At 53.6% G+C, this 88,062-nt stretch carries 62 protein-coding genes and 2 pseudogenes; 44 read left to right on the top strand and 20 right to left on the bottom strand.

What is annotated here, in order from left to right; genetic code table 11:
• Positions 1 to 789 precede the first annotated feature (789 nt).
• The 30 genes from M3089_RS11365 (at position 790) to M3089_RS11220 (ending at position 35,176) form a co-directional block, all read left to right on the top strand.
• Positions 790 to 1,296: a UpxY family transcription antiterminator gene (locus tag M3089_RS11365; protein ID WP_249084206.1), complete on the top strand. Its 507-nt coding sequence runs from the start codon at positions 790 to 792 to the stop codon at positions 1,294 to 1,296.
• A gap of 330 nt (positions 1,297 to 1,626) precedes the next feature.
• Positions 1,627 to 2,766: a Coenzyme F420 hydrogenase/dehydrogenase, beta subunit C-terminal domain gene (locus M3089_RS11360; RefSeq protein WP_262922174.1), complete on the top strand. Its 1,140-nt coding sequence runs from the start codon at positions 1,627 to 1,629 to the stop codon at positions 2,764 to 2,766.
• Positions 2,750 to 4,279 (top strand): MATE family efflux transporter, encoded by a 1,530-nt coding sequence (locus M3089_RS11355; RefSeq protein WP_249084203.1) that lies wholly within the window; start codon positions 2,750 to 2,752, stop codon positions 4,277 to 4,279. Before M3089_RS11360 ends, M3089_RS11355 begins: the two co-directional genes overlap by 17 nt.
• On the top strand, positions 4,276 to 5,433 hold the full coding sequence (locus M3089_RS11350; protein WP_249084202.1) for a polysaccharide pyruvyl transferase family protein: 1,158 nt from the start codon (positions 4,276 to 4,278) through the stop codon (positions 5,431 to 5,433). The genes M3089_RS11355 and M3089_RS11350 overlap by 4 nt, the downstream gene beginning before the upstream one ends.
• 1 nt (position 5,434) lies before the next feature.
• Positions 5,435 to 6,340 carry a glycosyltransferase family 2 protein gene (locus M3089_RS11345; protein WP_249084201.1) on the top strand — a complete coding sequence of 302 codons (906 nt, stop codon included), beginning with the start codon at positions 5,435 to 5,437 and terminating at the stop codon, positions 6,338 to 6,340.
• 68 nt (positions 6,341 to 6,408) lie between these two features.
• Complete coding sequence (locus M3089_RS11340) at positions 6,409 to 7,173, top strand: glycosyltransferase family 25 protein (RefSeq protein ID WP_249084200.1); 765 nt, start codon at positions 6,409 to 6,411, stop codon at positions 7,171 to 7,173.
• Positions 7,170 to 7,379, top strand: coding sequence for a glycosyltransferase family protein (locus M3089_RS11335; protein WP_249084198.1), 210 nt, complete (start codon positions 7,170 to 7,172; stop codon positions 7,377 to 7,379). Before M3089_RS11340 ends, M3089_RS11335 begins: the two co-directional genes overlap by 4 nt.
• A gap of 4 nt (positions 7,380 to 7,383) precedes the next feature.
• Positions 7,384 to 8,160: a glycosyltransferase family 8 protein gene (locus tag M3089_RS11330; RefSeq protein ID WP_317236439.1), complete on the top strand. Its 777-nt coding sequence runs from the start codon at positions 7,384 to 7,386 to the stop codon at positions 8,158 to 8,160.
• Between the two features lie 412 nt (positions 8,161 to 8,572).
• Positions 8,573 to 9,610: a hypothetical protein gene (locus tag M3089_RS11325; RefSeq protein WP_249084193.1), complete on the top strand. Its 1,038-nt coding sequence runs from the start codon at positions 8,573 to 8,575 to the stop codon at positions 9,608 to 9,610.
• Between the two features lie 14 nt (positions 9,611 to 9,624).
• On the top strand, positions 9,625 to 10,704 hold the full coding sequence (locus M3089_RS11320) for a glycosyltransferase family 2 protein (RefSeq protein ID WP_249084191.1): 1,080 nt from the start codon (positions 9,625 to 9,627) through the stop codon (positions 10,702 to 10,704).
• Between the two features lie 12 nt (positions 10,705 to 10,716).
• A complete protein-coding gene (locus M3089_RS11315) occupies positions 10,717 to 11,697 on the top strand; it encodes a glycosyltransferase family 2 protein (RefSeq protein WP_249084189.1) in 981 nt (326 codons plus the stop codon).
• 1 nt (position 11,698) lies between these two features.
• Positions 11,699 to 12,505, top strand: a complete 807-nt coding sequence (locus M3089_RS11310; RefSeq protein ID WP_249084188.1) for a glycosyltransferase — start codon at positions 11,699 to 11,701, stop codon at positions 12,503 to 12,505.
• Positions 12,506 to 12,613: 108 nt separating this feature from the next.
• Positions 12,614 to 13,828 carry a hypothetical protein gene (locus M3089_RS11305; RefSeq protein ID WP_249084185.1) on the top strand — a complete coding sequence of 405 codons (1,215 nt, stop codon included), beginning with the start codon at positions 12,614 to 12,616 and terminating at the stop codon, positions 13,826 to 13,828.
• 1 nt (position 13,829) lies between these two features.
• Positions 13,830 to 14,600 (top strand): glycosyltransferase family 32 protein, encoded by a 771-nt coding sequence (locus M3089_RS11300; protein ID WP_249084184.1) that lies wholly within the window; start codon positions 13,830 to 13,832, stop codon positions 14,598 to 14,600.
• A gap of 13 nt (positions 14,601 to 14,613) precedes the next feature.
• Entirely contained in the window at positions 14,614 to 15,714 is a 1,101-nt protein-coding gene (locus tag M3089_RS11295) for a glycosyltransferase family 4 protein (RefSeq protein ID WP_249084183.1), read from the top strand.
• A 329-nt stretch (positions 15,715 to 16,043) separates the two neighbouring features.
• The gene (locus M3089_RS11290) at positions 16,044 to 17,186 is read left to right on the top strand and encodes a hypothetical protein (protein ID WP_249084182.1); all 1,143 of its coding nucleotides are present in this window, start codon (positions 16,044 to 16,046) and stop codon (positions 17,184 to 17,186) included.
• A gap of 20 nt (positions 17,187 to 17,206) precedes the next feature.
• Positions 17,207 to 18,328, top strand: a complete 1,122-nt coding sequence (locus M3089_RS11285) for a glycosyltransferase (RefSeq protein WP_205107295.1) — start codon at positions 17,207 to 17,209, stop codon at positions 18,326 to 18,328.
• A 34-nt stretch (positions 18,329 to 18,362) separates the two neighbouring features.
• The gene (locus tag M3089_RS11280; RefSeq protein WP_249084181.1) at positions 18,363 to 18,995 is read left to right on the top strand and encodes a sugar transferase; all 633 of its coding nucleotides are present in this window, start codon (positions 18,363 to 18,365) and stop codon (positions 18,993 to 18,995) included.
• 149 nt (positions 18,996 to 19,144) lie between these two features.
• On the top strand, positions 19,145 to 19,426 hold the full coding sequence (locus M3089_RS11275; RefSeq protein ID WP_205107294.1) for a PqqD family protein: 282 nt from the start codon (positions 19,145 to 19,147) through the stop codon (positions 19,424 to 19,426).
• Positions 19,427 to 19,531: 105 nt separating this feature from the next.
• A complete protein-coding gene (locus tag M3089_RS11270) occupies positions 19,532 to 20,704 on the top strand; it encodes a nucleotidyltransferase family protein (protein ID WP_249084180.1) in 1,173 nt (390 codons plus the stop codon).
• A complete protein-coding gene (locus tag M3089_RS11265) occupies positions 20,701 to 21,597 on the top strand; it encodes a phosphoenolpyruvate carboxykinase (RefSeq protein WP_249084179.1) in 897 nt (298 codons plus the stop codon). Before M3089_RS11270 ends, M3089_RS11265 begins: the two co-directional genes overlap by 4 nt.
• Positions 21,598 to 21,881: 284 nt before the next feature.
• Positions 21,882 to 22,670 (top strand): polysaccharide biosynthesis/export family protein, encoded by a 789-nt coding sequence (locus tag M3089_RS11260; protein ID WP_249084177.1) that lies wholly within the window; start codon positions 21,882 to 21,884, stop codon positions 22,668 to 22,670.
• Positions 22,671 to 22,789: 119 nt separating this feature from the next.
• Entirely contained in the window at positions 22,790 to 25,138 is a 2,349-nt protein-coding gene (locus M3089_RS11255; RefSeq protein ID WP_249084176.1) for a GumC family protein, read from the top strand.
• Between the two features lie 139 nt (positions 25,139 to 25,277).
• The gene (locus tag M3089_RS11250) at positions 25,278 to 25,481 is read left to right on the top strand and encodes a hypothetical protein (protein WP_249084174.1); all 204 of its coding nucleotides are present in this window, start codon (positions 25,278 to 25,280) and stop codon (positions 25,479 to 25,481) included.
• Positions 25,482 to 25,506: 25 nt separating this feature from the next.
• Positions 25,507 to 27,669 (top strand): PI-PLC domain-containing protein, encoded by a 2,163-nt coding sequence (locus M3089_RS11245; protein WP_249084173.1) that lies wholly within the window; start codon positions 25,507 to 25,509, stop codon positions 27,667 to 27,669.
• Positions 27,670 to 27,744: 75 nt separating this feature from the next.
• Entirely contained in the window at positions 27,745 to 27,981 is a 237-nt protein-coding gene (locus tag M3089_RS11240) for a hypothetical protein (protein WP_249084172.1), read from the top strand.
• A gap of 21 nt (positions 27,982 to 28,002) precedes the next feature.
• On the top strand, positions 28,003 to 30,555 hold the full coding sequence (locus M3089_RS11235; RefSeq protein ID WP_249084171.1) for a hypothetical protein: 2,553 nt from the start codon (positions 28,003 to 28,005) through the stop codon (positions 30,553 to 30,555).
• 162 nt (positions 30,556 to 30,717) lie between these two features.
• A complete protein-coding gene (locus M3089_RS11230; RefSeq protein ID WP_249084170.1) occupies positions 30,718 to 32,769 on the top strand; it encodes a fimbrillin family protein in 2,052 nt (683 codons plus the stop codon).
• A gap of 236 nt (positions 32,770 to 33,005) precedes the next feature.
• Entirely contained in the window at positions 33,006 to 34,208 is a 1,203-nt protein-coding gene (locus M3089_RS11225) for an OmpA family protein (RefSeq protein WP_249084169.1), read from the top strand.
• A 464-nt stretch (positions 34,209 to 34,672) separates the two neighbouring features.
• Positions 34,673 to 35,176, top strand: a complete 504-nt coding sequence (locus tag M3089_RS11220; protein ID WP_249084168.1) for a S24/S26 family peptidase — start codon at positions 34,673 to 34,675, stop codon at positions 35,174 to 35,176.
• A gap of 136 nt (positions 35,177 to 35,312) precedes the next feature.
• Here the strand turns inward: M3089_RS11220 and M3089_RS11215 are convergent, their stop codons facing one another.
• Positions 35,313 to 36,212, bottom strand: coding sequence for a diaminopimelate dehydrogenase (locus tag M3089_RS11215; RefSeq protein ID WP_249084166.1), 900 nt, complete (start codon positions 36,210 to 36,212; stop codon positions 35,313 to 35,315).
• A gap of 209 nt (positions 36,213 to 36,421) precedes the next feature.
• Between M3089_RS11215 and ruvA the strand changes: the two genes are divergently transcribed.
• On the top strand, positions 36,422 to 37,024 hold the full coding sequence (ruvA, locus tag M3089_RS11210; RefSeq protein ID WP_249084164.1) for a Holliday junction branch migration protein RuvA: 603 nt from the start codon (positions 36,422 to 36,424) through the stop codon (positions 37,022 to 37,024).
• Positions 37,025 to 37,294: 270 nt separating this feature from the next.
• Positions 37,295 to 44,857 (top strand): T9SS outer membrane translocon Sov/SprA, encoded by a 7,563-nt coding sequence (sov, locus tag M3089_RS11205; protein WP_249084163.1) that lies wholly within the window; start codon positions 37,295 to 37,297, stop codon positions 44,855 to 44,857.
• Positions 44,858 to 44,906: 49 nt separating this feature from the next.
• Here the strand turns inward: sov and M3089_RS11200 are convergent, their stop codons facing one another.
• Complete coding sequence (locus tag M3089_RS11200) at positions 44,907 to 45,119, bottom strand: hypothetical protein (protein ID WP_249084162.1); 213 nt, start codon at positions 45,117 to 45,119, stop codon at positions 44,907 to 44,909.
• Between the two features lie 397 nt (positions 45,120 to 45,516).
• Between M3089_RS11200 and M3089_RS11195 the strand changes: the two genes are divergently transcribed.
• Positions 45,517 to 49,389, top strand: a complete 3,873-nt coding sequence (locus M3089_RS11195) for a pectinesterase family protein (protein ID WP_249084161.1) — start codon at positions 45,517 to 45,519, stop codon at positions 49,387 to 49,389.
• A 139-nt stretch (positions 49,390 to 49,528) separates the two neighbouring features.
• On the opposite strand, the gene M3089_RS11190 is transcribed toward M3089_RS11195, so the two are convergent.
• Entirely contained in the window at positions 49,529 to 49,939 is a 411-nt protein-coding gene (locus M3089_RS11190) for a fluoride efflux transporter FluC (protein WP_249084205.1), read from the bottom strand.
• Between the two features lie 22 nt (positions 49,940 to 49,961).
• Complete coding sequence (gene nadB / locus M3089_RS11185; protein WP_249084160.1) at positions 49,962 to 51,551, bottom strand: L-aspartate oxidase; 1,590 nt, start codon at positions 51,549 to 51,551, stop codon at positions 49,962 to 49,964.
• 712 nt (positions 51,552 to 52,263) lie between these two features.
• Between nadB and dacB the strand changes: the two genes are divergently transcribed.
• The 5 genes from dacB to M3089_RS11160 all read left to right on the top strand — a co-directional run bounded on the left by dacB (position 52,264) and on the right by M3089_RS11160 (position 56,518).
• Entirely contained in the window at positions 52,264 to 53,538 is a 1,275-nt protein-coding gene (gene dacB, locus M3089_RS11180) for a D-alanyl-D-alanine carboxypeptidase/D-alanyl-D-alanine endopeptidase (RefSeq protein ID WP_249084159.1), read from the top strand.
• Between the two features lie 73 nt (positions 53,539 to 53,611).
• Positions 53,612 to 54,787, top strand: a complete 1,176-nt coding sequence (locus tag M3089_RS11175) for a mechanosensitive ion channel family protein (protein ID WP_205107268.1) — start codon at positions 53,612 to 53,614, stop codon at positions 54,785 to 54,787.
• 241 nt (positions 54,788 to 55,028) lie between these two features.
• A complete protein-coding gene (locus tag M3089_RS11170; protein ID WP_205107266.1) occupies positions 55,029 to 55,241 on the top strand; it encodes a helix-turn-helix transcriptional regulator in 213 nt (70 codons plus the stop codon).
• 6 nt (positions 55,242 to 55,247) lie between these two features.
• Complete coding sequence (locus M3089_RS11165) at positions 55,248 to 55,577, top strand: HipA N-terminal domain-containing protein (protein WP_249084157.1); 330 nt, start codon at positions 55,248 to 55,250, stop codon at positions 55,575 to 55,577.
• Positions 55,577 to 56,518 carry a HipA domain-containing protein gene (locus tag M3089_RS11160; RefSeq protein ID WP_205107477.1) on the top strand — a complete coding sequence of 314 codons (942 nt, stop codon included), beginning with the start codon at positions 55,577 to 55,579 and terminating at the stop codon, positions 56,516 to 56,518. Before M3089_RS11165 ends, M3089_RS11160 begins: the two co-directional genes overlap by 1 nt.
• A 147-nt stretch (positions 56,519 to 56,665) precedes the next feature.
• On the opposite strand, the gene M3089_RS11155 is transcribed toward M3089_RS11160, so the two are convergent.
• From M3089_RS11155 to M3089_RS11125, 7 genes are all read right to left on the bottom strand, one after another.
• Entirely contained in the window at positions 56,666 to 58,411 is a 1,746-nt protein-coding gene (locus M3089_RS11155; RefSeq protein ID WP_249084156.1) for an acyl-CoA dehydrogenase family protein, read from the bottom strand.
• 82 nt (positions 58,412 to 58,493) lie between these two features.
• A complete protein-coding gene (locus M3089_RS11150; protein WP_249084153.1) occupies positions 58,494 to 59,516 on the bottom strand; it encodes an electron transfer flavoprotein subunit alpha/FixB family protein in 1,023 nt (340 codons plus the stop codon).
• Between the two features lie 145 nt (positions 59,517 to 59,661).
• Positions 59,662 to 60,531 carry an electron transfer flavoprotein subunit beta/FixA family protein gene (locus tag M3089_RS11145; RefSeq protein WP_249084150.1) on the bottom strand — a complete coding sequence of 290 codons (870 nt, stop codon included), beginning with the start codon at positions 60,529 to 60,531 and terminating at the stop codon, positions 59,662 to 59,664.
• Between the two features lie 181 nt (positions 60,532 to 60,712).
• Positions 60,713 to 61,804, bottom strand: a complete 1,092-nt coding sequence (gene dinB, locus M3089_RS11140; RefSeq protein ID WP_249084148.1) for a DNA polymerase IV — start codon at positions 61,802 to 61,804, stop codon at positions 60,713 to 60,715.
• A complete protein-coding gene (locus tag M3089_RS11135; RefSeq protein ID WP_249084146.1) occupies positions 61,801 to 62,364 on the bottom strand; it encodes a 4'-phosphopantetheinyl transferase family protein in 564 nt (187 codons plus the stop codon). The genes dinB and M3089_RS11135 overlap by 4 nt, the downstream gene beginning before the upstream one ends.
• Before the next feature lie 120 nt (positions 62,365 to 62,484).
• Entirely contained in the window at positions 62,485 to 63,885 is a 1,401-nt protein-coding gene (gene rmuC / locus M3089_RS11130) for a DNA recombination protein RmuC (RefSeq protein WP_249084144.1), read from the bottom strand.
• A gap of 440 nt (positions 63,886 to 64,325) precedes the next feature.
• Complete coding sequence (locus tag M3089_RS11125; RefSeq protein ID WP_205107252.1) at positions 64,326 to 65,831, bottom strand: ATP-dependent DNA helicase; 1,506 nt, start codon at positions 65,829 to 65,831, stop codon at positions 64,326 to 64,328.
• A gap of 155 nt (positions 65,832 to 65,986) precedes the next feature.
• Between M3089_RS11125 and M3089_RS11120 the strand changes: the two genes are divergently transcribed.
• The 6 genes from M3089_RS11120 to M3089_RS11095 all read left to right on the top strand — a co-directional run bounded on the left by M3089_RS11120 (position 65,987) and on the right by M3089_RS11095 (position 70,035).
• Complete coding sequence (locus tag M3089_RS11120; protein ID WP_249084142.1) at positions 65,987 to 66,469, top strand: hypothetical protein; 483 nt, start codon at positions 65,987 to 65,989, stop codon at positions 66,467 to 66,469.
• Position 66,470: 1 nt separating this feature from the next.
• Positions 66,471 to 66,956, top strand: a complete 486-nt coding sequence (locus M3089_RS11115) for a hypothetical protein (RefSeq protein ID WP_249084141.1) — start codon at positions 66,471 to 66,473, stop codon at positions 66,954 to 66,956.
• 41 nt (positions 66,957 to 66,997) lie between these two features.
• Entirely contained in the window at positions 66,998 to 67,591 is a 594-nt protein-coding gene (locus tag M3089_RS11110; protein WP_205107248.1) for a LemA family protein, read from the top strand.
• 9 nt (positions 67,592 to 67,600) lie between these two features.
• Positions 67,601 to 68,539, top strand: coding sequence for a TPM domain-containing protein (locus M3089_RS11105; RefSeq protein ID WP_249084140.1), 939 nt, complete (start codon positions 67,601 to 67,603; stop codon positions 68,537 to 68,539).
• 133 nt (positions 68,540 to 68,672) lie between these two features.
• Positions 68,673 to 69,497 (top strand): DUF3822 family protein, encoded by an 825-nt coding sequence (locus tag M3089_RS11100; RefSeq protein ID WP_205107244.1) that lies wholly within the window; start codon positions 68,673 to 68,675, stop codon positions 69,495 to 69,497.
• A 4-nt stretch (positions 69,498 to 69,501) separates the two neighbouring features.
• Positions 69,502 to 70,035 (top strand): RsmD family RNA methyltransferase, encoded by a 534-nt coding sequence (locus tag M3089_RS11095; protein WP_249084139.1) that lies wholly within the window; start codon positions 69,502 to 69,504, stop codon positions 70,033 to 70,035.
• A 109-nt stretch (positions 70,036 to 70,144) separates the two neighbouring features.
• On the opposite strand, the gene cls is transcribed toward M3089_RS11095, so the two are convergent.
• From cls to M3089_RS11050, 9 genes and pseudogenes are all read right to left on the bottom strand, one after another.
• Positions 70,145 to 71,569 carry a cardiolipin synthase gene (gene cls / locus M3089_RS11090; protein ID WP_249084138.1) on the bottom strand — a complete coding sequence of 475 codons (1,425 nt, stop codon included), beginning with the start codon at positions 71,567 to 71,569 and terminating at the stop codon, positions 70,145 to 70,147.
• 276 nt (positions 71,570 to 71,845) lie between these two features.
• A pseudogene (locus M3089_RS11085) lies at positions 71,846 to 73,600 on the bottom strand (RagB/SusD family nutrient uptake outer membrane protein).
• Between the two features lie 329 nt (positions 73,601 to 73,929).
• Entirely contained in the window at positions 73,930 to 76,749 is a 2,820-nt protein-coding gene (locus M3089_RS11080; protein WP_249084137.1) for a SusC/RagA family TonB-linked outer membrane protein, read from the bottom strand.
• 47 nt (positions 76,750 to 76,796) lie between these two features.
• A complete protein-coding gene (locus M3089_RS11075) occupies positions 76,797 to 78,821 on the bottom strand; it encodes a RagB/SusD family nutrient uptake outer membrane protein (RefSeq protein WP_249084136.1) in 2,025 nt (674 codons plus the stop codon).
• A gap of 315 nt (positions 78,822 to 79,136) precedes the next feature.
• Positions 79,137 to 82,247, bottom strand: a pseudogene (locus M3089_RS11070) (SusC/RagA family TonB-linked outer membrane protein).
• Positions 82,248 to 83,086: 839 nt separating this feature from the next.
• Positions 83,087 to 83,677, bottom strand: coding sequence for a 7-carboxy-7-deazaguanine synthase QueE (locus M3089_RS11065; RefSeq protein ID WP_249084135.1), 591 nt, complete (start codon positions 83,675 to 83,677; stop codon positions 83,087 to 83,089).
• A complete protein-coding gene (gene queD, locus M3089_RS11060) occupies positions 83,664 to 84,005 on the bottom strand; it encodes a 6-carboxytetrahydropterin synthase QueD (RefSeq protein ID WP_205107232.1) in 342 nt (113 codons plus the stop codon). Before queD ends, M3089_RS11065 begins: the two co-directional genes overlap by 14 nt.
• 65 nt (positions 84,006 to 84,070) lie before the next feature.
• Positions 84,071 to 86,023, bottom strand: coding sequence for a DNA primase (dnaG, locus tag M3089_RS11055; RefSeq protein WP_249084133.1), 1,953 nt, complete (start codon positions 86,021 to 86,023; stop codon positions 84,071 to 84,073).
• Positions 86,024 to 86,274: 251 nt separating this feature from the next.
• Entirely contained in the window at positions 86,275 to 87,894 is a 1,620-nt protein-coding gene (locus M3089_RS11050; RefSeq protein ID WP_249084132.1) for a rhamnogalacturonan acetylesterase, read from the bottom strand.
• Between the last annotated feature and the right edge of the window lie 168 nt (positions 87,895 to 88,062).

Raw genomic sequence — 88,062 nt, 5'->3', positions numbered from 1 at the left:
TATAGAGGACACCTGCAAGGTCTATTGTATCGGTTAATTTTGAACAGCTATTTATATGTGGTGCACCATTGGCAAGTGGTGTGGCACTTGGATGGCTGTTGCCTTTTGGGGCGGTTGCCACCGATATGAGGCATTGGGCATTGGAGCGGCCGTGGTAGGCCGCTCCCGATGCCGCCTTGCGCTGCCCCATGCACACGGCACACAGCGTTTGCCCTGGCGGGCAACTTTGCTCAGCCGTGCTTACGGCGATGGTACACAATGATATGTCGGTTTTGAGTAATAAATACTAATATGATAATCTCCTGTTATGAGATAATCTCCTGTTATGAGATGGTCAATTTAAATAAACTTGCTTTATTATAAGTATTTGTCGTTTAATTCTTAATTATTATCGGTCAACATCTGCGAGTTTCTCAATGTTTCATGTTGTCAAAAAATCTTGTAATCATCGCAAATAAATCGTATTTTATGGCCATTAGAAGAACAAAATTTGTATCTTTGCAGCAGAAATAGACCATCTCATAACAGGAGAGTGTCGCCCGATACGATTAGATGAGCTATTTTTGCTCGGAAAATACGGCGGGCATTGTGGAAAATGACTATTGAAAGATGAAAAGTTTCGCGAATGAAATCTATAACTGCTTGTTTTTCAGTGTATTAAGAAAGCATGCAGGATTGGAAACTTTGTATCATAGCGAGTAATACTAACAGAACTATATGTCTGGCATTGCAAACCAAGAGTACGACCTCTCGTGTGTTCCGTATAATGATGGGCCGAGGTGGTATGTGATGCGCGACCTTACACGAACCAACGCAAAGATGCCTGCCTATAAAATGCTGGAGGGCATGGTGTCGAAGGTGTTTACGCCTATGACGTGGAAAGTGGTTAAGGTTAAGGGCAAAGGTGAGCGTGTGCAGGTGCCTTTTATGCAAGACCTGCTTTTTGTCTACGACCGAAGGAAAAACATCGACCCAATAGTAGAACGCATCGGCACTCTCCAATATAGATATTTGAGGGGAACATACCGGGTGCCAATGACAGTGCGTGAGGCAGACATGAACAGGTTCATGCAAGCCGTGGAAATGTCAGACGACCCAAAATATTATTCGCCCAACGAAATAACGCCGGCAATGGTTGGCCGTAGCGTCCGCATCATCGGCGGACCTCTCGACGGATACGAGGGCCGGCTGCAGAAACTGCAAGGCTCACGCACAAAGCGCCTCCTGGTAGAATTGCCAGGCCTTATCACGGCCGCCGTGGAAGTGCAGCCAGAGTTTATAATGCTCTTGAAATGAATATGTTAAAGTTAGATTCTTTTTGTATTAGTTAGTTGATAATTCTTTGGGTAAATTAGGTTAATATAGTGTGTTGGCATTAGTCATTAGTTTGTATTGACCAATGTATTAGCACAAACAGTCAAGTTAAAGTATGATAATTTTCTATGTGGCTTCTAGAATTGATATGTTTAAGAAGACAAATGATGGGAATGCAAATTGGATTGTGTATGTATAAATCTAAATTTTAGATGTTATGAACTATATTATGATTTTGTCATTTCGTGTGGTCAACTGAAGATTCAGTATTGAAATGCATGTTCGAAATGTATATAATAAGATTTATTCTAAATGTCTGTTGCTAATAAAAAGAAAGAGGAATGTTGCGGCTGTAATGCTTGTGCGGAAATTTGTCCACAGCATTGCATTCGTATGAAAGAAGATTCCAAAGGTTTCTTTTATCCGAGAGTAGACGTCGCTGTATGTATAGAGTGTGGTGCTTGTGAAAATGTTTGTCCATTTGATACCACTAATCTGTTATTACGTGCACCTCTGAAAGCATATGCCGCTTGGAACAAAATCGAAGCAGAACACACATTAAGTTCTTCAGGAGGAGTTGCTTATGTGTTTTCTTCCTATATATTGGGAAAGAATGGTGTCGTATATGGTTGTGCTGCAAATGGAATAGAAGTACGGCATATTCGTGTGGATTCTATTTCTGAATTAAGAAAGTTGCAGGGTAGCAAATATGTACAGAGTGATGTCCGGGGAATGTTCAGACAAGTAAAAAAAGACTTGCAGCAACAGCGTCCAGTATTGTTTATCGGAACACCTTGTCAGGTCGCAGGATTGAAGAATTATATTCGTACTGTGCCCCCGCATTTGTATCTTGTTGACTTGATTTGTCATGGCGTACCTTCTTTGAAAATGTTGTCTGAACATGTTTCGCAAATTAGCAATGGTAGAGAAGTCCTCAATATTTCTTTTCGTAGAGGAACTGCATACTTAATGGAGTTTTCTTGCGAAGATTTTTCTTACGAATGTCATTACTGGAAAGATGCTTATATGCGTATGTTTGTAAATGGTTTTATTTCTAGACCAAGTTGCTATAATTGCCCATATGCCAATTTAAAACGTACTGGTGATGTTTCAATTGGCGACTTTTGGGGATTGGGTAAAATGGATGAGCGTCCTAAAGGAGCTAATGACGCGGTCTCGGTTTTACTACCTTGTAATGAGAAAGGTTTGAGACTGATAAAAACAGTAGCAGGCGCCCTCGTTTTATATGAGCGTCAGGTTCAGGAGGCTGTAAGTGGGAATCCTCAGTTACAGCATCCTACACTTCGTACTCGAAGATGTCGTATCTTTAATATATTTTGGCCATTACTTCCATTTAATTTGGCTGTATGGCTATGCCTGTCAGATCAGCTTATTGCAGCTGTAAAAAGAAAGATATTTACAAAGTGGCTTTGCAATGGTTTCAGGAAATAGTCAGAGGATAGCTCGAAACACAATATTTCTTTATATAAGGACTCTTTTTTCACAACTGATTGCATTGTATACGTCTCGCAAAATACTAGAAATACTAGGGGTTGAAGACTATGGTATCTATAATGTTGTAGGCGGGGTAGTTAGTATGCTTACTTTTTTCAATGGTTCCATGGCAGTGGCAACGCAACGTTTCTTGACTGTAGAGCTTGGCCGTGGAGATTTGGAGGCTTACAATCGTGTTTTTAGTATGGCATATGTCATACATATTGTATTAGCGCTGTTAATCGTTATAGGGGCCGAAAGTGTTGGCCTTTGGTTCCTAAATACCTATTTGAATATTCCATATGACCGTATTGTGGCTGCTAATTGGGTTTATCAGTTTTCTATTTTTTCTGTAGCAGTCGGTATAATGCAGACACCGTATATGGCTTCTATTACTGCTCATGAACACATGGATGTATATGCTTATGTCGGGGTAGGAACATCGATATTGAATCTGATTGTTGTATTCCTTTTGCTTGTTATTGACTATGATTGTCTGGTTGTATATGCTTTACTTTGCTTCTGTATACAATTAATTGTTGTATATGTTTACCGCTTCTATGTTATTCGAAAGTTTGATGAGTGCCATTTCCGTTATTATTGGAATGTAAAGCTTTTCCGATCTATGTTAGGGTTTACTGGATGGAATATTTTTGGTACAATGGCTTGGATTCTCAAAGACCAAGGTATTAATATATTGATGAATATTTTTGGTGGGGCAGCAGTAAATGCCGCTAGAGGCATATCATTTCAAATATTAAGTGCAGTGCAGAATCTTGTTAGTGGTTTTAATACAGCTGTCAATCCTCAACTTACAAAAAACTATGCATCCGGTAATAAAGAAAATCTTCTTCGTCTAATGATGACGAGTTCTAAAATCTCATTCTTTCTGTTGGCTTTGATAGCCATACCTGTTTTGATAGAAATTGAGTACATACTGAATCTTTGGTTAGTAAATGTTCCAGAACACACAGTAATTTTTGCTCGTATTATTCTAATAGAAGCCTTATGTGGTGTTTATAGTGGCCCGATGGTTACTAGCCTAATGGCAACAGGAAATATAAAATGGTACCAAATTGTGGTCGGAAGTTCAATGTTGTTTAATGTTCCATTTTCTTACATATTATTACAATTGGGATACCCAATTGTGGCACCATTGATTGTGTCGATTGGAATTGTAATATTTTCATCGGTATTGCGACTTTTGTTTTGTAAATATCAATTGGGGTTGTCGGTGTGGAGTTATGTAAAAAAGGTAATCTTTCCATCTATTGTTGTCTTCATACTTTCTTCAATCACACCAATGGTAGTGAGCTTATTCATGTCTGTTGGTTTCATGAAACTGGTAACTGTAACAATTATAAGCTTTATTTCTGTTTCTCTGTTTACTTATGCTTTGGGCTTAAATCAAAATGAACGCCAATTAGTGCGTGTATCTATTAATAAATTCTTAAATAAAATCTCACGATGAAACGCAAGGAAAAGGTCGGTATCATTACTTTCCATGCTTCTCATAACTATGGATCTATGTTGCAGGCTTACGCATTGCAGCAAACTATTTTAAACATGGGATATGATTGCGAAATAATTAATTTTCGCACCTTCAGGCAAAAGAATTATTATCGCCCAGAATTTTTAAGAGGTGCTTTGATTGGTCAGTTTAATAGAATTTTGCTCTATCTTCCATTTATATTTCCATTATGGAAAAAGCATTGTAAATTTGAACAATTCCTAAATGAAAAGTTCCGTTTATCGTCCAAGGAATATACTACTGAAGATGAATTGAAACTTACTAAATTTAAATATGACATTTATATTTCTGGCAGTGATCAGATATGGAATCCACTTACTTTTGATTTTGATTTTACCTATTTGTTACCATTTGCTGGAGATTCGAAGCGTATTTCTTATGCTCCAAGTATGGGGCCTAACCCCGATATTGATGTATTTTTAAACAGTGAAACAAAAACTAAAATTAAGGAGTTGCTAGATAAATATGATTGTGTAAGTGTGCGTGAGCGACAAACGCAAGAACAATTATATCGACTGTATCATGTTAGGAGTGTTGTGACAATAGATCCTACACTATTATTGGATTCTGCATATTGGAGCAGAATGGCAGGGGACGAACCATTAGTGAAAGGGAAATATATTTTTCTTTATGCACCTAGGTATTATGATTCTGTTCATGCAGTGGCGGAGCAATTATCACGCAAATTGAATTTGCCTATTGTTGTTTCTCTTTTATATAGTACACGCAAAGGTAATCTTAGTATGATGTTTAAATCCGTTCATTTTAAATTAGCTACTGGGCCAATTGAATTTCTAAATCTTTGCAAATTTGCGACATGTACAATTGGCTTGTCTTTTCACCTGATTGTCTTTTCAATTTTATTACGCATTCCTTTTTATGCTATTGACGGTATGAATGATAGCAGAATTAGAGATTTGCTAATTTTGACAGGGCTAACATCTCGGAGTGTTTGTAATGGTGAGCTAAACGATGCCATTCTTTGTCCTATAGATTTTGATACAGCTCTTAAAAATATAGCTAAGGCACGTAGTCAAAGTGTTGAGTGGTTGAAAAAAAGTATGTCTAATAATTCCAGTAGTTATCAAGATTAGTATGTCAAGCAACAGTTTGATTTCTATAATAGTACCTGTATACAATACCGGGCTTTATCTAAAATATTGTATTCAGAGTATTTTGGAACAGTCGTTTACTAATTGGGAACTTCTTTTGGTTGATGATGGGAGTTTAGATAACTCACTTGAGATGTGTAGAAGTTATGCTGATAATGATATGCGCATCTGCGTTTTACATCAAAATAATAAGGGAGTGACTGCTGCTAGAAGGCTCGGTGTGGAACATTCGCGCGGAAATATATTGTGTTTTGTGGATTCTGATGATACGATGGATAAAGATGCGTTAAGTGTTATGATGGCCAAAATGACGGATGGAGTTGATATTGTTACTACATGGGAGAATGTGGAGAAAACTATTTCTGGTGCTGAATATGTAAATAGGCTTTTGCAAAAGAATACAACACTTTCTCTGTGGGGAAAGTTATATAGGAAAGATATTGTTGTTGCTTCTGGCGCATTAGATATTCGTAGGGAAATCAATATAGGAGAGGATCATTTAGGCAATTTGAAAATAGCATTGTTGGCAAGGAAGGTATATTGTTTACCTGATGCGGTATATATATATCGTGATAATATGCAGTCTGTTTGGCGAACAAGAATATGGTCATTAGAATACGAGGAAATGTTTCGTGAGGAGGTTAAAATGGCTTTAGGGGAACAATTACGCAATTATAAGGAGGCATGGTACAAATTTCAGCTTTATATTTTATATGATTTGATAAGGCATAATGTTTATTTTTCTTATAAAATAGATTGGATTGCCAATTTGCTTAAAGAAAATGATGTGTATAAACTCTCAATACGTGAGAAAATTGTAAAATATGTTAGAAATAGGCACATATGTCGTTGTATTTTGTTATTGGGACATAAGTTAAGAACTCTATGATATTTTATTATGGCTAAAGAGCTCATTATAAATGAGCTACATAGTGGTTGACTAAAGTACGAATAGGTATGAAATCATACGTTATTAACTTAAAAACATCAATTGATAGAAGACAGTATATGGAAAAGCTTTTAATGCCATATAATGATTTTCTCGATGTGAACTTTATTGAAGCCGTAGATGGAAGAATTCTTTCAGATAAAGAATTAAATGATATATGGAATCAGGATGGTACATATAATGAATATGGTCGGTACATGAAAGGTGGAGAGATAGGAGTTGCATTGTCTCAAAGGAAATGTTATGAGGAGATTATAAAGAACAGAGATGATATGGCATTGATTTTTGAGGATGATGTTGTGTTCAAAGATGGGGTTGATTTAAGAAAGGTACTTGATACCCTAAAAATCATTTTACAAACAAATGAGCCGACTATTATTTTATTGTCAGGAAGTTATTGGTTTACTAAAACATGGAAAATAACGGATACAAATTATAAATTGGCCTATGTTTTTGAAGCTATGGGTGCAATGTCTTATCTCGTGAATCAGTCCGCTGCAAGAATAATGCTTAATATGCAAAAAGTGTATCTTGCAGATGATTGGTATAGTTGGAAAAGGAAAGGTGTAAATGTGTATGCTCTTCATCCTCATATAGCTGGCGATATGGATTTATTTAGTTCTGTTATCGCAAGCGGTTATGAGGGGTTGAGACGTAAGAATTTGCCATTACTAAATAAGTTACGTGCATACTACCGTGGGGTAATTCGATATTTCTTGGGTATGATTGGTAAATGGGAACCCCGGAGTGTGGAATATATTAGGATTATATGAAAAAAGATTTTGCATTATGTTTTAATGATGATTATGTTCCGTATGCGTGTGTTACAATAAGGTCAATTGCTGAGCATATGAATATGGAAGATGATGTTTATGTCCATGTCCTAACAGATCGTATATCAATAAAGAATAAAGCGATACTAAAAAAAGCGGCTTTGAATAAATCTAAAAATATTTTTTTATTCGGTAGATTCGGATAGCGAGATGTTTTCTGGAATGCCACCTCAGGCTATGATATGGACAGTTTATGCTTGGTATAGGATGTTGTTGCCGTTAATTTTAAATAATACTAACAAGGTTCTATATTTAGATTGCGATGTATATGTAAATGATTGTTTGGATGAATTATTTTCAATGGATTTGAATACAAGCATTGCTGCCTGTTTAGATACAGAAACGTATAATCCTTCAACATATAATAGATTGAAATATGATAGTAAATATAAGTATGTTTGCTCAGGGGTTTTAATGATGAATTTAGATAGATGGAGGACATTAAATTTATCTAGAAAAATAGTAGATTTTGCTAAAAAAAATTCAAAGGCAATTAAATATCCTGATCAAGATGCGATTAATGTTATTTGCAGAGATGATAAAATTGTACTCCCACCAAATTATGGTGTCACTGTAAGTTATTTCCGTTTTAAAGAATTTATGAAAGAGCATTTATTTGATATGCATGAGCTTATGGAAAATCCAAAAATAATTCATTTTGCAGGCTATCAACCGTGGTTTTATTTTAAAGATAAATCTATGCATTCATTATTATGGTGGAAAACGTTTAGAAGTCTTCATTCATTTCCCAAAGTATATCTAACATATGCATCTTATTTTGTGTTTTACTGGATAAAACGGTTTCTTATATTTTGGGGGTTGATTAAGCCAACAAGCAAGTACTACATGTTGGGATGGTATTATAATCATCCTCGTATAAAATATGCTGATGTTATGAAAACATTGTCATCATTATATACAACTTGAGTCAATGCAACAATGTTATTATTTAATATTCTGACGGATAATCAGTGATTAGTCTAATATAGGAAAGGATGAAACTTTGCCATTTTTGAAAATATGTTAAGAAAATTTTGAGATGAAAAGTACACAAGCAAATAAAGAAATGTAACATTTTAAGTTTGATATTAATTTGTCATGTCTATGAACTTAAATGCAAGGTGTTGCGACTAATCCAAATTGTAGTTGCGTTCATTAAATGAGTTTTGTGCGTGATGTACAGTTTGGTCTTGTAAATCGAACTTTTGGAATTATCCTAAAAGATGGATGTTTGTACATTGGCAAGGCGTAAGATGAGATTTTATATTGCAAAATATTGCTTTTGTAAAACCAAAGGCTATATTATTGTATGCAATTGCCTAACTTAAGTGGAACGAATATGTATAAAAAATATAAAGTTGTTGTAAATACTGCTGCCGGTCGTCGGCGTTACATGCAATATCTGATACCTTATATCGTGTCTTCAGAAATTGTTGACAGATATGACATTTGGATAAACACGCATAATGTGGCGGATATTGAGTTTTTCAATCAGGTGGCGGCTAAGTTCCCTGTAGTCAATCTCGTTTGGCAGCCTGACGGGGTTGTTAATGGCAATGCGAGTATTAATGCTTTTTACAAGAGTTGCGTAGAACCGGAAACAATCTATTTCAAACTTGACGATGATATTGTTTGGATGGAGCCAGGCTTGATAGAGAAGATGGTAAGTTTCAGGGTTGACAATCCACAGTATTTCGTAGTGTCGCCATTGGTGATAAATAATTCGCTGTCAACTTATTTGCTGCAGGTTGAGAATAAGATACGGCTTGACAAATATTACCAAGTTTCATCTTCACACCCGGTTCTGTGGAAAAGTGGTTATTTCGCAAAAGAACTTCACCAGTGGTTTATCGAAAGATATCTTAATACAGGCAAGTGGAACACGCTGCACATTGGGAAGAAAGAGATGGGTATGACCCGTTTCTCGATAAACGCAATATTGTGGTTTGGTGATGAGATGAGAAAATTCGACGGCGTGGTGCCCGGTGACGATGAAGAGTTTATGTCGTGCATATATCCAACGAAGCATGGTATGTCTAATGCTTGGAATGGAGATGCCATCGTGGCACACTTCGCGTTTTTCACACAGCGTAAGCAACTTGATAAGTGGCATATACTTGAACGTTATTGCGAGGTGTGTTGTAAGGATTTCGTAAACTCTGACAAAATGCGAGGATATTATGATGCAGTGCAGGATGCCATGACTTATGTAAAAAGCAACGAGGCAGAGTTGACGCAGCGTAAGTCGCCTTATCGTTCTGTACCGGCAAAAATTACTTGGCGCGGCCTGATAAAGGAATATCTGCCTGAGGCTGTGCGCGAGTTGCTGCTTATAAGATACGACTTGAAACGTCAAGGTGGTTTTATTGTAGAATAAGTTGGTAATATTATATGGACAAGATTCTAACGGTTGTCATACCTACCTACAATATGGAGCGGTACTTGAGGTATTGTCTTGACTCTCTGTGTGTCGGCCGTGGTAGTGATGTTTTGGAAGTGCTTGTCATAAATGATGGAAGTACAGATTCCTCTTCAGCCATTGCCCATGAATATGAGCAGAAGTCTCCAGGCATATTCCGAGTAATTGACAAGGAGAACGGCAACTACGGATCGTGCGTCAACCGCGGATTGACCGAAGCCAAGGGTAAGTATGTAAAGATTCTTGATGCAGATGACAGCTTTGATACGGAAAACTTTCAGCACTTTATCGATTTCCTTTGCACTACAGATGCTGATTTGGTTCTCTCTGACTTTGCTGTGGTCGGCGTTGACCGTAATGTTAGGAAAGTTATAAAATATGGCCTTGGGGCTGGAACTATATTCGATATGTGCAAGGTGTGTGGTTCTCATTCTTTTGTGAATATGCAGATGCACGCTGTTACATATAAACTTGATAATCTGTTGCAACTGGGGTATAGGCAGACAGAAGGTATTTCATATACGGATCAGCAATGGATATTCATTCCGATGGTAGCAGTCAAAACCGTTGCGCATTTTGATGGGGTTATATATAATTATCTTGTTGGTCGGGCCGGACAGACGATGAATCCAGAAGTTAAGATGCGTAATGTTACTCACACTCTAAAATGTGCTTTGGATATGTCTGCAGAATACCAGCGCCAATATGAGAATGTACGTGGAACGGCTTTACAGAAGTATCTTGATGCCAGGATTATACCATTCATTAAAGAGGGGTATGTTTCCTCGTTGGCAAATTACAATCATGACATCAAGAAGATGCTTGCTGACATTGATTGTTTACTGAAGGAACGAAGTCCTTATGTATATAACTTGATAGGTAGTAAAGATGTTAGTTCGTTTCATGGATTTGAATATATTAATTATTGGAGGCGACACAAGAACATCAATAGTATGCTGATGCGGATTATCTGTCGAATTTATTTGAAAATGCTTGCGTCTAAACTTAAGGCAAGGGAGCAAGACCCCATGTATGTTCCGGTGTCATTTTAAATTATCTGAATTGTGGTAAAGGTTTCTGTAATAGTTCCAATATATAAGGTGGAGAGGTTTATCACTAAATGTGTCGATTCATTGATGTCTCAAACTCTTAAGGATGTAGAGTTCATCTTTGTTGACGATGCTTCTCCAGACCGTAGTATTGAGTTGCTGAATAAATGTATTCGTAAATATCCTAATCGAGTTGACAGCATAAAGATTGTTTCTCATGAGAAGAACAAAGGCTTGCCCGCTGCCCGTAACACAGGGTTGGCATTAGCAACCGGTGAGTATATCTTTCATTGCGACAGCGATGACTTCGTTGATTCGGATATGTTGGAAACTCTCTACGATACGGCGCAGAAAGAAAAAGCAGATATTGTTTGGTGTGACTGGTATCTAACATTTGGTCATAATGAACGTTATATGAAGCAACCATGCTATAAAACTTCTTTAGATGCTTTAAAAGGAATGTTAGGAGGGACTATGAAGTTTACTGTGTGGAACAAATTTGTAAAGCGTGACTTGTATATACATAATAATATATTTTTCCCTGCCGGTTATGATATGGGAGAAGATATGACTATGATGATGCTTTTTAGTTGTGCAAAAAAGGTAAAGTATATTCCAAAAGCTTTTTACCATTATGTTAAATTGAATACTGGTTCATTTACACAAACTTATTCGGAACGCCATGTTGTAGAGTTGGATTATAACGTACACAGAATATCAGACTACTTGCATGAGAGATTTGGGAATACTTTGAATAAAGAAATAGCTTTTCTGAAATTGGCTGTAAAATATCCATTACTGATAAGTGCTAATTCAAAAAAATATCTTTTATGGAAAACTTGGTTTCCAGAAGCAAATCGATATATTAAAATAAATCATTATGTTTCATCTAGATGTCGATTTCTCCAAAGGTGTGCGGCGAAAGGTTTCTTTGTAGTTATTAGGATTCATTACATCTTGTTTCATAAAGTCGTTTATGGGTTAATATATAGATAAAATGCGAGCATACGTAACATTATTATCAAATCGGTCTTATTTTGAAGGCGTATTGATTTTGAATCGTTCATTGCAAAAAGTGGAGGCTAAATATCCTCTTTGTTGTGCGCTTTCCATGTCTGTTGAAGAAAAAGTAGAATGTGATTTGAAAAATGAGGGAATTCTTTGTATACGTTTGTCTCAAACGGCTGTTGATGGAATTGTCAATATAGAGGAAGGGGGGTTTTCACATTGGAATTTCACATTTGATAAGTTACTAATATGGGGATTAAGTCAGTTCGAAAAAATTGTTTTTCTCGATTGCGACATGTTTGTTGTCAAGAATATAGATCATTTGTTTGAATGCGAACCTTTTTCTGCTGTTGTAGCTGGGGCGCAATATCCAGGAAATGAACATTGGAAAGAGCTTAATTCTGGTATTATGGTCTTAATACCAAGTGAAAAAGTAAAGAATGAACTACTTGAAAAAATTAATGAGGAGATTGTTGCAGGGAGAACAGAAAAACGTATGATAGGTGACCAAGATGTTATAAAACGTTATTTGAAAACATGGAAAGACCAAGAGAATTTGCATCTGGAACAAGGGTACAATATTTTTGCAGATTATTTATCTTATTACATAAGGAAATTAGGCTATTCATTTAATAGGAATGCTGATAAACCAATTTATGTTATTCATTTCATAGGTAAGGCAAAACCTTGGATGAAGAAAACATTTAGACAATATGTTTGGATGTTGAGAATGTTTTTAAAAAATCCTTACTATCCGATAGTGTACCATAGGTATTTGAAGTTTCTAAGAAGTTAGTCAGAAGTTATGGTGATACATTTAACATATTGCATATTGTTGATAATTATTTGTAGCTTGTACTATTTTCCCTTTTCGTTCCAGGCCCTTCCAACAGTCAATTCTAAAATGGTTGTTGCTGCATTGGGGCTGATATTTTTTGGCTGGGAACGCATTAAACGCAAGTCACTATCAATTCGGAAAGATTTACTGTTGGTTTTGTGTATAGGTCTTGTCTTTTCTTTGTGGTCATTTTTTTCTGTCGTTTATAACAGTACGGATGATATGGTTTTTGCCACTTATTACGTATCTATGTGTGTATGGCTTGGTGGTGCATATTGTGTGATATATTTGTTAAGACAGATGTATGGAAAGGTGACTTTGCAAACACTAATTATTTATATGGGGATAATGTGTGCAGTACAATGTGTGATAGCTGTGATGATTGACAATATTCCGGTATTACAGAATGCTGTAGACAATGCAATTACAGGAATTGATCCTGAATATTTTGAGAAGAACCCTCGTTTGTATGGCATTGGAGTTGGTTTTGACACAGCTGGAATTCGTTTTTCTTGTGTGTTACTTAGCCTTGCATATATGATAAAGGTTAGTGCCTCTTTGATTAAAAAGAATTTATATATATTGTTATTCTTACTAATAGGAGTTGTTGGGAATATGATATCTCGAACAACAATTGTTGGTATAGTCATTGCAGGTTCATATTTACTTTTGTCATCAATCTCTTTGCGTAAGGTAGTCATTACTATTACTTCTAAAAGAATTTCATGGGTTGTGGGATTATGTGTTATATTATTTATTTTATATAATGCAGGAATATATTTGTACAACTCAATGCCAGGAGTACGTGCTGCTTTTGATTATGGATTTGAAGGATTTATCAATTTTTATAAGACGGGATCATTTACAACACATTCATCAGACTTATTGATAGATAGTATTGGTGATATTGTTCCAGATAACGTCAAAACGTGGGTGATTGGTGATGGCTATTTTGCGGATCCATATGATCCTTATAAATTCTATATGGGTACGGATATGGGATATCTCCGTTTAATATTTTATTGTGGCTTGGTAGGATTATTCATTTTTGCGACATACTTTGCATGTTGTACTTATGTCCTTTGTAAACGTGATATGAATCTTACATTGTTTTTCATTTGTTTATTTATGATTCAACTTATTGTATGGATAAAAATACCAACAGATACATTTTGTTTCTATGCTCTAGTTTTGTTGTCTGATGGGCAAGAACATCAAAATGCCACTTGTATGAAGAGACAGGCTATTTCTCAGGAAACATACGACAATAACTTATTATAGTATGATACCAAAAGTTATACATTACTGCTGGCTAAGCAATGATCCGTATCCCGAAATAATACGGAATTGTATGGATTCGTGGAAAGAAGTCATGCCCGACTATGAGTTTAAACTGTGGAACACTCACAATTTTAACATTGACGCTAGCTTGCCATACGTAAGGGAGGCATTCGCCTATCGTAAATGGGCATTTGTGGCAGATTATATCCGGCTTTATGCGCTTTATACGGAAGGTGGTATTTACCTTGACTCCGACGTACGAGTATTGAAACGCTTCGACTGTTTCTTGAACCATCCATTTTTCACCAGTATGGAATATCATCCGTTTATGATAGAACGGGACAATTCAATGGCCGACATTGACGATGAAGGAATCAGAATCGCAGATAAGTATATTTCAGGTATAGAGTTGCAGGCCGCAGTTATGGGGGCTGAAAAAGGGAATCTGTTTGTTAAAGAGATATTGGATTGGTATAAGGACAAGCATTTTATAAAGCCAGATGGAACAATGGGGTTGGATGTAATCGCCCCACAGATATATGCTAGAATAGCTGAGAAATACGGTTTAAGATATAAAGATATAGATCAGAAACTACAAGGTGATTTGATGGTGTATCGTTCTGAAATATTTGCTGGTAACAGGAGAGAAGCCACTCCTGCCTCATACGCAATCCATTACTGCGAGAATAGTTGGAATGACCGTGCTTGGGGAGAAAAGTTCAGACATTACTGGAAGTTCTTTTGCTACCTGCTTAGGTCGAGAATTAAATAATCTGTCTATAAATATGATTTATGTAAACGGAAGATTCCTTTTGCAAAACCAAACGGGAGTGAATCGCTTTGCCTACCAGCTTTGTCGGGCATGGGCAAATATGGGAAAACAATTCACAATGTGTTGCCCTTATGGGCAGATAAAGGATTGTTACGATATTTCAGGTCTTGATATTATAAGGTGTGGAAACTGGAAATCTCATATATGGGAACAATTTTCATTGCCATTTTGGTTTGCACGCATTAAAGGCGAAAAGATTCTCGTAAATTTTACGGGGCTTAGTCCTATATTCGTAAAGAACAAGATAATGACCATCCACGATTTGGCCTTCATGGTTAATCCAGGTTGGTACTCTAAATCATACGTGTTCCTTTATAAAATGTTAACACCTTTGTGTGCAACAACGTCTTTGAAGGTATTAACCGTAAGTGAATCATCCAAAGCTGAAATAATAAGCAGGTTATCCTTGAGTGATAGAAAAGTTAGAGTTATAAATAATGCTGTTGCTCCTATATTTGCCAATAAGGGACAGACAGATACGAACTCTATGTCTGTAAGCCATTTTACCGATAGATATATATTGGCAGTATCATCCATAGATCCTAGAAAGAATTTTTTTAGGCTTTTGGAATCTTTGGAATACATACAGGATAAGGGAATTAAATTATATGTGATCGGAGGCCAAGACAAAATTTATTCTACATCCATAAATAAATTAAGTAAGACTGTCAAGCAGAATCGTGTCAAGTGGCTTGGACGAATAAATGATGCAGAATTGCGGCAATATTATATGCATGCTTTATGCTTTGTATATCCCTCTCTATACGAAGGTTTTGGCATTCCTCCATTAGAGGCGATGGCATGTGGTACACCTACGGTTGTTTCTGATATTCCTTCTGTAAGAGAAGTTTGCCAGAATGCTTCCTTATATGTAAATCCTTTGAGTTCAAAAGATATAGCTGAAAAAATCAATAAACTCATTAATAGTAGAGATTTACGTATGCGACTTATTTCTGCAGGACATCAGCGATGTTGTGATTTTAGCTGGGAGAAAAGCGCCCGAGTATTATCATGTGTTGTTGATGAGTGTTTAAAAAATGTATATACGAAGTAGTTTTTCGGTCGAAAAGACATTGCTTGGTGCTGTGCGCCTGGCCATTATGCGAGGCAAGTCGTATTACAGCCATTTGTGCCGGGCTTATGCTCTTGCCCATTTTAAGAAAGAAGAACGCTATGCCGACTATCTTTCGCTTTATGATGAGCTTTTGAGTCGTTAGGGCATATTTCGATTGCGTTCTATCCATCTTGCATGTCATTATTCCGTGTTATCCTATGTCAACGGAGTCAACATTTGTTTCGGGGCGTCAACGTGCATCGTTGCTCCGGCGCCATGCATTGCATTGCAAGTATGAGAAGGCGGTTAAATTGTATGCCGACACAGACATGTCTGTGAAGGACATCGCAATCGAGTGTGGGCATACCGCAGGTGCTTTGGGAAATTACCTTCGTCGTTATTGGCGTGAGTTAGTGCTGCACCGTCACGGTATAACCGTTGAAGATAAAGATTTGTTGTCATTTAAAATAATAGAGGCGGGAGGTATGTCGGCGTCAGCCAGGATAAAGTATGGCTCAGCCGTCGAAGCATGTCGCTCACTTGATTACATAGAGTTGAACATGTCACAGGTGGCGCGCAAGTTCTCGCTTGATGCCACTGCTTTGGCCAATTTCATGCGGGTGCACTTTCCCGACGTGTTGTTGTGGCGAGAGCAGTTGCGTCGCAGTTTCGGCTTCTGCAATGGTGTTCATCGGGGCGTCAGGCCCGAAAGCCTTGATCAATATGCAGAGGCCGTAAGGCTTTACCGAACAACCGACATGACGCAGGCTGAGATTGCCCGCAAGTGTCGTGTGTCTTTGGGTGGACTTAATCAGCATTTGCGCTTTTACTGCAATGACGTGCTTTGCCGTAAGCGGCAGAGCCGTAAGATTGCCAAGGAAAATGATAAAAAACGTTTTGGTGAGAATGCCGGCAATGGCCGTAAGCATGCTCCGGCACCGTCCACGGTGCATAAGTATGCCGGGGCTTTGGCACTCTACCTTGATACAGATATGACAATTAACGAAGTTGTTGCCCGTACGGGCGTTTCTGCCGGCGGCTTTCGCTTTTATCTGCGCAGGTGGCACGGTGGTGGCCGTAGCACTGTCGCGACGTCCTGTTCGTTGCGTGCGGCGGCCAAGTATGCAGCTGCTATTGACAGTTTGCGTTGCAGGCCTAGGCCTGTTGCTCAGGTTGCAGCCGATTTTGGACTGAATCCAGATGTGTTCCGCTGCTATTTGCGGGCCCATGAGCCGGAGCTGGCTTCTCGCCATGGGCGTATGCGCACGGCCAAGGGCCGGTTGGTCTCTTCGGCCAGTCGTGAAAAGTATGCCGAGGCTTTGCGCCTTTATTCCACCACGGCCGAGAGCCTGCGTTCCATTGCCTCGCGTCTCGGCTTGGTTTACAACAGTGTTGGCGGGTATATCCGCCGCAATCATCCCGAGGCAGTTGCCCTTCATGCATCACGGGTGGCTGCCAATGCAAATGCTTGATGATAAATCTCACCTTATTCATGGATACACAAAAACTAAAAGTACTACAGTTGGGCAAGTTCTACCCTGTCTTGGGCGGGGTAGAGAAAGTAGCCTATGATCTTATGGTCGGGCTGTCTGAGCGTCATGTGCAGTGCGATATGCTTTGTGCTGCCGTCGATGGCAAAGGGCGTGAGATAGTTGTCAATGACTATGCTCACCTAATATGCTGTCACACCTGGGCTAAGGCTTGTGCCACCATGATTTCGCCTTCTATGGTTTCAACGCTCCGTAACATTTGTCGGCGCTATGACATCATTCACGTTCATCACCCCGACCCCATGGCCAGCATGGCTTTGTTTTTGTCCGGTTATCGTGGGCGTGTCATTCTGCATTGGCATAGTGACATCCAGAAGCAGCGGTTGCTCCTCAATTTCTACCGTCCGCTGCAACAGTGGCTTTTGCGCCGGGCCGACAAGGTTGTGGGCACCACCCCTGTATATCTGGCCGAGTCTCCTTGCCTGGGCCACGTGCAAGACAAGGCTGTGTGCATGCCTATTGGTGTTGAGCCGATGCATCCGAGGCCCGAGGCCGTCGATGCCATCCGCCGCCGTTATGCCGGCAAGAAAATTGTTTTCTCTCTTGGCCGTCTTGTTGCTTATAAAGGTTACAGCCACCTCATTTCTGCTGCCAAGTATCTTGGCGACGATTTTGTTGTGCTTATAGGTGGTTCCGGGGCTTTGCGCGAGACGTTGCAGCGTGAGATTGTCGAGCAGGGCTTGCAGGGGCGAGTCGAGTTGCTGGGTCGTGTCTCCGATGCCGATTTGCCGGGATATTATGGGGCTTGCGATGTTTTCTGCCTCAGCAGTGTGCAGAAGACAGAGGCGTTTGGCATTGTGCAGATAGAAGCCATGTCGTGCGGCAAGCCTGTCGTGGCTACACAGATACCTCAGTCGGGGGTTGCTTGGGTCAATGCCAACGGCGTGTCGGGGCTCAACGTGCCACCGGCCGACGCAGCAAAGTTGGCCGAGGCTATAAAGTCCATCACTGCCGATGCCGATGCTTACAGGCGTTATTCTGCGGGGGCGTTGGAGCGTTATCGCAATCTTTTCACGAAGGAACGGATGATCGAAAAATGTTTAAGCATATATGAAAATGGATAATGAAAAGGACATTGTCTTTTCAAAGACATTGCAAATGGGAATGATAAATGAAGGTTCTGAAAACAATGGTGTCATGTCGCCCTCGGCAAAGGCTCTGAAGCGCGGGTTCGACATACTGTGCAGTGCGTTGGGGCTTGTTGTCACCTCACCATTGTTTCTTGTTGTTTGTTGGCTCATACGGCGCGAGGACGGAGGCCCGGCCATATTCCGTCAGGAGCGCATCGGTTACGGAGGGCGTCCGTTCATGCTTTACAAGTTCCGCTCAATGACCGTCATGTCTGAGGCTGATGGCCGTCCGGCCCTTTGCCAGAAAAACGACAATCGACTCACGCGTATAGGCCGTTTCTTGCGTGAACACCATCTTGACGAGCTCCCACAGCTGTGGAATGTGCTCAGGGGCGACATGAGCTTTGTTGGCCCCAGGCCCGAGCGCAAGTATTTCGTAGACAAGATCATGGCCGAAAATTCCGACTATGCCTTGCTCTACCAGTTGCGGCCCGGACTGTTCTCTCATGCAACATTATATAATGGTTACACTGACACCATGGAGAAGATGCTCGAGCGTCTGCGTATGGATCTGGAGTATCTGCGCGACCGCTCGTTGTGGCTCGATTTGAAGATTATCTACCTTACGGTGATGTCAATACTTACTGGAAAGAAGTTCTGATGGCTTACCGTATCAAGAGTCCGGTGGAGAGGCGGATGAGTGTTATGTGTCAACGGCAGGGCGGCCTGCCACAGATGCGTGGCGTTGCTTACGGCCATGATGTGGTGGGGCCCGTACTTGTGAGGCTCCTGTCTCCTTACTCCTGGAATATGATTTCAAACAAGATAAAACCCAAAGCCAACCTGCGTTTGCGCAAGGTAGGCAAGCAATACATGATAGTGGAATCCTGTGCTGACAATGTCAACATGAGCAATGTCTTCAGTCTCAACAAGACTGCGGCCAGGCTCTGGGAACGCATTGAGCAGGCTGATGTCACTACAGCAGAGCTGGTCGATTGGCTCTGTTCCGTCTACGACGTCGACGCCGTCACTGCTTATCGTGACGTTGAGCGTCAGTTGTCCGAGTGGCGGTCGTTCGGGCTGTTGGAATGACAGCTTTGTGCCGCCGTCTGCTTAGTGCATCGTGGTTTCCGTCGTGTTTACTCTTTTGGCTGCACCCATGCAGTGCAGTCTGTATGCAATACACAGTTATTTCAGATGATTATAAATCGATCGGCAGGCGCCGTTTCGGCGTCATCCTGTTGCATGGCAGTGCAAGGTGCTGCCTCTGTCGAGGCCCAATGCGCAGAACGCATGGCTTTGCTTGTGCTGTTGCGTTCAGGCTTGTGGGAGCGCGAGCCCGACGATTTGGGCTGTTTCCCGCTTTCTGACGAGTCGTGGGGACGGCTTTATCGTTTGGCGCGCCAGCAAACTGTGACAGGTGTCGTGTTTCGTGGCTTGCAGCATTTGCCCGACGAGCTGCTGCCTCCCGGGCCTTTGCTTCTGCGATGGGCTGCCGAGGTTGATGCCATTGAGCGCCGCAACAGGGCCGTCGATGCAGCTGTGGCAGAGCTTTGCTCCAAGTTCCGGGCCAATGGCCTCGAGCCGGTTTTGCAGAAGGGGCAGGGGGTTGCCCTTTGCTATGCCGACCCGGCTTTGCGCGAGTCTGGCGACATTGATTTTTGTTTCGCGGGCAGCCGGTCGTTTGCCGCCGCGGCCGCTTGTGTCAGGCAGATGGGCATCGAGGCCTCAAGCCATGCCGACGGCAGCCTGCACTACCGCTGGCGTGGGGTTGACGTCGAGCACCACAACCGGCTTCTCGACTTGCACAATCCGTTGCTCAGGGGCTACGCCGAGTCGCTCGTCGACCGTTGGGGCTACAGTAGCGTCGGGTTGCATTCCGTGCCCGGCTCTGATGTCAGCATACCGTCTCGCCGTCTTTGCTTGCTGTTGCTCAACCTGCATATCCTCAAGCATGTCGTTGGCCGCGGCATAGGCCTACGCCAGTTGTGCGATATGGCCCGTGCGTGCCATGTGTTCCACGATAGCGACAGCTCGGCCGAGATGGAGCAGGTTGCCGGGCGGTTGGGTATTGGTCGGTGGAGCGCCCTCTTGCACTCGTTTCTTGTCGATTGCCTGGGGCTTTCGCCGTCGTGCCTGCCGTATTCAGCCAGGGCCGGCAGTGCGGCTTCCTTGTCGGCCATAGTGTGGGCAGGTGGCAATTTCGGCCATTATTCCCCTACGGGGCGTATGTCGTCAGGTTCGCCTGTCGTTGCCCGCAAGTTTCTTACAGCCCGTTCTTTTTTGTGCAATATGCGTTTTTCACTCTGTTATGCTCCAAAGGAAGCGTTATGGATTATGGCAGAACTAATGAAAGGTCAGTTCCGATGATGTCCGAACATTGTTATTCTGTTGGTGGCTTTGTCCTTTCGGTCAGTCTGCCTTCTGCTGTCAGTCCCGACATCCTTCTGCCATCCTTTCGTCCTTTCAAGGCCGGTGTCAGCCATGATGGCGTTGAGTTGTTGCGTTTTGCAGCCCGTCCGCTATCGTCCATGCCCGAGGTCGACGTCGTGCGCCTGCTCGACGACAGTGACAACGACATGGGCCATATCCGCCTTTACAGTGTCGGCGGCGGCTATCTTGTCGAGCTGCGCTCAGCTTTCGGGGGTGCCTGCCACCGCATGTTGGCCTCACCTGATTTCAGCCGCGTGTGTGCCTATGTCCGTTGGGAGGATGCCGGTGTGGGCCTTGTCGTGTCATCGTTTGTCCGCATAGCCTATTCACAGGCCGTCTTGGGCCACGGTGCCGTGTCGCTTCATGCAGCGGCAGTGTGCCATGCCGGCCGTGCCTATCTTTTCATGGGGCGTAGCGGCACGGGCAAGAGCACCCATGCGTCGCTCTGGCTGAAACACATAGCCGGTGCCGAACTGCTCAACGACGACAACCCCACGGTGCGCATCGTTGGGGGCGAGGCCGTGGCTTACGGCACGCCGTGGAGTGGCAAGACGCCGTGCTACAGGCAGCTGGCTTTCCCTATCGATGGCATAGTGCGCCTTGTCCAGGCTCCGTCAAACCGTTTCAAGCTGCTCGAAGACATCGATGCTTTCATAGCCATTTACCCCGGCTGCTCGGTCATTGCCGAAGACATGGCCTTGTGCAACGGGCTCTACGACACTCTTGTTAGTCTTGCCGGGCTTGTCCGTGTGGGCACGCTTGAGTGCCTGCCCGACCGCGAAGCGGCGTTGCTCTGCCACAACAGCCTGGCGGCGCGCCCTTCTGTTTGATGGCTCTGCGCCGCGCATAAGTAGGTGTTCAAAATTAATTGCCATCAAATTGTGCGCTATTTCGGAGATGCATGCAAAAGTCCGAAGAGGGAGCGTAGCGGGCTACGCGACCGATGAGACTTTGGCATGCGGCCCGAAAGAGCACACAAGATGGTGGCAAAGATATAGAGGACACCTGCAAGGTCTATTGTATCGGTTAATTTTGAACAGCTACTTACATATAATTATTAATGCATCATAAACAATCTTTTTTAGAACCATTATCATCCGATTAACAAAAACAAATGAACAAGAAACTTTTGTTGGCAAGCCTGCTTGCCGTGTTGCTCTTTTCATCGTGCTCGCGTAAGAGTTACGTCTACCTGCAGGACATGAAAGGGGGTACGGGCTATCCGTATGAATCAAACTATGAGGCTGTGGTGCATCGCGACGACCGCCTTAGCATCACTGTCAGCAGCAAGAATCCTGAACTGGCCATACCGTTCAACATCTATGGGGGAACGTTCCGTGTTGGCGAGGATGGCAATGTGTCTGCCAGTTCAACAACACATGTCAATGAAAAGGGCTACCGTGTCGATGTAGAGGGCAACATTGATTTTCCGATACTCGGCAAGTTGCACGTTGAGGGCCTGAAGGTGAGCGAGGTCGTCAATCTCATAAAGAGGAAAATCATCGAGGGCAGTTACATGAACGACCCTATAGTGGCTGTCGAGTTCCTCAACTTCAAGTATACAGTGCTTGGCGCAGTGGGGCGCAACGGCACTTTCTCTGTCGATGGCGACCGCATCACGTTGCTCGAAGCCATAGCCAACGCCGGCGACCTTACTGCCAAGGCCCGTACAGACCGTGTCACCGTCATCCGCGAGTTGAATGGCGAGCGGCGCATGTACATCAATGACATCACGAGCAAGGATGTGTTCGACTCGCCTGCGTTCTATTTGCAGCAGAACGACATAGTCTACGTTGAGCCGAAGTACAAGAAGAAAGACAACGAAGACCGTGGCTGGCAGATTGGCACCACATTGCTCTCGGCTGTCACAGCCGTATGCTCCATTCTTTGGGCCATCAAGTGAGTTTCGTTTACAGTTGCTGCCTGCATCCGGGGCGCGTCTTTTTTGCGGCATTCGATTGCCGTCGTGGGGGCGTTGCTTCCCTTTTGCCTCATGGCAGTGAGACATAGTTAAATATAAAAATGCAAACAAACAATTCAAACAACAAGTCAGAGCAGGGCATCAATATCGTCGACTTGCTCTTGTACTTCGCTTCAAAGTGGAAGTGGTTCTTGCTTTCGGTGATTGTCTGCGGAGGTTTCGCATGGTATAAGTATGCCTGTGCGCCATTTGTTTATTTCCGTTCGGCTACCGTCATCATCAAGGATCCGTCTAACAAGGCTTCAACGGCCGGACTCGACCGTTACGACAACTTCATCAACAAGGTCAATGTGGCCAACGAGGTGCTGCAGTTCCGTTCAAAGCAACTCATGGCCGAGGTGGTGAAGCGTGTGCGTGCCGATGTCAGCTATCAGGTGAAGGACGGCTTGCGCCACAACGAGCTTTACAAGCAGTCGCCGGTGCAGGTGAGCTTCACCGACGCCACCGACGCACAGTATGCTGCCCTCACTGTCACGCCGCGCGACAAGCAGACCGTGGTCGTGACCGACATCACCGGGGCCGACGAGTCGGCCAGCTACACCGTCAAGCTCGGCCAGGCCGTGACGCTGGGCAAGTCGATGCGCGTAACCATAACCCCGACCAATTATTATGGCTCGTCGTGGATGGGTACGCCCGTGCGTGTACAGAAGCTGCCGCTTGAGTCGGTGGTGGCCCGCTATAAGGGGGCTTTGGGCATACGGCAGGAAGAAGACGAATCGTCTATCCTTACGCTTGCCCTGAAAGACAATTCGCCAACGAGGGCCGAAGATGTGCTCAACATGCTCATCACCGTATATAACGAGGAGGCCATCAAGGACAAGAACCAGGTGGCTGTCAATACTGCCAACTTCATCAACGAGCGACTCATCATCATCGGCAATGAACTCGGCAGCGTGGAGTCCGACCTCGAGTCGTTCAAGCAGCGCAACCAGATTCTCGACATCTCTTCGACGGCAAATATGTATATGGGTGAGTCGCAGAAGTACAATGCCGGCGCCCTTGAGCTGGAGACTCAGTTGAGGCTGGCCAATTTCATAAAAGACTATCTTGTCGACCCGAAGAAGGAAACCGAACTGATACCGGCCAATACCGGCATCGGCGACGCAGCCATCGAGAGCCAGATAAGCAACTATAACGCTGCAAAGCTCAAGCGCGACCGCCTTATAGGCGACAGCAGCGACAAGAACCCTGTGGTTGAAGAGCTCAACAACTCGCTGCAGGCAATGAAGCAGAACATCATCCGGGCCGTAGACAACATGATTGTCAGCCTCAACGTCAAGCGCAACGATGCACGCAACCGCGAGATGAGGGCTCGCAGCCGGGTGACGTCAATGCCTACCAAGGAGCGCCAGATGCTGTCCATCGAGCGCCAGCAGAAGATAAAGGAGGCGCTCTACCTCTTCCTGCTCAACCGGCGTGAGGAAAACGCCCTGTCGCAGGCCATGGCCGACAACAATGCCCGAGTTATCGACAGTGCCGACGGCCCCGACTCGCCTGTGTCGCCTCAGCGCAACCGCATCATCTTGCTTGGCTTGGCTGTTGGCGTGGCCGTGCCTGCTGTGGCATTGTTGTGCATCATGTTCATGGACACCCGTGTGCGTAGCCGCCGCGACATCGTCAAGGCTGTCAGCGTGCCGTTCCTCGGCGAGATTCCATTCGACAAGGAGCTTGCCCGCCAAAGGGCCAGCCAGCCCGACCCCGACGGAATGGTGGCCGAAGCCTTCCGCATATTGCGCACCAACATGACGTTCATGGGGCATCACGATGTGCCGATGAAGGTGGTCACCTTCACTTCGTTCAACGAGGGAGCCGGAAAGACCTTCGTTTCATACAACCTGGCCGTGAGCCTTGTCAGGGCGCAAAAGAGGGTGGTGCTTGTCGACCTCGACATACGAAAGGGCACGCTCAGCCGTCACCTTGGGGCTGCAAAGGAGGGTGTTACCAATTATCTGGCATCGCCTTCTGTGGCGCCCGAGGCAATCATCCAGCATAGCGATGCCGGTATCGATGTCATATCGGCCGGCCACATAGCGCCAAACCCTGCCGAACTGCTCATGGACAGCAGGCTCGACGAGCTTTTCGATTACCTGCGCCAGCACTACGACTTCATCATTGCCGACAATGTGCCGGTGGGGGTTATCGCCGATGCTGCCATCGCAAACCGCATAGCCGACCTTACCATCTTCGTGGTGCGTGCCGGCAGGCTTGACCGCAGGCAGTTGCCCGACATCGAGACGCTCTATGAGCAGAAGAAGCTGAAGAACATGGCCCTCATACTCAACGGCGTGGCACCCGGACACCACGGCTACGGCTATGGTTACGGCTATGGCTACGGTTATGGTTATGGCTACGGGCATGGGCATAAGCATGGAAAGAAATGGAAGAAATAAGTATTTTACAATTTGTAGGACAGATTATTAAATAGTTGTATGAACTTGGTGATATGTGTTTTTAATGCGCATATTTCACTTAGATCTTATATTTACTAAACCCTATTTAATATGACAATACAAAAGAAAGCGAGGTAACATGATGAAAGAAGCATATGAAAAACCGCTCACTAAGCGTGAAAGCGTAGAGTTGGAAAACGGATTTATGAAGGCATCCGTGTTTGAACCCGAAGATGGCCACGATGAGGGTGTATCAATTTCGGGGCATGAGATAGGAAACTCCGGAGATTATTTCACTGACGACCCGAACCAGTTCGGCGATGAGAAGTATCAATGGGATTAGTTTATTACCATAAAAACTTACAGTCATGAAAGCTAAATCATTAACCGTAGCAATCGTTTCCATATTATTGCTTGGTAGTTGCAGTGACAATGCGACAGATAATGTACGGCAACCTGTAGAGACTGGCGAAGAAATACTTTTTGGTTCTTCGCTCCCGTCAACAACACAAGTTCAAACGCGTACAATTTATGGCGAAGAGGTGACAACGGGTGGTGAGTATGGTAATGGTTATTTCCCTGTATATTGGGATAATAATGATACCATTGCTATATTCTGCCCACAGGCATCTAATGGAACTCGGGTTGATTATATCATCACGCCGGGGCAAGGCGATATGGCCAATACCTCTACAGCTGTCACAAAGGTGCCAACCTATGATGCTGGTCTTCAGTGGGGTAGTCAGGCTGTGCATGATTTTTATGCATTTTACCCGGCTTCCGCAGCAAAAGATGGGAAAGATGATGGTGTTGTGACGGTCAACATCCCGGTAGAACAAAATCCAGTTCGTTGGGAGAAAGACGCAAACGACCCAAACACTCTTGTTGGTGTAGGCAATACAGACCTTGCTTATATGTGGGCATATGCGCAGGTTGATAAGACCCAACTAGACCAAGGCGACCCTATCTCACTTGCTTTCGAGCCAATGAGCACTATACTCGAGATAACAGTCAATGGCCCTACCAGTGGTCAGATGACGGTTTCTTCAATTAATGTTACATCTGTGGCTCCTGCAGGAACAGACGCTAATACAGTGTTGACGGGCGATGTTGAGTGTGACATACGTGCAGCTGCCTCAGGGGGAAAGGCAGAGTGTACAGCCGTGGGAGATATGCACTCTGTACGTAACCGCATATATATAAGTTGTTACAATTCAGAGACACAATCTTTTCCTACGTTAGGGCCCGGGCAGAAACTGAAGGTTTATGCATACCTTCTGCCGAAGGATGACAATATAGATAAAGGAACGCTTCAAGTTACGGTCTCTCCTCTCAACCAAGGCGTTAAGACAAAGACTCTCAACACTGCCGATGTTGTGGCACACGCTGTCAACAAAGTAAATCTGCCTGCACTTGATGCCGACGGTACCGGTACAGATGTTAACTATTGGATGAGTTCTCTTAATCCAGATATTTACTATTCTGAATTGTCAATACCGGGCAGTAAGCAGTCGGCTGTATCTTCATATTATGATACAGGTTTGACTTATTATTACCAGCGGACGTCTCTTACTCAACAGTTTAATCTGGGAATAAGGGCGTTTGATTTCAAGACCTTTGTCGACAGAGGAATATTGGGTTGGGGTGATCCAACGTTGGTGGTTGGCATCGAGCAGACATTACAAGGAACATGGTCGAGCATAGAGAATTTGGTAACTGCACTTCAAGAGCTAGAGGCCTGCTTGGATGCTGCTGAAGCCGAACTTGGTGAAAAGATGCAAGAGTCTGTTTTTATCAATATAGCTTATTCTGCGTCGCGTTTCATGCAAGACGGCATACCTGTCGATGATGAGCGTGACTGGATTACATTGTTGACTGAGACATTAAACCAGTATAACGGCAATCGTATTTATCTGGATGAGATAAACAGTGAGACTACACTGGGCGATGTTAAGGGAAAGATTGTGCTTCGTGTGCGTGTTAATAATGAGTCTGTGTTTGATGGCATTGAAACGCAGATGCCTGCGCAGCTTGTTTGCTACTCTTTGCCTTTCCAGACCGAGGCTATTCCAATGTCATGGGGAACCTCATCCAATGCCAATGGATTAAAGTTGCTTTATGAAGAGGCAAGCCGAATAAAGCAGAATGATACTTGGTTTGATATTTCCGCCTTTGACGGAACAGTGGATAGCAAAAGAACCCAGGTCGATTCAATACTCGATGCAAGTGTTGCGTTGTATAATGCAAACAACAACCATGACACTTGGTTCTTTATTGATTTGGGTGGACACTACTATAATACAGGTATTGGGGGCATATTCTCAACAAGTGATACTGAAGGGTTTACGGAAGACAACATGCCTTATTTCTTCAATTACCTGCAGACGCGTGGACAAGATGCTTCGTTTGGTGTCGTGTTGCTCAACTTTGCCGACAATGAAGTCGATTACGGACAGAAGTTTGGAACGGTCAACGTTCTTCAGACAGTCATAGACAACAACTTCCGATTCCAGCTTCGTACAAGACCGTAGCCTTTTAGACACACCATGTCGGTTGTAGACGTGAATACTAATTTCGTTAGGATGTAGTGTGCCATGCGCTTTTTAATGGTAAGAGAAAGACAATATATAAATGTTAAATCAGAAAGAGAGGTAAAACAAATGAAAGAAATGTATGAAGCACCACAAACAAAACTGGAGAAAGTGGAACTGGAAAACGGTTTCATGAGTGCTTCAGTTGTGGACAAAGAGCCTAACACGAATAATCCTGTTAAGGCTGGTGACCAGGAGATTGGAGGTAGTTACGACTTTACCGACCAAGACCCAACAGATATTTGGCAATAACTAAGAAAGGAAAACGCAATTATGAGATTTAAACACATTTTTGGCGTTCCGCTTTGCGGAGCGCTGGCACTTCTTGCTATAGCAGGATGTGCTGACGATGAGTTGCTCAATGGTCAGGGAGACGGCCGACCTAAAGGCAATGGCATTGTGTTTGGGGCAAGTGCAAACTATGCAGGCCCTATCACACGTGTTGTCTATGGTGATTATACTTATAAGGATGGCCATGAGGGTGATTATGTCTCACGTTTGAGTCAGGCTATCAACTGGGAAGAGGACGACCAGGTTTCTATTTATTCGCCAACATCGCCCACTATTAAACAGGTAGACTATGACATAACAAAATCTACTAATGATCCAGAAAACCTTGCATATCTCGCGGCAATTGACGGGCAAGACGGATTGCATTGGGGATCAGGGACACAGGATTTTTATGCCGTTTACCCGTCAAAGGCCAGCATGCAGAATCAGGAAATGGCTAATCAGTTTGTCTCGTTTGAGAATGGGGTATTAAACGGTTTTATCCCTGTCAATCAGCAGCAGCAGATTTCATATAACTCAAGTGAGACCGATCCTGCTAAGCGTTGGACGGTGACCCCCAACTACGATTGGCTTTGGATGGCTGCCATCAACAAAGGCTTCACGGTGCCTACAGATGGTACAGATGGTGGAATAAACCTTGATTTCGTTCCGCTTACCACTACGCTCGAGATAACGTTTGTTGGCCCGACGACGGTTCCTTTGGTGCAGTTCAATGTACAATCTGCAAAAAGTATTGTAGGGCAATTCACTTGCGACTTAAAACAAGGCAGCACCACACAGGTTGGCAATTATAGCAACATACCGGAGTGCCAGCATGTGAATAATGGAACGGTAAACACATTTGCTACTGTCAATATGTCTTACATTAACGAAAAAGGAGAACGTGAAGAGGCCATCAATCTGGCCGAGGGCGAAGAAATTACGTTCAACGTCTATTTGTTGCCTGTAGAAGACTTGACAGATGTCACTGTCCGTGTTGCTGGATATAACTCAAGCAGCAAAACAGTTGACCTTGGTAGCTTAAATGTTACGCTTCAGCCACACCAAAAGACATGTGTTAAAATTGCAGCACCACAGATATCCGAAGGTGGCACCAACATCTGGATAGACGGTATACCCGACAATGTGCTTGTGTCACAGTTGTCTATACCCGGCACTGCAAACACATTCTCATATCTATATAATGGTGATGATGTAGAGCAGTTCCAGGCACAAAAGTCGACTATAGAGCAGCAGTGGAATGCCGGTATACGTTGTTTCGAGCTTGTAAGTGATGTAAATAGGTCGGGTGACAACCTGGATGGAGCACAATTGCTGTGCAACCGTCAGGCTTTAGGCATTACGTTCGGTGAGGCAGTAGACCAGATTTGGCAGTTGGTAAACAGCAGCAATGGACGTGAGTTTGCTATGATTATCCCGTCTTATGGATCTGATATCGGTCACCCCAGCGATGGAAACGGAGTGCTGGACTATGCTAATGACTTGAATGAATTTTACCGTACGCACACTGGCTACAAATATGTTACATACGACAGAAATCTTACGGTAGGCCAGGCGCGAGGCGGCCTTATCTTTGTGGCTCGCATCACAAGTGAAGAAGATGCCTACAGGTCAAACTGGCCAAGCGCAATGCCGGAACCTGTAGAAGGTGTGTTCGTAGATGAGTGGGGCTCGCTTTATGACAACTGGGCTCGTCGCGGCTACACACTGCAAGATGGAACAGTGGTTAACAACTGGGCGAGAGGTAACAATGACCAGAACTCTGTAGAGTATTATATGCTGACCCATACGGACGAGAGTTCTAGCAGTTCTTATGACGAACAATACGTGCGGCCGGATTGGTTGCCGTCAAGGGACGATTCAAAAGTTAATTTCAAACATTCCACTACACGCAAGGGTGGCTCTACCGGGTCGGCTTACGTCCAAGACTGGAGGCGTGTCGTTCCCGAGGAAGGCGTGGTGGAAGGGTTGCGCCCCGGTAGCTTCTATGTAGGCCAGACAAACAGGTGGAATTGGGGTCGCCTTTATACCAACTATTACACCTATTGGGAGCCTTCGCTTCAAGAGAAGAAAGACGACATCTGGAATACGTTTATAGCTTCTATTGATGCAAACAGCCAAGACACACAGGCAGAACAGTTCTACATAAACTCACTTGATGGTTATTTTGTAGACCCCACTATTCAGAAAAGCTATTTGCCGTATGTGGCCGGTGGCTCGTGGGGGTCCGTACCATTGGGTGAAGGTGGTGTTGGTGGCAATATCCAGGCTTACGCCAACTATATCAACGACTGGTTCTACAACGAGATACAGGATTTTGGCGAAAACAATATCTACGGTCCTATGAACGTTGTGCTGCTTGATATGGTTTACCAGAGCACCGGCGGAAGCCGCCTGCCATCTACCATCATCAACAACAACTATCGCTTCCAGTTGAAAACGGCCGATGATTTTAATGGTGGCACCGACACCAACAACTCTTCTTTGAGCAACTCCGGCTCAGGCTATGGTAATGGTGGCGCCCTTATAAAATAATGTCACATCTCTCTCGTTTGCTCGGTATGGTTGCGCCATTGCTGTGGTGCGGCTGTACCGGGCAATGCCTTTAGCTTGCGTGCCGTCCTTTGTGGCATGTGGGCTTAGGCTGTTTGTGGCCAATGACTATCTAACCCAAAAACATAAAGCTTATAAGATAAAATGAAACGAAACTTAATACTCTGCTGTGCCGGTGCGCTTTTGCTGTGCGTTACGGCTTGCTCTGATACCGACGGGTTGGGGCAATCGCAGTTGCAACAGCAATCGCGCTTTACGCTGATCGCACATGCCGACAGCTATACGTCTCTGCCCGAGACGCGCACTGTTGTCGGTGGTGCCTACGCCGACGGTTCATTGGAGATGTTGTGGTCGCCTGGTGACAGTATCGGTGTGTTCAGCGCGTCGGGTAGCGACGACGTCCCGTATGTCAATTCGGCTGCCGAGGCTTCGGCCACAGCCGTGTTCACCGGCAGCATGGATGCCGGCAGCATACCGGCCTATGCCTACTACCCGTACTCGGCCCAAGTGACCTCCACCGATGCCATTCCCGTCGAGATATCCACCAACCAGAGCTATTCCGGGCCACAGTCTGTGGCTCAGTATGACGTCAAGGCTGCCACGGTAACCGCTGACGGGGCCGATGGCTACCAGTTGCATTTCCGCAACATGGCGGCGCTCGTGCGTTTCGACATCAGCCTCACCGACGGCTATAGCTCATTGGCATCCGACGAGCGGCTGTGGTGCGTAGAGATAGAGACCGGCGACAATGTCACGGGCAGCTACACCTACGACCTTGGCAACATTGACGGCGGGCTTGTGCCTGCCGAGGGCGGCGGCCAGAGCAACCTCATCAACCTTGCTTTTGCCAATACGCCATCGCTCAGCAATGTGATAACCGCTTATGCCGTGGTGGCTCCCGGCCGGCAAGACGGCACAACATGGAGGGTGCGTTTCATTACCGATAAGCACACTGTTGAGTTCACCACCCAGGCCTTGTGCGACTTTGAGGCCGGCAAGTTTTATACCATGCCCCTCAACGGCACAATACTTGGCAACAACGAGGGTTCGATGGATGTGGCCGAGACCGAGGAGACGGCCAACTGCTACATAGTGACAGAGCCGGGTGAATACAGTTTCCCGGCAACAGTCATAGGCAACGGACAGAAGGGCATCATACCCGGTGTGGGCTTCCATACCGAGACGGCTTACATCAGTCCGAAGTCGGCAGGCCTCGTATGGTCTGAAGCCCAGGATTTCGTTTCAAACGTCAGGCTTGAAGACGGTAGGGTGCACTACACCGTAGGCAGCGCATACAGCAACAATGCCGTGATTGCCGTCTACAGCGAGCCCGACTGCCAGGGCGAGATACTGTGGAGCTGGCATATATGGGGCACCATCGGCCAGCCAGAGGATGAGGAGTATACCAACCAGGCCGGTGCCAAATTCATGGTGCTTGACCGTGAGATAGGGGCGGTTCGCGTTGCCCAGTATGGCTGTTTGTATCAGTGGGGGCGCAAAGACCCGTTTCCAAACAATGTCGTGACCCGTTACTGGAATGGCAGTGAGCTCGTGAAATTCAACACCAATTTCGGTTGGTCGCACGTAAAGATAGACAATGCAACCATTGCCGACGCCATACACCACCCTATGGAGCTGATTGCCGGCAACGCCACTTCTCAGTACAACTGGCTCGGCGAAGACAACTACTACCTGTGGGGCGACGCGGGGCGCGAACTGCCCGACAGCTTGTATGAGGCATCGGCCGGTGCGGGCTGGAACCAGCAAAAGACCATCTACGACCCGTCGCCGGTGGGCTATCGCGTGGCCAACATCTTCACGTTCAGCGGCTTTACCAAGTGTGCCAGCGGCACCAACGCCGACATAGAGAAGGGCAAGCTCTCTTACATCAACTACGTCAAGGCACTGGAGGGCACCGACAAGTGGTATTTCAAGAAAAACGCCGACGACACCGAGGGCGTTCAATACCAGGACATCAGGGCCCGCGACGGCCGTGAGGGCTACAAGAAGAAAAACGCCGGCTACGGCGGCTACTGGTGGGCGGCCGAGGCCTATGCCGGGGCAGACAGGGCCTACGCCTGCTATCTGAAGACTGACCAGTATGTTCAGGGCGCCGACCGTTACAACGAGATACAGACCTACGGCAGGGGCTATCTGTTGCGCGACGCTTACGCTGTGCGCTGCGTGCGCGAATAAGACTGATAAGTAGGTGTTTAAAATTAATTGCCATCAAATTGCGCGCTGTTTCGGAGATGCATGCCAAAGTCTGAAGCGAGAGCGTAGCGGGCTACGCCACCGATGAAATATTGGTATGCGGCACGAAAGAGCACACAAGATGGTGGCAAAGATATGGAGGACACCTGCAAGGGCAATTGTATCTGTTGATTTTGGACAGCTACTTAAATATATTTATAAACCAAATTTAAGCATATATGATTCGGAAAACATTGATTGCGGCTTTAGCTTTGGCTGCCGCAGGGCCGGTTTGCGCGCAAGACGCCCAGACGGCTCAGGGTGCTGACGCCACAGAGTCTGTGGAGTACAGCAGTGACAAATACAAGGTGGAGACCAACCGGTTTTGGAGCAACTGGTTTGTCAGCGTTGGCGGTGGTGCGCAGGTGTACTTCGGCAACCACGACAAGCAGGCCGACTTCGGCGACCGCCTGAGCGGGGCGCTCGACGTGGCTGTGGGCAAATGGTTTACCCCGGGCATCGGTGTGCGCTTCATGTACAGCGGACTGACCGTAAAGGGTGCAACGCAGAAGGGGGCCTTGGCCCACAGCACCGGCGAGGACGTGCCGGGCAAGGGTGGCAACGGCTACTGGCTCGAGAAGCAGAAGTTCAACTACTTCAACTTCCACTTCGACGCCCTGTTCAACCTGTCAAACCTGCTCTGCGGATACAACGAGAAGAGGGTCTACAACCTGAGCGCCTACGGCGGCCTTGGTGTGATGAAGGTGTCGGAGGAGCCTTCGGCAACCGACATATCGGCACACTTCGGCTTGCTCAACTCGTTCCGCCTGAGTTCGGCTCTCGACCTCAACCTCGACCTGCGCGGAACGATGGTCAACGACGAGTTTGACGGTGAGCCCGGCGGCCGCGGCGGCGAGGGCATGTTTACGGCCACCATCGGCCTGACCTACAAGTTCAAGCCGCGTGGCTGGGATCGCAGCAAGACTGTCACCCGCCTTGTTTACAACAACGACGAAATCAACGCAATGCGTGAGAAGCTCAACCTGATGAGCGAGGAGAACGCCCGCCTGAAGGAGGCCTTGGCCCGTGGCGGACAGGAGCGCGAGAAGATTGTGGCTGCTGCCAACCTCGTGATATTCGAGATAGGCAAGTCGAAGCTCAGCAACCTGTCGCGTGCTAACCTTGGCTTGCTCGCCGAAGTGATCAAGCAGGGCGATCCCAACGCTGTCTACACCGTTACCGGCTACGCCGACAAGGGCACCGGCTCGAAGGGTCTCAACGAGCGCTTGAGCAAGAAGCGTGCTGAGGCTGTGTTCGACTGCCTTGTCAATGAGTATGGCGTCAACAAGTCGCAGCTTAAGATTGACTATAAGGGCGGCGTCGACAACATGTTCTACGACGACCCGCGCCTGAGCCGTGCCGTTATCACGAGGAGCAACTAATCGGATTTCTAATTATACTTAATGGTTTTGACCACAGCCCGGTCCGCGACGAATAGGGCTGTGCAGCTAAGCCATTCCTATGTGCAGCCCCCTTTCTGCCTAAGCGTAGGTGGAAAGGGGGCTTTTGTTTTTTTGCAATTATTTATAAGAAGGTGTTCAAAATTAATTGCCATCAAATTGTGTTGGCATGCTACCCCGAAAGAGCGCACAAGATGTTGGCAAAGATATATATGCCTCCTGCAAGGCCAATTGCATCGGTTAATTTAGAGCCGTTACTTTAAGTAGGTGTTCAAAATTAATTGCCATCAAATTGTGTTGGCATGCTACCCCGAAAGAGCGCACAAGATGTTGGCAAAGATATATATGCCCCCTGCAAGGCCAATTGCATCGGTTAATTTAGAACAGCTACTTAATACAGGCATGTGGCCCTGAAACGCCACTGCCGGCTTAACTTGAATGTAGGTATGGATGATGTGAATGAGGGTTTTCCGGCCGGTGGCGACGCTTCCGGTTGCGGCAGCCTGGTGCTCGACAACGACGAGTTTTTCGGCCAGGTGTCGTCTTTGCTGGCTGCCGGCCAGCGTGTCACGCTGCGTGCCCAGGGCAACAGCATGTTTCCGTTTATTGCCGGTGGGCGCGACAGTGTGGTGCTTCAGGGTGCCCGTGGCGCGGCCGTGGGCGACATTGTGCTCGCCCGTGTGCCAGGCTTGGGCTATGTGGTTCACCGTGTTTACCGGGTTGGTGGCGGATGGCTGTTGCTCATGGGCGACGGCAACCTGCATCGTACCGAGCGTTGCCGCGCGTGCGACGTGGTAGGCTGTGTGGTCAGGATAGTGCGTGGCCGCAGGGTGGTCGACTGCAGCTCGCCGGTCGAACGCATGCTGGCGGCTTGCTGGCGGGTGCTTCTGCCCGTGCGCCGTTATTTGCTCTGGGTGGCGCGGCGGTGCGCCGCCATGGCCGGAAACTGACTCGGCCTTCAGCCCTCCGGCCGCAGCCCCCTTGCGGCTTGCGGCCAAGGAAAATGCAATCCCGGGCTCTTCACCACTGTGGTGAGGAGTCCGGGATTGTCTGTATGTGCCCCGGCAGGCAGTTGTTTGCGCCGGGTTACACGAGGTGTGCGATGTGCTCCTCGCGGTCGCCGGGCAGCATGTCGACCACGGGTATCTCGATCATAGTGTAGCATCCGGGCTGCAGGCGCATTGACGCGCGGGCCACGTTGACCAGCACCTGGGCGGTCAGGGCGGGGTTGTTGATGCTCATCGAGAACTCGAAGCGCTGGTTCTGCGTCTTTCCGCTGACGCCCTTGCGCGTCATGTGCACGCCGTGGCCCATGTCGCGCACCTCGTCAACCGACGGCACTGCAAAGACATGGGTCTCGTCGCTGGCGAAGTAGGGGTCGGCCTTGATGGCCTTGGTCACCTCGTCGAGGCTGGCCCCGTCTTCCAGTTCAACGTACACCATGCGGCGGTGTATGCCCTCGCCCAGGGGGATGGTCATCGACAGGGCGTTTTTCACGCCGGCCTTAGAGCGCACGCACACGCTGTGGCCCATCGACATGCCGGGGCCGAAGTTGGTGTACGACAGCCCTTTGGGGGCAAGGCTCTGCAGCAGCGCGCGCACTATCGAGTCGGAGCCCGGATCCCATCCGGCGGCAATCACCGACACGCGGCCGTGCTCGCGGCATATCGGCATCATGTCAGAGCGGTACTGGCTTATCTGCTGGTGTATGTCGAAGCTGTCGACAGTGTTGATGCCCTGCGGCACAATCTGGCGGGCGTACTCCTCGCAACTGCGCGTGGGGGTGGCCAGGATGGCCACGTCGACGTCTTTGAGCTCCCTTATGTCTTTCACCACTTCGTAGGCAGACAGCTCCAACGGCTTGCCTTCGGCGCCGTGGCGGCGCACTATGCCTGCTATCTCGAAGTCGGGTGCGGCCTCGAGGGCCTGCACTGTGTAGTGTCCGATGTTGCCGTAACCCACTACGGCTGCTCTTATCTTCTTCATCTTTTTATGGTGTTAAAAAGTTAAACTTGTTCGTTTCCGATTGCAAAAGTAGTCTTTTTGAATGAGAAGTGTGACAGATGGGCACTTAAAATAAGTAAAAAGTTGCACACTGCAATAATCGCTCATGTTTTGCCGCCGGGATACAATAAATCGTAAGCAAACGGCGTTTATAAAGGTGTATATACACAAACAGCAACAAAGCAAAAAGGATGATAGAATACATTAAGGGTGAGCTTGCGGAGCTGACACCCGCGTTGGCCACCGTCGAGGCGTGCGGCGTGGGCTACGGGCTCAACATCTCGCTCAACACATACACGGCCATACAGGGCAGGAAAGAGGTAAAGCTATATGTATATGAGGCCATACGCGAAGACGCATACGCTCTGTATGGCTTTGCCACCAAGAAGGAGCGCGAGCTCTTCGAGCTGTTGATAAGCGTGTCGGGCGTGGGCACCAACACGGCGCGCATGGTGCTCTCGTCGATGACCCCGGCCGAGCTCTGCGACAGCATATCCACCGGCAACGAGCGGTTGATAAAGAGCGTCAAGGGCATTGGGCTGAAAACGGCGCAGCGCATCATCGTAGACCTGCGCGACAAGATTGTGGCCCTGGGCATCACGGGCGAGATACCAGTGGGCGGCTCCGTCTCGGCGCCTGTCGACAACCGCGTGAAGGACGAGGCCGTGAGCGCGCTCACCATGCTCGGCTTTGCGCCAGCCCCGTCGCAGAAGGTGGTGGTGCAGATACTCCAGGAGCGCCCCGACGCCCCTGTCGAAGAGGTGGTTAAGCTGGCCCTGAAGCAGATAAAGTGACCGTTGGCGCAAAGACGTTTTTACGCCGTGGCCGCGCGGCCTAAGCCATTGTGCCACAGTGGGTTGGCGCAGAGGCCATTTTGGGGTGCCAAACGGGCCGTTCCGGGCGGTGAAACGGGCCGTATGGGGGTGTGAAACGGGCCGTATGGCACGGCGGGCCGCCGCGCGAGTCATTGTGCCGGCCGCTTTGCCAACATGATTTCCCGCCCCGGCCGGGGGCCTGCCGCAGACGGCGGGCCTGCCGCGGACAACAACAACAGTAACAGACCGATGAAGAGAACGCTCTATATACTCATATCGCTGCTCAGCGTGTGTGCGCTGGCCATGCCGCCGCAAGACGACAAGACCGCCGCCAAGCGGCCTGCGCCCAAGGCGCAGCCAAAGCTCGTGGCCGACGACGAGCCCATACCCGACTCGCTGCTCCACCCGCGCTGGAAGATAAAGAAGACGGCACCCGTGGTGGTGGAAGACCTCGACTCGTCGGCCATCGACCTCAAGATGCCCGACAACATCAGGCAGCAGGTGGAGTATGACGACTCGCTCGACATGTATCTCATAGGCTCGAAGATTGGCGACACTTACCTCAACGCGCCGGTGCTCATGACGCCCGAGGAATACAGGAAGTGGAGCGAGAGGCGCTCTATGCAGGAGTTCTTCAGGCGCAAAGACGCCGAGAACGTGGCGGCAAAGGGCAAGGAGAAATTCTCGTTCACCGACATGAAGTTCGACCTCGGGCCCGCCGAGAAGATATTCGGCCCCGGAGGGGTGCGCATAAAGACCCAGGGTACGGCCGAGCTGAAGCTGGGCATGACGATGAAAAACATCGACAACCCATCGCTGCCGATAAGGAACAGGAAGACGAAGTCGTTTGACTTCGACGAGAAGATAAACCTCAACGTCAACGGAAAGGTGGGCGACAAGGTCAACATGAACCTCAACTACAACACCGACGCCACCTTCGACTTTGACACCAAGAACATCAAGTTGCGCTACGAAGGCAAGGAAGACGAGATTATAAAGCTCGTCGAGGCAGGCAACGTGACGTTCCCCTCGAACTCGTCGCTGATAAAAGGGGCCAGCTCGCTGTTCGGAGTGCGCACCGACATGCAGTTCGGCAAGCTGAAACTGCAAACGGTCATATCGCAGAAAAACTCGACCACGAAGAGCGTCTCGTCGCGTGGCGGGACGCAGACCACACCGTTTGAGCTCGACGTGGCCGACTATGAGGAGAACCGCCACTTCTTTCTCTCTCACTACTTCCGCGAGCGCTACGACCAGGCCATGTCGTCGCTGCCAAACGTGATGACCGGCATCAACATAACGCGCGTGGAGGTATGGGTGACCAACAAGACCGGCACGACCAGCAACACGCGAAACATCATAGCATTCACCGACCTCGGCGAGGGCCGCCACACGTCTAACCCGATATGGGGGGGCACGGGCGACGTGCCGCCGCAAAACTCGGCCAACACCGAATACTCGGCCATGACCACTCAGTATTCTGCCGCACGCGACATCGACCAGGCCAACTCCGTGCTCGACGCCATAAGCGGGTTTACGGGCGGTGTCGACTATGAGAAGGTGCAGAGCGCCCGGCTGCTCACCTCGTCGGAATACACGCTCAACGCGGCGCTGGGCTACATATCGCTCCGTACGTCGCTCCAGTCGGACCAGGTGCTGGCCGTTGCCTATGAGTATACGCTGGGGGGAGTGACCTATCAGGTAGGTGAGTTTGCCTCGGACAACACCAACACCAACGAGGCCATATTCGTAAAGTCGCTCAAAAACACCAGCAACACGCCGGAAATGGGCAACTGGCGGCTGATGATGAAAAACGTATACTACCTCGCCTCGACAGTTGAGAAGACTAAATTCCGCCTCGACGTGAAGTACCAGAGCGACACTACGGGCGTCTACCTGTCGTATATCCCCGAGCAGCAGGTAAAAGACAACATCATCATCAGGGTGCTCGGGGCCGACCGGCTCGACAACAACAACAAGCCGCACGCCAACGGCTACTTCGACTACGTGGAGGGATACACCGTCAGCAACGGGCGGGTGTTCTTCCCAAAGGCCGAACCGTTTGGCTCATACCTCTACAACTACCTTGTCAGCGCAGGCGTCCCGGCCGACAGGGCGGAGCACTACGCATTCACAGAGCTGTACGACCAGACCAAGACCTCGGCCAAGCAGATAGCCGAGAAAAACAAATACATACTCACCGGACAGTACAAGGGCACATCGGCCAACGTCATCTCGCTCGGGGCTTACAACGTTCCGCAGGGCTCGGTGGTCGTCACCGCCGGCGGGGTGGTGCTCACCGAGGGCACAGACTATAGCGTAGACTACTCGGCGGGCGAGGTGACGATACTCAACCAGAGCATCATCGACGCCGGCACGGCCGTCAACGTGAGCCTGGAGAGCAACACCGACTATGGCATGCTGCGCAAGACCATGTTCGGACTCAACTGGGAGTACGACTTCACCAAGGACTTCTTCATCGGCGGTACGTTCCAGCGGCTGCACGAACAGCCACTGACGTCGAAGGTGACCATGGGCTCCGAACCGCTCAACAACATCCTCTGGGGGCTCAACATCAACTGGAAGAAAGAGAGCCAGTGGCTCACCAACGTGCTCGACAAGCTGCCATTCCTTCACCTTACGCAGCCTTCGCAGATATCGTTCACGGGTGAGTTCGCCCAGCTCATTGCCGGACAGGCCGGCGGAACGCAAGACGACGCATCGTATATCGACGACTTCGAGAACACCAAAAACGGCATCGACGTGTCCGACCCGAAGTCGTGGTTCATCTCAAGCACGCCGTCGCTCTTCCCCGAACACGACGACCGGACAGGGCTGACCAGCGGCTTCAACAGGGCACGCATGGCGTGGTACAACATCGACCCGCTCTTCACATACGAGAGCAGCACCCTGACGCCCGACCATATCAAGAGCGACCTCAACCAGCTTTCAAACCACTACGTGCGCGAAGTGTTCGTGAGCGAGCTCTATCCAAACCGCGACCAAAGCTCATACAACGGCGCCACGTCGACGCTCGACGTGCTCAACATGGCTTACTATCCCACCGAACGGGGCCCCTACAACTTCAGCACAAGCCTCAACCCCGACGGTTCGCTGCAGAACCCCGAGGGAAAGTGGGGAGGCATGATGCGAAAACTCGACACCAACGACTTCGAGACGGCCAACATAGAGTATATCGAGTTCTGGCTGCTCGACCCGTTCATATATACAAGGACGGCAGGCGACGCTGCCGACTATGGCGGCGACCTGTACATAAACCTGGGCGAAGTGAGCGAGGACATACTGCACGACGGCAAGAAGTTCTACGAGAGCGGCATGCCGGTGGACGGCACCAGCAGCTTCACGACAACGCAATGGGGAAAGGTGCCGGTGCAGGCCACGCAGACTTACGCCTTCGCCACCACCTCGGGGGCGCGAGCCATGCAGGACGTGGGCTTCAACGGGCTCACCGACGACGAGGAGCGCACGTTTGAATCTTACACGGAATTCAACAACTTCGTGCAGACTTTGGCCAACGACAGCATCCGCAACGCATGGACGCAAGACCCAGCCAACGACAACTACCACTACTTCAGGGGCTCGGACTTCGATGCACAGCAGACGTCGATACTCGACAGATACAAGCGCATTAACAACCCCCAGGGCAACTCGCCCGACAACGACGGCAACAACGAAAGCTACGACACGTCGTACAAGACGGGGCCCGACGTGGAAGACATCAACCAGGACTACACCCTCAACGAGTATGAGCGATACTACCAGTACAAGGTGAGCATACGGCCGGAAGACCTCAACGAAAACAACATCGGGCACAACTACCTGGCCGATGTGCGCGAGGTGGTCCCCCCGCTGCGCAACGGCAACAAGGAGACCGTGCACTGGTATAAGTTCCGAATACCCCTCAACTCTGAGGATGCCGAGCGCATCGGCTCCATAAGCGACTTCACCTCGATACGCTTCATGCGGATGTTCCTCACCAACTTCAAGCGTCCCGTGGTGCTTAGGTTTGGCAGCCTCGACCTCGTCAGGGGCGAGTGGCGCACGTATGAGCAGACGCTCGACAACAGCGCGAGCAGCAGCGGAACATTGGAGACGAGCGCCGTCAACATAGAGGAGCACAACGACAAGCAGCCCGTCAACTACGTGTTGCCTCCGGGCATCAGCCGAGTGAGCGACCCGTCGCAGCCGCAGCTCGTCGAGAACAACGAGCAGGCGCTCAACATGACGGTCAACAACCTGTCGAAAAACGAGTCGAAGGCTGTTTACAAGAACACCAACCTCGACCTCCGACAGTACAAGAGACTGCAGCTGTTCGTCCACGCCAACGCCCTGGCACAGAACACCACAAACCTCCAGAACGACCAGTTGGCTGTGTTCATACGCCTTGGCAGCGACTACAAGAACAACTATTACGAGTATGAGATACCGCTCAAGCTCACCGCGCCAGGGCAGTATGACAAGTATTCTACCACCGACTGTGCCCTCGTATGGCCCGCCGACAACATGCTCGACATTGACATGAGCGTGTTCACCGCCCTGAAGAAGGCCCGCAACCAGGCCCGTGCAGTGGGCGGGGCGTCGTACACGAGGGTCTACTCCGAGTACGACAGCGACAAGCCCAACAACAAGGTGAGCGTCATGGGCAACCCCTCGCTGGGCGAAGTGAAGACGATGATGATTGGTGTGCGCAACATTTCCGGTTCGGTTAAGTCGGGAGAGGTGTGGGTCAACGAGCTCCGCCTGCTCGAATTCAACAACAAAGGCGGCTGGGCGGCATCGGGAGCGCTCAACATGCAGCTCTCCGACTTCGGCACGGTAAACCTTACCGGCAAGATGATGACCGACGGGTTTGGCGGCCTCGAGGAAGGCATTGCGGCGCGGTCGACCGACGATTACAAGACATACAGCTTCACGGCAAACCTCGAGTTGGGCAAGTTCTTCCCCGACAAGGCCAATGTGACCATACCGTTCTATTACTCTGTCACCAAGGAAGAGACGCGCCCGAAGTACAACCCGCTCGACACCGACATGGCGCTTGACGACGCCCTCGAGTCGGCGGCCAACGAGCAGGAGCGCGACTCCATCGAGTCGATAGCCGTGACGAAGACAACCAACACCAACCTTTCGTTCTCAAACATGCGTGTTGGCATAAAGACCAAGCGCCACCCCATGCCTTACGACCCGGCCAACTTCTCGTTCAGCTACAGCCATTCGCACCGGTACACGTCGGGCGAGACCACCGTCTACGAGAAGGAAGACGAGTGGAGCGGGTCGATGAACTACAGCTATACGCCCGTGTACAAGTCGTTTGAGCCGTTCAAGAAGCTCAAGGGGAAGAGCAAGTGGCTCAACTTCCCGAAGGCGATAGCGTTCAACTACCTGCCGCAAAACATCGCGTTCAACACTGACATCACCCGCAACTACTACGAGTTGCAGGAGCGCGACATGGAGAGCGTGGGCGGTTCGCAGCTCCCTCTCAACTTCAGTTCGCAGTTCCTGTGGAACCGTGACTTCTCATTGCGGTGGGACCTGACAAAGAACCTGCACATGAACTTCCAGTCGGCCACACACGCCGAGATAGAAGAGCCATACACGCCGGTGAACAAAGACCTCTATCCCGACCAGTACAAGGTGTGGAAAGACTCTGTGAAGCAGAGCCTGAAGAACCTCGGGACGCCGCTCGACTACCAGCAGACGTTCACCGCCTCATACCAGTTGCCGCTCAACAAGTTGCCCATATTCGACTGGCTCAACGCCGACGCCAGCTATACGGCAAACTACTCGTGGGTGAGGGGCACCGAGCTCGACGACGGAACGTCGCTCGGCAACACCATCACCAACAACCGAAACCTCAACGTCAACTCCACGTTTAACATGGAGACGCTATACAACCACGTGCCTTTCCTCAAGAAGGCAAACGACGAGGTGGGCAAGGTCAAGCCTAAGGTGCGCCGCCCGGCAGCCAAGCCGAGGCCCAAGAGCGTTTCGCAGGCGGCCAAGGGCAAGGACAGTCTGCTCGTGCAGACACCTGCCGACAAGAAGCAGGCCATGCAGTTGCCGCGCAACAAGAACACCTACCAGCGCGAGATAACGCTCAAACCCGACACCACCGTCACCGTGGCCCACGGCAAGAAGAGCCGCCGCCTGCGCGTGACCGCCCGCACCAAGGACGGCCATCCGTACAAGCTGAAGTACAAGGTGATAGACGACAACAAGATACTCATACGCAATCTTGACACCGTTCAGATAAAGCTGAGCATCACCCCCAAGGAACCGCTCGACAAGCAGTGGTGGTATAAGCCGGCCCAGTATGCCGCGCGCTTAATGATGATGGTGCGCAGCGTGGGCATATCCTACCGCAACCAGTACTCCATGTCGCTGCCGGGATTCCTGCCCAACGTGGGCGACATGCTCGGGCAGCGCACGGGCGGCGTCATGTCGCCGGGCCTCGACTTCGCTTTCGGCTTTGTCGGCGACAGCTATTTGCAGAAGGCTTACGACAACAACTGGCTGCTGTGCAACGACAGTGTGGCCACCCCGGCCACCACCAACAGCAGCGAGGACTTGCAGATAAGGCTCACGCTCGAGCCCATACCCGACCTGAAGATAGACCTCAACGCCAGCCGCACGGTCAACACTTCGCGCAGCATACAATACATGTACGACGGCATGCCAACCACGCAGAGCGGTTCGTTCAACATGACAACCATAAGCCTGAAGGGCGCCTTCGAGGGGATGGGCGACGCGAGCAACGGATATGCGTCGAAGACCTTTGAGCGGTTCTGCGCCTCAATCGACGGTTTCCGCGACAGGGTGCAGGCGCGCTATGCCAACACGAGGTATCCCAACGGCACTTACGACGCCAATGGCATCAACCTGAGCGGCTCGCCCTACAACCCCGAACTGGGCGAGGTCAACAGGTACAGCGCCGACGTGCTCATACCGGCATTCCTGTCTGCCTACACCTCGGGGGCCGGCTCGTCGCTCGACATATTCCCGACGCTCAAGCGGCTGCTGCCCAACTGGACACTGAAGTACAGCGGACTGAGCAAGCTGCCGTGGCTGCGCGACCACTTCAAGAGCGTAAACATCAACCACTCATACAAGAGTGTGTATGCCGTGGGCAGCTATGCCACTTACAGCACTTACCGTGAGTACATGGACGGACTGGGCTTCATCACCGATGCCACCACGGGCAACCCGGTGCCGAACAGCATGTACAACGTGAGCACGGTGAGCATCAACGAGGCCTTCTCGCCGCTGCTCGGCGTCGACCTTACGCTCAACAACAACCTGACGTGCAAGGTTGAATACCGCACCACGCGCGTGATAAGCCTTAGCATGACCAGCATACAGATCAACGAGGCGCTTAGCAAAGACTGGGTGATAGGCATGGGATACAAGATTAGCAACTTCAATCTGTTTGGAAGCGGGGCGTCGCGCAAAATCAAGAAGACGCAGCGTGGCAACAAGAAAGCCACCGACACGAAGCAGGCTACGTCGACCGCCGGACGCACATCGGGCGTAAACCACGACCTCAACCTGCGGCTCGACATATCGTTCCGCAAGCAGGCCGCCATAACCCGCGACATTGCTACGGTTACGAGCGCCGCCAGCAGCGGCAACTCTGCCTTCAAGCTGTCGTTCTCGGCCGACTATACGCTTTCGCGCCTGCTCACCCTGAGCGCATATTACGACCGCCAGACCAACACGCCGTTGCTGGCCAGCAGCAGCTATCCTACCACTACGCAAGACTTCGGGCTGAGCCTCAAGTTCTCGCTCACGCGCTGACCGTGGGGCCTGACAACGGTCTCGGACTGATGCCGAGGCACATCTGCATTCAAGGCAGATGTGCCCCGGCTTCGTTTGCGGCCGTGGCCCGTTGCACAGCCACTGCTGCCGCTGCTGCTGTGGCCGTGGCTGCGGCAGCGCCAAGGTGGTGCATTGCAGGCTGCTGCAGGTCGAAGCCGGCAGCAGGCACGGCTGTCGGTGTGTCGTGGTTTTTCACCTGCCGCCATGCGTTCTTGGCCGCGCGGCTATGTGTCTGTGCCACAGGCGGTTGGCCGCGGCCACCGTTTTGCCTTGCAAAACGGGCCGTCCGGCGCGCCAATATGGCCTGTTTGGCATTGCTCTATGGGCCGTTTCGGCCGGCCGAAGGGCCTCCGCCATGTTGCCGGCAGGGGTGTGTCGCCGATTTTTACCGCGTCTTTGGCCCAGCGCTTCCGCGGCCATGGCGTTGCCGGTAGCAGGGGGTGAAGTGTTGGCATATATTTGGTTGTGGTGGGTAAATTGTTTGCTCTGGGATGAAAAGTTGCTGCCCGACGGCTCCTTCGCGGTGAAAATAATGTGGCAGCGGATGCTTTTGCGAACCAAAAGTCAATTTTTACACTGTGCCGTTGGCATAATAATGTATCTTTGCCCACGATAAATGGAACCTAAAACTTATCAAAATGAGCAGAAAACTACTGACATTTGTCGTGCTTCTCCTCGCCGGCCTGACAGGCCGCAGTGTCGAGGCAGAGGCCGCAGCTCCTGTAGACGTGCCGATGGCCGACGGGAGCTATGTAGATTGGAATGATGCCATTGAGCTAACCAACTGCACTGTCGAGAACGACGGGGCAAACGTTGGGAGCACCGGCAGTGGCACTGTTGTCAAATTCGATGTGCGCAACACGGTAGAGCAAGACTACATACTGTCGTTTGCCACCGGCGCCAAGGATGAGGCCACGCTGCGCCTCACGCTGGCCGGCGACGGCGGCACGGTGCTCGACACCGACGTTACCGTGACCGACACCGAGTCGTGGGACCTCACCGACGAGCACCGTTACCTGCTTTCCTCGCTGCCCGCGGGCAGCTATACGCTCACTTTCGCCGTTACTGAGACCACCGGCAGCTACGCCGGCAACTGGGGGCGGCTGTCGTTCGCGCCCGCTTCGGGCTACGACCGCGTGCCAGGCGCAATAACGCTTGCCGGCGGCACGTACACCGGGGGCATGCGGGTGGAGTCGGCCGGCAACGTGGGCTACATCAGGAATGACGCCGCCGCCTCTTACGGCTTCATCTGCACGCAGGCCGGGGCCTACAGTCTCACGATGGACATGGCGCGGTATGACGGCGGCACAATGCTGGTTACGGTGGCCGATGCATCGACGGGAGCGACGGAGGCAAGCACGTCGTTCGCCATTGACGAGAGCGTGTCGGCGTCGTATGCCGAACAGTCGATAGTGCTGCCTGGCTACATCTCTGAAGGCCTGAAGACCCTCACGCTGGCTTTCTCGTCAGAGTCCGACGGGTATATATGCAACTACCAGAACGTTGGCTTCAACCACCTGGCGTCGCTCATGGCTTCGGTCACCGGCGTGACCATAGCCGGGCAGACGGTGGTCGGGGGCGATTCCACCGACTGGCTGTGCAACCTACCGACGGATTACGACGGTGAAGAGGTGACGTTCGGGGTTGAGTCGCAGAACTGCACGCTCTCTGTGACAGCCGCCGACGAGGCCGGCAACCCCGTTGCCGTCACAGCCTTGGCCGACGGCAACTATTCTGTGCCTGTGCCCCAGGCCAACACCGCCGTGGTGGTGGCCATGAGGGTGGAGCCCGTTGAGGGCGCCGCCGCCTTGCAGGAGGAATATACGCTGCGCCTGTTCCGCCTCGGCGACATGCTGATGACAGCCATCACGGTTGACGGCGAGGAACTGCCGGCCGAGACGCTCGACGCTCTCAACGCCGACGCACACGAGGCTGTGTTTGGCGGAAATGTCTATACGGCCTTGCCAAGGGTCGAGGCCCGCTTCATCGATGGCACCGTGGCCGAGGGCGTTGGCGTGCTTATGGGCACATCGGCCACGTATACCGTGACCGTGGCCGATGGCGATGCCACACGCGAATATGTGCTGACGGTCGAGGGAGTGCATATATATAATATGTCGGAAAACGACGAGACAGTGCAGCTGAAGTACACTTCGGAGGGCAAGAGCGGCGACGGCACATGGACAAACGGCCTTTACACGCTCACCACCGAGAGCCTGGACGGATGGAACAACAGCAGCTTTAAGTTCAACTCTGAGGTCAACACGTGGAGCGTGCCTGCCGATGTGGTTGTAAAGCAGGTGGTGTTCAAGGACTTCAACGCCAACTACAACGCCGGCGAACTGGCATCGCTCACTGCCGGCGACGCCATGGTGTACATACCGACCAAGCACGGCTACGACGAGCCCGATGCCACGATGTACGACCTCGTGGTAAACATTGAGGGCCACAAGGCCGGAACCCCCATCACGTTTACGCTGCAGGGAGGCGGCCAGCCCGTGGCTTGGTTTGAGCTGACTGTAGAGAAGCAGGCTGTGACAACGCCGCCGGTGCCCACGGCAACAAGCGTGACGCCTACCGACAACAAGAACCACTGCATGGTGACGGTGGCTTTCGACCGCGAGATGCAGGCCACCGAAGCTACCATAGGAGGGCAGACCGTGACGGCCGAGGGTGGCTCGTCGACGCTTTACTTCCCCGTGTGGGACTTGCAGTACGACACCGACTACACCTTTACAATAGCCGCCGGGGCCGCCCGCGACACCTACGGCAATGCCAACGACGAGCCTGTTGTCATACCCGTCAGCGTGGGCAGCAAGGCTGTTGCAGCCAAGGCCGCCTACGACTATGTGGTTTCCACGGCTGCCGAATTCTCTGAGGCGGTGGCTGCCGTCAACGCTGCCAACACTTCGGCCGACGCCCCCCGCAAGACGATATTCATAAAGAACGGCGACTACGACTTCGGTTCGGCCGAGCAACGGCTCACGGCCTACAATGTGTCGCTGGTGGGCGAGAGCCGCGACGGCGTCGTGTTGCACGGCCTGCGCGACGGCATCAGCAACCCGGTGCTCAACCTTCGCGACCGCACGGGCTTCTATCTGCAAGACCTCACCGTGCGCAATGATTACGACTATGGGGCTTCTGAGCTCAAGGGGGTGGCCGTGGCTGTCTACGGTGGCAACAAGACGGCAATGCGCAATGTGCGCATGCTCAGCAACCAAGACACTCAGGTGACCGGCGAGAGGGCTTATTTCGAAGACTGCGAGATACACGGCACCGTCGACTTTATATGCGGCGGAGGGTCTAACTACTACTATAACACCGACTTGGTGCTTGAGAACCGTGGCGGCAACTGCATTGCGGCGCCTTCCACCGGGGCCGGGCTCGACTTCGGCTATGTGTTCGACAGCTGCACCATAAGCTGCGTAGAGGGCAGCGAGGCAGTGGTAGACGGCACTTACTCTCTGGGCCGTCCGTGGCAGAACGAGCCGCGCATTGCCTACATCAACACCACGATGGAGGTGTTGCCGCAGGCGGCCGGATGGGCCTCGATGGCCGAATTGCCCACCCATTTCTTCGAGTATGGCTCCATCGACGGCGATGGTGAGCCCGTAGACCTGTCGGGACGCACCAACTCTCCGTCGAGTACGAATGCCTACAACCCTGTGCTCACTGCCGAGGAAGCCGCCGCCTACACGCTGCGCAACGTGCTCGGAGGCACCGACAGCTGGCTCCCGACCGAAGAGACTGCCGTGAGCCAGGCTCCTGTGGTGGCCATAGAGGGCAGCACCCTGCGTTGGGCCGACCTCGACGACGCACGTTGCTACGTGGTCTTCCGCGACGGACAGTATCTCGACAACACCACCGCAACGTCTTGTGAGTTGCCCGGCGAGGGAACCTACACTGTGCGTTCGGCCAACGCCAACGGCGGCCTGGGCGGTGAGTCGGCACCGGTGCGCTATGCCACGGAGGTGGCCGTGGGCGCTTCCGGCTGGGCTGCGGCATGCCTGAGTTACGATGCCGAAGTGCCCGAGGGGGCCAAGGCGTATGTCATTTCGTCTGTCAGGGCCGACGAGGCCGTGCTCACCGAGGTGGCCGGCATACCGGCCGGCGAGGGCTTCATCATCCATGCGGCCGAGGGGTCTTACACGTTCGGCAGGTCGGCAGCGGCCCCCGAGCCTGCAAGCAACCTGCTCGTGGGCACGTTGAGCCCCGTGGATGTGGCTCCGGCCAGTGTCTATGTGCTGGGCGATGACGAGGCTTCCGGCGCACCGTCGATGCGGCTCAACACTGCCACGGCCATCGAAGCCGGCAGCGCTTACATGCCCATGCCCGACGGCGAGGCCAAGGATGCCTACCGGCTTGTGCTCGATGGGGCTTCTGCCATAACGTCGGTTGAAGGCGGCGATGCCCTTTCCGGCCCGGCATACAATCTCGGCGGCCAGCGTGTGGGCAACATGCAGAAGGGCGGCATCTACATCGTTGGCGGCAAGAAGGTGATGAAGCGTTGAGCCACAGTGGCTGCTTGACACGCCCCAATGCCGCGGGCCGGAGTGCTTGAGACATTGGCTGGCAACAGAAAAAGGGCGCAACCTCGGTTGAGGTTGCGCCCTTTGGTGTGTCTTGACGGACGGTGTGGCGGCTTGCGGCCTATGCCATCCTGGCAGCCCAGTGGCCAGCTGCAAACGCCATGAAGCCCAGCATGAGGCTTGCGGCAATGTAGGCGGCCATGCCGGTGAGGTTGTCTGCACGCATCATCGAGGTGTTCTCGCTGATGAATGTAGAGAATGTGGTGAAGCCGCCGCAGAACCCCGTGGTGAGGAAAGCCCTGCCCTGGGGCGGCAGCATGCCGCCGGCGGAGGGCAGCCCGGCCACGAACCCGATGGCGAAACAGCCCAGGGAGTTGACCGCCAGCGTGCCTAACGGCAGGCCCATGGCGGCCGGAACCGACGCCCGGGCCACCGCCGCTGCTACATGGCTGTCGACATAGCGCGACACCAGCATGCGCAGTCCGCCGCCCACAAAGCTGCCGGCACCGACGATGAGAAAGTCTTTCAGCATTGCTGTATTGGCTCCGTCGGGGTTATTTCTTGTCGTAGGCATGCACCGGATAGTCGATGGTGTAGTGCAGTCCGCGGCACTCTTTGCGCTCAAGGGCCCATCGGGTGATGAGGTAACCCACGTTGATCATGTTGCGGAGCTCGCAGATGTCGCGGCTTGCCTTGACGCGCTTGAACAGCCGTTCGGTCTCCTCGTACAGCATGTCGAGCCTGTCCCACGCGCGGTGCAGGCGCAGGTCGGAGCGCACTATGCCCACATAGTTGCTCATTATCTGCCCCACCTCCTTGACGCTTTGCGTTATGAGCACCTTCTCTTCGTTGGTCATGGTGCCCTCATCGTTCCATTCGGGCACCCTGTCGTTGAAGTCGTACTCGTCGACATGGGCCAGTGAGTGCCTGGCGGCGGCGTCGGCATATACCACCGCCTCTATGAGCGAGTTGCTGGCCAGCCTGTTTCCGCCGTGCAGGCCGGTGCAAGAGCACTCGCCGATGGCGTAGAGCCGCTCGATACTCGACTCTCCGTTGAGGTCGACCTTGATGCCTCCGCACATGTAGTGGGCCGCAGGGCGCACCGGTATGTAGTCGGTGGTGATGTCGATGCCTATCGTTTTGCACTTGGCATATATGTTGGGGAAGTGGCGCTTGGTCTCCTCGGGGTCTTTGTGGGTCACGTCGAGGTAGACATGGTCGATGCCGTGAATCTTCATTTCCTTGTCTATCGCCCTTGCAACGATGTCGCGCGGCGCCAGCGACAGGCGCTTGTCGTATTTCTCCATGAACGAGCTGCCGTCGGGCAGGCGCAGCACTCCGCCGTAGCCCCGCATGGCCTCGGTGATGAGGAAGGCGGGATGGGTTTCGCCCGGGTGGTAGAGCGCTGTGGGATGGAACTGCACAAACTCCATGTCGGCCACCGTTCCCTTGGCCCGGTATACCATTGCCTCGCCGTCGCCGGTGGCAATCACGGGGTTGGTCGTGGCCTGGTAGACGGCTCCGCAGCCCCCGGTGCACATCAGGGTCACCTTGCTCAGGTAGGTGTCAACCTTCTGCGTGTCGGGGTTTAGCACGTAGGCGCCGTAGCATTGTATGTGTGGCGAGCGGCGTGTCACCCTCACGCCGAGGTGGTGCTGGGTTATTATTTCCACCGCAAAGTGGTTTTCCTTTATCTCAATGTCGGGGTTGCTGCGCACGGCAGCCATCAGTCCGCGCTGTATTTCGGCCCCGGTGTCATCGGCATGGTGAAGAATCCTGAACTCCGAGTGGCCCCCTTCGCGGTGCAGGTCGTACTCGCCGTCGGCCTTCTTGTCGAAGTTCACCCCCCAGCTAACCAGCTCCCTGATTTGTGCCGGGGCGTTTCTTACCACTTGCTCCACAGCGCGGCGGTCGCTGATATAGTCGCCGGCGATGATGGTGTCCTCTATGTGCTTATCGAAATTGTCGACTTCCAAGTTGGTCACCGAGGCCACTCCGCCTTGTGCAAACGAGGTGTTGGCCTCTTCGAGCGTGGTCTTGCATATCATGCAGACCTTGCCCTTGTGCGCCCTTGCTATCTTTAGGGCGTAGCTCATACCGGCGACTCCTGCGCCGATAATCAGAAAATCGTACTTAAAAACCATATCGCTTGTATGTTTATATGGCTGCAAATGTACATAAAAAAACTGATTCCGAGAAACATGTCGGCGTACTATTAGGTTGCGCGGCCACAATTTTTTGAGGGCATTGCGGGCTGAGCGGCCGTCTTGCCGGGCTGCGGGGCCACTACGCCATGCGTCAGGCACGCTCACGTGGTGTAAATATTGTTTGCAGAAATAAAGGGTTGCGCCATCTTGCAAAATAGGATTTGCAGGCCGGCGCAAGGCCGGAAATATGCCGGCAGGGGCCATCCAGCCTTGCCATTCGGGCCGTTTGGCATGGCAGAATAGGCCGTTTCGTGAAGCCGGATGGGCCATTCGGCATAATGATTCGGCCTGTTTGGCGGGGCTGGAATTGGTGGTTTTGCATGGCGGTTTGGCCGTGTTGTCGCATTGCGATGCCGTGTCGTGGCCACCATACAGCCTGGTTGCGCCGCCAACGGGCTCTGTGTCAGGGTGTTGGGCGTTGCTGCGCGAGAGTGGCTTATTTACGCCCGTGGGCGCCCTCATGGCCGCACAGGCCGCTCTCATGATGCTTGTTGTAAAATAAAATCATCCCGGCGGCAAAGGCTGCGCCACCGTTGGCGCCGTTGGTCGGGCCATGCTCCGTGGGGCAAAAGTGTCGATTGGCTGCCCACATCCTTTGCCGTTAGGCTGATTTTTATTAATTTTGCAGAGACAGAACAAATAAAAACGCATGATACCATTACTGAGGCGCTTTGCCTCCATTTTGCTTCTTGCCCTTGTGCCTGCCTGTCTGCATGCCCAAGACAGCGTCCACGGTGACGACGGCGGGGAGGATTCGCTCGGCGTGGCCTTGGCCGATACCACCGCCGCCGACAGCATTGAAGCCTTGGGCGAGCCGGCGTGGCCGGACAATGTGGCCGGGCGGATAGACCGTTTGCTCGGCAATGAGCTCTTCAATCGCTCGCAGGTGGGCCTGATGGTCTACGACCTTACGGCCGACAGCGCCATCTACTGCCACAACGAGCGCCAGCTGCTGCGCCCGGCGTCGACGATGAAGGTGGTCACGGCGATTGCCGCCATCGACCGCCTGGGCGGTTCTTTCCAGTTTAAGACCACGCTCAGCTACACCGGCGCAATAGAAGACGGGGTGCTCAACGGCGACGTCTATCTCGTGGGTGGCTTCGACCCGCGGTTCAATTCAGACGACATGGGCTCGTTTGTCGACGGCATTAGGCGCATGGGCATCGACACCATACGCGGCAGGATTGTTGCCGACAAGAGCATGAAAGACGCCGACATGCTGGGCGAGGGGTGGTGCTGGGATGACGACAACCCGGTGCTGTCGCCGCTGCTCATATCGCGGCGCGACGTGTTTGTGAAGCGATTCGTTGACAGGCTGCGCGACGAGGGCGTGGTGGTAGAGGCCGACACCGTGGCCGGGCGCCAGCCGGGAGGGGCCTACGAGGTGGGAACGCGCACCCATACCATCGACCAGGTGCTGATGCCGATGATGAAAGAGAGCGACAACCTGTGCGCCGAGGCTCTGTTCTACCAGCTCGGGGCGTCGACCGGGGCGCACCCCGCAACGGCGCGTGACGCCCGCACGGTGGTGAGGAGGCTTGTCGAGAAGGTGGGCCTGAGGCCCTCGGACTACCGCATTGCCGACGGCAGCGGACTGTCGCTGTATAATTATGTCACCGCCGAGCTCGAGGTCATGCTGCTGCGCTACGCCTATCAGAACACCAATATATATATGCACCTGTTGCCGTCGCTGCCCGTTGCCGGCGAAGACGGAACGCTCAGGAGGCGCATGAGGGGCACGTTTACATCGGGCAACGTCAAGGCGAAGACCGGCTCGGTGACTGCCATCAGCTCGCTTGCCGGCTACTGCACGGCGGCCAACGGCCATGTACTGTGCTTTGCCATCATCAACCAGGGCATTAGGCGGGGCTCCGAGGGGCGTGCGTTTCAAGACAGGGTGTGCGAAGCCCTCTGCCGGCCGTAGCCGCCGTGGCTGAGTGGCCCCGCTGCCTACTGGCACGCCTTTGGGCGCAATTAACAACAAACAACTTAGGTAGATGAAAGATTTTGTCAACACCATAGAGCTGTGGCTCGGCCACATAGGGGTGGGCCCGGGCATGGCCGACGTAATAACCACGGTTGTGATGATACTGCTCACGGCGCTCATGGCGTGGGCGGCATACCTCGTATGCCACAAGGTGGTGGTGCCGCTCGTGGTGAAGTTCGCCTCGCGCACGGTCATAGAGTGGGACGACCTGCTCTTCAACCCCCATTCGCTGCGCGCCGCATGCCGCATAGTGCCGGCGGTGGTGGTGTGGATGCTGCTGCCCGCCGTGTTCTGGCGCACGCCGTTGGTGCAAGACATCATGGCGCGGGCAACGGCCATATACATCACTGTCATGTCGATGTTGCTGGGCATCTCGCTCGTCGACGCATTCAAGCGGTATGAATACAAGCGCCACGCCGCGCTGCAGCAGTACTACCACACGTTCTGCGGAGTGCTTAAGATTCTCATCATTTTCCTTGCCGTGATAGTCATGGTGGCCATCGCCATCAACCGAAACCCGCTCACGCTCATTGCCGGCCTGGGCGCCACGTCGGCCGTGCTGATGCTCGTTTTCAAGGACACCATATCGGGCCTGGTGGCGGGGATACGCCTTACGAGCAACGACATGCTTCATCGCGGCGACTGGATCACCGTGCCCAAGGCCGACATCAACGGCATTGTGGAGGACATTACGCTTACAACGGTCAAGGTGCGCAACTTTGACAACACCATACTTACCATCACTCCACAGACGCTTGTCGACGATTCGTTCCAGAATTGGATAGGCATGAGGCAGGGCGACGGGCGCAGGGTGAAGCGCCTTGTTTACTTCGACTTCAGGTGCATACGCCCTGTAGACGACGGCATGCGCCGGCTGCTGGTCGACAAATACGGCTTCGATGAGCGTGAGATGCAGCCGGGGGTGGTCAACATGACGCTCTTCCGCCGTTACGTTGAGCGCTATCTCGCATCGCGCGACGACGTGAATACCGCGATGCTCTTCATGGTGAGGCAGCTCGAGGCCACCAACACTGGGCTGCCGCTCGAGTTTTACTTCTTCCTCAAGCAGAAAGAATGGAAGCCTTACGAGCACCATCTGGCCGCGATAATGGAATATGTTTATTCCATAATACCCGATTTCGGGCTGCGTGTCTACCAGCGTTATTCAGACGGGGCACGGCCCTGACGCTGCGTCAGGCGCCGTCAGGGCGCTGTCGGGGCGGGGTGGCCGACGGCGGCGAATGATGTGATGACAGTCGTGGCTGAAGCTATGCCGGAGTGGCGTGAGGTAGCTGGCGCGGCCTTATGCGGCCCCGTTTATTATACCCTTACGGGTGTAATAGAAAGCAAAATCAAATAAATTATACCCAAAAAGGTATAATATTAATGATTTATATGTATCTTTGTACCCAAACGGGTATAATAGAATGGTTAATGTTATAGCAGATTTTGTTAAAGAAATGCGCCGCCAGTTCGGGCTTACCCAGGTAGACCTGGCCGACAAGTCGGGCGTGGGCCTGCGCTTTGTGCGCGAGCTGGAGCAAGGCAAACAGACGCTGAGGCTCGACAAGGTGAACCAGGTGCTGGGGCTGTTCGGGCGGCAGGTGGGCCCCGTCGACATTGTCCAACATCAACAGTGATAGCCCATGAAGAGAGCGAAGGTGTATGTACACGACCGCCTTGCGGGGTGGCTGTCCGAAGACGAGAGCGGTTTCACGTTTGAATATGACCGCGACTATCTTGCGGCAGACGGCGCCGAGGCAGTGAGCCTGACGTTGCCGCTTCGCCGCGAGCCCTACAAGGCCACGGTGCTGTTCCCGTTTTTCGACGGGCTGATACCCGAAGGGTGGTTGCTCGGCATTGCCGAGAGAAGCTGGAAGATAAACCGCCTCGACCGCATGTCGCTGCTCTTGGCATGTTGCAAAGACTGCATTGGGGCGGTGAGTGTGGTGCCAGAAATGACGGAGGACTGCTGATGGGCAAGTGTCTGTATTGTTACAAGGAACTGAAAGAGGGCCAGGTTGACTTTCATCCGGCCTGCGCCCGCAAGTTTTTTGGCGTTGCCACGGCACCGAAGCTGCCATACGTGCGTTCGCAGCTGGGCGACCTGGCCAAGCGGGTTGTGCGCAGCCAGACCACGCTCACCGGCGTACAGGCCAAGCTCTCGCTCGACCTCAGCCGTGGCGGGCGCGACGAGCCCGACCGGTTTACCATCGTCGGGCTGTGGGGCCGGTTTATCCTGAAGCCGCAGACAAGTGCCTACAGGGCCTTGCCCGAGCTGGAGGACGTGACCATGCACCTGGCCGAGGCTGCCAAGATAAGCGTGGTGCCACATTCGCTGATACGCTTTGCCGACGGCGAACTGTGCTACATAACGCGGCGGATAGACCGTACGAAGGATGGAGAAAAGGTGGCCATGGAAGACATGTGCCAGTTGTCGGAGCGCCTCACGGAGTATAAGTACAAGGGATCTTACGAGCAAATAGCCAAGATAATACGCCGGTTCTCGGCCACTCCGCAGCTCGATGTGGTCAACTTCTGGGAGGTTGTGGTGTTCTCTTGGATAACAGGCAATGCCGACATGCACCTAAAAAACTTCTCGCTTTACAACAACGCAGGCCTCGGATATACGCTGACGCCAGCCTACGACATGCTGTCGACGGCGTTGGCCATGCCCGAAGACAACGAGGAACTGGCCCTGACGCTCAACGGAAAGAAGAACAGGTTGCGCAAGGCCGACTTCCATAAGGCCATAACGGCATCGGGGGTTGACGAGAAGGTGATAGAGAACTTGTCGCGGAAGTTCGGCCGCGTGCTGCCCAAGTGGTTTGAGCTGATAGACCGCTCGTTCCTGCCCGACGACCTGCGGCGCAGTTACAAGAACCTGATATTGCGCCGCATGGTGTTGTTGCGGTAGGGTTGCTGGGCGCCGGCCGGCCGCTGTGGCCCGGTGAATGACAGGTTTGGCTGCCCGGCACGGCCGTGTTCCGCCCACCGTAGTAAATGAACTACCCTCAAAGGTTGCCTGGGGCATGCCTTTGAGGGTAGCTTTTCGTGCTTGTTGTCATTCCTTGCAGCACCGGCATTGCTCTGCGGTGGGCATGCCGGTCTTGAAGTACACGAGGTCTTCCTCGATGAAGTTTTTCACGTATGCCGTCTTTCCGATAACCTCTTCTTCGGCATGGCGCACATATACGTGGGCACTCTTGAGGAACAGCTCGGGAGCCCTGCTGGCATCGTCGATGATGAGCAGCGCCATGAGAATGTCGCCGGTCATGTCGTAAAGGCGGCGGGCAAGGAAGTCGTGCACCTCTTGGCTGCCTGCCTCCTTGACGTAGTTGACGGCTTGCTCGTACATCTCAATGAGCTTGCCTACGCGAATCTGCAGCGGCCTCATGTCCTCGGAGACCTCGCTTTCTATCATTTCCTTCATTATGCCAAGGTAAGTGCCGTTGGTGATGTAGCGTATTGCGGCTACAACCTGCAGCTGCGTGGTGCCTTCGTATATTGAGAATATGCGGGCGTCGCGGTACAGGCGCTGGCTCTTGTACTCCATTATGAAGCCCGAGCCGCCGTGTATCTGTATTGCATCGTAGGCGTTCTGGTTGGCATATTCGGAGTTCATGCCCTTGGCTATCGGGGTGAAGGCGTCGGCAAGGCGCGCATATTTCTTTTGCTCCTGGCGCTCCTCGGGTGTCAGCTTGCGCTCGCGGGCTATGTCGTCGAGAGCCTTGTACAGGTCGACATAGCGTGCCGTCTGGTACAGTATCGAGCGTCCAGCGTCGAGCTTGGCCTTCATGCGCGACAGCATGTCGTAGACGGCGGGGAAGTCGATGATGGCCGTGTCAAACTGGCGGCGCTCCTTTGCGTAGGCCAGGCCCTCGCTGTAGGCGGCCTGCGACACGCCCACCGACTGTGCGGCTATGCCGAGCCGGGCCCCGTTCATAAGCGCCATGACATACTTTATGAGCCCCATGCGCGTGCTTCCGCACAGTTCGGCCTTGGCGTTCTTGTACGTAAGCTCGCACGTGGGCGACCCGTGGATGCCCAGTTTGTGCTCTATGTGGCGCACGTTGACGCCGCCCTGGCGCTTGTCATAGATGAACATCGACAGTCCGCGGCCGTCTCTTGTGCCTTCTTCAGAGCGTGCCAGCACGAGGTGGATGTCGGAGTCGCCGTTGGTGATGAACCTCTTGACGCCGTTAAGCAGCCAGCAGCCCTCCTTCTCTGAGTAGGTTGCCTTGAGCATAACGCGCTGGAGGTCGCTTCCCGCGTCTGGTTCGGTAAGGTCCATCGACATGGTCTCGCCTGCGCAAACGCGCGGAATGTACTTCTGCCGCTGCTCTTCGCTGCCGAATTCGTACAGAGTCTCGATGCAGTCTTGCAGGCTCCAGATGTTCTGGAAGCCCGCATCGGCCGACGCCACCATCTCCGATGCCATCGAGTAGGGCGTTACGGGCAGGTTGAGGCCGCCATAGCGGCGCGGCATGCTTACGCCCCAAAGCCCTGCCTTGCGCGTGGCGTCGAGGTTCTCGTATGTCTTCGAGGCGTAAATCATGCGCCCGTTCTCGAGGTGCGGGCCCTCTTCGTCAACGCTTTCAGAGTTGGGCTCAATGATGTTTGCGGCCACGTCGCCCGTTATCTCGAGCATTTTCTCGTAGTTCTCCATTGCGTCGTCGAAGTCGACGGGAGCGTCTTCATACTTGTCTTTGTCTGCAAAGTTGCGCTCCTTGAGCTCGACTATGCGTTTCATCAGCGGGTGATGAAGGTGGAACTTCAGTTCCGGCTGGTCTGTATAGTAATTGGCCATTGGTGTTGCTTTATGTTTGTTAGTGCTTTGAGCGGGGCATGCCGGCCTGTTGCGTCGTCCGCCTTGTGCCCTGCCGAGCTTGTTACTTGCTGTTTTGTTTGTAGTATTTGATGAGCTTTGGCACCACTTCTTCGACAGTGCCGGTTATCACATAGTCGGCAATCCTGTTGATGGGAGCGTCCGGGTCGCTGTTTATGGATATGATGATTCCCGAGTCCTGCATGCCGGCTATGTGCTGTATCTGTCCCGAGATGCCGCATGCGATGTACACCTTGGGGTGTACCGTTACGCCTGTCTGTCCTATCTGCCTGTCGTGGTCGGCCCATCCTGCGTCGACGGCGGCACGGCTTGCGCCCACCTCTCCGTGCAGTTCCTTTGCCAGTTTGAACAGCGTGTCGAAGCCTTCCTTGCTTCCCACGCCATAGCCACCGGCCACAACGATGGGCGAACCCTTAAGGTTGTGCTTGGCAGCTTCCACATGTCGGTCGAGCACTTTGACCACGAAAGCCTCCTTCGACACATATTTCGTAACGTCGGGGTAAGCCACTTCGCCCCTGGCCTGGCCGTCGTAGAGCGCTTTCTGCATCACTCCGCTGCGCACGGTAGCCATTTGCGGGCGGTGGTCAGGGTTGACGATGGTGGCCACGATGTTGCCTCCGAATGCCGGGCGGATTTGGTACAGCAGCCCGTCGTAGTGCTTGCCGCTCTTCTTGTCGTCGTATGTTCCTATCTCAAGCTGCGTGCAGTCGGCTGTCAGTCCGCTGGTAAGCGACGACGACACGCGCGGCCCGAGGTCGCGCCCGATGACAGTTGCGCCCATGAGGCATATCTGCGGCTTTTCCTCTTTGAACAGGTTTACGAGGATGTCCGTGTGGGGTGCCGATGTATAAGGGAACAAACCATCGCCGTCAAAGACAAAGAGCTTGTCCACGCCATAGGGGAGTATCTGGCTCTCAACCTTGTCCTTGATGCCTGTTCCGCATACTACCGCATGCAGTTCCACGCCCAGTTCGTTGGCCAGTTTGCGGCCCTTGGTGAGCAGTTCCTGCGAAACCTCCTTCACCTCGGTGCCTTCTATCTCTACATATACGAATACGTTGTCCATAAATTTGGTGTTAAGTATTGAATGCCCTGCACTGTCCGGCCCTGTTGCCGGGTTGCCTTTCCATTTTGCGGGCGTCAAGCCGGCAAGCCCCTGGCTTGGCTTTCATGGCCTTGTTGCGGGCGGTTCAAAATCAATGAAACATTGTTTATCCTATTATTTTCTCGCTAAGCAGTTCCTTGACCATGCCTTCTATGTCGGCGTCGGCAGCTGAGAGCCTCTTGCATTCCTTTGCCTGGAACACGATGTTCTGCACCGCCTTCACCTTCGTCGGCGAGCCGCTGAGCCCGCACTGCTGCGGGTCGCCGTCGACGTCGGCCACCGACCATTGGTTGAGAGTGAGGTAAGGCCTCTCTTCATACAGCTCGGCGTAAGGCATGCCGGGCGTGCGTTCCATCGGCGCCGTGGCGTGTTTGTATTTCATCACCAGCTTTGCGTTGCAGGGGCGGCATGGCGCTGCGCTGCCGTTGACGGTGATGACAATGGGCATTGGCGCCTCCACGGTCTCTACGCCACCGTCGATGTGCCGCCTTATGGTGAGCTTGCCGTCTTCGCATTTCAGTATTTCCTCGGCGTAAGTCACCTGGCTCAGCCCCAGTTTCTCGGCCACTTGCGGGCCCACCTGTGCCGTGTCGCCGTCGATGGCCTGCCGTCCTCCGATGACAATGTCGACCCCTCCTATTTTCTTTATCGCAGTGGCCAGTGCATAAGAAGTGGCCAGTGTGTCAGCCCCGGCAAAGAGACGGTCGGTAAGCAACCATCCGGTGTCGGCACCGCGGTACAGTCCTTGCCTTATTATTTCGGCTGCCCTTGGCGGCCCCATGGTCAGTATGCCCACCGTAGAGCCTGGGTTTTGCTCTTTCAGGCGCAGGGCCTGCTCCAATGCGTTGAGGTCTTCGGGGTTGAATATTGCCGGCAGTGCAGCGCGGTTTACCGTGCCTTCTGCTGTCATGGCGTCCTTCCCCACGTTTCTGGTGTCAGGGACTTGCTTGGCAAGTACAACGATTTTCAAGTTCATATTTATTAGATAGTTATTGTGAATCTTGTGTGATTAGTATAGGCTGTCGGCATGAACAAGACAGTCAACGGCAAAGGTAATTCTTTTTTGGCGTTGAGCCAAAGAAATGGATATTAAAAAGTTTGAACGTTGTTTCAAAAGCATTGTGGCGCCATGGTTTGCTGTTGGCGTGGCGGCAGTGTCAGTCTTTGAAATCGATGTAGCTTTGCACCCACTCTGCCCTGTGCATTTCGGATTCGGGCAAAGGGTTTGACACAGACAGGCCAATGAGCCTGATGGGGTGGTTGGCCGAGTATTCCACCTCGCCGAGCAGCCTTTTTGCAGCCGGCAAGATGTCGTCTTTAGTCTGCAGGAGCTTGTTGGTGGTTATGCTGCGGGTAATCTGCGAGAAGTCGGAGTACTTTATTTTCAGGGTCAGCGTGCGCCCCTCAAACTTGTCGTTCTCTATCCTTCTTGCCAGTTCGAGCACCGTATGGTACAACTCTATAATCACTGTCGACCGGGTGCTGATGTCGCTTTCGAGCGTATGCTCGCATCCTACGGACTTGCGTACGTATTCCGTTTCCACCTGCCGAGTGTCTATTCCGCGGGCGAAGTCATAATACGTGCGTCCCATTTTGCCGAACACTTCGGTGAGGTGTCGCATGGAGCATTTCCTCAGGTCGGCCCCGGTGAAAATGCCAATGTAGTGCATGCGTTCGGCGGTGCGCGGTCCCACGCCCCAGAATTGCTCAACCTTGAGCGATGAAATGAATTCGAGCGCGCCTTCCTTCGGTATTACCGTCATGCCGTCGGGCTTGTTGAGGTCGGATGCTATCTTCGCGAGAAACTTGTTGTAAGACACTCCCGCCGACGCCGTGAGGTGCAGTTCGTCGCGTATGCGCGTCCTTATTTCCTGCGCGATTCCGGCAGCCGAGTCGATGCCGCGTTTGTTTTCGGTGACGTCGAGAAAGGCCTCGTCTATCGACAACGGCTCAATCTTGTCGGTATATTCGCGGAAAATGCCCCTGACCTGGCCGGAGACGGCCCTGTACACCTCGTATCTGCCAGGCACGATGACCAGTTGCGGGCACAGGCGCTTGGCCCGTGCCATTGGCATAGCCGAGCGAACGCCATACCGGCGGGCCTCGTAGCTGGCTGTAGACACCACGCTGCGGGGCCCGTCGTGGCCCACGGCGATGGGTTGTCCGCGCAGCTCGGGATTGTCGCGTTGCTCAACAGATGCAAAGAAGGCATCCATGTCGATATGTATGATTTTTCGTTCTGTAGTCATTGTTCGGTGCAGACGGTGAACACGTAGTCACGTGCGGTGTTTACGGTTGTGGCAAACCTGGCGGAAGTGTTGACGAGCACGCTTTTCAAATCGCGCCTGATGCCTTCGCCGGTGAGCTTGAGCAGGCTCTCTTTCATTGTCCACAGCCGTGCGAAAACGATGTCGGGCGACGGCGAGGATTCCACCTGCTCGACCTCGGCCTCGCTCAAGACGCGTCGCGCCAGTTGCGGGTTGTATGGCCTGATGCTTTCGATGTCGGCCCCTACGGGCACGCCGGCGATGGCGCACAGGGCAGCCTTGGGGCAGTGGCTTAGGTTGAAGTGTATGTCGGGGTGGCCTTTCAGGTATGGCTTGCCCCCCGGGAGGAGGGCGAGCTCGGGTGGGGCTTCGAGGCCATAGCCAGCCTTGAGGCCTTGCCACAAAAGCATGTAGGCTGCTGCGTTGAGCTTGCGGTCTATCTCATGGCGGTAGCGCAAGGCCTGCTCGCGCCGCCATTGCGGAAGCTGCTGCAGGGCAGCTGCCAGGTCGAGAGAGGTGATGTCGTCGTTGAGGTATATCATGATGGGAGGGCTGGGGTGATGGGAGGTCTGGGAGGTCTGGGAGTTTTGGGAGCTCTGGGGTGATGGGAGCTTTGGAAGGCTGGGGGAGCCCCGCACTTTGTCACCCAAGGCGCAGGGGCGTCATGGCTCCTGCGCTTCCTTTGCTTCCTGGCTTTCCTGTGGTGAGGCCGGCAGGGCCTCGCGCGGTTGCGGAATCTTGCGGTTGGGGTTTTCCTTTGCCCCCAGTTCCACCAGCTCGCGCCCCTTTTTCACCACGCTTTGGTTGCCGCTGATGAGCTTGTTGTCGGCAAAATCGTAGGCTTTGCGGGCCCTTTCAATCACGTCGCCGAGGTCGCTGAACCGCTTGGCGAAGTCGCCCAGGCGGTCGAGCAGCTGCTCTGCCAGTCCGAACACCTTCTTTTGGTTCTCTGCCTGCTGGTTTTGCACCCAAGCCACGTGTATTATGTGCAGTATGCCGAGCAGGTTTTGCTCGCCCGTGATGAACACTTTCTTCTCGAAGGCGTCGCGCCACAGCGTTGGGTCGTTGGCCAGGGCCAGTTGCAACGACGACTCGAACGGCACGAACATTATCACGAAGTCCACAGCCTCTCGCGGCGCCTTGATGTATCGGCTGTAGTCTTTTCGTGCGAGTTCGGTGGCGTGCTGCCTCACGCTCTTGATGTGTTCCTGGAGGAATCTATCCTTTTCCTCCGGGCTTTCGGCGTTGACATAGCGCTCGTAGGCCACCAGCGAGACCTTGGAGTCGATGATTGCGTCCTGCCCCTGCGGGTAGTGCAGAATCACGTCGGGCTGCATCTCGCGGCCGGTGTCGTCGTTTTTCAGCGTGCGCCCGTTTTCGTCGCGCAGCCTCGCCTGCACCTCGTAGTGTATGCCCTCGGTAAGCCCCTGCGAGGCGAGCAGGTCGCCCAGTATTATCTCGCCCATGTTGCCGGCGGCCTTGTTGTCGCGCCTGAGCACGTTGGCCAGGCTCTCGGCCTTTTCGCCTATGGCCTTGTTGCTCTCCATCATCAGTCGCATCTGCTCGCGGAACGATGCCGAGTTGCGCTCCGAGTCCTTCATGCTTTCGCCTATGGCGCGCCTCATCTCGCCTATGGCGTCTTTCAGCGGCTGTGTGATGTGGCCTATGCTTTCGGCGTTTTGCGCCTTCAGCTTGTCGGCGTTCATCTCGAGCATTTGCCTGGCCACGTTGGTCATCTGTTCCCTTGCCGTGCTCAGTTGCTCGGCAAACCGGCGCTCTTGCATGTCGGCCGTCTCGGCGGCCTGCTTCCTGAGCAGTTCTATCTCGCGCGACTGCGCCTCGGCTTTCGCCCCGAGCGTGCGGCATTCGGCCTCGGCCTCGGCCAGCCTGGCGGTACACCTGCCATGCTGTTCGTTGGTCATCCTCAGTTCGGTGGCCAGCTTTTCGGCCTCGACGTTGAGCCGCCCGTTGTCTTTCCTTGCCGCAGCCAGGCTCCGGGCCATGGCCCATGCGGCCACTCCGGCGCCAATGACCGCGCCAACCAGAATATAGATTACTATCATTGTGAAATGTTGTTATGTCGTCTTGTGGCAGCCATGCCGCAGGCCTCTTGTGGCCGCGGCGGTGCCGGTGATGGCAGCAAGCCATCTGCAAAGGTACAAATTTTGGCCGACACTGCAAGCGCTGTACGGCTGATAAACGCCTCCAGCCGTCTGTCCGGGGCCGAAGCTCCGGTGGCATGCCGCCGTGTCGGCCCTGCCCGCGGGCGAGGCCCGATGCCATGTCAAATGTTTACAAAGGCCGTGCCCGGCCGGCGTTGTTGCGGTTGTTGGTTGCGAAACAGGCCGTATGGCATTGCGAAACAGGCCGTTCGGGCTGCTGGTTCGGGCCGTTTCGGACTGCAATCGGGGCCATCTTGCAACCCACAGTGGGCCAGGCTGTTGCGTCGCAGGGCCGGGCGTGAATATATCTTTACATAAAATGCTGTGCCGCCGTGCTCCGCTCATTGCGCATCGGCATTCTGGGTGGCGGGCCAGTTTACGAGCATCAGTTTCTCGGTGGCCCGTGTAAAGGCTGTGTATAGCCAATGGAGGTAGGCCGGAGTGAGCATGTCGTCGGTCATGTATCCCTGGTCTACGTATACGTGGGCCCACTGCCCGCCTTGCGCCTTGTGGCAAGTCACGGCATAGGCGTGCTTCACCTGCAGCGCGTTGAAATACGGGTCTTGCTTGAGTTTCCTTATCCTGTCGGCCTTGAGCGGCACGTCGGCGTAGTCGTCCATCACGGCGTTGAACAGCTGTTCGTTTTGTTCCCTTGTCAGCGCGGGCGCCTCAGAGGCCAGAGTGTCGAGCAGCGTGGTTGCCGTAAGCTCGTAGTCGTCGTAGTCGGGCAGCGAAAAGGTGACGTCGGCAAAGCGGAACCCGTAGAGCTCACGGCAGCGGCGCACCCTCCTTACCACTGCCCTGTCGCCGTTGGCAAGGAACGCCGGCACTGCCTCGGCGTCGTCTCCGCCATCGTCGCTGTCCTTTCCGCCCGCCGCCTCGGTGCCTGCTGCGGCGGCTTCGGCCCTGCGCTCATTCTCGGTCCAGTGGTAGTTGTTCTTCACCACCATCACCATGTCGCCCGTGGTGAGCTCCTCTTCGCGCCCGAGCACCATGGCCCTGATGCCCCGGTTGTAGACCACCGCCCGCTTGTTGCTCCGCGTTATCACGATGGTCTCGTCGGTGCCCGCCCGGCTGTAGCTCGACGCCAGCGCCTCGATCAGCTCGTCGCCGTTGACTATGCAAATGTCGGCAAACCCCTTGAAAGCAATCATGGGCAGCCCCGTCAGCTCGTCGTGCGTAATCATCCGCCGGATGACAGTGGCGTTGAACAGTATCCCCGAGCCGTTGCCTTGGCGCATCACCTCGTCGAGCTCGGCCTCGAACACCGTCAGTCCGTAGCCTTCCATCACCCCGGCCGACAGTGCCGGGCTTTCGGCCTCGCCCACCGGCGGCAGCTGTGCGCGGTCGCCGATGAGCATCAGTCGGCAGTTGCGCCCGCTGTAGACGTATTCCACGAGGTCGTCGAGCAGGCAACCGCTGCCGAAAGCCGCCTCGCCGGCGCTGCTGTTTGCAATCATCGACGCCTCGTCGACCACGAACAGGGTGTCGGAGTGCAGGTTGTTGTTCAGGCTGAACCCGCCCATGTCGGCCCTGAGGGCCTTCTGCCGGTATATCCTGCGGTGTATGGTGTAGGCCCTGTGGCCGGCGTTCAGTGCAAACACCTTGGCCGCCCGGCCCGTAGGTGCCAGCAGCACCATGCGCCACCGCAGCGCCGCCAGCGACCTGACAATGGCCGAGGCCAGCGTGGTCTTGCCCGTTCCGGCCGAACCGCGCATAAGCATGGCCGCCATGTCTGAGCGTGCTGTCATGAACGAAGCGAACGTGGCTATGGCCTTCCGCTGGTCGGCAGTGGGGGCAAAGCCCAGTTCGCGGGTAACCATGTCGGTTAGTGCGTCTGTCATCATGTCGTGTTGCGTTAGTCAGAAACAAAGATACGGAAAATGCGCGAAATAAAGATTAAAACATCAAAAAAATAAACAACTCATGCCGTCGGGGCTTGCCAGGTTCACAAGAAACGCCTATCTTTGTGAAAATATAACAATATTAAATACATAAGGTTATGTCGGTGAGGCATGTATTGGCGTCTATCGGCTTGATGGTGAGCCTTGGGGCAGCAGCGCAAAGAGAATGCGTCGTTGTCGACATGGAGACGGGCGTCCCCCTCAGCGGGGTGGTCGTCACTGTCGACACGGCTCTCATAAGCCAGTACCGCAGCAACTACCGCGGTGAATTCACCGTACCGGCCGAGGCCGACAGCATAGTGCTCGGGCGGCAGGGTTACCTGTCGCGTCATCTGCTTTGCAGCGAACTGACCGACACGGTGGCCCTGATGCGCACGTTCAATGCCATCAGGGAGGTGGTCATCTATGGCAGCATGCCACAGGTGAGCGCCGGCATAAGCAACATGCTGGGCAAGCTCAAGGAAGAGAACAAGTACATGCCGAGGCAAACCCCGGTGGTTTCGTTCGACTTCTTCTCCATCTTCACCGCAAAGAAACGCAAGCGAACGGAAAAGCGAATAAAGGCTTTAGAGAATTACTGATATGGCATCTGGAAACAAGAAAACCAACATATTGCTGTCTGTTGTGGCATTGTTGTTGCTGTTGGTATGTGTGAGGAGCATAGTCGTTCCTGTAGGCTTCGACAAAGAAAGGCGCCAGCGCGAGTCGCTGGTAAGGCAGCGCCTCGTGGCCATACGCGACGCCCAGGTAAGGTATATGCGCGAGCACGGCCGCTTCTGCGGCTCGCTCGACACGCTCGTGGCGGCCGGTTACATGGCCGACACGGTGGCAGTGATACCCTTCGGCGGCGGCAAGCGCTTCAGCATAGAGGCCGGCACGGCGGTCACCAAGGCCGGCAACAGGCAGCCAACCGTTGAGTGCGGCGCGCTCTACGAAGACTTCCTGTCGGGCCTCGACGCCGCCAGCGTGGCCGACGTGGTGGCCAAGGCCAAGGCTAAAGGGCAATACCCGGGCATCAGGTTCGGCGACAGAAGCAAGCCCGGGAGCACCGTCGGAAGTTGGGAATAGGCCCAGTCACGATTATACATAAATCATTAACCAATATAAAAATGAACGTAAAGAAACATTTAGGATGGATTATCGCAGGGGCGGTCGTAGTGATTCTCCTGCTTTGGTGTGTGACAGGATATAACGGCCTCGTGTCTATGGACGAGCAGGTGGCCGGTAAGTGGGCCAACGTTGAGACCCAATACCAGCGCCGGGCCGACCTCATCCCAAACCTCGTGAACACGGTCAAGGGTTACGCCACGCACGAGCAAGAGACGCTCGAGGGCGTGATCGAGGCGCGGAGCAAGGCCACCCAGATAAAGGTAGACGCCTCGGAGCTCACCCCCGAGAGGCTGGCGCAGTTCCAGAGGGCGCAGGGCGAGCTGACGGCGGCGCTGGGCAAGCTGCTCGCCATACGTGAGCAGTACCCCGACCTGAAGGCAAACCAGAACTTCCTTGAGCTGCAGTCGCAGCTCGAAGGCACCGAGAACCGCATCACGGTGGCACGCAAAGACTTCAACGATGCGGCCAAGGCATACAACGTGGCCATACGCCGCTTCCCCAAAAACATACTTGCCGGCCTGTTCGGATTCGACAAGAAGTCGTACTTCGAGGCCGAGAGCGGGGCAGAGAAGGCACCCGAGGTGAAATTCTGACCATAGGCGATGAGACGACTCACGCTGTTTTTCATATTGGCATTCGCCATCGTCGCGGCTGCCTGGGCACAGGAACCAGGCAGGGCTTACACCGTCGAGACAGTGCCCAACGTGCACGTGCATGACGCAAGGCGCTACGTTGCCGACCCGGCGGGGCTCATGTCGGCCACTGCACGCGACACCATCGACGCCATGTTCGGCCGCCTAGAGGCGTCGACAGGCATCGAGGTGGCCGTGGTGGTGCTGCCGTCAATAGGCGGTCAGGCACCCTTCGACTTTGCGCAAAGCCTTTTCAGGCACTGGGGCATAGGCAAGGGCGACAGCAACAACGGCCTGCTAATACTCTATGTAGCCGACCAGCGCAGCATAAGGATGCACACAGGCTACGGCATAGAAGGCTTCCTTACCGACGCCAAGTGCAAGCGCATACAGTCGCAACTGATGGTGCCGGCGTTCAGGCGCGGCGACATCAACGGCGGAATGGTGGCCGGTGCAAAGGCCGTTTGCGCCGTGCTCGACGGCACCATGCAGCCAGATGGTCGGCAGGACAATGGCTCCGACATCGCGGCACTGGTAATGTTGCTTGGCATAGTGGTATTCGTGCTATACATGTCGGGGGTGTTCGGACAGCGCAAGAAGCGTTGCCCGTACTGTGGCAAGCGCGCGCTCAACATCATGTCGCGCGACCGTTACAGGGCCATTAACGGCCACCTGATGCGCAAGGATGTCTACGTCTGCGGGAAATGCGGGCGCATCAAGGTCGACGAAACCGACGAGGGCGATGGCGACGACCGCGGCGGCGGACTGCACTCTTTCCTCACCGGCATGCTGCTCGGCTCGTTGTTGAACGGCGGACGGGGCGGCAGCGGCGGCGTGGGCGGAGGCTTCAGCGGCGGCAGCTTTGGCGGAGGCGACTCCGGCGGAGGCGGTTCGGAGTCGAATTGGTGACCATGCAACAGAGAGGCGGGCCGTGTCCTGCCTCTCTTTGCGTTGTAGACGGCAATATGCCAAAAACACAATCGTTAGTTTCTTCCTCTCGTTTTTTTGTGCTACCTTTGCACAAAAGAAGACCCAACAGACAATGGATACATCCCAAAACACCAACTTACAAAGTGGCGGAAGGCGGCTCACAATACGCGTCAGCCGCCATTCGCTTTCGTTTTCGGCATTGAAGACGGGGCCGGAGGGAAGCGGAGTGACATTCGAACCCTACACCGTGAGGAGCGGAATATCCATGGCGGCCAACCTGCGCGAGGCATTCAAGACCGCCGAGCTGCCATCGATGGATTTCAAGAGGGCCATGCTCATGGTCGATTCGCCCGTGCTCATGGTGCCTGTCGACATGTTCTGCGAGCCAGACGCCGACACTCTCTACCGCCACTCGTTCCCGAAGCAGAATGCCGACAGGGTGATGTTCAACGTCTTGCCCGAGCTCAACGCCGTGGCACTCTTCTCGGTCAACAAGGACCTTAAGCTCGTTGTCGACGACCATTTTGCCGACGTGAGGGTGAATTGTGCCATGACTCCCGTGTGGAAATACCTGCACCAGCGCAGCTTCATAGGCACGCGCAGCAAGCTGTACGGCTATTTCCACGACAAGAAACTGGAGGTGTTCAGCTTCGCCCAGAACCGTTTCAAGTACTGCAACGCCTTTGATGCGGGCCACGCACACGACGCTCTGTACTTCCTTCTCTACGTCTGGAAGCAGCTGGCGCTGAAGCCCGAGCACGACGAGATGCACATCGTGGGCGACATTCCCGACCGGGAGTGGATATTGGAAGAGCTCAGGAAGTTTCTGTTGAGGGCCTATGTGATAAACCCTGTGGGCGACTTCAACCGTTCGCCGGCAACGCTCGTCAAGGGCATGCCCTACGATTTGGTAGCTTACTATGTGAAAGGCAGATGACAATATGAGGATAATAACAGGATTGTACAAGGGGCGCCGCTTTGACATACCACGCTCGTTCAAGGCCAGGCCGACCACCGATTTCGCCAAGGAGAACATATTCAACGTGCTCGCGGGGCACATAGACCTGGAAGGGAAGCTGGCCCTCGACCTCTTCTCGGGCACGGGCAGCATCACGCTCGAGCTACTGTCAAGGGGCTGTGACCGCGTGGTCAGCGTCGAGATAGACCGCGACCACCACGCCTTCATCAAGCAGTGCCTGGCCAAGATAGGGGCAGTCAACTGCCTGCCGCTGCGCGCCGACGCGCTGAGGTTTGTCAAGTCGTGCCGCCAGAAGTTCGACTTCATCTTCGCCGACCCTCCTTATGCGCTCGGTGAACTGGCCGCCATACCGGGCATGGTCTTCACTTCGGGCATACTGTCTGAGGGCGGTGTGTTCGTGCTTGAGCACGGGGCGAAGAACGATTTCAGCTCCGATGCCCACTTCATCGAGCGCCGTGAGTACGGCAGCGTTAACTTTTCGATATTCAAGGGCTGACGTTTGCCAGCCTTTTTTTGTATGCGCCCCACAGCCCTTGGCGCCCCGCCGTGCCATGGCTGCGGCCCTGTGACAGTCCATTGCGCCAGCCCTTGGGGCGCAGCCCGGCTCAAAGCACGGGCGAGAGCAGCCTGATCAGGCTCTCCCAAAGGCGCGCCATGAAGTTTGGCTGCTTGCCTTGTGCGGTGTCTTTGAACAGCACCGACCGCTCTTGGTCGGCCAGGAAGACCTGCTTGAAGCGCATGGCCGTCTCTTCGTCGTAGAAAAACGCGTTGCCCTCAAAGTTGTTTTCAAAGCTTCGGAAGTCTACGTTTGTCGACCCGCATGTGGCGAGCGAGTCGTCGCACACGAGCAGTTTGCTGTGCATGAACCCCGCAGTGTACATGTAAATCTTCACTCCCGCCTCGACCATGTTGCGCAGATACGACCGCCCCGCCCACTCTACAAACCTGCTGTCGCTGTGCCTCGGGACGATGATGCGTATGTCGATGCCTCCCACCGAAGCCGTCTTCAGGGCGAAGAGCACGGGCTCCGTGGGCAGGAAGTAGGGCGTCTCGATGTATATGTAGCGCCGTGCGCCGAGGATTATCCGCACATATCCCTGCATGATGTCGGGGTAGGGGGCTATCGGGCTGCTTGTAACTATCTGCGCGATGCAGGCCGATGCCACGCTGCCATCGGGCTGGGGATAGTATTTCCGGCTTGATATGAGCGTGCGGTCAACGAAATACCAGTCGACCAGGAAAGCCCGTTGCAGCCCGTAGAGCGCCCCGCCGGTGATGCGCACCATCGTGTCTCGCCATGCCTGGGTGCCCGTTCCCTTCACATAGCGCAGCGCTATGTTCATGCCGCCGATGAATCCCGTGCGCCCGTCGATGACCACAATCTTGCGGTGGTTGCGGTAGTTCACCTTGCCGGTGAACGTAGGGAACCTTACGGGGAGGAACGGCCTGACGTCCACGCCGCCTTCGCGCATGCGCTCGAAGAACCGGTGGCTCACGTTCCAGCAGCCCACATCGTCGTATATCACCCTTACCTCGACGCCGCGGCGCGAACTGTCTATGAGGGCGTCGGCAACGAGATTGCCAAGCGCGTCGTCTGCAAATATGTACATGTCGATGTGTATGTGGTGGCGCGCCTGGCCTATGGCGTGCAACAGTTCGAGGAAGAACGAGTGCCCGTCGGTGTAGATGTCGGCCTTGGTGTTGTTGAAAGGCATGGCCATGTTCTGGTTTACAAACAGGTCGATTGTCTGCCTGTAGGCCTCGGGCAGGTGCAGGTCGTGCTGCTCGGCGAACTCCAGCATCGACCGTTTGGTGAGCTGGTCCATGCTGCGTTGGCTCATCATGCGCTCCTTGCGTGTGTTTATGCCGAAGAAGACGTAGAGCAATATGCCCACAACAGGCACGAAGAAGATGACCAACGCCCATGCCATGGTCTTGGCCGGCTGGCGGTTGTCCATCAGCACGTGGACGATGGCCACGGCTGCTATTATCTCATTGATGATTACACCTGTGAGGTAGAGTCCGTGCATTGGCTGTATGTTAATAGCCCCTCCGGGGCGCGTTGCGGGGTGGCGTCTGTGCGGTTGCTTGCCGCCGGGCGCATGGCTTTGCAATGGCGGCGGCGTTGCCCCGGCACATACCGTAGCGCAAATATCACCAAAATTTTCGACATGGGCAAGCGTTGCGGCCGAAAAGTGACAGGTATGGCGGCAAAATGGCCCCCGTTCACTGTGAGGGTCAGTGCTCGGGGGCCTTGATGTGGGGCTGTGCCGTAGACGTTGCCGCCCACGGTGCTGCCGTGGCCATTACCAGCCGGGGTTCTGCGTGAGGTTAGGGTTCTTCTGTATTTCAGACTGGGGGATGGGGAACAGGTACATCTTGTCGTCCCATGTGCGGCTCACCGTGTTGCGTTCGTAGCTGATGGTGCTGTCGGAATTGAGCGTGAGCTTCATCTCGTCGACCGACGTGAAGTGCTCGTCGGCCTCCTTCCAGCGGCGCACGTCTCAGAAGCGGTGGCCCTCGAAGGCCAGCTCAACCATGCGTTCGGTCTTGTAAACGTCCCAGAACTCGTCGTTGGTCATGCCCGGCCGCACCTCGCTGAGGCTTTTCAGTCCGGCCCTCAGGCGCGTCTTGTCGAGTGCGTCGGCCGCGCTCATGGTCAGTTCGCCGTCGGTGGCATACGGGCTGCCCAGGTATTTGAACACAGCCTCGGCGTAGTTGAGGTAGAACTCACCGAGCCTGAACGTCACCCATGTGTGGTTGTCGGCCTCGTAAGAGCTGTTCGACGACAGGTCGATGGCCGAGTGGCACAGCTTCTTGACGTAATAGCCCGTCGGCGTGCCCCCTGTGAGCGGCTCGGCGTTTATCCCCCCGTAGTAGGTTTGCAGCGGGGTGGTGTTGGAGCTGGGCCAGTTTTCGTCGCCGTTCTTGGCCACCGTGACATAGAAGCGCGGGTCGCGGTCGTCGTAATACGGCTTGTCGGGGTCGTAGTCGGCCAGGTCTTTCGGCCTGAGCCCGGCGCTGTCGCCGCTGACAAACTCGTAGGCGTCGACCAGCGTCTGCGTAGGGCAGTTGCCCCCGTTGCCGCCTTCAATGCCTACGGGGTAGTTGTATGACTCGAACGTGCTCGACACGTCTTCGCTGCCAGAGCCGTAGACACGCCTTCCGAATATTATCTCGCACATGATGTTGGCGTTGCTGTAGTTGTCGGTTGCCCACAGCGACTCATAGTCGTCGGCCAGCCTCTTGCCCCGTTCGGTGCATTCGTCGATGAGCTGCTTGGTATACAGGGCTGCGTTGTACCACCGCGTGGCGTCGTCATCGGGGTTGAACAGCGGGCTGGCCCAGTAGAGTGCGGCCCTGGCCTTGAGCGCGAGCACGGCCAGCCTGTCGGCCCTGCCCGTCTCGTTGGCTCCCATGTCCATGGCCCCAAGGTCAGAGTAGTCGGCTATTATGGAGTCTTTTATTGCGTCGCATTCGCTTATGATGAAGCTGAAGATGCTGTCGCTCGACTCCCTGGGCAGCGCGTTGGTGATGTCGTAGCTCTGGGTCTGGGTGACCAGAGGCACCCCGCCGTACTGCCTTGCCAGCACAAAGTAGAAGTATGCGCGCATGAACCGCGCCTCCCATTCATAGTTGTTGTAGCGGTAGAGCTGCTTCTCGTAGTCGCTGTTGAGCACGAGGTCGTCGAACGTGAGCCCCGTGAACTCGTCGATGTAGACGTTGCATGCGGCTATGCCCTCGTACATGTCGTTCCACAGTGTTTCCTTTGCGTTGGTTGCGCTCCATGCCCCGTTGTAGAAGTCTTCGATGGCGTTGCCTTGCAGGGCGTATTCGGCCTCGTCGCTGGCCGAGCCGAGCACGGCGCCCGAATAGTATTGTCCGTAGTCGTAGTCGACGTGGTTGTAGATGTCGGTCATGAATCCTCCCACGTCTTCAAACGTGGCGGTGATCTGCTCCTTGTCCTTCACTACATATTCATGGTAGTCCATCCGGTCGGAGCATGCAGCCATGGCCAGCGCTATCGTGGCGCAAATGGCCGTTTGCAATGTCCTTGTCATTGTTTTTGTTGTCATGTGTTATGTATGTGTGGTTGGTGCCTTCGGCAGCTTGGCTTGGCGCCGTTGCGTGCCTGCTGGCATGGTGAATAATGGTTGTGAGCGTGGTCCGCCTGCACCGCCCGGGGCCCAGTGCTTTGCCTGGGGGGCTTTTGGCCTCGCAAAACGGGCCGTTTCAAGTGCTCAAACGGCCAGTTTCGCATTGCAATATGGCCCGTTTTGCAACTCGCTGGCTGACAGACGGTTGCCCTTCGGGTGTGTTGGTGCCATGCGTTTTGCCGAGACCGCGTCGTCTGTACTGTGCGCCCGGTGGCGGCACAGGCGGCTTATGGTCAGAACGTCACGGCCAGCCCGGCGGTTATGCTGCGCGTCAGCGGGTCGGTGGCGCCATACGATTCAGGGTCGGACACGGCCAGGTGGTCGATGCTGAAGAGGTCGGTGCCGCGCAGGTAGAGCTTGGCCTCGCTAATGAACCGCGACGCGTCGAGCAGCTTTCGCGGCAGGTTGTAGTACACTTCCAGCGTGCGCAGCTTGAGGAACGAGCGGTCTTCGAGCCATATCGTGTTGGTCTGGTAGTTGTTGGCGTTGCTCTGCGAGCTCAGGCGCGGGTACTTTGCGTCTTTGTTGTCGGCCGTCCAGCGGTTTTCGTAGGCGTATTGCGATATGGTGGTGTTGTCTACCAGGCCCCAGTACATGCTCTTGGTGTTGAGCACTGCCGAGTATCTGCCGGTGCCTTGCAGCAGCGCGTAGAATCCCAGCCCGCGCCACTCGGCTCCGAGCTTCAGCGAGAAGTATAGCTCGGGGGCGTCGTCGCTGTAGCCTATGGCCACCTCGTCGTTAGAGTCTATCTGCCCGTCGCCGTTGACATCCTCATACTTTATGTCGCCCGGTTTCACGGTGCTGAACGTCTGTGTGGGGCTGTTGGCTATGTCTTCCTCGTCCTCGAAGAAGCCAATGGCCTTCAGGCCGTATATCTGCCCGACCGAGTGGCCCGTCTGTACAAGGTTGTCGTAGAGGCGAGGCTCTTCCATCTGCTCCACTATCTTGTTGCGGTTCAGGCTCACGCTTGCCCCGGCGGTGAGCGTCACCGCGCCCACCTTGCGGCTGAAGTCGGCCCCGGCCTCGAATCCCCAGCTGTCGACGATGCCCGCGTTTTCGTAGGGGGCGTCCTGGCCAATCAACGCAGTGTACTTGCCGTCGGCTTCTACCCAGATGTCCGTACGCCGCTGGTAGTAGGCGTCGAACGTCAGGTTGAGGCAGCCGAACAGCGATGCGTCGAGGCCCACGTTGTACTTGTAGGCTTTCTCGTGGCCCGGGTTCTCGGTGGCGAGTCGGTCGAGGTAGGTGCGCCCGAACTCCGAAGTCCACGAGCTTGTGAACGGGTAGGTGCCTCCGGTGGTCACATACTGCTGCGTGTAATACGTCCAGACGTCGTCGCCGGGCAGGTAGTCGGCGTTGATAATGCCGAACGAAGCGCGCAGTTTGAGCAGGTTCAGCCATTTGGCCTTGGCCATGAAGTTCTCCTTCGAGATGACCCATGCGGCCGAGACAGTGGGCGAAAACGACCACTTGGTGCCCGGGGCGAGGCGGCTGGAGCCCGACCCTACGAGGGCAAGGTCGGCAAAGTAGCGTCCCTTGTAGCCGTAGTGGGTGTACCACGACACGTTCTGGCGGTAGACGGTGGTGTTGAGTCCTGTCTCGTCTTCGTATTCGTAGTCCCATTTGAACTGCGAGTATACAGAGTGGTTGCCGAAGGTGTTGGCATAGTTTAGGCCTGCGTCGAAATGGAAGCGGGCCGCGTATGCGTTGGTCTCGGCCGACGTTCCCATCTCTGATGCGGCCGTCACCTTGTATTCGGCGGACACCGTGGGCTCGCCGTCAACCCACTGGCCCGGCGTCAGGCTGCCGTAGTCGTAGGTCTTGCTGTGGTCTTCGTATACGTTGGAGCTGTTGTCGTAGCCCACGCGCACGCTGGCCTTGAGCCCCTTGAGCAGCCCAGAGAGGTCTTGCGAGAGCGTGATGTCGGATGTGAGGCTGCGCGAGTGGTTCTTCACGTAGGCCGCCCCCGCCGACTGGGCCACGGGGTTGAGCGTGCCGCTCCAGGTCGAGGTGCCGCCCCACAGGCCGCTCTCGGTCTTGATGGGGAAGGCTGCCGCCGGCACGGAGTAGACCAAGTCCCACAGGTCGGCCGACGGCCCGCTGGTTTCGTCGAGCACCCCCTGCAGGTTGACCTTCATCTTTGTGGTGCGCGTTATGTCGGCGTCGAGGTTGACGCGGATGCTCCCCTTGGTGTACTTGTCTTGCGTAGAGTAGCCCGAGTTGGCGTCGGCGTTGGCCACAAACCCCTTGTTCGTGGTCAGGTTGATGTAGGTGAAGTAGCGGAACGCCTTGCCTCCGCCGCTGAACTCCATGTTGTATTTGTTGGCCACGCCGTGGTTGCGGAAGGTCTCGTTCACCCAGTCGACGTTGGGGTAGAGGTATGGGTACTGGCCCGAGCGGAACGCGTTGATCTCGTCGGTGGTGTATTTGGCCGATAGGCCGTCGTTGGACCGTGCCTCGTTGACGGCCTCGGCGTATGTCGCCGCGTCTACGAATTGGGGCTTCTTCACCATGAACTGCCACTCATGGTCGTAGCTGAACTTCACCGTCTTGGTGTTGTACTTGCCCCGCTTCGTGGTCACCAGTATGGCTCCGTTGGCCGCTTTGTAGCCGTAGAGTGCCACCGCGGCCGCGTCTTTCAGTATCTGCACCGACTCCACCTCGCCGGGTGTGATGTCGCTTATGCTCCGTTCAATGCCGTCGACGAGCACCAGCGGCGTGCTGGTAGAGAGCGACTGCAGGCCGCGCACATAGAAAGTTGGGTCTGTGTCGCTGTATGAGCCCGAGTTCTGCAGGCTCACCAGGCCCGTGCCCTGGCCGAGAATGGAGTTGGCTATGTTGCGCGAGCTGCGCCTGTCGGTGGTGGCCGAGGTTATCACCGAGACGGCGGCTGTCGACTCTTCGAGCGGTATGGTCACGTCGGCGCCCACATCTATGGGCGTTGCGGCGAACGACTCGGCAGCCGACTTCAGCCCGGTGCTGTCACTCTGTGCCGCTGCCGGCATGGCGGCGCAGGCCATTATGGCTGCCGCCATTATTTTGTTTGCTTTCATTGTTTGCATGTTTGTTGGGTTTGTTTGTTGTCAATGGTGTGGCAGTGTTACCACCCCGGGTTCTGCACGAGGCCGTAGCCTTTGTTTATCTCAGTCTGTGGGAAGGGGAAGAGATACCACTTCGGGTCGAAGCCGTTGGTCCACGCGAGCCTCACGGGCTGCGTGAGCTCAAAGCGCTCATAGTCGAAGTGCGTTGGCTCATAGAACCCGCTGGCCGTCGGGTCGTCGCTGTCGGTCTTCTTGTCGCCGTCGGTCCACTTTGTCTCCGAGCGTTCCCACTCGCCCGTCTCTTCGTTTTTCACCAGGCGGTATATGCGCAGTCCGTGCAGCCTCTTTGAGAAGATGTCGGCCCGCTTGTAGCGTATGAGGTCGAAGTAGCGCTCGTTTTCAAATCCCAGCTCGCAGGCCCTCTCTCTCAGTATTTCCTCCATGAGGCTGTCTTTGTCGGTGGTCAGCGGCTTGTCGGGGTTGCACTCCACGAGCCCTTTCAGCCCCACGCGCGCCCTGACCTTGTCTACGTATTCTATGGCACGGGTGAAGTCGTTGTCGGCTTGCAGCAGAGCTTCGGCGTAAGTGAGGTATAGGTCGGACATGCGCAGCACGTCCCACTGTGGCGCCTGGCGGTCGTAGCACGACCCTACGTAGTATTTGTTGTTGGCATATCCCGTGGCAAACACGCCGGTCTCGGTCTTGGGCTGGTTGAGGGCTGTCGTTCCGCCCACCCACGACTCGAATATGTCGCCGCTGCACTTGCCCGACGACCATTCGGTGACCTGCGGCACGCCGTTGATGCGCACCGTCTCATAGAGGCGCGGGTCGCGGGTGAGCACACGGTTCTGCAAGTCTTGCAGCCCCTCGACGGTGTCTCCCTTGACAAACATCTGGTCGAGGAGCCCTGCCAGGCTGTCTTTTTCCCAGTCGAACGGCGTGCCGTCGCTCCACGGAAACATCTCGATGTATTCCTGTGTGGGCGTGTAGGCATAGCGTTCGTTGTCGCCCATGAGCGTATAGGCGGAGTATTTGCTGTCGTGTGTGCTCGTGCTCACCCTCACGGAGTGTATCACTTCGGTGCTGGCCTGGTTGACGTAGCCGTAGCGGAAGGCGTAGCGGTAGTCGGCTGTGGTCGTCCCGGCCGGCTCTGTCATCTCGTAGTATCCGTTGGCGGCAAGGGCGTCGAAGAACTCGTCGCACGCCTCACGGCACTGTGTCCACAGGTCTTGGTTGTAGCCCCCGTACCAAACGAGGTGCTGTTGCTCTGCCTCGGTGGTGCCGCCGTAGTAAGGCTGGTTGCTGTTGAACAGTGGCGAGGCGGCAAACTGCAGAATCTTGCACTTCAGGGCCATGGCCCCGGCGCGGGTCCAGCGGCCGGTCTCGGTCTGCGCCTCGGTGCCGGTGTAGGCCCATGGCAGCACGGCGGCAGCCTCGTCGAGCAGTCCGGTCATGAAAGTCACGGTGCTGTCCACCGTGGCCCGGGGCATCCAGTAGCTCTCGTCGAGGCCGGTGAATGAGCTTTTCACTATTGGCAGCCCGCCGTAGAACTTGAATAGGTTGAAGTAGGCCGACGCTATGAGGCATTTGGCCTCGCCGCTGAAGACGGCCTTGTCGTCGTCGCTCATGTCGGGCACGGAGCCTACGTTCTCAAGGAACAGGTAGGCTGCGCGCACCAGTTCCCAGACGTTCTCGGTGTCGAAGCCGTATATGCTGCCGTCGGAGCTGGCGGTGAACGTCTCGGTGTAGTAGCTCTGGTATATCGACGAGCTGGGGAAGTGGAGGTGGTATATGTCGGTCAGCGCGTCGAACTTGCCCTGCCAGTAGCTGGCCGACAGTGGCGCCGACGAGCTGCTGCGGTAGGGTATGCCGTAGTATTGCAGCGAGTAGACCCCCGTGAGGAACTGTTCGGCATACTCTGCCTTGCTGAACACGGAGTCCTTCGTTGTCGAGTTGCTCGGAGCCTTGTCGAGGAAGTCGTTGCCGAAGGCTATGTTGTCAGTGCATGATGCCGTCGTTAAAACCATGGCAATGGCTGCCACGGCTTTGGCCAATGCTTTGGCCAGTTTCGTGTTTAGTGTCATGTCTGTTGTTGTTTTAGTGATTCTGCCGAGGCATTGGTGAGCCTCGTGCGTAATGATTTTTTGCTTGTTGCGGGCCGCCCCGTCGTGGCTTGCCATTCCGCTGTGCCACAGCGGGTTGCGCCCGGGTTGCGCATGGCGTTGCAATATGGCCCGTTCTGTATGCCCGGACGGGCTGTTTCGCCATGCCGTTCGGCCCGTTTCGTGGCGCTGTATGGCCCATTTCGCGGTGCGGCCAGGCTGGTGTAAGTTTTTTTTGCCGCCGTGGCTGTGCCGCCCGCCCGTGGCTTCGGCGTGGGCGTGGCCCGCAGGCTGCTGTCAGAAGGCCATCTTGAGCGACAGCGTGTAGGTGCGCTGCAGCGGGTATGACGGCGAGTTGCTGGCCCTTGCCTCGGGGTCGCCCCAGATGTAAGGCGTGAATGTCAGCAGGTTGTAGCCGCTCAGCGAGAGCTGGAACTGGCTCATGCCTATGGCCTTCATGAATGGGAAGTGGAAGTCGTAGGCCAGTTCGAGCGACTTTAGCCTGAGGTATTTTGAGTCTTTTTCATACAGAGTGGAGGTGGCGTAGTTCTGGTTTGCGTTCTCCCATGTGGCCCGCGGGTACTCTGCATCCTGCGAAGGGTTCTCCACAGTCCACGTGTTTTCCACGTGATATTTTAGCAGTCCGCCCTCGGTGTTGCCCGAAGCGTTGAGGAATGGCTGCCTGAACACGTCGGATATCTGCCTGCTCACGTTCCAGGCGGCAGTCCATTGCATGGACAGGCTGAGGTCTTTCCACTTGAAACCGAGGTTCAGTCCGGCCACATACTCGGGGTCGTCGGTGTACCCGTAGTCGCGGCTCATGTCGTTTTCGTCTATTTTCCCGTTGCCGTCGAGGTCGACATAGATGGCGTCGCCGGGCTGCAGCTTGTCGTTGGAGACTATCTGGGTGGGGAACTCCTGCCCGAACTCGGCCTCATAGTCTTCTTCGCAGCCTTCGTAATAGTACTTCCAGAACAGGTATTGGCTCCTCGAGCCTATGCGGTGGCCCTTTTCATACTGGTACTCGTTGTTCATCGGGGCTTCCTTCTTCTCCTTTATCTCGTTCTGGTTGTACGACAGGTTGATGCCGGCCCAGTAGCGGAAGTCCTTGTTAATGTCGTCCTGCCACTTCATGGACAGCTCCCATCCCCAGCTGTCGACCACGCCCTGGTTGGTGTATGGCACCGTGAAGCCTATCAGCGACGGGGCGCTCTCGTCGGTGAGCAGTATGTCGGTGCGGTGCTCGAGGTAGTAGTCGAACGAGGTGCGCAGGCGGTTGTCGAGCACGTTGATGTCTATGCCGTAGTCTTGCTTGAAGGCTTTCTCCCACGTAACCTCGGCGTTGTTCTTCGACGATTCGTAGGCGCCCTTGTGCACCGTGCTGTTTTCTATTCCGAAGGCATATCCGCGGTAGTCGCGCGAGAAGGTGCCTTCGCTGTTCACGGCGTACGGGTCGGAGAGGTACATGAATCGCGAGCCGCCCACCTTGTCGTTGCCCACGAGGCCCCACGAGGCCCTCAGCTTGAGGAAGCTCACGGCCTTTGAGAGCGGCTTGAAGAACTTTTCTTCGCTTATCACCCATCCCACCGAGCCTGCAGGGAATGTTCCGAAGCGGTTTTCGGGCGCGAAGTTCTCGGAGCCGTTGTAGCCCACGTTGAACTCGGCGAGGTATTTGTCGGCATAGTCGTAGGTGAGTCGGCCCACGAGGCCCACATACCCGCGCGCCAGGTCGGGGTATTCGGTGCTTGAGTAGTAGTATTCTTTGCTCTGGTTGAACAGCAGCAGGCCCGTGACGGAGTGCTTGCCGAAGTCGCGGGCGTAGTTGAGCGACGCCTCGACGTACCAGTCGCGGTCTTTGTCGGTGTCGGTCGAGTAGCTCACGGGCTCGTCGCTGCCCGACTTCTTGTAGGCTATGGTGCCGTCGTCTTGCTTCACCGGGGTGTATGTGGCCACGCTTGCCGCCCCGTTTTTTTACACGTCGTATGCGCTGTTGTACGACCCTTTCAGCTTGATCGACAGGCCGCGGGTTATGAAGTCGAGCTTCTGGTCGACTATGAGGTCCATGTTGAGCTTGTTCACCTGGGTGTTCATGAAGCCCGACCCGTAGTAGGTCATGCCCGACCCGCCCGTGAACGGCAGCTGCACGTCGTCGTAGTCGGTGGCCGTGTACACCAGCTTGCCGTCAACTATGCCCGGGCTCGAGAACGGGGTTGCCTGGTACATGGCCTTTATCATGCCCGACGCGCCCTGCCCTGTGTACGGCTTGTGGGCGTTGCTGACGTTGCCCGCGATGTTCATCGACACCGTGGTGGTCTTTGTCACGTCGACGTCGAGGTTGGCACGGTAGTTGAACCTGTTGTAGCTGTAGCTGTTGTTGTAGTCTTGGTTGAACTGCTTGAACAGTCCGCCTTGCGTGAACGCCCCCGCAGAGATGAAGTAACGCACGTTTTCTCCGCCTCCGCTTATGTTCACGTTGTGCTGTGTCTGCAGTGTGGCGTCTTTCATGATGTAGTCGGCCCAGTTGGTGCTCGGGAAGCGTATGGGGTCGCTTCCGTCTTTGAACTTCTGTATCACTTCGTCAGAGAACATGGGCTCGCCGCCGTCGTTGGCGCGCATCTGGTTGTAGAACAGGGCGTACTCATAGCTCGAGGTCTGCTCAACCATCTTTGTCGGCGTCAGTATGCTGTAAGAAGTAGAGCCGCTCACGCGCGTCTTCCCGCTCTGGCCGCGCTTTGTGGTTATCAGTATTACGCCGTTGGCTCCCCTCACGCCGAACACGGCCGTGGCCGAAGCGTCTTTCAGCACGGTGATGCTCTCGATGTCGTTGTAGTCGATGTCGCTCATCGAGCGCTCAACGCCGTCAACCTGCACCAGCGGCTCGGAGTCGGTCCAGGTGCCCTGGCCGCGCACGAACACGCTCGCGGCGTCGCTCTCCGGCTCGCCCGAGTATTGCACTGTGGTCACTCCTGTGAGCTGGCCGGCCAGCACATTGTTGATTGAACTTACCGGGGTGCGCACCAAGTCCTCACCCTTGATGCTGGAGATGGCGCCGGTCACCGTCACTTTCTTTTGCGTTCCGTAGGCCACTACTTCAACCCCTTGAAGCTCGTTGGCGTTTTCCTTCAGCGTGACAACCATCCCCGGGCGCGCCTCTGCGGTCATGGTGGCATAGCCGACATAGGATATTCGCAGCATGGTGCCGGGCTTGACGTTCAGCGAGAACTTCCCGTTGATGTCCGTGACGGTGCCGATGGTGGCGCCACTGCCGTCGACAACGATGCTCGCGCCGATGATGGCTTCGCCGCTTTCATCGGTCACAGTGCCGCCGACAGTGGCGTTTTGTGGCCTGTTTTGGGCTGCCGCGCGTGTTGGCGGCAGCCCAATCGGGGCAGAGAGGCACAGCAGCATTGATGCTGTCAGTGCCAACTTTGTTTTAAATCCCTCATGCATAGTAGTAATGGTTTTGTAATTATATTTAATAATGTTAGCCACTTTGGCCCGTCATGCTTTGCGGCACACGGGCTTGGCGTGTGGTTTTTGTGTTGTTTCAGATAGCCATCGCGGGTGGCATGGCTGCCTGCTGCGGTTGCTGCCGCCGTCACGGAGGCTTGCAGCGGATGGCTTTTCTGTGTTTTGATTAGTTATAATTTTGCCCAAAATTACTAAAGATTGAAACACCGTAAAAAGGTTATCTATTAAAGTTTTAATGTTTAACGGTGTTCTCGTTAACGCATTTCACTGGGCCATTTGTTGGTTTTCGGGATTTAACATACGAGATGGTGTATGCTGTTTGCGGTGTGTCGGCTTTTTTACGAAGTTTGTGCCGGGGTGTGTCGGCTTTGCCTTTTGCTGGCTGCATGGCTGTGTATAGACGAACGCCCGAATGTTACGGCGTGTTAATCAAATACGTCATAAATTAAGGAAATGTAGGTTTGATTTTGCTTTTTCTTTCGTTTTGTCAATTAAAACAGGTTGTTTGGTGTCTCTGTGCAGTCGGTATGTTGCTGCGGGCGGGTTGGTCTTTCATTGTTTTGGGGCAGGTTTTCCATTGTTGCCGGGTAAGCCGGGCAATGCTGGTGGCCCTCGTTGTTGGGGCTGGTTGGGCCTGTTTCAGGTTCATTTTAACCTTGGTTGGCCGTTGTGCGCACATACAAAAGAGCCCGCAAGTCCATTTCTCGGATCATTGCGGGCTCTGTGTTGGTGGCCTGCCGGGCCGTTGGCGCCAGGCCTTGCGGCCCATGCAGGCGTCACTTTATGCCTGTAAGCTTGTGCGTCTGCAGCGACAGCCGCCATTGCGGGTGGCTCAGTATGTAGTCGATGCAGGCCTCGGTGATGCGGCGGTTGCGCTCGTCGGCGGGCCCGCCCCCCATGTCGCAGGGTTGCAGATAGTAATAGTCGGCCTCTATCCCGAAGTCGGTCACGGGCGTGCGCCCGTCGAACAGGCACTTCAGTTCGTTGCAGCGCCTTACCACCGGGCGCGCCGCCTCGCCCAGAAACTGTTGCTTTGGCGAAATGGTGAGCCAGTCGATGCCGTTAGGTGCAGGCCTTGTGCCGTTGCTCTCCATGGCAATCTCGAAGCCCGCCCCGTGCAACCTGGCGGTCAGGGCGGCATCGGCCTGCAGCGTGGGCTCGCCTCCTGTGAGCACCACGAAGCGTGCGTCGTATGCCGAGACGGCTTCCACGATGTCGCTGTCGCTCATCTCGCGGCCTGTGGCGAAGTCGGTGTCGCAAAACGGGCAGCGCAGGTTGCATCCGGCGAATCGCACAAACACCGCGGCTCTCCCGGTGTTGTGGCCCTCGCCCTGCAGCGAGTTGAATATCTCGTTAATCCTCTTCATCCCTGACGTATGTGGCAGTGTTGCCCTCACTCTCTTGCACAATGGCTTTGTAACAGTTTGGCACTTGCTCCACGCACCATCGCGCCATGTTCTCTGCCGTGGGGTTGAAAGGCAGCAGTTCGTTGAGGTTGCCATGGTCAAGATAGTCGTGTATCCTCGCCTTGATGTGCGTAAAGTCGCACACCATGCCGTTTTCGTCGAGCTCTTTTGCCCGGCAGAAGATGGTGACAATCCAGTTGTGGCCGTGCAGCCTCGAGCATTTGCTCTCGTAGTTGAGCCTGAGTTGGTGGCTCGCAGATATCTCCAGTCTTTTTTCTATGTAATACATGATTGCTTTGTAATGTTGGTTGTGAATAGTTGACAAGGCACTACGGCCACTTAGCGGCGGGCTGGTCATACCACGAGGTCGCTGCCTATGCGGCGTGCCAGCACATCGCGCAGTTGCTGGGCCTCCTTGTATTCCTCCATCAGTTGCCTTATGCGGTCCATGTCGGAGCCCGCCATGCGCATCTGTGCCTGTATGTCTTTGAGGTGTTTCTTTACAATGTTCATCCTTAGGTCGAGCACCAGGTGGGTCACGCGCTGGCGCAGGTTGTCGGCCGTATGCTTCATTTCGAGGCTCCGGCTCAGCCTGTAGGGGCTCAGCGCGAGCTGTCCGGCCAGTGCGCTTATGTCGATGTCGGGGTGGTGGAGGAAGTAGTTCTCGGCCCTGAACCCTTCTTCCGTGCTGTGTTCCACGGCTTCTGCGAGTATGCGGTTGTAGAGTTCGTCGGTGAATTTGAGCCCGTCTTGCGCGAGATCGTAGTCGATGTATTGCGCGACAGACAGGTTGACGGTCTGCCCGTCGTCTGTTTCGAGCCCTTCGAATATTATCTCGTCGCCGTGGCGGAGCACCTCTTGTATTATCATCCTTTCCACCTGCCGTGTCTGTTCGTCGTCGGTATGCAGTCCGATGGGGGCGTTTCCTGTTGTTGCCTCAGCCGCGTCGCGCGCCATCCTGCGCTCTTCTCGTTCGGCCTCCTTGGCCTTTTCCTCGCGTTCGCCGCTGATGAAGCGGTTCATTGTGGCTATCAGCGTGCGCTCGCTCATCTGCAGTCTCACGGAGCACTCGTGCAGGTAAGTGTCGCGGGTTATCTGGTCGGGAATCACGGAAACGCTCTTCACAATGCTGCTTATGGCCTCCGAGCGTTTCACCGGGTCTGTCACGCCGTTGAGCATCAGCTTGGTCTTGAACTCAATGAAGTCGGTCTGGTGGTCGTCGATGTACGCCCTGAACTCCTCGGCGGTGTGCTTTCGCGAGAAGCTGTCGGGGTCGTCGCCGTCGGGCAGTATAAGCACCTTGATGTTCATCCCCTCAGACAGCAGCATGTCGGTGCCCCTCATGGCCGCGTGTATGCCTGCCTCGTCGCCGTCGTATAGCAGCACTATGTTTGGCGTGAAGCGCCTGAGCAGCCTTATCTGGTGCAGGCTGAGGGCCGTGCCCGAGTTGGCCACCACGTTCTCTATGCCGCACTGGTGCATCGAGATGACGTCGGTGTAGCCCTCGACCATGAACACCCGGTCTTCTTTGACTATCGATTTCTTGGCCTGGTAGATGCCGTAGAGCTCGTGGTCCTTGTGGTATATCTCCGAGTCGGAGGAGTTGACATACTTCTGCTGCACGCCTTTGGTGCGCGAGTCGAGCAGCCGTCCGCCGAAGGCCACCACCTTGCCGCTCACGTTAATCCACGGGAATATCACGCGCCCGGCGTACCGGTCGACCAGCTCCCCGCTGTCCTTGCGGTAGCACAGGCCTGTCTTCACGAGGAACTCCTCCTTGTATCCCTTGGCCTTGGCGGCCGTTGAGAGGGCGTCGCGTCGCGGTAGCGCGTAGCCAAGCTGGAACTTGCTGATGATGTCGTCGCGGAAGCCGCGGCTTCTGAAGTACTGTTTGCCTATGGCGCGTCCGTCGGGGTCGTTGGCCATCACACCCTGGAAGTATTCCAGCGCCCACTCGTTGACGATGAACATGCTCTCGCGTTCGCCGGCCTCGCGCTTCTCTTCGTCGCTCAGTTCCCGCTCTTTTATCTCTATGTTGTATTTCCTTGCGAGCCAGCGCAGGGCTTCGGGGTAGGTTATCTGTTCGTGCTCCATGAGGAAGTGCACGGCGTTGCCTCCCTTGCCGCAGGCAAAGCACTTGCACACCCCTTTGGTTGGCGATACGTAGAACGACGGGGTCTTGTCGTCGTGGAAGGGGCACAGCCCCACGTAATTTACCCCTCGCTTGCGCAGCGTCACGAATTCAGACACCACGTCTACTATTTCCGTGGCGTCGAGAATGCGTTCTACGGTGGCTCTGTCTATCATTGAAGTGATGAGGTTTCGATGTCTTGGCCTTGCGGCTCGGGTGCCGTGGGCCGGTTGTGATTTATGGTTGTCTTGTCATTGCGGGTGGGTTTCGGGGGGTGCATTGCCACCGTCGCGTCGCGGCCGGCTTGTGCCTCCGTGCCCGGCTGTGCCTTTTGCGGCTTAGGCCGTGGCGGTGCCAATGGCGCAGTGGCCCGTGGGGTCACTGCGGCGATGGTGGCAATGCAATGTCCCAAACCCCGTTTGGCGGGTTATTTCAAGTAATCCGCCAGCGGGCTCTTTATGTCGCGCAGCCCCTTTGCCACGCTCTTGGCGTTGGTCTGTGCGCCGAGCAGCGACGTGTGGGTGTGGTCGCGGTTGTAGTACTCCATGGCCTTCTCCTTGCTGCCGCACTTCTTGTCGAGGTAGTCGGCGGTGATGTTGTGTACGTCTACAAACTCTACGCCGGTCTCCTTGGCCACTTCGCGGTACCATTTGCCGTAGGTGTCGTTGCGGCGCTCAATCTTTCCGCCGGGCCATTCGTTGCGCGGTGTGAGCGAGAGGAGTATGGGTGTGGCTCCCTTTTCGCGCACGTCTTGGATGAATTTCTTCAGGTACCACCCGAAGGTATATACCACTTCATACATGCCCGAGTCTTTCATGCGGTACACATGGCTTGAGTCGGCGGTGCCGGGTATGACGCCCCGCATTTTCTTGTCGTCGATGGGGCCTATGTCATTGTGGCCGAACTGAATGAGGACAAAGTCGCCCGGCTGCAGCGAATTGTACACTTGGTCCCACCGCCCCTCGTTGAGGTAGGTGCGGGTTGAGCGTCCGGCCTTGGCGCAATTGGCGCAGGTGACCTTCGTCGAGTCGAACACGGTGTATGCCTGCGACCCCCATCCCCACATGCCGTCGGGGTCTTTGTCGGTGTTCTTGACCGTCGAGTCGCCCGTGATGAACACCACCGGCTTGCCCTTCTCGCGTTTCACGGCAACGGTGGGCAGCTCGACGTTGTGCATCATGGCCTGCAGCGGAGCCAGGGCGGGGTCGGTGCTTGCCGCAATGCCCTCGGCTGCGGAGCGGGCGTTCATCTCGGCGCCGAACTTACTGGTGTGTATGTGGTCTTTGTAGAAATGGTAGCTCTCCTTCCAGCGGCCGTACTTGTCGAGCTTGGCGGCCGATATCTCGTTGAGGTCTACGTAGGGCACTCCTTGCTCGCGGCTTATCTGCTCGAGCCATTGGCTCTGTTGCTTGCGCACAATCTTGCCGTCCTTGCCGTAGGCGTCGCGCGGGGTGAGCGACATGAGCACGGGGTTGGCCCCTGCCTTGCGGCACTCTTCGATGTACTTGCGCATGTAGCCGCCGTAGGTATATACGGTATCCTTGGCGCCGGTCTCCTTTATCGTCACAATGATCGAGTCGTTGCCGGTGCCGGGCAGCACGGCGCGGGCCCGTCCGCTGTCGTATGGGCCGTTGTCGTTGTGGCCCAGCGAGATGATCACCCAGTCGCCCGGGCGCAACGCCTTGCGTATGTCGGGCCACAGCTGCTTGTAGAATGTGCGTGTGCTCATGCCTCCGAGGGCCTGGTTCTCAACGCTTATCTTCGTCGGGTCGAAGTAGTCGCTGATGAAAAAGCCCCATCCCCACTGCCCGTTGTTGCCGTTGCCGAGAGTGCCGTTGCGCATGGTTGAGTCGCCGATGAAGAAGGCCACGGGCTTGCCTTTCTTGCGTGTGGTGCCCGGCGCGGGGCGTGACATCAGGGCTTTGGCTATACTGTCGGGGGTGTTGTCTACTACTTTGTTCACATCCTCAACCGGCTTTGGCACTTGTCCGAAAGCCATTGGCGCCGACACGCACAGTGCGGCGATAGCTGAAATCAGTTTTTTCATTTGTCTTGTTTTTGGTTGCATGGCGCGGCAGGCCGCTCCTTTGCCTCAGTTTGTTTTTGACTTCTGCAAAGTTACATCAAATCGCAGACAACACAAAACAAACGGTTTTGTTTTTTAACCCAAATCCCCCTTTTGACCGCCTTGGGCTTGTTTTATCGCCGCCATCAT

Source organism: Marseilla massiliensis (genome assembly GCF_023336985.1).
GTDB classification, from domain to species: domain Bacteria; phylum Bacteroidota; class Bacteroidia; order Bacteroidales; family Bacteroidaceae; genus Prevotella; species Prevotella intestinigallinarum.
Note: the sequence above shows the minus strand (reverse complement) of the source record. Positions and strands in the feature narration are given on the sequence as shown.

Excerpts from the sequence above, each read along its gene's own strand:
- M3089_RS11285 (WP_205107295.1), top strand. The coding sequence starts at position 17,207 with ATGGATACACAAAAACTAAAAGTACTACAGTTGGGCAAGTTCTACCCT.
- M3089_RS11290 (WP_249084182.1), top strand. The coding sequence starts at position 16,044 with ATGTCTGTGAAGGACATCGCAATCGAGTGTGGGCATACCGCAGGTGCT.
- M3089_RS11350 (WP_249084202.1), top strand. The coding sequence starts at position 4,276 with ATGAAACGCAAGGAAAAGGTCGGTATCATTACTTTCCATGCTTCTCAT.
- M3089_RS11345 (WP_249084201.1), top strand. The coding sequence starts at position 5,435 with ATGTCAAGCAACAGTTTGATTTCTATAATAGTACCTGTATACAATACC.
- M3089_RS11300 (WP_249084184.1), top strand. The coding sequence starts at position 13,830 with ATGATACCAAAAGTTATACATTACTGCTGGCTAAGCAATGATCCGTAT.
- dnaG (WP_249084133.1), bottom strand. The coding sequence starts at position 86,023 with ATGATAGACAGAGCCACCGTAGAACGCATTCTCGACGCCACGGAAATA.
- M3089_RS11275 (WP_205107294.1), top strand. The coding sequence starts at position 19,145 with ATGATTTCAAACAAGATAAAACCCAAAGCCAACCTGCGTTTGCGCAAG.
- M3089_RS11250 (WP_249084174.1), top strand. The coding sequence starts at position 25,278 with ATGATGAAAGAAGCATATGAAAAACCGCTCACTAAGCGTGAAAGCGTA.
- M3089_RS11160 (WP_205107477.1), top strand. The coding sequence starts at position 55,577 with ATGGGCAAGTGTCTGTATTGTTACAAGGAACTGAAAGAGGGCCAGGTT.
- M3089_RS11365 (WP_249084206.1), top strand. The coding sequence starts at position 790 with ATGCGCGACCTTACACGAACCAACGCAAAGATGCCTGCCTATAAAATG.
- M3089_RS11175 (WP_205107268.1), top strand. The coding sequence starts at position 53,612 with ATGAAAGATTTTGTCAACACCATAGAGCTGTGGCTCGGCCACATAGGG.
- cls (WP_249084138.1), bottom strand. The coding sequence starts at position 71,569 with ATGCACGGACTCTACCTCACAGGTGTAATCATCAATGAGATAATAGCA.
- M3089_RS11325 (WP_249084193.1), top strand. The coding sequence starts at position 8,573 with ATGTATAAAAAATATAAAGTTGTTGTAAATACTGCTGCCGGTCGTCGG.
- M3089_RS11105 (WP_249084140.1), top strand. The coding sequence starts at position 67,601 with ATGAGACGACTCACGCTGTTTTTCATATTGGCATTCGCCATCGTCGCG.
- M3089_RS11095 (WP_249084139.1), top strand. The coding sequence starts at position 69,502 with ATGAGGATAATAACAGGATTGTACAAGGGGCGCCGCTTTGACATACCA.
- nadB (WP_249084160.1), bottom strand. The coding sequence starts at position 51,551 with ATGGTTTTTAAGTACGATTTTCTGATTATCGGCGCAGGAGTCGCCGGT.
- M3089_RS11125 (WP_205107252.1), bottom strand. The coding sequence starts at position 65,831 with ATGATGACAGACGCACTAACCGACATGGTTACCCGCGAACTGGGCTTT.
- M3089_RS11260 (WP_249084177.1), top strand. The coding sequence starts at position 21,882 with ATGAACAAGAAACTTTTGTTGGCAAGCCTGCTTGCCGTGTTGCTCTTT.
- M3089_RS11310 (WP_249084188.1), top strand. The coding sequence starts at position 11,699 with ATGCGAGCATACGTAACATTATTATCAAATCGGTCTTATTTTGAAGGC.
- M3089_RS11075 (WP_249084136.1), bottom strand. The coding sequence starts at position 78,821 with ATGACACTAAACACGAAACTGGCCAAAGCATTGGCCAAAGCCGTGGCA.
- ruvA (WP_249084164.1), top strand. The coding sequence starts at position 36,422 with ATGATAGAATACATTAAGGGTGAGCTTGCGGAGCTGACACCCGCGTTG.
- M3089_RS11190 (WP_249084205.1), bottom strand. The coding sequence starts at position 49,939 with ATGCTGAAAGACTTTCTCATCGTCGGTGCCGGCAGCTTTGTGGGCGGC.
- queD (WP_205107232.1), bottom strand. The coding sequence starts at position 84,005 with ATGTATTACATAGAAAAAAGACTGGAGATATCTGCGAGCCACCAACTC.
- rmuC (WP_249084144.1), bottom strand. The coding sequence starts at position 63,885 with ATGATAGTAATCTATATTCTGGTTGGCGCGGTCATTGGCGCCGGAGTG.
- M3089_RS11230 (WP_249084170.1), top strand. The coding sequence starts at position 30,718 with ATGAAACGAAACTTAATACTCTGCTGTGCCGGTGCGCTTTTGCTGTGC.
- M3089_RS11215 (WP_249084166.1), bottom strand. The coding sequence starts at position 36,212 with ATGAAGAAGATAAGAGCAGCCGTAGTGGGTTACGGCAACATCGGACAC.
- M3089_RS11320 (WP_249084191.1), top strand. The coding sequence starts at position 9,625 with ATGGACAAGATTCTAACGGTTGTCATACCTACCTACAATATGGAGCGG.
- M3089_RS11280 (WP_249084181.1), top strand. The coding sequence starts at position 18,363 with ATGGGAATGATAAATGAAGGTTCTGAAAACAATGGTGTCATGTCGCCC.
- M3089_RS11245 (WP_249084173.1), top strand. The coding sequence starts at position 25,507 with ATGAAAGCTAAATCATTAACCGTAGCAATCGTTTCCATATTATTGCTT.
- M3089_RS11225 (WP_249084169.1), top strand. The coding sequence starts at position 33,006 with ATGATTCGGAAAACATTGATTGCGGCTTTAGCTTTGGCTGCCGCAGGG.
- M3089_RS11335 (WP_249084198.1), top strand. The coding sequence starts at position 7,170 with ATGAAAAAAGATTTTGCATTATGTTTTAATGATGATTATGTTCCGTAT.
- M3089_RS11235 (WP_249084171.1), top strand. The coding sequence starts at position 28,003 with ATGAGATTTAAACACATTTTTGGCGTTCCGCTTTGCGGAGCGCTGGCA.
- M3089_RS11120 (WP_249084142.1), top strand. The coding sequence starts at position 65,987 with ATGTCGGTGAGGCATGTATTGGCGTCTATCGGCTTGATGGTGAGCCTT.
- M3089_RS11155 (WP_249084156.1), bottom strand. The coding sequence starts at position 58,411 with ATGGCCAATTACTATACAGACCAGCCGGAACTGAAGTTCCACCTTCAT.
- M3089_RS11360 (WP_262922174.1), top strand. The coding sequence starts at position 1,627 with ATGTCTGTTGCTAATAAAAAGAAAGAGGAATGTTGCGGCTGTAATGCT.
- M3089_RS11050 (WP_249084132.1), bottom strand. The coding sequence starts at position 87,894 with ATGAAAAAACTGATTTCAGCTATCGCCGCACTGTGCGTGTCGGCGCCA.
- M3089_RS11195 (WP_249084161.1), top strand. The coding sequence starts at position 45,517 with ATGAGCAGAAAACTACTGACATTTGTCGTGCTTCTCCTCGCCGGCCTG.
- M3089_RS11135 (WP_249084146.1), bottom strand. The coding sequence starts at position 62,364 with ATGATATACCTCAACGACGACATCACCTCTCTCGACCTGGCAGCTGCC.
- M3089_RS11170 (WP_205107266.1), top strand. The coding sequence starts at position 55,029 with ATGGTTAATGTTATAGCAGATTTTGTTAAAGAAATGCGCCGCCAGTTC.
- M3089_RS11220 (WP_249084168.1), top strand. The coding sequence starts at position 34,673 with ATGGATGATGTGAATGAGGGTTTTCCGGCCGGTGGCGACGCTTCCGGT.
- M3089_RS11080 (WP_249084137.1), bottom strand. The coding sequence starts at position 76,749 with ATGAAAGCAAACAAAATAATGGCGGCAGCCATAATGGCCTGCGCCGCC.
- M3089_RS11150 (WP_249084153.1), bottom strand. The coding sequence starts at position 59,516 with ATGGACAACGTATTCGTATATGTAGAGATAGAAGGCACCGAGGTGAAG.
- M3089_RS11165 (WP_249084157.1), top strand. The coding sequence starts at position 55,248 with ATGAAGAGAGCGAAGGTGTATGTACACGACCGCCTTGCGGGGTGGCTG.
- M3089_RS11145 (WP_249084150.1), bottom strand. The coding sequence starts at position 60,531 with ATGAACTTGAAAATCGTTGTACTTGCCAAGCAAGTCCCTGACACCAGA.
- M3089_RS11100 (WP_205107244.1), top strand. The coding sequence starts at position 68,673 with ATGGATACATCCCAAAACACCAACTTACAAAGTGGCGGAAGGCGGCTC.
- M3089_RS11110 (WP_205107248.1), top strand. The coding sequence starts at position 66,998 with ATGAACGTAAAGAAACATTTAGGATGGATTATCGCAGGGGCGGTCGTA.
- M3089_RS11240 (WP_249084172.1), top strand. The coding sequence starts at position 27,745 with ATGGTAAGAGAAAGACAATATATAAATGTTAAATCAGAAAGAGAGGTA.
- dinB (WP_249084148.1), bottom strand. The coding sequence starts at position 61,804 with ATGACTACAGAACGAAAAATCATACATATCGACATGGATGCCTTCTTT.
- M3089_RS11305 (WP_249084185.1), top strand. The coding sequence starts at position 12,614 with ATGGTTGTTGCTGCATTGGGGCTGATATTTTTTGGCTGGGAACGCATT.
- M3089_RS11340 (WP_249084200.1), top strand. The coding sequence starts at position 6,409 with ATGAAATCATACGTTATTAACTTAAAAACATCAATTGATAGAAGACAG.
- M3089_RS11330 (WP_317236439.1), top strand. The coding sequence starts at position 7,384 with ATGTTTTCTGGAATGCCACCTCAGGCTATGATATGGACAGTTTATGCT.
- M3089_RS11255 (WP_249084176.1), top strand. The coding sequence starts at position 22,790 with ATGCAAACAAACAATTCAAACAACAAGTCAGAGCAGGGCATCAATATC.
- M3089_RS11355 (WP_249084203.1), top strand. The coding sequence starts at position 2,750 with ATGGTTTCAGGAAATAGTCAGAGGATAGCTCGAAACACAATATTTCTT.
- M3089_RS11270 (WP_249084180.1), top strand. The coding sequence starts at position 19,532 with ATGATTATAAATCGATCGGCAGGCGCCGTTTCGGCGTCATCCTGTTGC.
- M3089_RS11115 (WP_249084141.1), top strand. The coding sequence starts at position 66,471 with ATGGCATCTGGAAACAAGAAAACCAACATATTGCTGTCTGTTGTGGCA.
- sov (WP_249084163.1), top strand. The coding sequence starts at position 37,295 with ATGAAGAGAACGCTCTATATACTCATATCGCTGCTCAGCGTGTGTGCG.
- M3089_RS11065 (WP_249084135.1), bottom strand. The coding sequence starts at position 83,677 with ATGAAGAGGATTAACGAGATATTCAACTCGCTGCAGGGCGAGGGCCAC.
- M3089_RS11295 (WP_249084183.1), top strand. The coding sequence starts at position 14,614 with ATGATTTATGTAAACGGAAGATTCCTTTTGCAAAACCAAACGGGAGTG.
- dacB (WP_249084159.1), top strand. The coding sequence starts at position 52,264 with ATGATACCATTACTGAGGCGCTTTGCCTCCATTTTGCTTCTTGCCCTT.
- M3089_RS11265 (WP_249084179.1), top strand. The coding sequence starts at position 20,701 with ATGATGTCCGAACATTGTTATTCTGTTGGTGGCTTTGTCCTTTCGGTC.